Origin of the sequence: Streptomyces sp. CA-135486, assembly GCF_050936555.1 — a bacterium.
Lineage (GTDB): Bacteria > Actinomycetota > Actinomycetes > Streptomycetales > Streptomycetaceae > Streptomyces.
This window is the reverse complement of the sequence record NZ_JBNJMM010000001.1, coordinates 1,604,463-1,714,702: the sequence shown is the minus strand read 5'-3', so window position 1 is coordinate 1,714,702 and position 110,240 is coordinate 1,604,463. Positions and strand designations below refer to the sequence as shown.

At 69.1% G+C, this 110,240-nt stretch carries 111 protein-coding genes, 13 pseudogenes and 1 riboswitch (2 of these 125 cut by a window edge); of the genes and pseudogenes, 65 read left to right on the top strand and 59 right to left on the bottom strand.

From position 1 onward, the window contains the following. From ACQEVG_RS07715 to ACQEVG_RS07700, 4 genes are all read left to right on the top strand, one after another. Positions 1-727, top strand: the 3' portion of a protein-coding gene (locus ACQEVG_RS07715; RefSeq protein ID WP_432978949.1) for a DUF4097 family beta strand repeat-containing protein. 56 nt of this gene lie to the left of the window's left edge; 727 of the gene's 783 nt are visible here — the last part of the coding sequence; the start codon falls outside the window, past its left edge; the stop codon is at positions 725-727. A gap of 71 nt (positions 728-798) precedes the next feature. Beyond that, positions 799-2,190 (top strand): hypothetical protein, encoded by a 1,392-nt coding sequence (locus tag ACQEVG_RS07710; protein ID WP_432978946.1) that lies wholly within the window; start codon positions 799-801, stop codon positions 2,188-2,190. 229 nt (positions 2,191-2,419) lie between these two features. Then, positions 2,420-3,004, top strand: coding sequence for a DUF4383 domain-containing protein (locus ACQEVG_RS07705; protein WP_432978943.1), 585 nt, complete (start codon positions 2,420-2,422; stop codon positions 3,002-3,004). A gap of 9 nt (positions 3,005-3,013) precedes the next feature. After that, a complete protein-coding gene (locus tag ACQEVG_RS07700) occupies positions 3,014-3,232 on the top strand; it encodes an FmdB family zinc ribbon protein (protein ID WP_432978940.1) in 219 nt (72 codons plus the stop codon). 85 nt (positions 3,233-3,317) lie between these two features. Here ACQEVG_RS07700 and ACQEVG_RS07695 read toward each other — a convergent pair whose 3' ends face one another. The 3 genes from ACQEVG_RS07695 to ACQEVG_RS07685 all read right to left on the bottom strand — a co-directional run bounded on the left by ACQEVG_RS07695 (position 3,318) and on the right by ACQEVG_RS07685 (position 7,943). Continuing rightward, the gene (locus ACQEVG_RS07695; protein ID WP_432978937.1) at positions 3,318-4,217 is read right to left on the bottom strand and encodes an HAD family hydrolase; all 900 of its coding nucleotides are present in this window, start codon (positions 4,215-4,217) and stop codon (positions 3,318-3,320) included. Then, complete coding sequence (locus ACQEVG_RS07690) at positions 4,214-6,718, bottom strand: phosphoribosyltransferase (protein ID WP_432978934.1); 2,505 nt, start codon at positions 6,716-6,718, stop codon at positions 4,214-4,216. The genes ACQEVG_RS07695 and ACQEVG_RS07690 overlap by 4 nt, the downstream gene beginning before the upstream one ends. A gap of 61 nt (positions 6,719-6,779) precedes the next feature. Next, positions 6,780-7,943 carry an HpcH/HpaI aldolase/citrate lyase family protein gene (locus ACQEVG_RS07685; RefSeq protein WP_432978931.1) on the bottom strand — a complete coding sequence of 388 codons (1,164 nt, stop codon included), beginning with the start codon at positions 7,941-7,943 and terminating at the stop codon, positions 6,780-6,782. 178 nt (positions 7,944-8,121) lie between these two features. On the opposite strand from ACQEVG_RS07685, the gene ACQEVG_RS07680 reads away from it, so the two are divergent. Then, positions 8,122-8,991: a TerD family protein gene (locus ACQEVG_RS07680; RefSeq protein WP_432985150.1), complete on the top strand. Its 870-nt coding sequence runs from the start codon at positions 8,122-8,124 to the stop codon at positions 8,989-8,991. A 5-nt stretch (positions 8,992-8,996) separates the two neighbouring features. Here the strand turns inward: ACQEVG_RS07680 and ACQEVG_RS07675 are convergent, their stop codons facing one another. From ACQEVG_RS07675 to ACQEVG_RS07650, 6 genes are all read right to left on the bottom strand, one after another. After that, complete coding sequence (locus ACQEVG_RS07675) at positions 8,997-9,734, bottom strand: TerD family protein (RefSeq protein ID WP_432978928.1); 738 nt, start codon at positions 9,732-9,734, stop codon at positions 8,997-8,999. A gap of 97 nt (positions 9,735-9,831) precedes the next feature. Then, positions 9,832-10,974: a DUF475 domain-containing protein gene (locus ACQEVG_RS07670; protein ID WP_432978925.1), complete on the bottom strand. Its 1,143-nt coding sequence runs from the start codon at positions 10,972-10,974 to the stop codon at positions 9,832-9,834. A gap of 129 nt (positions 10,975-11,103) precedes the next feature. Next, the gene (locus tag ACQEVG_RS07665) at positions 11,104-11,679 is read right to left on the bottom strand and encodes a TerD family protein (RefSeq protein WP_432978922.1); all 576 of its coding nucleotides are present in this window, start codon (positions 11,677-11,679) and stop codon (positions 11,104-11,106) included. Between the two features lie 113 nt (positions 11,680-11,792). Then, complete coding sequence (locus ACQEVG_RS07660) at positions 11,793-12,368, bottom strand: TerD family protein (RefSeq protein ID WP_432978919.1); 576 nt, start codon at positions 12,366-12,368, stop codon at positions 11,793-11,795. A 139-nt stretch (positions 12,369-12,507) separates the two neighbouring features. Then, positions 12,508-12,966, bottom strand: a complete 459-nt coding sequence (locus tag ACQEVG_RS07655; RefSeq protein ID WP_432978916.1) for a peroxiredoxin — start codon at positions 12,964-12,966, stop codon at positions 12,508-12,510. Between the two features lie 114 nt (positions 12,967-13,080). Beyond that, on the bottom strand, positions 13,081-13,509 hold the full coding sequence (locus ACQEVG_RS07650; protein ID WP_404723133.1) for a DUF3052 domain-containing protein: 429 nt from the start codon (positions 13,507-13,509) through the stop codon (positions 13,081-13,083). A gap of 445 nt (positions 13,510-13,954) precedes the next feature. Between ACQEVG_RS07650 and aceE the strand changes: the two genes are divergently transcribed. Continuing rightward, positions 13,955-16,702, top strand: coding sequence for a pyruvate dehydrogenase (acetyl-transferring), homodimeric type (gene aceE / locus ACQEVG_RS07645; RefSeq protein WP_432978912.1), 2,748 nt, complete (start codon positions 13,955-13,957; stop codon positions 16,700-16,702). Positions 16,703-16,791: 89 nt separating this feature from the next. Beyond that, positions 16,792-17,574 (top strand): potassium channel family protein, encoded by a 783-nt coding sequence (locus tag ACQEVG_RS07640; RefSeq protein WP_432978909.1) that lies wholly within the window; start codon positions 16,792-16,794, stop codon positions 17,572-17,574. 30 nt (positions 17,575-17,604) lie between these two features. Here ACQEVG_RS07640 and ACQEVG_RS07635 read toward each other — a convergent pair whose 3' ends face one another. From ACQEVG_RS07635 to ACQEVG_RS07625, 3 genes and pseudogenes are all read right to left on the bottom strand, one after another. Continuing rightward, positions 17,605-17,913, bottom strand: coding sequence for a small hydrophobic protein (locus tag ACQEVG_RS07635; protein ID WP_432978906.1), 309 nt, complete (start codon positions 17,911-17,913; stop codon positions 17,605-17,607). A gap of 49 nt (positions 17,914-17,962) precedes the next feature. Continuing rightward, positions 17,963-18,346 (bottom strand): peptidase inhibitor family I36 protein, encoded by a 384-nt coding sequence (locus ACQEVG_RS07630; protein WP_432978903.1) that lies wholly within the window; start codon positions 18,344-18,346, stop codon positions 17,963-17,965. Positions 18,347-18,521: 175 nt separating this feature from the next. Next, positions 18,522-18,818, bottom strand: a pseudogene (locus ACQEVG_RS07625) (MFS transporter); the annotation flags it as partial. A gap of 192 nt (positions 18,819-19,010) precedes the next feature. Between ACQEVG_RS07625 and ACQEVG_RS07620 the strand changes: the two are divergent. Further along, positions 19,011-20,225 (top strand): alpha/beta hydrolase, encoded by a 1,215-nt coding sequence (locus ACQEVG_RS07620; RefSeq protein ID WP_432978900.1) that lies wholly within the window; start codon positions 19,011-19,013, stop codon positions 20,223-20,225. Positions 20,226-20,300: 75 nt separating this feature from the next. Next, complete coding sequence (locus ACQEVG_RS07615; RefSeq protein ID WP_432978897.1) at positions 20,301-21,170, top strand: DUF4429 domain-containing protein; 870 nt, start codon at positions 20,301-20,303, stop codon at positions 21,168-21,170. A 100-nt stretch (positions 21,171-21,270) separates the two neighbouring features. On the opposite strand, the gene ACQEVG_RS07610 is transcribed toward ACQEVG_RS07615, so the two are convergent. Together ACQEVG_RS07610 and ACQEVG_RS07605 are read right to left on the bottom strand one after the other, a co-directional pair. Next, positions 21,271-22,287, bottom strand: a complete 1,017-nt coding sequence (locus tag ACQEVG_RS07610; protein ID WP_432978894.1) for an aldo/keto reductase — start codon at positions 22,285-22,287, stop codon at positions 21,271-21,273. A 6-nt stretch (positions 22,288-22,293) separates the two neighbouring features. Continuing rightward, a complete protein-coding gene (locus tag ACQEVG_RS07605; protein WP_432978891.1) occupies positions 22,294-22,749 on the bottom strand; it encodes a MerR family transcriptional regulator in 456 nt (151 codons plus the stop codon). Between the two features lie 71 nt (positions 22,750-22,820). On the opposite strand from ACQEVG_RS07605, the gene ACQEVG_RS07600 reads away from it, so the two are divergent. Beyond that, positions 22,821-23,297, top strand: a complete 477-nt coding sequence (locus tag ACQEVG_RS07600) for a GNAT family N-acetyltransferase (protein WP_432985147.1) — start codon at positions 22,821-22,823, stop codon at positions 23,295-23,297. Positions 23,298-23,330: 33 nt separating this feature from the next. Then, the gene (locus ACQEVG_RS07595; RefSeq protein WP_432978888.1) at positions 23,331-24,179 is read left to right on the top strand and encodes a serine hydrolase domain-containing protein; all 849 of its coding nucleotides are present in this window, start codon (positions 23,331-23,333) and stop codon (positions 24,177-24,179) included. On the opposite strand, the gene ACQEVG_RS07590 is transcribed toward ACQEVG_RS07595, so the two are convergent. Next, entirely contained in the window at positions 24,171-24,830 is a 660-nt protein-coding gene (locus tag ACQEVG_RS07590; RefSeq protein WP_432978885.1) for a pirin family protein, read from the bottom strand. The two genes, ACQEVG_RS07595 and ACQEVG_RS07590, sit on opposite strands and share 9 nt — an antisense overlap. A 501-nt stretch (positions 24,831-25,331) precedes the next feature. Between ACQEVG_RS07590 and ACQEVG_RS07585 the strand changes: the two genes are divergently transcribed. The 5 genes from ACQEVG_RS07585 to fabF all read left to right on the top strand — a co-directional run bounded on the left by ACQEVG_RS07585 (position 25,332) and on the right by fabF (position 30,180). Beyond that, the gene (locus ACQEVG_RS07585; protein WP_432978882.1) at positions 25,332-26,516 is read left to right on the top strand and encodes a PucR family transcriptional regulator; all 1,185 of its coding nucleotides are present in this window, start codon (positions 25,332-25,334) and stop codon (positions 26,514-26,516) included. Between the two features lie 89 nt (positions 26,517-26,605). Next, complete coding sequence (locus ACQEVG_RS07580; RefSeq protein WP_432978879.1) at positions 26,606-27,517, top strand: ACP S-malonyltransferase; 912 nt, start codon at positions 26,606-26,608, stop codon at positions 27,515-27,517. A gap of 16 nt (positions 27,518-27,533) precedes the next feature. Next, on the top strand, positions 27,534-28,535 hold the full coding sequence (locus tag ACQEVG_RS07575; protein WP_432978876.1) for a ketoacyl-ACP synthase III: 1,002 nt from the start codon (positions 27,534-27,536) through the stop codon (positions 28,533-28,535). A gap of 55 nt (positions 28,536-28,590) precedes the next feature. Next, the gene (locus ACQEVG_RS07570) at positions 28,591-28,839 is read left to right on the top strand and encodes an acyl carrier protein (protein ID WP_023542032.1); all 249 of its coding nucleotides are present in this window, start codon (positions 28,591-28,593) and stop codon (positions 28,837-28,839) included. A 78-nt stretch (positions 28,840-28,917) separates the two neighbouring features. Continuing rightward, positions 28,918-30,180: a beta-ketoacyl-ACP synthase II gene (gene fabF, locus ACQEVG_RS07565; protein ID WP_432978871.1), complete on the top strand. Its 1,263-nt coding sequence runs from the start codon at positions 28,918-28,920 to the stop codon at positions 30,178-30,180. 100 nt (positions 30,181-30,280) lie between these two features. Here the strand turns inward: fabF and ACQEVG_RS07560 are convergent, their stop codons facing one another. After that, positions 30,281-30,775: a DUF3145 domain-containing protein gene (locus ACQEVG_RS07560; RefSeq protein ID WP_432978868.1), complete on the bottom strand. Its 495-nt coding sequence runs from the start codon at positions 30,773-30,775 to the stop codon at positions 30,281-30,283. Between the two features lie 259 nt (positions 30,776-31,034). On the opposite strand from ACQEVG_RS07560, the gene ACQEVG_RS07555 reads away from it, so the two are divergent. The 3 genes from ACQEVG_RS07555 to ACQEVG_RS07545 all read left to right on the top strand — a co-directional run bounded on the left by ACQEVG_RS07555 (position 31,035) and on the right by ACQEVG_RS07545 (position 33,725). Next, positions 31,035-31,952, top strand: coding sequence for an SGNH/GDSL hydrolase family protein (locus tag ACQEVG_RS07555; RefSeq protein WP_432978865.1), 918 nt, complete (start codon positions 31,035-31,037; stop codon positions 31,950-31,952). Between the two features lie 151 nt (positions 31,953-32,103). Then, positions 32,104-33,351 carry a pyroglutamyl peptidase gene (locus tag ACQEVG_RS07550; protein ID WP_432978862.1) on the top strand — a complete coding sequence of 416 codons (1,248 nt, stop codon included), beginning with the start codon at positions 32,104-32,106 and terminating at the stop codon, positions 33,349-33,351. 41 nt (positions 33,352-33,392) lie between these two features. Further along, complete coding sequence (locus ACQEVG_RS07545; RefSeq protein WP_432978859.1) at positions 33,393-33,725, top strand: hypothetical protein; 333 nt, start codon at positions 33,393-33,395, stop codon at positions 33,723-33,725. Here the strand turns inward: ACQEVG_RS07545 and ACQEVG_RS07540 are convergent. Next, positions 33,703-34,311: a LysE family transporter gene (locus ACQEVG_RS07540; RefSeq protein ID WP_432978856.1), complete on the bottom strand. Its 609-nt coding sequence runs from the start codon at positions 34,309-34,311 to the stop codon at positions 33,703-33,705. The two genes, ACQEVG_RS07545 and ACQEVG_RS07540, sit on opposite strands and share 23 nt — an antisense overlap. A gap of 82 nt (positions 34,312-34,393) precedes the next feature. On the opposite strand from ACQEVG_RS07540, the gene ACQEVG_RS07535 reads away from it, so the two are divergent. The 3 genes from ACQEVG_RS07535 (at position 34,394) to ACQEVG_RS07525 (ending at position 36,459) form a co-directional block, all read left to right on the top strand. After that, positions 34,394-34,768, top strand: a complete 375-nt coding sequence (locus tag ACQEVG_RS07535) for a carbon-nitrogen hydrolase family protein (RefSeq protein WP_432978853.1) — start codon at positions 34,394-34,396, stop codon at positions 34,766-34,768. A gap of 187 nt (positions 34,769-34,955) precedes the next feature. Next, on the top strand, positions 34,956-36,065 hold the full coding sequence (locus ACQEVG_RS07530; protein ID WP_432978850.1) for an IS110 family transposase: 1,110 nt from the start codon (positions 34,956-34,958) through the stop codon (positions 36,063-36,065). Further along, positions 36,058-36,459: a carbon-nitrogen hydrolase family protein gene (locus tag ACQEVG_RS07525; RefSeq protein WP_432978847.1), complete on the top strand. Its 402-nt coding sequence runs from the start codon at positions 36,058-36,060 to the stop codon at positions 36,457-36,459. The genes ACQEVG_RS07530 and ACQEVG_RS07525 overlap by 8 nt, the downstream gene beginning before the upstream one ends. Here ACQEVG_RS07525 and ACQEVG_RS07520 read toward each other — a convergent pair. After that, positions 36,456-37,241, bottom strand: a complete 786-nt coding sequence (locus ACQEVG_RS07520; RefSeq protein ID WP_432978844.1) for an EI24 domain-containing protein — start codon at positions 37,239-37,241, stop codon at positions 36,456-36,458. The two genes, ACQEVG_RS07525 and ACQEVG_RS07520, sit on opposite strands and share 4 nt — an antisense overlap. A 171-nt stretch (positions 37,242-37,412) precedes the next feature. Between ACQEVG_RS07520 and ACQEVG_RS07515 the strand changes: the two genes are divergently transcribed. Next, the gene (locus tag ACQEVG_RS07515; protein ID WP_432978841.1) at positions 37,413-39,953 is read left to right on the top strand and encodes a M14 family zinc carboxypeptidase; all 2,541 of its coding nucleotides are present in this window, start codon (positions 37,413-37,415) and stop codon (positions 39,951-39,953) included. Between the two features lie 90 nt (positions 39,954-40,043). Here the strand turns inward: ACQEVG_RS07515 and ACQEVG_RS07510 are convergent, their stop codons facing one another. Both ACQEVG_RS07510 and ACQEVG_RS07505 read right to left on the bottom strand, forming a co-directional pair. Beyond that, a complete protein-coding gene (locus ACQEVG_RS07510; protein WP_432978838.1) occupies positions 40,044-40,466 on the bottom strand; it encodes an organic hydroperoxide resistance protein in 423 nt (140 codons plus the stop codon). Between the two features lie 63 nt (positions 40,467-40,529). Then, positions 40,530-41,549 carry an NADP-dependent oxidoreductase gene (locus tag ACQEVG_RS07505; RefSeq protein WP_432978835.1) on the bottom strand — a complete coding sequence of 340 codons (1,020 nt, stop codon included), beginning with the start codon at positions 41,547-41,549 and terminating at the stop codon, positions 40,530-40,532. Between the two features lie 88 nt (positions 41,550-41,637). On the opposite strand from ACQEVG_RS07505, the gene ACQEVG_RS07500 reads away from it, so the two are divergent. Beyond that, the gene (locus tag ACQEVG_RS07500; protein ID WP_432978832.1) at positions 41,638-42,072 is read left to right on the top strand and encodes a MarR family winged helix-turn-helix transcriptional regulator; all 435 of its coding nucleotides are present in this window, start codon (positions 41,638-41,640) and stop codon (positions 42,070-42,072) included. A 37-nt stretch (positions 42,073-42,109) separates the two neighbouring features. Here the strand turns inward: ACQEVG_RS07500 and ACQEVG_RS07495 are convergent, their stop codons facing one another. Continuing rightward, positions 42,110-42,811: an SCO2400 family protein gene (locus ACQEVG_RS07495; protein WP_432978829.1), complete on the bottom strand. Its 702-nt coding sequence runs from the start codon at positions 42,809-42,811 to the stop codon at positions 42,110-42,112. A gap of 142 nt (positions 42,812-42,953) precedes the next feature. Between ACQEVG_RS07495 and ACQEVG_RS07490 the strand changes: the two genes are divergently transcribed. Together ACQEVG_RS07490 and ACQEVG_RS07485 are read left to right on the top strand one after the other, a co-directional pair. Next, entirely contained in the window at positions 42,954-43,514 is a 561-nt protein-coding gene (locus ACQEVG_RS07490) for a hypothetical protein (protein ID WP_432978826.1), read from the top strand. A 155-nt stretch (positions 43,515-43,669) separates the two neighbouring features. After that, positions 43,670-44,713 carry a rod shape-determining protein gene (locus ACQEVG_RS07485; RefSeq protein ID WP_432978823.1) on the top strand — a complete coding sequence of 348 codons (1,044 nt, stop codon included), beginning with the start codon at positions 43,670-43,672 and terminating at the stop codon, positions 44,711-44,713. A gap of 30 nt (positions 44,714-44,743) precedes the next feature. Here ACQEVG_RS07485 and ACQEVG_RS07480 read toward each other — a convergent pair whose 3' ends face one another. Beyond that, on the bottom strand, positions 44,744-45,184 hold the full coding sequence (locus ACQEVG_RS07480; RefSeq protein ID WP_432978820.1) for an Lrp/AsnC family transcriptional regulator: 441 nt from the start codon (positions 45,182-45,184) through the stop codon (positions 44,744-44,746). 70 nt (positions 45,185-45,254) lie between these two features. On the opposite strand from ACQEVG_RS07480, the gene ACQEVG_RS07475 reads away from it, so the two are divergent. Then, entirely contained in the window at positions 45,255-45,875 is a 621-nt protein-coding gene (locus ACQEVG_RS07475; protein ID WP_432978817.1) for a LysE family transporter, read from the top strand. Positions 45,876-45,923: 48 nt separating this feature from the next. Here the strand turns inward: ACQEVG_RS07475 and ACQEVG_RS07470 are convergent, their stop codons facing one another. Beyond that, positions 45,924-47,171, bottom strand: a complete 1,248-nt coding sequence (locus ACQEVG_RS07470; protein ID WP_432978814.1) for an MFS transporter — start codon at positions 47,169-47,171, stop codon at positions 45,924-45,926. Between the two features lie 130 nt (positions 47,172-47,301). Here ACQEVG_RS07470 and ACQEVG_RS07465 point away from each other — a divergent pair, with 130 nt between their 5' ends. Further along, positions 47,302-48,093: a VOC family protein gene (locus ACQEVG_RS07465; protein WP_432978811.1), complete on the top strand. Its 792-nt coding sequence runs from the start codon at positions 47,302-47,304 to the stop codon at positions 48,091-48,093. 159 nt (positions 48,094-48,252) lie between these two features. On the opposite strand, the gene ACQEVG_RS07460 is transcribed toward ACQEVG_RS07465, so the two are convergent. Continuing rightward, a complete protein-coding gene (locus ACQEVG_RS07460) occupies positions 48,253-50,262 on the bottom strand; it encodes an RICIN domain-containing protein (RefSeq protein WP_432978808.1) in 2,010 nt (669 codons plus the stop codon). Positions 50,263-50,730: 468 nt separating this feature from the next. Continuing rightward, a pseudogene (locus ACQEVG_RS07455) lies at positions 50,731-51,294 on the bottom strand (TOBE domain-containing protein); the annotation flags it as partial. A gap of 176 nt (positions 51,295-51,470) precedes the next feature. On the opposite strand from ACQEVG_RS07455, the gene ACQEVG_RS07450 reads away from it, so the two are divergent. The 3 genes from ACQEVG_RS07450 (at position 51,471) to ACQEVG_RS07440 (ending at position 54,893) form a co-directional block, all read left to right on the top strand. Continuing rightward, entirely contained in the window at positions 51,471-52,745 is a 1,275-nt protein-coding gene (locus tag ACQEVG_RS07450) for a S8 family peptidase (RefSeq protein ID WP_432978805.1), read from the top strand. Between the two features lie 550 nt (positions 52,746-53,295). Then, entirely contained in the window at positions 53,296-53,715 is a 420-nt protein-coding gene (locus ACQEVG_RS07445; RefSeq protein ID WP_432978802.1) for an STAS domain-containing protein, read from the top strand. 530 nt (positions 53,716-54,245) lie between these two features. Beyond that, positions 54,246-54,893 (top strand): ANTAR domain-containing protein, encoded by a 648-nt coding sequence (locus ACQEVG_RS07440; RefSeq protein WP_432978799.1) that lies wholly within the window; start codon positions 54,246-54,248, stop codon positions 54,891-54,893. Positions 54,894-54,948: 55 nt separating this feature from the next. Here the strand turns inward: ACQEVG_RS07440 and ACQEVG_RS07435 are convergent, their stop codons facing one another. From ACQEVG_RS07435 to ACQEVG_RS07425, 3 genes are all read right to left on the bottom strand, one after another. Beyond that, entirely contained in the window at positions 54,949-55,785 is an 837-nt protein-coding gene (locus ACQEVG_RS07435; RefSeq protein WP_432978796.1) for a DUF1206 domain-containing protein, read from the bottom strand. Between the two features lie 123 nt (positions 55,786-55,908). Beyond that, positions 55,909-56,256, bottom strand: coding sequence for a PRC-barrel domain-containing protein (locus ACQEVG_RS07430; protein WP_432978793.1), 348 nt, complete (start codon positions 56,254-56,256; stop codon positions 55,909-55,911). A 142-nt stretch (positions 56,257-56,398) separates the two neighbouring features. Further along, positions 56,399-56,668: a hypothetical protein gene (locus ACQEVG_RS07425; protein WP_432978790.1), complete on the bottom strand. Its 270-nt coding sequence runs from the start codon at positions 56,666-56,668 to the stop codon at positions 56,399-56,401. A 276-nt stretch (positions 56,669-56,944) separates the two neighbouring features. Here ACQEVG_RS07425 and ACQEVG_RS07420 point away from each other — a divergent pair, with 276 nt between their 5' ends. Continuing rightward, complete coding sequence (locus tag ACQEVG_RS07420; protein WP_432978787.1) at positions 56,945-57,097, top strand: hydrophobic protein; 153 nt, start codon at positions 56,945-56,947, stop codon at positions 57,095-57,097. A 1,930-nt stretch (positions 57,098-59,027) separates the two neighbouring features. Beyond that, positions 59,028-59,702, top strand: a complete 675-nt coding sequence (locus ACQEVG_RS07415) for a hypothetical protein (protein ID WP_432978784.1) — start codon at positions 59,028-59,030, stop codon at positions 59,700-59,702. 151 nt (positions 59,703-59,853) lie between these two features. Here ACQEVG_RS07415 and metE read toward each other — a convergent pair whose 3' ends face one another. Next, complete coding sequence (metE, locus tag ACQEVG_RS07410) at positions 59,854-62,178, bottom strand: 5-methyltetrahydropteroyltriglutamate--homocysteine S-methyltransferase (RefSeq protein ID WP_432978781.1); 2,325 nt, start codon at positions 62,176-62,178, stop codon at positions 59,854-59,856. Between the two features lie 160 nt (positions 62,179-62,338). Next, positions 62,339-62,557: riboswitch (cobalamin riboswitch) on the bottom strand. Positions 62,558-62,902: 345 nt separating this feature from the next. Between metE and ACQEVG_RS07405 the strand changes: the two genes are divergently transcribed. Next, on the top strand, positions 62,903-63,772 hold the full coding sequence (locus tag ACQEVG_RS07405) for a DUF4394 domain-containing protein (RefSeq protein WP_432978778.1): 870 nt from the start codon (positions 62,903-62,905) through the stop codon (positions 63,770-63,772). A 50-nt stretch (positions 63,773-63,822) separates the two neighbouring features. Here ACQEVG_RS07405 and ACQEVG_RS07400 read toward each other — a convergent pair whose 3' ends face one another. From ACQEVG_RS07400 to ACQEVG_RS07390, 3 genes are all read right to left on the bottom strand, one after another. Then, on the bottom strand, positions 63,823-64,428 hold the full coding sequence (locus ACQEVG_RS07400; RefSeq protein ID WP_432978775.1) for a TetR/AcrR family transcriptional regulator: 606 nt from the start codon (positions 64,426-64,428) through the stop codon (positions 63,823-63,825). Continuing rightward, positions 64,421-64,549: a fatty acid desaturase gene (locus ACQEVG_RS07395; protein WP_432985144.1), complete on the bottom strand. Its 129-nt coding sequence runs from the start codon at positions 64,547-64,549 to the stop codon at positions 64,421-64,423. Before ACQEVG_RS07395 ends, ACQEVG_RS07400 begins: the two co-directional genes overlap by 8 nt. A gap of 175 nt (positions 64,550-64,724) precedes the next feature. Continuing rightward, positions 64,725-65,165, bottom strand: a complete 441-nt coding sequence (locus ACQEVG_RS07390) for a hypothetical protein (RefSeq protein WP_432978772.1) — start codon at positions 65,163-65,165, stop codon at positions 64,725-64,727. A 402-nt stretch (positions 65,166-65,567) separates the two neighbouring features. On the opposite strand from ACQEVG_RS07390, the gene ACQEVG_RS07385 reads away from it, so the two are divergent. Further along, positions 65,568-66,203 carry a carboxymuconolactone decarboxylase family protein gene (locus ACQEVG_RS07385; protein WP_432978769.1) on the top strand — a complete coding sequence of 212 codons (636 nt, stop codon included), beginning with the start codon at positions 65,568-65,570 and terminating at the stop codon, positions 66,201-66,203. Then, the gene (locus tag ACQEVG_RS07380) at positions 66,196-66,999 is read left to right on the top strand and encodes an SDR family NAD(P)-dependent oxidoreductase (protein WP_432978766.1); all 804 of its coding nucleotides are present in this window, start codon (positions 66,196-66,198) and stop codon (positions 66,997-66,999) included. Before ACQEVG_RS07385 ends, ACQEVG_RS07380 begins: the two co-directional genes overlap by 8 nt. Before the next feature lie 87 nt (positions 67,000-67,086). Here the strand turns inward: ACQEVG_RS07380 and ACQEVG_RS07375 are convergent, their stop codons facing one another. Then, a complete protein-coding gene (locus ACQEVG_RS07375; protein WP_432978763.1) occupies positions 67,087-67,710 on the bottom strand; it encodes a TetR/AcrR family transcriptional regulator in 624 nt (207 codons plus the stop codon). Between the two features lie 98 nt (positions 67,711-67,808). Between ACQEVG_RS07375 and ACQEVG_RS07370 the strand changes: the two genes are divergently transcribed. After that, positions 67,809-68,150 (top strand): DoxX family protein, encoded by a 342-nt coding sequence (locus tag ACQEVG_RS07370; protein WP_432978760.1) that lies wholly within the window; start codon positions 67,809-67,811, stop codon positions 68,148-68,150. 34 nt (positions 68,151-68,184) lie between these two features. Here the strand turns inward: ACQEVG_RS07370 and ACQEVG_RS07365 are convergent, their stop codons facing one another. From ACQEVG_RS07365 to ACQEVG_RS07355, 3 genes are all read right to left on the bottom strand, one after another. Further along, on the bottom strand, positions 68,185-68,724 hold the full coding sequence (locus ACQEVG_RS07365; RefSeq protein ID WP_432978757.1) for a hypothetical protein: 540 nt from the start codon (positions 68,722-68,724) through the stop codon (positions 68,185-68,187). A gap of 65 nt (positions 68,725-68,789) precedes the next feature. Then, positions 68,790-69,734, bottom strand: coding sequence for a hypothetical protein (locus tag ACQEVG_RS07360; RefSeq protein WP_432978754.1), 945 nt, complete (start codon positions 69,732-69,734; stop codon positions 68,790-68,792). A 394-nt stretch (positions 69,735-70,128) separates the two neighbouring features. Continuing rightward, complete coding sequence (locus ACQEVG_RS07355; RefSeq protein ID WP_432978751.1) at positions 70,129-70,800, bottom strand: TetR/AcrR family transcriptional regulator; 672 nt, start codon at positions 70,798-70,800, stop codon at positions 70,129-70,131. A 136-nt stretch (positions 70,801-70,936) separates the two neighbouring features. Here ACQEVG_RS07355 and ACQEVG_RS07350 point away from each other — a divergent pair, with 136 nt between their 5' ends. Continuing rightward, positions 70,937-73,729, top strand: a complete 2,793-nt coding sequence (locus tag ACQEVG_RS07350; RefSeq protein WP_432978748.1) for a LuxR C-terminal-related transcriptional regulator — start codon at positions 70,937-70,939, stop codon at positions 73,727-73,729. A gap of 266 nt (positions 73,730-73,995) precedes the next feature. On the opposite strand, the gene ACQEVG_RS07345 is transcribed toward ACQEVG_RS07350, so the two are convergent. Together ACQEVG_RS07345 and ACQEVG_RS07340 are read right to left on the bottom strand one after the other, a co-directional pair. Next, positions 73,996-74,451: a GNAT family N-acetyltransferase gene (locus ACQEVG_RS07345; protein WP_432978745.1), complete on the bottom strand. Its 456-nt coding sequence runs from the start codon at positions 74,449-74,451 to the stop codon at positions 73,996-73,998. Between the two features lie 53 nt (positions 74,452-74,504). Further along, a pseudogene (locus ACQEVG_RS07340) lies at positions 74,505-74,633 on the bottom strand (IS481 family transposase); the annotation flags it as partial. Here ACQEVG_RS07340 and ACQEVG_RS07335 point away from each other — a divergent pair. From ACQEVG_RS07335 to ACQEVG_RS07285, 11 genes and pseudogenes are all read left to right on the top strand, one after another. Further along, complete coding sequence (locus ACQEVG_RS07335) at positions 74,577-74,771, top strand: hypothetical protein (RefSeq protein WP_432985498.1); 195 nt, start codon at positions 74,577-74,579, stop codon at positions 74,769-74,771. The pseudogene ACQEVG_RS07340 and the gene ACQEVG_RS07335 overlap by 57 nt on opposite strands. Before the next feature lie 92 nt (positions 74,772-74,863). After that, positions 74,864-75,001 (top strand): annotated as a pseudogene (locus tag ACQEVG_RS07330) (hypothetical protein); the annotation flags it as partial. 339 nt (positions 75,002-75,340) lie between these two features. Beyond that, positions 75,341-75,958, top strand: a complete 618-nt coding sequence (locus ACQEVG_RS07325; RefSeq protein ID WP_432985141.1) for a hypothetical protein — start codon at positions 75,341-75,343, stop codon at positions 75,956-75,958. Between the two features lie 227 nt (positions 75,959-76,185). Next, positions 76,186-76,341, top strand: coding sequence for a DUF6131 family protein (locus tag ACQEVG_RS07320; RefSeq protein ID WP_389177718.1), 156 nt, complete (start codon positions 76,186-76,188; stop codon positions 76,339-76,341). Between the two features lie 769 nt (positions 76,342-77,110). After that, positions 77,111-77,701 carry an RNA polymerase sigma factor gene (locus ACQEVG_RS07315; RefSeq protein ID WP_432978740.1) on the top strand — a complete coding sequence of 197 codons (591 nt, stop codon included), beginning with the start codon at positions 77,111-77,113 and terminating at the stop codon, positions 77,699-77,701. Continuing rightward, entirely contained in the window at positions 77,698-78,249 is a 552-nt protein-coding gene (locus ACQEVG_RS07310) for a hypothetical protein (RefSeq protein WP_432978737.1), read from the top strand. Before ACQEVG_RS07315 ends, ACQEVG_RS07310 begins: the two co-directional genes overlap by 4 nt. 63 nt (positions 78,250-78,312) lie before the next feature. After that, positions 78,313-78,744: an Asp23/Gls24 family envelope stress response protein gene (locus ACQEVG_RS07305; protein WP_432978734.1), complete on the top strand. Its 432-nt coding sequence runs from the start codon at positions 78,313-78,315 to the stop codon at positions 78,742-78,744. Between the two features lie 14 nt (positions 78,745-78,758). After that, a complete protein-coding gene (locus tag ACQEVG_RS07300; RefSeq protein ID WP_432978731.1) occupies positions 78,759-79,073 on the top strand; it encodes a hypothetical protein in 315 nt (104 codons plus the stop codon). Positions 79,074-79,163: 90 nt separating this feature from the next. Beyond that, positions 79,164-79,664 carry an Asp23/Gls24 family envelope stress response protein gene (locus ACQEVG_RS07295; protein ID WP_432978728.1) on the top strand — a complete coding sequence of 167 codons (501 nt, stop codon included), beginning with the start codon at positions 79,164-79,166 and terminating at the stop codon, positions 79,662-79,664. A gap of 166 nt (positions 79,665-79,830) precedes the next feature. Then, positions 79,831-80,040: a hypothetical protein gene (locus ACQEVG_RS07290; protein ID WP_432978725.1), complete on the top strand. Its 210-nt coding sequence runs from the start codon at positions 79,831-79,833 to the stop codon at positions 80,038-80,040. Continuing rightward, a complete protein-coding gene (locus ACQEVG_RS07285; RefSeq protein WP_432978722.1) occupies positions 80,012-80,221 on the top strand; it encodes a hypothetical protein in 210 nt (69 codons plus the stop codon). The genes ACQEVG_RS07290 and ACQEVG_RS07285 overlap by 29 nt, the downstream gene beginning before the upstream one ends. Before the next feature lie 99 nt (positions 80,222-80,320). On the opposite strand, the gene ACQEVG_RS07280 is transcribed toward ACQEVG_RS07285, so the two are convergent. From ACQEVG_RS07280 to ACQEVG_RS07240, 9 genes and pseudogenes are all read right to left on the bottom strand, one after another. Then, on the bottom strand, positions 80,321-81,529 hold the full coding sequence (locus ACQEVG_RS07280; protein WP_432978719.1) for an ABC transporter permease: 1,209 nt from the start codon (positions 81,527-81,529) through the stop codon (positions 80,321-80,323). Beyond that, entirely contained in the window at positions 81,526-82,356 is an 831-nt protein-coding gene (locus ACQEVG_RS07275) for an ABC transporter ATP-binding protein (RefSeq protein WP_432978715.1), read from the bottom strand. Before ACQEVG_RS07275 ends, ACQEVG_RS07280 begins: the two co-directional genes overlap by 4 nt. Further along, positions 82,353-83,561, bottom strand: a complete 1,209-nt coding sequence (locus tag ACQEVG_RS07270) for a peptidoglycan-binding protein (protein ID WP_432978712.1) — start codon at positions 83,559-83,561, stop codon at positions 82,353-82,355. Before ACQEVG_RS07270 ends, ACQEVG_RS07275 begins: the two co-directional genes overlap by 4 nt. Before the next feature lie 26 nt (positions 83,562-83,587). Continuing rightward, the gene (locus ACQEVG_RS07265; protein ID WP_432978709.1) at positions 83,588-84,082 is read right to left on the bottom strand and encodes a hypothetical protein; all 495 of its coding nucleotides are present in this window, start codon (positions 84,080-84,082) and stop codon (positions 83,588-83,590) included. 247 nt (positions 84,083-84,329) lie between these two features. Next, positions 84,330-84,752 carry a hypothetical protein gene (locus tag ACQEVG_RS07260; RefSeq protein ID WP_432978706.1) on the bottom strand — a complete coding sequence of 141 codons (423 nt, stop codon included), beginning with the start codon at positions 84,750-84,752 and terminating at the stop codon, positions 84,330-84,332. Between the two features lie 308 nt (positions 84,753-85,060). Continuing rightward, positions 85,061-85,366 (bottom strand): transposase, encoded by a 306-nt coding sequence (locus ACQEVG_RS07255; RefSeq protein WP_432978703.1) that lies wholly within the window; start codon positions 85,364-85,366, stop codon positions 85,061-85,063. Positions 85,367-85,724: 358 nt separating this feature from the next. Then, positions 85,725-86,063 (bottom strand): annotated as a pseudogene (locus tag ACQEVG_RS07250) (transposase); the annotation flags it as partial. Between the two features lie 32 nt (positions 86,064-86,095). Continuing rightward, positions 86,096-86,464 (bottom strand): annotated as a pseudogene (locus ACQEVG_RS07245) (helix-turn-helix domain-containing protein); the annotation flags it as partial. 63 nt (positions 86,465-86,527) lie between these two features. Beyond that, positions 86,528-87,142 (bottom strand): TetR/AcrR family transcriptional regulator, encoded by a 615-nt coding sequence (locus tag ACQEVG_RS07240; RefSeq protein ID WP_432978700.1) that lies wholly within the window; start codon positions 87,140-87,142, stop codon positions 86,528-86,530. 148 nt (positions 87,143-87,290) lie between these two features. Between ACQEVG_RS07240 and ACQEVG_RS07235 the strand changes: the two genes are divergently transcribed. After that, a complete protein-coding gene (locus tag ACQEVG_RS07235) occupies positions 87,291-88,433 on the top strand; it encodes an FAD-dependent oxidoreductase (RefSeq protein WP_432978697.1) in 1,143 nt (380 codons plus the stop codon). A 79-nt stretch (positions 88,434-88,512) separates the two neighbouring features. Here the strand turns inward: ACQEVG_RS07235 and ACQEVG_RS07230 are convergent, their stop codons facing one another. The 3 genes from ACQEVG_RS07230 to ACQEVG_RS07220 all read right to left on the bottom strand — a co-directional run bounded on the left by ACQEVG_RS07230 (position 88,513) and on the right by ACQEVG_RS07220 (position 91,115). Next, a complete protein-coding gene (locus ACQEVG_RS07230; protein WP_432978694.1) occupies positions 88,513-88,971 on the bottom strand; it encodes a hypothetical protein in 459 nt (152 codons plus the stop codon). A gap of 14 nt (positions 88,972-88,985) precedes the next feature. Further along, positions 88,986-89,567: a restriction endonuclease fold toxin-2 domain-containing protein gene (locus ACQEVG_RS07225; protein ID WP_432978691.1), complete on the bottom strand. Its 582-nt coding sequence runs from the start codon at positions 89,565-89,567 to the stop codon at positions 88,986-88,988. 1,050 nt (positions 89,568-90,617) lie between these two features. Further along, the gene (locus ACQEVG_RS07220) at positions 90,618-91,115 is read right to left on the bottom strand and encodes a hypothetical protein (RefSeq protein WP_432978688.1); all 498 of its coding nucleotides are present in this window, start codon (positions 91,113-91,115) and stop codon (positions 90,618-90,620) included. Between the two features lie 858 nt (positions 91,116-91,973). Between ACQEVG_RS07220 and ACQEVG_RS07215 the strand changes: the two are divergent. After that, positions 91,974-92,914 (top strand): annotated as a pseudogene (locus ACQEVG_RS07215) (IS110 family transposase); the annotation flags it as partial. Positions 92,915-93,678: 764 nt separating this feature from the next. Here ACQEVG_RS07215 and ACQEVG_RS07210 read toward each other — a convergent pair. Further along, positions 93,679-94,530 (bottom strand): class I SAM-dependent methyltransferase, encoded by an 852-nt coding sequence (locus ACQEVG_RS07210; protein ID WP_432978685.1) that lies wholly within the window; start codon positions 94,528-94,530, stop codon positions 93,679-93,681. A gap of 61 nt (positions 94,531-94,591) precedes the next feature. On the opposite strand from ACQEVG_RS07210, the gene ACQEVG_RS07205 reads away from it, so the two are divergent. Further along, entirely contained in the window at positions 94,592-95,233 is a 642-nt protein-coding gene (locus tag ACQEVG_RS07205) for a PadR family transcriptional regulator (protein WP_432978682.1), read from the top strand. Here ACQEVG_RS07205 and ACQEVG_RS07200 read toward each other — a convergent pair. Then, a pseudogene (locus ACQEVG_RS07200) lies at positions 95,234-96,205 on the bottom strand (cation:proton antiporter domain-containing protein); the annotation flags it as partial. A gap of 292 nt (positions 96,206-96,497) precedes the next feature. On the opposite strand from ACQEVG_RS07200, the pseudogene ACQEVG_RS07195 reads away from it, so the two are divergent. Next, a pseudogene (locus tag ACQEVG_RS07195) lies at positions 96,498-96,602 on the top strand (methyltransferase type 11); the annotation flags it as partial. Between the two features lie 70 nt (positions 96,603-96,672). On the opposite strand, the gene ACQEVG_RS07190 reads toward ACQEVG_RS07195, so the two are convergent. Both ACQEVG_RS07190 and ACQEVG_RS07185 read right to left on the bottom strand, forming a co-directional pair. Beyond that, positions 96,673-96,885, bottom strand: coding sequence for a hypothetical protein (locus tag ACQEVG_RS07190; RefSeq protein ID WP_406001026.1), 213 nt, complete (start codon positions 96,883-96,885; stop codon positions 96,673-96,675). A gap of 2 nt (positions 96,886-96,887) precedes the next feature. Next, complete coding sequence (locus ACQEVG_RS07185; protein WP_406001025.1) at positions 96,888-97,280, bottom strand: carboxymuconolactone decarboxylase family protein; 393 nt, start codon at positions 97,278-97,280, stop codon at positions 96,888-96,890. Between the two features lie 664 nt (positions 97,281-97,944). On the opposite strand from ACQEVG_RS07185, the gene ACQEVG_RS07180 reads away from it, so the two are divergent. After that, positions 97,945-98,127, top strand: a complete 183-nt coding sequence (locus ACQEVG_RS07180) for a DUF1737 domain-containing protein (protein ID WP_432978678.1) — start codon at positions 97,945-97,947, stop codon at positions 98,125-98,127. 486 nt (positions 98,128-98,613) lie between these two features. Here ACQEVG_RS07180 and ACQEVG_RS07175 read toward each other — a convergent pair whose 3' ends face one another. Next, a complete protein-coding gene (locus ACQEVG_RS07175; RefSeq protein ID WP_432978675.1) occupies positions 98,614-99,210 on the bottom strand; it encodes a TetR/AcrR family transcriptional regulator in 597 nt (198 codons plus the stop codon). Positions 99,211-99,274: 64 nt separating this feature from the next. Between ACQEVG_RS07175 and ACQEVG_RS07170 the strand changes: the two genes are divergently transcribed. Next, complete coding sequence (locus ACQEVG_RS07170) at positions 99,275-99,760, top strand: SRPBCC family protein (protein ID WP_432978672.1); 486 nt, start codon at positions 99,275-99,277, stop codon at positions 99,758-99,760. Between the two features lie 125 nt (positions 99,761-99,885). On the opposite strand, the gene ACQEVG_RS07165 is transcribed toward ACQEVG_RS07170, so the two are convergent. From ACQEVG_RS07165 to ACQEVG_RS07150, 4 genes and pseudogenes are all read right to left on the bottom strand, one after another. After that, positions 99,886-100,032, bottom strand: a complete 147-nt coding sequence (locus ACQEVG_RS07165) for a hypothetical protein (protein ID WP_432978669.1) — start codon at positions 100,030-100,032, stop codon at positions 99,886-99,888. Then, entirely contained in the window at positions 100,029-100,184 is a 156-nt protein-coding gene (locus ACQEVG_RS07160) for a hypothetical protein (RefSeq protein WP_432978666.1), read from the bottom strand. Before ACQEVG_RS07160 ends, ACQEVG_RS07165 begins: the two co-directional genes overlap by 4 nt. A 168-nt stretch (positions 100,185-100,352) precedes the next feature. Then, the gene (locus ACQEVG_RS07155) at positions 100,353-101,558 is read right to left on the bottom strand and encodes an IS110 family transposase (protein WP_432978663.1); all 1,206 of its coding nucleotides are present in this window, start codon (positions 101,556-101,558) and stop codon (positions 100,353-100,355) included. A gap of 260 nt (positions 101,559-101,818) precedes the next feature. After that, positions 101,819-102,059, bottom strand: a pseudogene (locus ACQEVG_RS07150) (IS630 family transposase); the annotation flags it as partial. A gap of 429 nt (positions 102,060-102,488) precedes the next feature. Between ACQEVG_RS07150 and ACQEVG_RS07145 the strand changes: the two are divergent. The 10 genes and pseudogenes from ACQEVG_RS07145 to ACQEVG_RS07100 form a co-directional block, all read left to right on the top strand. After that, entirely contained in the window at positions 102,489-102,788 is a 300-nt protein-coding gene (locus ACQEVG_RS07145) for a hypothetical protein (protein WP_432985138.1), read from the top strand. Beyond that, the gene (locus tag ACQEVG_RS07140; protein WP_432985135.1) at positions 102,763-103,206 is read left to right on the top strand and encodes a DUF6766 family protein; all 444 of its coding nucleotides are present in this window, start codon (positions 102,763-102,765) and stop codon (positions 103,204-103,206) included. The genes ACQEVG_RS07145 and ACQEVG_RS07140 overlap by 26 nt, the downstream gene beginning before the upstream one ends. Before the next feature lie 411 nt (positions 103,207-103,617). Beyond that, positions 103,618-104,148, top strand: coding sequence for a CinA family protein (locus ACQEVG_RS07135; RefSeq protein WP_432985132.1), 531 nt, complete (start codon positions 103,618-103,620; stop codon positions 104,146-104,148). Positions 104,149-104,312: 164 nt separating this feature from the next. Further along, a pseudogene (locus ACQEVG_RS07130) lies at positions 104,313-104,816 on the top strand (NAD-dependent epimerase); the annotation flags it as partial. Positions 104,817-104,870: 54 nt separating this feature from the next. Continuing rightward, positions 104,871-105,310: pseudogene (locus tag ACQEVG_RS07125) on the top strand (DUF6479 family protein). 19 nt (positions 105,311-105,329) lie between these two features. Continuing rightward, positions 105,330-105,447: pseudogene (locus ACQEVG_RS07120) on the top strand (glutathione-dependent formaldehyde dehydrogenase); the annotation flags it as partial. A gap of 207 nt (positions 105,448-105,654) precedes the next feature. Then, positions 105,655-105,981, top strand: coding sequence for a plasmid stabilization protein (locus ACQEVG_RS07115; RefSeq protein WP_432985129.1), 327 nt, complete (start codon positions 105,655-105,657; stop codon positions 105,979-105,981). Between the two features lie 283 nt (positions 105,982-106,264). Then, positions 106,265-107,047 carry an Fpg/Nei family DNA glycosylase gene (locus tag ACQEVG_RS07110; RefSeq protein WP_432978660.1) on the top strand — a complete coding sequence of 261 codons (783 nt, stop codon included), beginning with the start codon at positions 106,265-106,267 and terminating at the stop codon, positions 107,045-107,047. Between the two features lie 538 nt (positions 107,048-107,585). Further along, positions 107,586-109,322, top strand: a complete 1,737-nt coding sequence (locus ACQEVG_RS07105; protein ID WP_432978657.1) for a SpoIIE family protein phosphatase — start codon at positions 107,586-107,588, stop codon at positions 109,320-109,322. Between the two features lie 666 nt (positions 109,323-109,988). Next, positions 109,989-110,240: the 5' end (the start) of an aminotransferase class I/II-fold pyridoxal phosphate-dependent enzyme gene (locus ACQEVG_RS07100; RefSeq protein ID WP_432985126.1), read on the top strand. It continues 1,209 nt past the right edge of the window; the window shows 252 of its 1,461 coding nt (coding positions 1-252); the start codon lies at positions 109,989-109,991; its stop codon lies beyond the right edge, outside the window.

Sequence of the window (110,240 nt, the reverse complement as noted above, 5' to 3'; positions counted from 1 at the left end):
TGCCGTCCTCGGTGCCCTCGTGCTCATCGGGTGCGGTAGTGCCGACGCCGGGGACGCGCCCGTCGAGATGCGGTCCTTTGCGCTGGAGGGGAAGGCGCTCACCATCGACTCCGACAACTCCGCCATCGAGATCGTGCCCGCCGATGTGAAAGACGTGCAGGTCACCCGGCGGGTCGACGGCTGGGTGTTCATGGGGAGCGGGCCCGGGGCCTCCTGGAAAATGAAGGACGGGAAGCTCACCCTCCGGGTGAGGTGCGATGCCGTCGCGAGCAGCTGCGAGGCCCGGCACACGGTGAAGGTGCCGCGGGGCGTCGCCGTGGCCGTGGAGGACGACAACGGGAGCGTGACCGCCAGTGGGTTCGACACCGCGCTCAAGATCCGGTCCGACAATGGCGACGTGACCGTACGGGACGCCAGCGGGCCGCTGCGGCTCGACACCGACAACGGGGAGGTCGTCGCCGAGCGGGTCAGCTCCAAGGCCGTGACCGTCGGGTCGGAGAACGGGTCCGTGCGGCTCGGGCTCAGTGCCGTGCCCGATCGGGTCGAGACCGTCAGTGACAACGGCGCCATCACCCTCGAGCTGCCGCGCGCGGGCGCTCCGTACTCCGTGACGGCCAAGAGCGACAACGGCGATGTGGACGTCGACGTGCCCACCGACCACGGCAGCTCACACGTCGTGAAGGCCCGCAGCGACAACGGCAACGTGACGGTGCGAAGCGCGCACTAACCAGCCCGTGTGTTCGTCACTACCTGGTGGGAGAATGAACCGGGCAGGGCGACACAGCACGGGAGAGGGATGTGACGGCGACACACGCGCAGCCGCACGCAAAAGGAAGTGCGAGAGCGAGTGCGAGTGCCGTCCGGGATGTCCTCGCGCTGATGCTGTTGCCGCTGCCCCTGATTGTCGCGGCGCTGCCGGGCGCCTTCGCCGGAGGGGGCGGGGGTGGCCGGCGCTGGTTCGGCGGGCGGAGCGAGAGTGAGCGGGCCGATGCGCAGGCTGCGAAGGACGCCGCCGCCGCTGCCTTCTACGAGCTGGACACCGCCCAGCGCGATCTGCGGATCTCGATCGAGACGATCGCTGCGGTGGACAGTTCGCCGGGGGCGCGGCGGACGGTCGACGACTTCGCCGCGCTGGGGCAGCGGATCGACGAGGCGAGTCATCGGTACATCACCGCCGTCGACGCGCACGATCTCGACCGGCACGACCTCGAAGCGCACGTCGCCTCGCAGGCGCGCGGGGAGTTGAACCGGGCCAAGGACGAGCTCGTACGGGTCAAGGGCGATCTCGACCGCTTCGCCCAGGGGCTCGGGCCGCTGCTCGACAAGGCGGAGACGCAGCTCGCCCGGCTGGCCCCCGCCGTGGAGCGGGCGAGACAGGCACTCCTTTCCGCGAGCAATGCTCTCGATTCGGTGCGGGGCTCCGGTCTGCGAGCGGATGATCTCGCTGCCCGGCTCGCCGCGCTCGGGCCCGAGCTGACCAAGCTCAATCAGGGCGCGGGGCGGCACGGCGTCGCCGAGACCCTGCAACGTGCCGATCGCGTGCTGCGGGACGCCGAAGCGGTACGGGCCGAGGCCGAGCGGCTGCCCGAGCGTGCCGCCGAGATCGACAAACGCCTGGTCTCCCTCCGTACCCGCGCACAGGCCCTCACCACCCGCGCCGGGTCCGTCGAGCCCGTTCTGAGCGAGCTGCGGCGGCGTTTCTCCGCCGCCTGCTGGCAGGATCTCCAGCCCGTGCCCGAGCAGGCGGCGATCAGCGTCCGCCAGGCCGAGGAGAAGCTCAGGGAGGCGGCCAAGGCGCGCGACGAGCAGCGGTGGGCGGATGCGACAGCCCTGCTCAGTACGGTACGGGCGCTGCTGAACACCACCGACGAGGCGGTCTCCGCGGCCGGTGACCGGCTGCAGCGGCTCAATGCCGTGGCCAAGGATCCGCAGCAGGAGATCGAGCGCACCCGGTTTGCCATCCGGGACGCGCAGCGCCTCGCCATGGCCGGACGCAACACCCCGGACCCGCGGCATGCGCAGCCGCTGGACGACGCGGTGGGGCGGCTGGAGCGGGCCATCGCCGGGCTCGAGGGCCGGCACCCCGACTACTGGCACTTTTTGACCGAGACGGAAGCGGTACGGCGTACGGCCGCGCGCGTCGTGGAGCAGATCCGCGAGGACCGCAGCGCGGGCGCCGGACGGGGCTGAGTGCGTCCCGGCTCCACGAACCCGGCTGCACGGCTTCGCACGCCCGGCCCGGACCGGCCCGGCGGCCTGGCGACCCCGAACGCCCCCGCTGCCCTGCGACCCGGCCCCTCCCCCTGGAACGCCGTCCGCCCCGCCCCGACCTTGTCCAGTTTTCGCCAATGATTTGAACCACGTCCCACTCGGGCGGATCCTGGAAGCCGTACATGAGTACGTACGAAGGAGGCCGGACATGGCCGCACACGTACTGCCGTCCAAAACCAAGCGCAATCCCAGCAACCGCAACCGTCCCCGTCTCGACGAACATCTGCCCGTCGATCACCGGCTCAGCCAGGTCTACCGCGTCGGCGCGGGGCTGACCGGGCTGGTGCTGCTCGCGTTCGGCATTCTCGGGCTGATCAACAAGGTCGGCTTCTTCGACACCCACGGCGACACCATCGCGGGCCTCAACACCAACGGGACGCTGAGCGTCCTCTCCATCTGCGTCGGGGTGCTGCTCTTCGCCGGCATGGTCATCGGCGGCAACGTCGCCTCCACCGTGAACATGGTCCTCGGCATCCTCTTCATAGCCAGCGGCTTCATCAATCTCGGCCTGCTGGACAAGAGCTTCAACCCGCTCGCCTTCCAGATACAGAACGTCCTGTTCAGCTTTGTGGTCGGCGTGATGCTGATGTTCTTCGGGATGTACGGGAGGGTCAGTTCGACGCTGCCCCACGACAACCCCTACTACAGGGCCCGCCACTCGGGCGGGGCCGAACCAGCGGAGAAGTCGCAGCAGGACGAACCGACGGGACAGGCGGAACAGGAGCAGCGCTAGCCTTACGGCATGCCTCGATACGAATACCGCTGCCGCAGCTGCGGCGACACCTTCGAAGTGAACCGGCCGATGGCCCAGTCCTCCGACCCGGCGAGCTGCCCCGCGGGGCACGAGGACACCGTCAAGCTGCTCTCGGCCGTCGCAGTCGGCGGTACGAAGTCCGCGCCCGCGCCGAGCGGCGGCGGAGGCGGGGGCGGCGGTTGCTGCGGCGGCGGCTGCTGCGGCTGACGCCACCGCGCCGAGCCGCCGCCCTGCCGTCAGGATCCAGTCGGCCCAGACACCGCACCGCAGCACCGCTGGCGTGCGTCGGCCTTCAGCGTGCCGTGGGGGCGCTCACGGCCTGGTGCGGGATCGCGCCGCCGCTGATGCTGTCACCGCAGCGGCCTCCGGACCCGTCGCCGAAGCCACCGCTGTTGCTGAAGCTGTGGAACCGGCGCAGGATCTCCTCGCCCGCCGCGACTCCCGCCTGTGGCAGTGCCTCGACGTGCGGGGCGCTCCAGCCACTGTCGGCCAGTTCGCCGTGGCCAGGCTGCCAGCCGTGGTCCGCGGCGAGCAGCAGATCGGCGTCGAGGAGGGAGTCCCCGGCCGCGAGGATCTGCTCCGCGCCGGTGCGTCGGGCGACTTCGCGCACCGCCGCGCTCTTGGTGAGCGGCTTCGGCACGGCGTAGATCTTGCGGCCCTGGAGGGAGACGGTCCAGCCGCGGGGTCCGGCCCACTCCGCGAGCTCCCCGAGCCAGTCCTCGGGCAGCAGGGCGCGCTCGACGACGAGATAGGCGAAGAGGTCCTCCGCGACCCGCTCCTTGCGCAGCCAGGCCGGGTCGGCGGTGGCGCTCAGGTGGGCGCGGATCTCCGCCAGCGGCGCGCATCTGTCGGCCAGGGTGCCGGCCACGCGGTCCCGCCAGTCCAGGTCGGTCACGCCGTCGACGAGCAGATGTCCGCCGTTGGCGCAGATCGCGAACCGCGGCGGGGCACCGGGAAGCCGGATGCGCTGGTACTGCTTGCGGGTGCGGGTCGTCGTCGGTACGAAGACGGTGTCGGCGGTGAGCTGCGTCAGCAGCCCGGCCGCACTCTCCGTCATGTAAGACAGCGGCTTGCGCTCGTGCACCTCGACGCAGAGCAGCCGCGGAGCCTCGGCATCGGGCATGGTCAGCGCGAGGGCCGCCGACGAATAGATCAGCGTACGGTCGAGATCGCTGGCGATGAGGACGCTCACTTGGCGGCCACCGCCTTGCCGTCGGCACCTGTCGCGCCCCGCGTGTAGCGGGGGTGGATCAACCCCACGCAGGTGAACGGGAGTTCGTCGGCCTCCTCGACCGGTACGCCGCGCTGCTCGGCGAGCAGCCGCACATGGTCGAGGTCGGCACCCGCGCCGCGCTTGGCGAGGATCTTCCAGGGGACGCGGCGCAGCAGGACGCGCGTGGTCTCGCCGACGCCCGGCTTGACGAGGTTGACGTCGTGGATGCCGTACTCCTCGCTGATCCGCTCGACGGCGGCCCAGCCCTCCCAGGTGGGCGCGCGGTCCGCCGAGAGCAGTTCCTTGACCTCGGCGTCGACGGCGGTGGCGACCTCGTCGAAGCGGGCGGCGACGGTGTCGACGAAGTGGTTGGAGACATCGGCGCCGGCGAGCTCGCGGTAGAACTTGCCGCCGTGGTAGTCGTGCGGCCCGACGAGGTCGGCGCGCAGGACCGTACGCGAGATCAGGCCGGAGACGGTGGAGTTGAGGCAGGCGGAGGGGATGAGGAAGTCCTCGCGGGTGCCGTAGGTGCGTACGCAGCCGCCGGGGTCGGCGAGGACCGCGATCTCGGGGTCAAAACCGTCGAACTCTTTCAGCGCCTCGGCCAGTTCGCGGGTGATCGCACCCTTGCCGGTCCAGCCGTCGACGAACACGACGTCGGCCGGGTCGTGGTGCTCCTGGAGCCAGCGCAGGGCGTTGGTGTCGATGCCGCGTCCGCGGACGATGGAGACGGCGTAGTGCGGCAGGTCCAGACCGTGCCGGTGCTGGGCCCAGCGGCGCATGAGTACGCCGACGGGGGTGCCGGCACGGGCCAGCGACACGAGTACGGGGCGCGGGGACCGTTCGGCGATGACCGTCTCCGTGACGGTGCCGACGGCGCGGGCGATGCGGGCGGCGGAAGTCGCCAGCGCGGCCTTGAAGAGCTCCTGGTACTGGGCGCTCGGCTGGTACTCGACGGGCAGCGACTCGGCGTAGTGGGCGCCGCCGCTCTGGATCGCCTCCTCGCGCTCCTCGGTCGGGGCCTCGAGCTCGACGTCCGAGAGGTCCTGGAGCAACCAGCCGACCTCTTCGGGGGCGTAGGAGGAGAAGGCGGGGCCGCGGAGGGGCTCGGGCAGCATGGAGGCCCTTTCAGGTACTTCGGGTACGTAGCTGGGGACAACGGCCAAAACTACATGCGGTATGTGCGCGGCGAGCTGGGCCAGCAGGCCGTCGGGGGCGTGCAGTTGGGGCGTGTCGGCGGCCGAGTCGACGACGGCGACGACGGCGTCGAACCCGGCGCCGGCGACGTTGTAGGCGTACCGCTGGCCGGGGCCGTCGGCGGGGTCGTCGTGGGCGGGAAAGACGAGGCGGCTGCGGATGGCGTAGCCGGGGTCGTCGACCGCGAGGACGGGCGAGCGGGTGGTGGTGGAGTACCGGACGTCGGCGTCGACGACCTGCTCCAGCGCGGTACCGAGCCGGAGGGGCGCGTACATCAACTCCTCGAAGCCGAGGACGAGTACGCGGCGCGGCGCGGCGAGCGCGTCGGCTATTCGTCCGGCCATGCGGGGCAGGGCGGCCTCCAGCTCGACGCGGTGGGCGGGAGTGAAGCCGTGCCGTCCACCGTCGGGCAGTCCGCCGGGCCAGCCCAGCTCGACACGCAGGGCGCCGTGGTTGACGCTGCCGCGTGCGGTGGTCGTGCCCGCCCCGGTGGCGCCGGGCGCGACGGCGCCGCCCGCGACGTGCAGGACAGCGGTCGGCGTCCCGGTCGGGCCCGTCTTCGCCTCGTGTTCCGCCACCAGCGCCTGGCCCTTCTCCAGGACGTCCTCCGGCAGCCGGACCGTCCCCGCGGCCAGCGCCACGAGGTCCACCCGTGCGCCCATCTCCTCGGCAAAGGCGGACAGCCGCTCACGGTCCGGCTCCGAGCGCATGTCGACCAGCGCCACGATCACATACCGGTCGCGCGGATACCGCCCGTGCAGCTCACGGATCGTATTGAGCACGGTGTTGCCCGTGGAGAACTCGTCGTCCACGAGGATCAGCGGGCCGTCGCCCGCCAGCAGCGACGGATCCTCGGGCAGCAGCAGGTGCGAGGTCGCGTGCGAGTGCGACTCCTCGAAGCCGCCCGCCTGGGCCACTCCCTTGACCGGGCGGCGCGTGGAGTGCAGATACGGCGCGCTGCCCACCCCGTCCGCCACCGAGTGGCCAAGACCGGTGGCGGTCTCGGCGTAGCCGAGGACCACCGCGCGGGCGGCCTGCTCCTCGCCCAGTAGCTTCCGCACCCGCTCGCCGAGGCCGTAGCCCGCTCCGTACACCACCGCGGGCGACTGCGGCACATGCTTGCCCAGCACGTTCGACACGAGCAGATGCGCCCGCTTGGGGTTACGGCGCAGGGCAAGGCCCAGCAGGCCGTCCAGCTTCTCGTCTCCGACGAGCCCGACGCCCAGCCGCTCAGCGACCCACGTTCCCGACCACACCACGCTTACAGTCTCTTCCTTCGTCATCTCAGCCGGAATCTCAGCACGATTGTCAGCACGAATGCCGGCTCGAATGTCAGATCGAATTTCAGCCGGAGAGCCCGGCCGTGAGCAGCTCCACGAAGCCGACCTCTTCCCGGGCAACGCCGAAGACCTCCGCCCGCAGCAGCGTGCGCTCGGCCCAGGCCCGGTGCGGCTTCACCTCGTTCATCTTGTTCGTGTACGAGGAACGCATTACGCCTCCACCGCCCCGCTCCGGCCGCAGAATGTCCTGCGCGTCGCTGAACTCCTCGTGGCTGACCACGGACAGTGCGTGCACGGGCAGCACATGCGAGGGGTGGATACAGGTCTTGCCCAGCAGCCCGTTGGCCCGGTCCAGCTCGATCTCGCGCAGCAGACCGTCCAGGTCGTGCTCGATGAGCGCGGTGCGCAGCTCCTCCGCCCGGCCCTCCATGAAGGGGCTCCGGCGCAGCTGGGGCTTGAACATGCGCTCCCCGAGCCGGAAGTACTCCCATACCGGCCCGGTGACCGTGTACCCGGTGCCGTCCGCCCGTCCCAGCACATTCACCACGTCGGCGATGACGCCCGCGACGATCTGGACGTCGTACGCGGTCATGTCGGGCGACCGGCGCAGCCCGTAGGCGGAGCAGAAGTCCGTGACCCCGAGCCGCAGCGCCAGGACCCGCTCGCGGTACTTGTCGACGGTGCGGGCAATCCCGATGAGCGTCTCGGCGCGGGTTTCGAGGTGGAGCAGCCCCGGGGATTCCAGTACGGGCATCGCGAAGAGCCGCTGCCCGCTCGCGGCCTCCGCGGCGGCAAGCGCCTCCAGGAACGGGACGCCACGCTCCTCCGTGAACTTGGGAAGTACGAATCCGGACAATCGCCCGACCGAGGTGCCGAGCCGGTCCACCAGGTCCGGAATCTGGCCCGGTTCACGGACCCGGATGAACAGCAGCGGCAGCTCCACGCCACGCGAGTCGAGGTCGGCGAACTGCCGGACCAGATTCTCCTCGGCCGCCGCCACATCGGCGTCGTCGATGGAATCCTCGAGGCAGAGCACCATGGAGACGACCCCGCGGTCGACCTGCTTGAGCACGTCGTCGGCGAGCTTCGGCCGGGTGGCGGGGCTGTAGAGGGTGGCGCCGAGCGCGGCGGCGAGCATGCGGGCGGGCGAGGCGCCGGTGAACTCACACGGCTCCTGGTGGAACAGACTCTCGCGGACAGCAGGCGAAAGATGCCCGAAATGACGCATTGATTTCCCCCGTACTGCCTTGGCGGCCGGAATGATGTGGCCGGTAATAGTACGTACGAATGTGTGTCAAGAGTTCCCCAAGTCCATGAATTCCAGGTAACCCGCTTGCACCATGCCCATGTCCCGCCCGGAGAACAAGGGGGCCCCGCGTTGTCCGGGCGGCCACGGGGAGGGCAGGATTACGGGCATGACGCACGCGATGGTGAAGGGCTCGAACGTCCCTCTCGACGCCACGGCCGTACGGGCCGTGCTGCGCTGGACCCCGGGCGCCGGTGTACCCGACGTGGACGCCTCGGCTCTGCTGCTCGGCCCGGACGGCCGTGTGCGCGATGATGAGGACTTCGTCTTCTACAACCAGCCGCGCCACCCCTCGGGCCTGGTGCGCCGGCTGTCCAAGCAGCGCGTCGCCGAACATCTGACCGACACCGTCGAGGCGGATCTGGCCGCCCTCGACTCCTCGGTCGACCAGGTGGTGCTCGCCGCTTCCTCGGACGGGGACACCTTCCAGCACGTCCGCGACCTGCGAATATCGCTCTACGACGCGGGCCTGGCCGACAGCGAGCCGCTGGCCGTCTTCGATGTGAGGCCGGAGACCGGCGAGGAGACGGCGATCATCTGCGGCGAGCTCTACCGGCGCGGCGACGGCTGGAAGTTCCGCGCGGTCGCGCAGGGCTACCCGACCGGTCTGGTCGGTCTGGCCACGGCGTTCGGTATCTCGGTGGACGAGGCGGAAGCGGCCGCGGAGCCGTCCGCCCAGCCCGGTGCCCAGCCCCAGCCCGCGGCACAGCCCGCCTACGGCTACCCGCAACCGGCCGCCACTCAGCCCGCGTACGGATATCCGCAGCCGGCCGCCACTCAGCCCGCGTACGGATATCCGCAGCCCGGCACCACCCAGCCCGCCTACGGCTACCCGCAGCCCGCCACGCCGCAGCCGGCCGCACCTCCGGAGTCGGGGTACGGCTACCCGCAGCCCGCCGCCGCGGCCGCCTACGCGCCCGACCCGAACTTCAGGCTGCCGCCGATGGGTCCCCAGTTCGTCCGGCCGTAGGACGGCTACACCCGGCTCTTGTAACCGCGGCCCCACTGCAGCCCCCACCCATAGAGCCGGTCGAGCTCCGCCTGGAAGCCGTACACGAACTTCACCTCGCGCCGCACGACCAGCTCACCCTTGACGTTCTCCAGGGCGAACACCGCGCAGGACCGGGCCTGCGGGGCGCGCTCGTCGAGCTCGATCTCCACCCGCGGGCCGTTGCTGGGGTAGAGCGTCACATGCGCGTGCGTACGGTCGAAGGCCGGCGTCTGGTCGTAGATGTAGACGAAGAACAGCAGCCGCTTGATCGACTCCTGGTGATCGAGATTGACGAAGATCGTCTCGCCCGACGGGGAGCCGAACCGGTCGTCGCCGCTGAGCTTCACATAGGGCGGGCCGTTCAGAGAGCCGAAGAAGCCGCCCAGCGGCTGTACCACGCCCTTGCTGCCGTCGGTCAGCTCATAGAGACAGCCGAGGTCGAGGTCCACATTGACCACACCCTGGGTGTGCGCCTGAACCACGTCGGGCTGGAAGAGCTTGAAGGGGTGCCGCAGCAGTCTGCCGCTCTGCTTCGACCTGCCCTCGATGTCGGACGTGCGCATCCGCCAGGAAAGGTTGACGCGCAGATTGCCGGTGGCCGCGCCCTGCTTGCTGAGCGAGACCGTCGGGTGCCGCTTGGTCAGTTCTATGGAGTTCGTCGCGGCACTGCCCGAGTCGAACTGCCTTGACCTGCCCTGCCACAGGCTGTCCCAGAAGGCCATGCCCCACCCCCACATCTCTCGGTGAACCCCGCGGGGCGGCGCCGAGGCCGGTGCCTCGGTGCCGCCCCGCTCAGAGCGTTCCGCAATCGCCGCCGGGTCACACCCCGGAACTGACTTCCTGCTTCTCGTCGGAGTTGTCCCCGTCCTCGGCCGCGAGCGCCCTGTTGCGGCGCACCGAGGACCAGAAGGACCAGGCGATCAGCACCACGCCGACGAGACCGGTGATGACCTCGTTGATCTGGTGCTGGATGGTGACGAGCAGGATCACGGCCAGGGCGCCGATCGCATAGTGCGCGCCGTGCTCCAGGTAGACGTAGTCGTCGAGGGTGCCCTGGCGGACCAGGTAGACGGTGAGCGACCGGACGTACATGGCGCCGATGCCGAGGCCCAGCGCGATGACCACCGGGTCGTTGCTGACCGCGAAGGCGCCGATGACGCCGTCGAAGGAGAAGGACGCGTCCAGCACCTCGAGGTAGAGGAACATGAAGAACGCGGCCCGGCCGACGAGCTTGACGGCCGAGACCTGCTTGCCGGCCTTCCTGGCCTCTTCCTCGGCCTCGTGCTCGCGCTCCTCCTCTTCCTCGAGCTTGTTCTCGAAGTAGCCGGAGAGACCGCCGACGACCATGTACGTGATGAGTCCCGCGATGCCCGCGGTGAGCACCGTCGCCGACTTGTCGGCGTGGTGGCCGCCGTACTGGTGGGCGTTGACCGCGAAGGTGGCCGCGGTGATCAGCAGCACGATCAGCGCGATGCAGGCCGAGAGCATGTCGACCTTGCCGAGCTTGGCCAGCGGACGCTCGATCCAGCCCAGCCACTTGATGTCCCGGTCCTCGAAGATGAAGTCCAGGAAGATCATCAGTAGGAATATCCCGCCGAAGGCGGCGATCGCCGGGTGGGCGTCGGTGACCAGCTGCTCGTACTTGTCATGGTTGTTCAGCGCAAGGTCGACGGCCTCGATGGGCCCGATCTTCGCGGTGATCGCGACGATGACGACAGGGAAGATCAGCCGCATGCCGAAGACGGCGATCAGGACACCAATGGTGAGGAAGATCTTCTGCCAGAACTCGCTCATCTTCTTCAGCACGCCGGCGTTGACCACCGCGTTGTCGAAGGACAGCGAGATCTCAAGAATCGACAGGATGGCGACGAGCCCCAAGGCCGCCCATCCGCCGTAGAACACCGCCGCGACCAGGCCGAGCGCAGTTACTGCGAACGACCAGCCGAAGGTTTTCAGGACCACTGGCTACCCAATCGTTGTGTACGGGTCTCCCCCGCGCCGCTTTACGCTGCTTGCCCCGGGGGTGACCCCGGACCCCCAGCAGACACTCCTGGGGGCCGGCCGGGTCTTTGATCAACCCGGACACGTGCTTTAGGAAACATTGACCCCGAAGTCTAGAGCGATGCCGCGCAGCCCCGACGCGTACCCCTGTCCCACGGCCCTGAACTTCCACTCGCCGCCATAGCGGTAGAGCTCACCGAAGATCATCGCGGTCTCGGTGGACGCGTCCTCGCTGAGGTCGTAGCGGGCGAGCTCCTGGCCGTCCGACTGGTTGACCACACGGATGAAGGCGTTGCTGACCTGGCCAAAGGTCTGACCGCGGTTGTCGGCCTCATGGATGGAGACCGGGAATATGATCTTGTCGACATTGGCCGGCACCTTGGAGAGGTCCACCAGCAGCGACTCGTCGTCGCCCTCACCCTCGCCCGTCAGGTTGTCACCGGTGTGCTCGACGGACCCCTCCGGGCTCTTCAGGTTGTTGTAGAAGACGAAGTACTCGTCGCCCAGGACGCGGCCACCGCTGCACAGCAGCGCGCTCGCGTCGAGATCGAAGTCGGCTCCCGTGGTGGAACGCGCGTCCCAGCCGAGCCCGACCAACACCTGAGTGAGGTTCGGTGCGGCCTTGGAGAGGGAGACATTGCCTCCCTTGGCGAGCGTGACGCCCATGATCCTGGTCCTCCCCAGCTGACGATTGGTTGCACAGGCACGTCCGGCACCTGGTTGCACAGGCACGTCCGGCGCCGCACTGTGGGTGCGGCGCCGGACGGTATGCGGCCTGCTCAGACGTTGACGCCGAAGTCCTGCGCGATGCCGCGCAGGCCCGAGGCGTAACCCTGGCCGATGGCGCGGAACTTCCACTCCGCACCATTGCGGTAGAGCTCGCCGAAGACCATCGCCGTCTCGGTCGAGGCGTCCTCGCTCAGGTCGTAGCGTGCGAGCTCGTTGTTGTCGGCCTGGTTCACCACGCGAATGAAGGCGTTGCGCACCTGGCCGAAGGACTGCTGGCGGCTCTCGGCCTCGTAGATCGAGACCGGGAAGACGATCTTGTCGACGTCGGCCGGAACCGAGGCGAGGTTGACCTTGATCTGCTCGTCGTCGCCCTCGCCCTCACCCGTCAGGTTGTCACCGGTGTGCTCGACGGAACCGTCCGGGCTCTTCAGGTTGTTGAAGAACACGAAATTGCCGTCGCTGGCGACCTTGCCCTCGGCGTTGGTCAGCAGGGCGCTGGCGTCGAGGTCGAAGTCGGTGCCGGTGGTGGTCCGGACGTCCCAGCCCAGACCGACGGTGACCGCGGTCAGATTGGGCGCGGCCTTGGTCAGCGAGACGTTGCCGCCCTTGCTGAGACTGACTCCCACGAGTCCCTCCATTGGTTGTCAGGGGCGGTGCCCCCGTCGTGCGTCGGTGTGTCGGATCAACGAATGGATCCTAGTGACCGGTTCCCGCTCAAAACAGACTTTGGCGCGGGGGGTCGCCCGTTGGGTCGGGGGCGCCGGATCAGAGGGTGTCCAGCGCCTTGAGGTAGTCGTTCAGGTCACGGGCCTCCGGCAGACCGTTGACGACGGTCCAGCGCACGAAGCCCTCCTTGTCGATGATGAAGGTGCCGCGCACGGCGCAGCCCTTCTCCTCGTCGAAGATCTCGTACGCACGCGAGGTCTCGCCGTGCGGCCAGAAGTCCGAGAGCAGCGGGTACTCCAGGCCCTCCTGCTCGGCGAAGACGCGCAGGGTGTGGATGGAGTCGGTGGAGACGGCGAGCAGTTGGGTGTCGTCGTTGACGAACTTCGGCAGCTCGTCCCGGAGCGCGCAGAGCTCGCCCGTGCACACGCCGGTGAAGGCGAAGGGATAGAAGAGGAGCACCACGTTCTTCTCGCCGCGGAATTCGGCGAGGCTCACGGTGCGGCCGTGGTTGTCCTTCAGCTCGAAGTCCGGGGCCTTGGTGCCGACCTCGATCGCCATGACGTGCATCCCTTCGCCGGTTGAGCGGGACTGGTCCATACGGGTGATGGATCCACCCTACGCAGCGGGCCCCCGCCGGCGTGTGCCGGTGGGGGCCCTAGGGGCGATCGGAGCTCAGCGCTTGGACTTGGGGGCGCTCAGTCGGGTGCCCGACCAGTCCTTGCCCGCACTGATGCTCTTGGTCTGGGAGAGACCGGCGGTCTGCGCGGCTTCGTTGATGTCGCTGGGCTCGATGTAACCGTCCCGGCCGGTCTTCGGCGTCAGCAGCCAGATGTCGCCGCCCTCGTCGAGCAGGCCGATGGAGTCCACCAGCGCGTCCGTAAGGTCGCCGTCGTCGTCCCGGAACCACAGCACCACGACGTCAGCGACGTCGTCGTAGTCCTCATCGACGAGTTCCTGGCCTGTGACAGCCTCGATGCCCTCACGGAGCTCGTGCTCGACGTCGTCGTCGTAGCCGATCTCCTGGACCACCTGTCCGGGCTCGAACCCCAGCCTTCCGGCCGGGTTGGTCCGCTCCTCCGCGTGGTCCGCGGTCGCGCTCACGGCTTGCCTCCTGATCATGTTCGGTAAATGCTGAGCCGCGCGCGTACGCGTGGCGTTGGCCGTAGTCCACACGGGCGGGGCGGATCGCGCAAGTACCCGGCCGCCCAGACCGCCGAAACGGTGACGTTTGCGGCCGTCTCGACGCAACTCCAGGCACGCTCGACCCTGTCCCGTGCTGGCCGGCACACCATTCGGCCACCTTTGCGGCATTCTGCCCCTTCAGTACGCCAATCGGAACCGAACACTGAAACGAAACGCATTGACGCCTTGGGCGTAAGGTTGCGATTTGACCGGACCCGGAACCGGGGTTCGGGCGGGATGTCCGCGAGAACCGGGGTTACCCCTCAGTAGAGGTGACGTTTTCCTCCCCGCGGTACACGATGGAGGCGGTGCGACACCGCTCAGACATCCCCGTGCAGAACCCACCGAACAGCGAAGGAATAGCGTGGCTTCCGGATCCGATCGCAACCCGATCATCATTGGCGGCCTTCCCAGCCAGGTCCCGGACTTCGATCCCGAAGAGACCCAGGAGTGGCTGGACTCACTCGACGCCGCCGTCGACGAGCGGGGCCGGGAGCGGGCCCGCTACCTGATGCTCCGCCTGATCGAGCGGGCGCGCGAGAGGCGCGTGGCCGTGCCCGAGATGCGCAGCTCGGACTACGTCAACACCATCGCCACCAAGGACGAGCCGTTCTTCCCCGGCAACGAGGAGATCGAGCGCAGGATCCTCAACGCGACCCGCTGGAACGCCGCGGTGATGGTCTCCCGTGCGCAGCGCCCGGGCATCGGCGTCGGCGGCCACATCGCCACCTTCGCCTCCTCCGCCTCCCTGTACGACGTGGGCTTCAACCACTTTTTCCGTGGCAAGGACGAGGGCGACGGCGGCGACCAGATCTTCTTCCAGGGCCATGCCTCGCCCGGCATCTACGCCCGCGCCTTCCTGCTCGACCGGCTGAGCGAGCCGCAGCTCGACGCCTTCCGCCAGGAGAAGTCGAAGTTCCCGAACGGTCTGTCGTCGTACCCGCACCCGCGGCTGATGCCCGGCTTCTGGGAGTTCCCGACCGTCTCCATGGGCCTCGGCCCCCTCGGCGCGATCTTCCAGGCGCGGATGAACCGCTACATGGAGGCGCGCGGCATCGCCGACACCTCCGCGTCGCACGTCTGGGCGTTCCTCGGCGACGGCGAGATGGACGAGCCCGAGTCGCTCGGCCAGCTCTCCATCGCCGCCCGCGAGGGCCTGGACAACCTGACCTTCGTCGTGAACTGCAATCTGCAGCGCCTCGACGGCCCGGTTCGCGGCAACGGCAAGATCATCCAGGAGCTGGAGTCGCAGTTCCGCGGCGCCGGCTGGAATGTCATCAAGGTGGTCTGGGACCGCTCCTGGGACCCGCTGCTCGCACAGGACCGCGACGGCATCCTGGTCAACAAGCTGAACACCACGCCGGACGGCCAGTTCCAGACGTACGCGACCGAGACCGGCGCGTACATCCGTCAGCACTTCTTCGGCGACGACCACCGGCTGCGCGCCATGGTCGAGAGCATGACCGACGCGCAGATCCTGCACCTGGGCCGCGGCGGTCACGACCACAAGAAGGTCTACGCGGCCTTCGCGGCGGCCAAGGCGCACAAGGGCCAGCCGACCGTGGTCCTCGCCCAGACCGTCAAGGGCTGGACGCTCGGCCCGAACTTCGAGGGCCGCAACGCGACCCACCAGATGAAGAAGCTGACGGTCGACGACCTCAAGGGCTTCCGCGACCGGCTGCACATTCCGATCACGGACCAGCAGCTGGAGAGCGGCGCGCCGCCGTACTACCACCCGGGGCGCGACTCCGAGGAGATCCAGTACATGCACGACCGCCGCAAGGCGCTGGGCGGGTATGTCCCGACCCGCGTCGTGCGGTCCAAGGCGCTGGCCCTGCCGGACGAGAAGACGTACGCCGCGGTCAAGAAGGGCTCCGGCCAGCAGTCGATCGCCACCACCATGGCGTTCGTACGGCTGCTCAAGGATCTGATGCGGGACAAGGAGATCGGCAAGCGCTTTGTGCTGATCGCGCCGGACGAGTACCGCACCTTCGGAATGGACTCGTTCTTCCCGAGCGCCAAGATCTACAACCCGCTGGGCCAGCAGTACGAGTCCGTGGACCGCGATCTGCTGCTCGCGTACAAGGAGTCGCCGACCGGGCAGATGCTGCACGACGGTATCTCCGAGGCGGGCTGCACGGCGTCGCTGATCGCGGCGGGTTCCGCTTACGCGACGCACGGCGAGCCCCTGATCCCGGTGTACGTCTTCTACTCGATGTTCGGTTTCCAGCGCACCGGTGACCAGTTCTGGCAGATGGCCGACCAGCTCGCGCGCGGCTTTGTGCTGGGTGCGACCGCCGGACGTACGACTCTGACCGGTGAGGGTCTGCAGCACGCGGACGGCCACTCGCAGCTGCTCGCCTCGACCAACCCGGGCTGTGTCGCGTACGACCCGGCCTTCGGCTTCGAGATCGCGCACATCGTCGAGGACGGCCTGCGGCGGATGTACGGCTCGTCCGGGGAGCACCCGCACGGCGAGGACGTCTTCTACTACCTCACCGTCTACAACGAGCCGATCCAGCACCCGGCCGAGCCCGAGAACGTGGACGCCGAGGGCATCCTCAAGGGCATCTACCGCTACCGGGCGGGCGAGGCCGGTGCGATCCCCGCGCAGATCATGGCCTCCGGTGTCGCCGTGCCGTGGGCGGTCGAGGCGCAGAAGATCCTCGCCGAGGAGTGGAACGTCAAGGCCGACGTCTGGTCGGCGACCTCGTGGAACGAGCTGCGCCGCGAGGCCGTCGAGGCGGAGGAGCACAACCTGCTCCACCCGGAGGAGGAGCAGCGCGTCCCGTATGTGACGCAGAAGCTGTCCGGTGCCGAGGGCCCGTTCGTGGCCGTCTCGGACTGGATGCGCTCGGTCCCGGACCAGATCTCGCGCTGGGTGCCCGGCACCTACCAGTCGCTGGGCGCGGACGGCTTCGGCTTCGCGGACACGCGCGGCGCGGCACGGCGCTTCTTCCACATCGACGCGCAGTCGATCGTGCTCGGGGTGCTCACCGAGCTCGCGCGCGAGGGCAAGGTCGACCGCTCGGTGCTGAAGCAGGCGGTGGACCGCTACCAGCTGCTGGATGTCACGGCGGCGGCCCCGGGCGCTGCGGGCGGCGACGCGTAGTCGTCCGTCCGTCGTGTGACGGCGTAGATGTGTGAGGGCGGCGGATCCGATGGGGTCCGCCGCCCTTGTGCGTCCTTACGATGCTGGGCATGAAGCAGCGAACAGCGCAGGTCCAGTGGGAACAGCGCATGCAGACGCCCCTGCTGACGCTCGCCGTGGTGTTCGGCATCGCGTACGCCGTGCCGATCGTGGCGCCCGACGCGGACAGCTGGATGCTCACCGTCTGCACGGTGGCCGAGTGGACGGTCTGGGCCACCTTCGCCGTCGACTATCTCGTACGGCTGGCGCTCGCCCCGAGCAAGTGGCTGTTCGTACGCAGCCATCCGCTGGACCTGGTCGCGGTGGTGCTGCCGCTGGTGCAGCCGCTGCGGCTGCTGCGGGTCGTCTCCACACTGCTGCTGGTGGGCCGCCGGGCCCGGCTGGCGCCGCAGATCACCCTGACGACGTACGTCGGGGGCGCGGTGGTGGGGCTGATGATGTTCGGCTCGCTCGCCGTGCTCCATGTGGAGCGGGACGCGCCGCACGGGAACATCAAGACCCTGGGCGACGCGGTGTGGTGGTCGTTCACGACGATGACGACGGTCGGATACGGCGATCACGCACCGACGACGGGCCTCGGTCGGGTGCTCGCGGTCGGGCTGATGCTCGCCGGGATCGCGCTGCTCGGTGTCGTGACCGCCAATATCGCGGCGTGGTTCATCTCCCGCTTCGAGCGGGACGACGCGGAGGAACGGCGGCAGACGGCGCTCCTTGAGGCGCTGACGGCCGAGGTGAAGGCGCTGCGGGAGCAGGTGGCGGCGCTCTCGGTGACCGGGGCGGGCGCGGTGCCCACCCCGGTCGGTCCACCCGAGGAACCCGCGGTGCGGGGCTGACGGAGCCGAGCCGTTGCACGCGGCCGGCCGTCACCACATCCCGCTCGCGGGAACCGTGGCTCCCGCCAGCCAGATGATCGCCAGCAGGGTGTCGATACCACCGAGCACGACGGCGGCCAGCGCCGGGATCGGCTGTGCGCCGTTCCAGCGGCGGCCCATGCCGAGCCAGCCGCAGGCGATCGCTATCGGGCCGAGGATTATCCCCAGCACGAAGAATCCCGCGATCGCACAGATCAGCCCGATGATTCCGAGTGCCGCGCGGTCCGGCCCGCTCCGTGACCACGTGCGGCCACGTGAACGAGGGTGCTTGCGCGTGGTGTGTCCAAAGCCCGCCATCATCACTCCCTGAGGTTGTCGAATCGGGGCTCGGACAAGCGGGTACCCCGGTTCAGCGCTCCCAGACCTTGAACGCTCTGACCCGGTAGGGGGATTGGGGCACCCAGGTGCCGCCGCCCGGGTAGGTCTCGAACTCGCCCGTCTCCGCGCACTCCGCCGACTGGTACGTGGTGACGGGCCGTCCGGTCCGGTTGGCGAGCGCCTCGGCCGTGGTGCCGGGCGGCAGCGGCACACAGCTCTCGATGTCGGTGCCGGACAGCTCATGGACCTGGCGTACGCCCTTGAACTCCCCCTTCTCCCAGAGGCAGAGCTCACCCGCCGCGCACTCCCCGAGGCGGGGCGGCGCGGCGGCTGCCGCCGGGGACGCCAGTACTGCTGTGGCCAGGACCCCGGCCAGAACCCCGGGCAGGACTCCGGCCATGACGGTCTTTCGCATTTCGCTCATATCGGTCAACCCCCGTGTCGTACTGATCACTTGACCGCACCCTGACCTGCGGTCGTCGCAGCGGGCAAGGGCGCTCGGGGCAGATCACCCGGATAGGCGACGGCCCCGCCGGGCCGACCCGGCGGGACTGTCGTACGCACGCGGTTGACGTCAACTGCGGGGCCGCGCCCGCACCCGCATCGACGTTCGTGCCGCGCCTGGTCAGCAGGACGACGAAGACCGCGACGACCGCCACGCCCGCGGCGACCAGGCGGGCAAGGCCCATGCCCGAGATGAAGGTGTCGTGCGCGACGCCGACGATCTTCCCGGTGATGGCGGGCGGCGTCCCGGGCGGCACCGGCGGCACGCCCACCTGAACGGCTTCCGAAGCCCGGTCCAGCTGGGCCGGGGTGAGCGGTGGGAGCCTGGCGTCGACCCAGTTGCCCGCGAGGCCGCTGTCGACCTTGGAGAGTCCCCCCGCGCCCGCAGGGCGTAGGAGGGTCCGGGGCGGCGCCCCGGCTGTCGGGGGACCCGGCTCCGCGGGACGCCGTACGCGCCGGAGCGTGCGCCCCGTGCGCACGGAATGTGACGGTCTTCCCCTTCCCGCCCTCCCAGACACGTGATCTACCTCACGGTCTGCACGAGCCCCCTGGCGCGTCTCCTAGGGTGTCCCGCAGTGACTTCCTTCGACTCCTCCCCCACCAACCTCACCGCTTGGCGCGCCCTCCTCGCCCTCGCGGTGGTGTTCATCATGCTGGCGACCACCGGCTGGACCGCCGTACGACATCAGAGCGGTCCCCGTAACGCTCTCGAGGCCGAGCTGGCCGGCTGGACAAAGGCCCGGATCGGGGCGCGCGCGCTGCCCGGTCCCACGGCGCCCCCGCAGCGGGTCGCCGCCTTCTTCGGCTCGCTCCGCAGCGCCCAGCGGGCCCGTCTCGCCGACCGGTACCCCCTCGTCGTCGGCAATCTCAACGGCGCCCCGGTCACGTTGCGCTACCGCGCCAACCGCGAGGCTCTCGCGCACTCGCTCGACCAGGAGCGCAAGCGCGTCAGTGACCCCAACCTCACCGCGGACGGCCACCACGAGGCGGTCCGCCGCATGCACCGCTTCGAGGCGCTGATGAGCGCCGACCGGCAGATCCTCGCGTTCGACCCGTCCGGGGCCGGCAGGGTCGCCGAGGTACTGGGCGACCTCGACCGCGCCGAGCGCGTATCGGTGATCGTCCCCGGGGTCGACACCAATCTGCTCACCTTCCAGCGGACCACCCGCAAGTACTCCGCTCCTTTCGGCATGGCGCAGTCGCTGTACGCCGCCGAGCGGGCCGCGTCCCCTCGTACGCGTACCGCCGTCATCGCCTGGGCCGACTACACCGCACCCGTCGGCGTCGGCATGGACTCGGCCATCGGCCGGCTCGCCGAGGCCGGCGCGGTACGGCTGACCGCGCTCACCGGCGCGCTGCCCGGCGACTCGAAGGTCGCGCTGTTCTGCCACAGTTACGGCTCCGTGGTGTGCGGCGTCGCGGCCCGTCGGCTGCCCACCCGCGTCGGCGACATCGCGGTGGCCGGCAGCCCCGGCATGCGCGCTCCGAACGTGACCGGACTGGGAACTCGCGCCCGTGTCTGGGCGATGCGGGACGGCGACGACTGGATCCAGGACGTCCCGCATCTGGCGGTCGGCGGTCTCGGACACGGCGAGGACCCGGTGGTGCCGGCGTTCGGAGCGCGGGTCATGTCGGCCGCGGGCGCCGTCGGCCACACCGGCTATTTCGAGCCGGGTACGGACAGCCTCAGCAACTTCGCGGAGATAGGCGTCGGCTCATACGACGGCGTGAGCTGCGCGAGCGAGGACGACGCGTGCCGCAGTGGTATTTACGGTGACGAGACGGCCTGACGCGCGTAGAACATCGTGGTTTGGGCTGGGCGCCGAGGGGCGACGCACAGACGCCCGCCATATACGGTGAGGCGTATGGGTGATGTGCTGGCCGGAATTCAAGCCACCTGGGAGTTCGAGACCGACTCCGTGCTCATCCGCTTCGAACGGGGGCTCCGCACGCCGAAGCTGTTCCAGACGCTTCGCGAACGCCGTATCCCCCACGAGGCGTTGGCGGCGGTGACGCTCTCCCCTGGCAAGCGCGGCACGGTGGTGCTGCACGCGGTGCCGAGACCCGGCGCCGATCCGCTGATGGAGGCGGCTGCCGGGCAGTTGAAGAAGGGCTGCGACCCGTACCGCCTGGTGCTGCCCGCGGAGCGCGAGACGCTGGCGGAGTACTACGCGGACGAGTTGCGCGCGCTGCTGCCGGCGGACGCGGACCAGCCGGCCGGGCGGTACGCCGTGGCCGCGCCCGAGGCCCCGATGCACTTCAAGGCATACGACGGGAAGGCCTCCTTCGACGGCTCGCAGGTCTCCTTCCGCTGGTCGTGGACGGGCGCGTCGTCCGCCAAGTGGAAGGCGGGCGACCAGAGTTTCGCGGTGGCTGAGCTGAGCGGGGTGGAGTGGCGGTCGCCGGAGGCCTTCGACGGCTATCTGCGCCTGCTGCGGCGCGGCGAGGAGCCCGGGAAGGACGGGGCCGGGCCGGCACAGGTGGACCAGGACCCGGCGGCGGTGCTTTTCGGGCTCAGATACGGGCCGGTGCACGAGTCGCTGCCGTTCGCGGCCGCGGTGCTCGAGGCCGTACGGAACTCCGGCTCCGCGCCGGTCCCGGAGCTGCGGCCGGGCCGACGCGACCCGGCGGACATCGCGGAGCGGATACGGCACCTCGGGGAGCTGCATCAGGCGGGTCTGGTGACGGACCAGGAATTCAGTTCGAAGAAGGCGGAGTTGCTGTCGGAGCTGTAGGCCACGAACCCCGCGTCGGCTGCCCGGCACGGGGTACGAGGGGCCGCGCACGAGCCGGCCCCTCGGCGTGGGTGACCCCGGCCGCGACTCTGGGCGGGGCTCAGCCCTCGCGCGCCGCCGACGTCGAGGACATGTCCGGGTAGCGGTCTCCCGCCACAAGCCCGGCGATCGGCTCCAGCACCGCCAGCTCGTCCGCGGTCAGCTTCAGCCGGGTCGCCCCGACGTTCTCGAGCAGCCGGCTCGTCTTACGGGTGCCGGGGATCGGGACCACCGCGAGCGAGTGCACCTCGGCCTGCTGCTGCACCCAGGCCAGCGCCACCTGCCCGACCGTCGCCCCGTGCGCCGCCGCGATCTTGTGCACGGGTTCGAGCAGCGCGGCGTTCGTCTTGGCGTTGTCGCCGGTGAAGCGCGGCTGGTACTGGCGGAAGTCGTCCGCAGACAGCTCCTTGCCCGCGTCCGCGAACGCCCCGGTCAAAAAGCCGCGTCCGAGCGGCGAGTACGGCACAAAGGCGACGCCGAGCTCGGCCGCCGCACCCACCGCGCTGCGTTCCACATCCCTGCTGAAGAGGGACCACTCCGACTGCAGGGCGGCGATCGGGTGCACGGCGTGCGCCTCGCGCAGCTCCGCACCGGTGACCTCGCTCAGCCCGAGGTGCTTGACCTTGCCCTCCTCGACCAGCTCGGCCATCGCGCCGACGGACTCGGAAAACGGCACGGCGGGATCGCGGCGGTGCATGTAGTACACGTCGATGACGTCGGTCTTCAGCCGCGTGAGGCTCGCCTCGACGGCCTGCCTGATGTACGCGGGGTCGTTGCGGATGCCCCGGTAGTGCGGGTCGTCGGTCCGCTCGATGGAGAACTTGGTGGCCAGCGTTATCTCGTCGCGGTGCGCCCCGAAGAACGGCGCGAGGAACTCCTCGTTGGCCCCTCGCCCGTACACGTCCGCGGTGTCGAAGAGCGTGACGCCCGCCTCCAGCGCCGCCTCCAGGGTGTCCCGGGCGGCCACCGGGTCGGTGTCTCCGTAGAACTCGCTCATGCCCATGCATCCCAGGCCCTGCACGCCGACCAGCGGTCCGTTGGTCCCGAGCCGTACCTGTGCGATCTTGCTGTTGCTCATCAGGGTTCAGACCCTCTCCGACGCCCGGTGGGCGCCCGCGTAAAAATCGATCTTGTGGTCGAGGACGGCCAGCGTGTCCTGGAGTTCCGCGATCCGCGCAAGGACGTCGCGCCGCGTCTGCTCCAGCAGCTCCTGTCGTGCCTCGAAGGTGTGCTCGCCCTCCCGCACCAGCTCCGCGTAGCGGACCATGTCGGCGACCGGCATCCCGGTCAGCCGCAGCTTGCCGACGAAGGCGAGCCAGTCCAGGTCGCGGTTGCTGAAGCGCCGCTGCCCGGTGTGCGAGCGGTCGACGTGCGGCATCAGCCCGATCCGCTCGTACCAGCGCAGGGTGTGCGCGGTGAGTCCGGTGAAGGCGACGACTTCGCTGATCGTGTAGCTGTCCTGCCCATCGGGGCGCGGATGCGCGCGGGGAGCCGACTTGCAGAGGTCCCTCGGTACCGCCGTGCTCTCGATCAGCGTCATGCCTCAACGCTAGGACCTTCGAGTGCACTCGAAGCAAGCGGAAACCTGTGGCAGTTTCCGGACGACGCCGAATAGCCTCCGGAACCATGAGCCTCGCACGCCGCGCCACCCCAGAAGACGCTGACGAACTGGTACGCCTGCGCAAGGTCATGCAGGACTCGCATTTCGGCCCCGATCCCGACGTCAGCTGGCAGAGCACCGCGGTCGCGACGCTGCGCAAGAAGCTGGCCGACCCGGACGCCGATCTGACCGCGTTCGTCGTCGAGCGGCCCGGGGGCCTGGCGGCCTGCGCGGTCGGCACCATCGAGTACCGGCTCGGCGGCCCCGGCAATCCGCACGGCACCAGCGGCTATGTCTTCAGCGTCGCCACCGACCCGGACCTGCGCCGCCGGGGCCACTCCCGCGCCTGTATGGAGGCGCTGCTGGCCTGGTTCCGCGAGCGCGGCGTACGCAGGATCGACCTGCGCGCCTCTGACGACGGCGAGCCGTTGTACGCCTCGCTCGGCTTCGTCCGCACCCCCGATCCCGCGATGCGGCTCACCCTTTAGGACGGTCCAGAGGGACCGTCTAGGCTCGGACGCATGCAGAGCGTTGCGATGATCGAGAACTGGCCGGTACCGACCGCGGCGGCCGCCGTTGTACGAGCGGACGGCACCGTCGCCGGTTCCCACGGACCGACGTCGCACCGCTTTCCCCTGGCTTCCGTCACCAAGCCGCTCGCGGCGTACGCGGCGCTCGTGGCGTACGAGGAAGGGGCGATCGAACTCGACGAACCGGCAGGCCCCGAAGGCTCCACGGTCCGCCATCTGCTCTCCCACACCTCGGGCCTGGCCTTCGACGAGCATCGTGTGACGGCCCCGCCCGGTACCCGTCGGCTCTACTCCAACGCGGGCTTCGAGGTGCTCGGGGACCATATCGCCAAGGCGACCGAGATCCCGTTCACCGAGTATCTGCACCAGGCGGTGCTCGAACCGCTGGGCATGACGGCGACAACGCTGGAGGGCTCCCCCGCGAAGGACGGCGTCTCGACGGTCGACGACCTCGTCCGCTTCGCCGCCGAGGTCCAGGCCCCGCGGCTGCTTGACGCCCGCACCGTGCTGGAGGCCATGACGGTCACGTATCCGGGACTGTCCGGGATCCTCCCCGGCTACGGGCACCAGAAGCCGAACGACTGGGGTCTCGGCTTCGAGATCCGGGACGCCAAGTCCCCGCACTGGACGGGCAGTTCGTCATCGCCGCGCACTTTCGGTCACTTCGGGCAGTCGGGTACGTTCCTGTGGATCGACCCGGACGCCGGGTGGGAGGGCGGAAAGGGCACCGGCGCGGCCTGCGTGGCGCTCACGGACCGGGCCTTCGGGCCGTGGGCGATCGAGGCCTGGCCGGCGTTCACGGACGCGGTGCTCGCCGAGCTGCGGGCCCCGTCAGCCTGACAGCTCCCAGATCAGGACCTCGGCGGGACCGGTGGCCGCGGCCAGCTCGACGCCCTGGGCGTCGCTGATCCGTGCCGCGTCGCCAGGCCCCAACTCGTCCTCTGCCAGCCGCACTTCACCGCGTACGACGTGGACGTACACCGCGGGCGCGTCCGGCACCGCCGTGCGCTCTGTAGGCGCCAGACGACGGACGTGCAGCATCGCGCCCGCTTCGGGGAGTGCGTACGGCGTCGAGTCGGCGATGCCGTGCACGATCCCGTACGAGGGATCACCGCCCGGCGACAGCGGCGCCAGCCACATCTGTACGAAGGTCAGCGGCACGTCCGCGTCGTTGCGCTCCACGTGCCGCACGCCGTCCGCCGAGCTGAGCCGCTGCACGTCACCGGGGCGCACCACCGTGGCGTGGCCGGCCGAGTCGCGGTGGGTCAGCTCGCCCTCGACGACCCAGGTGACGATCTCGGTGTGACTGTGCGGATGCTCGTCGAAGCCCGCGCCGGGCTCGAGACGCTCCTCGTTGCAGGCGAGGATCGCGCCGAAGCGGAGGTTGTCGGGGTCGTAGTGACGCCCGAAGGAGAACGCGTGCAGGGACTCGATGCCCGAGGCGGGGTCGCCGCCGCGATAGCGGTCGGCGGAGCGCCGTACGTCAATCACGGGTCCACGGTAGCCCTGCGGCGACCGTCCGGACGCCGGACGCACCACGCGCGGCGAGCGGTGTCACCGCGACTCGGGTGCTCGCGCAGCGCGAGGTCCACGCGGCCCGGGCCCGCGCGGCGAGCGAGGTCCACGCGGCTCGGGTGCTCGCGCAGCGCGAGGTCCACGCGGCTCGGGCCCGCTGGGCCAGCGAGGTCCACGCGGCCCCGGGTGCTCGCGGTGACACGAGCCGCTTCGCGGGCGCTTCCGGCGCCGGGCGACGCGGCACGCACGGGCGCTTCCGGCGCCGGGCGACGCGGCACGTTCGACGTGCCACGAGCCGCTTCGCGGCGTGGTCTCGAGGCGCTCCCGGCGCCGGGCGACGCGGCACGTTCGACGTGCCACGAGCCGCTTCGCGGCGTGGCCTCGAGGCGCTCCCGGCGCCGCACAGCGCGACGCGGGTACCAGGACAAAGAACCCCGCCACTCCGTTCTCCCGTCCCGATAAGGCACTCTTGTCCCCGTGCCCCAACCTGCAGCAAACGACGCCCACCAGCATTCCGCGACCCTGCGCCGCCTCGAACAGTCCTCCGGCCGGCTCGCCGCGAACGCCATCGCACGCATGGACGCGACGCTGCCGTGGTACCGGGCGATGCCCCCGGAGAACCGGTCCTGGATCGGCCTGGTCGCCCAGGCCGGCATCGCCGCGTTCACCGAGTGGTTCCGGCATCCGGAGACCCCGCAGGCGATCTCGACCGATGTCTTCGGCACGGCTCCGCGCGAGCTGACCCGGGCGATCACCCTGCGCCAGACCGTCGAGATGGTGCGTACGACCATCGAGGTCATGGAGGCGGCGATCGAGGAGGTCGCCGCCCCCGGCGACGAGTCGGTGCTGCGCGAGGCCCTGCTCGTCTACGCCCGCGAGATCGCCTTCGCCACCGCCCAGGTGTACGCACAGGCCGCCGAGGCCCGCGGCGCCTGGGACGCCCGCCTGGAGTCCCTCGTGGTCAACGCCGTGCTCTCCGGCGAGGCCGACGAAGGCGCGGTCTCCCGCGCCGCCGCGCTCGGCTGGAACTCTCCCGAACATGTCTGCGTCATCCTCGGCACCGCTCCCGACGGTGACAGCGAGCTCACCGTCGAGGCGATCCGCCGTGCCGCCCGGCACGCCAAGCTCCAGGTACTCACCGGAGTCCTCGGCGACCGGCTCGTCGTCATCGCGGGCGGCAGCGACAATCCGCTGCACGTCGCCAAGGCTCTGATCGGGCCTTATGCGGCCGGACCGGTCGTCGCGGGGCCCGTAGTGCCCGATCTGCTCGCCGCGACCAGGTCCGCGCAGGCCGCGGCCGCCGGGCTCAAGGCATGTCTGGCCTGGCAGGACGCCCCGCGCCCGGTGCTCGCCGACGATCTGCTCCCCGAGCGCGCCATCGCCGCGGACCCCGCGGCGCGCGAGCAGTTGGTGGAGGAGATCTACAGACCACTGGAAGAAGCAGGGTCGGCGCTGCTGGAAACTCTGAGCGTCTATCTGGAGCAGGCGAGCAGTCTCGAAGGGGCGGCCCGGATGCTCTTCGTCCATCCCAACACCGTGCGCTACCGGCTGCGACGTGTGACCGACGTCACCGGCTGGTCACCCTCCGATGTCCGATCCGCGTTCACTCTGCGCATCGCACTCATCCTGGGGCGTCTGGCCGACGCAGATTCGCAGCCCTAGACTTTTGTCGAACACCGACAATTCCCCTGACGGTTCTTCGTCCCTGTCCCCACGGGCGGTTGGAGCCGTCCACAAGAGAGAGTGTGAGGGTGCTCGTACTCGTCGCTCCCGGCCAAGGCGCTCAGACGCCCGGCTTCTTGACTCCCTGGCTCGACCTCCCCGGCGCTGCCGACCGCCTTGCGGCCTGGTCCGACGCCATCGGGCTCGACCTTGCCCACTACGGCACGAAGGCCGACGCGGACGAGATCCGCGACACGGCCGTGGCGCAGCCGCTCCTCGTGGCCGCCGGACTGCTGTCGGCCGCCGCGCTGGGTGACATCACGCCCGGTGCCGTGGCCGGTCACAGCGTCGGCGAAATCACCGCGGCCGCGTTCGCCGGTGTCATCGACGACGCCGCCGCGCTCGGTCTCGTACGCACCCGGGGCCTGGCGATGGCCGAGGCCGCCGCGGTGACCGAGACCGGCATGTCGGCCGTGCTCGGCGGCGACCCCGAGCAGGTCGTCGCCCATCTCGAAGGCCTCGGTCTGACCCCGGCGAACGTCAACGGCGCCGGCCAGATCGTCGCCGCGGGCACCGCCGAGCAACTCGCCGCGCTGGCGGAGAACAAGCCGGAGAAGGCCCGCGTCATCGCGCTGAAGGTGGCGGGCGCGTTCCACACGCGCCACATGGCGCCCGCGGTCGCGACGCTCCAGGAGGCCGCGGCGAAGCTCACGCCCGCCGACCCCGCCGTCCCGTACGTCTCGAACAAGGACGGGCAGACCGTCGCCACCGGCGACGAGGTCGTCGCCCGGCTGGTCGGCCAGGTCGCCAACCCGGTCCGCTGGGACCTGTGCATGGAGACCTTCAAGGCGCAGGGCGTCACGGCCCTGATCGAGGTCTGCCCCGGCGGCACGCTGACGGGCCTCGCCAAGCGCGCCCTGCCCGGCGTGCCGACGCTCGCGCTGAAGACCCCTGACGATCTCGACGCGGCCCGCACGCTCGTCGCCGAGCACTCTGCCTGACAAGGAGCCGTAGAGCATGTCGAAGATCAAACCCAGCCAGGGTGCTCCGTATGCGCGGATCATGGGTGTCGGCGGCTACCGCCCGACGCGGGTCGTGCCCAACGAAGTGATCCTCGAGACGATCGACTCCTCCGACGAGTGGATCCGCTCCCGCTCGGGCATTGCCACGCGCCACTGGGCCTCCCCCGAGGAGACCGTGTGCGCGATGTCCGTCGAGGCGTCCGGCAAGGCGATCGCCGACGCGGGGATCACCCCGCAGCAGATCGGCGCGGTGATCGTCTCCACCGTCTCGCACTTCAAGCAGACCCCGGCCGTCGCCACCGAGATCGCGGACAAGATCGGCGCGATCAAGCCGGCTGCGTTCGACATCTCCGCGGGCTGCGCGGGCTTCGGCTACGGCCTGACCCTCGCCAAGGGCATGGTCGTCGAGGGCTCGGCGGAGTACGTACTCGTCATCGGCGTCGAGCGGCTGAGTGACCTGACCGACCTGGAGGACCGTGCGACGGCCTTCCTGTTCGGCGACGGCGCGGGCGCGGTCGTCGTGGGCCCCGCCAAGGAGCCGAAGATCGGCCCGACCGTGTGGGGTTCGGAGGGCGACAAGTCCGACACCATCAAGCAGACCGTGCCGTGGGACGACTACCGCAACGGCACCGTCGAGAAGTTTCCGGCGATCACGCAGGAGGGCCAGGCGGTCTTCCGCTGGGCCGTGTTCGAGATGGCGAAGGTCGCCCAGCAGGCGCTGGACGCGGCCGGAATCACCGCGGACGACCTGGACGTCTTCATTCCGCACCAGGCAAACATGCGAATCATCGACTCGATGGTGAAGACTCTGAAGCTGCCGGAGCACGTCACGGTCGCCCGTGACGTGGAAACCACCGGCAACACCTCGGCCGCCTCGATCCCGCTCGCGATGGAGCGGCTTCTGGCGACCGGTCAGGCCAAGAGCGGCGACACCGCGCTCGTCATCGGCTTCGGGGCGGGTCTCGTCTACGCAGCCACGGTAGTTACCCTCCCCTAGGCAACCGGATCTTCCGGACGCCACACCCTCTGAAACAACACCGAAGGAGCGCCACATGGCCGCCACTCAGGAAGAGATCGTTTCCGGTCTCGCGGAGATCGTCAACGAGATCGCCGGCATCCCGGTCGAGGACGTCCAGCTGGACAAGTCCTTCACCGACGACCTGGACGTCGACTCGCTGTCCATGGTCGAGGTCGTCGTCGCCGCCGAAGAGCGCTTCGACGTCAAGATCCCGGACGACGACGTCAAGAACCTGAAGACCGTCGGCGACGCCGCGGACTACATCGCGAAGCACCAGGCCTGAGCCTGAGACGCGCCTGTCGCCACCTGCCGGTGGCGTCGTGAAGATTCAGCACCCTCTACACGTGGAGAAAGAATTCCTGTGAGCTCGACCAATCGCACCGTGGTCGTCACCGGTATCGGCGCAACCACACCGTTGGGTGGCGACAGCGCATCGACCTGGGAGGGTCTGCTTGCCGGACGCTCCGGAGTCAAGCCCCTGGAGGGCGAGCGGTTCGCCGACCTCCCGGTCCGGATCGCCGCTCCCGCGGCGGTCGACCCGGGCGAGGTGCTGCCGCGCCCGCTGGCCCGCAAGCTGGACCGCTCGGCGCAGTTCGCGCTGATCGCGGCACGCGAGGCGTGGGCCGACGCCGGCTACACCGCGCCCGCCGGTGAGGACGACAAGATCCAGCCCGGCCGCCTCGGCACGGTCATCGCCTCCGGCATCGGCGGCGTGACGACGCTGCTCGACCAGTACGACGTGCTCAAGGAGAAGGGCGTACGCCGCGTCTCCCCGCACACCGTGCCCATGCTCATGCCGAACGGCCCCTCCGCCAACGTCGGCCTGGAGGTGAACGCCCAGGCCGGCGTGCACACCCCGGTCTCCGCCTGTGCGTCCGGCGCCGAGGCGATCGGTTACGCCGTCGAGATGATCCGCACCGGCCGTGCCGATGTGGTCGTCGCCGGTGGCACGGAGGCGGCCATCCACCCGCTGCCGATCGCGGCGTTCGCCAACATGATGGCGATGTCCAAGAACAACGACGAGCCCGAGAAGGCTTCCCGGCCGTACGACAAGGGCCGTGACGGCTTTGTCCTCGGCGAGGGCGCGGGCGTCGTCATCCTCGAGTCGGCCGAGCACGCGGCGAAGCGCGGCGCGAAGGTCTACTGCGAGGTGCTGGGCCAGGGCCTGTCCGCGGACAGCCACCACATCGCGCAGCCCGAGCCGACGGGTCGGGGCATCGCGACGGCGCTGCAGAACCTGCTGGACTCGACGGACCTCAAGGCGACCGAGGTCGTACACCTGAACGCGCATGCGACGTCCACGCCGCAGGGCGACGTCGCCGAGATCAAGGCCCTGCGCAAGGTCCTGGGCGACGAGCTCGACCATGTCGCGGTCTCCGCCACGAAGTCGATGACGGGCCATCTGCTGGGTGGTGCGGGCGGCATCGAGACGGTCGCGACGGTGCTCGCGCTGTACCACCGCACGGCTCCGCCGACCATCAACGTCGACGACCTCGACGAGGAGGTCGACGCGGACGTCGTGCGCGGCGAGCCCCGCACGCTGCCGCAGGGCACGATCGCGGCGATCAACAACTCGTTCGGCTTCGGCGGCCACAATGTGGTGCTGGCGTTCCGGACGGTCTGAGTCCGCCTACGTGTGAGGCCCGCTCCCTTTCGAGGGGGCGGGCCTTTCTCGTTCAGCCTCGCGGCGCGCGGCGGGCGCGTGCGGCGGGCCGGGGGCGGGGTCAGACCACCTGGTGGAGCCAGCGGACCGGCGCGCCCTCGCCCGCGTACCGGAACGGCTCCAGTTCGTCGTCCCACGGCTTGCCCAGCAGCTTCGCGATCTCCGCCTCCAGCTCCGTCTCCCCCTGCACCGAGCGCGCCAGCGCGGCGCGCAGCCGGTCCTCGGGGACCAGGATGTCGCCGTGCATCCCGGTGACCGCGTGGAAGATGCCCAGCTCGGGCGTGGCGCTGTATCGCTCGCCCTCCGCAGTGGGGCACGGCTCCGCGGTCACTTCGAAGCGCAGCAGCTGCCACCCCCGCAGGGCAGATGCGAGCTTGGAGGCGGTGCCCACCTCGCCCCGCCAGGAGAATTCGGCTCTCCAGGTACCGGGCGACGCCGGCTGGCGGATCCAGTCCAGCTGGACCCGCACGCCCAGCACGCCCGCGACCGCCCATTCGACGTGCGGGCACAGCGCGCGCGGTGCGGAGTGAACGTACAGAACGCCACGTGTCGTCACCGGGACCTCCAGTGTGGGACGAGGATCGTCTTCCCAGCGGCCTCAGTAAACAGCATCGGGAGTGAAACTCCACAAAAGGGACAGCATGTGACGTGATGTAATTTACCGGGGCCGATGGGCACGGCGCCTCTGGGTCGACGGAGAAAAGCTACCGTGAGCAAGCGGCCGACGGGTGACGTAATCTCGGTCCCGGGCCCGTACGCACCAAGCTTTCACTCGGCAGGACGTCACGGACAGGTGATACGGAGGAGTACTGGGGATGCGGGAGACAAGTCGGACGCGCCGCTCGCGCGATGCGGCGGCAGCCCTGACGGCAACGCTCCTCCTGTTGACCGGCGCGCTCGCGGGATGTGACTCCTCGTCGGACACCAGAGGGAACGGCTCCCCCGCCACGCGGCGGCCCTCCCCGAAGCCCACTCCCCTCTGGGACCGCAGCCCGGACTCGATCGCCGCGGTCGGCGACTCCATCACCCGCGGGTTCGACGCGTGTGTCGTCCTCTCGGACTGCCCGGAGGTGTCCTGGGCGACCGGCACGGACACGACGGTGCGCAGCCTGGCGCTGCGGCTGATCGGCGCGCCCGCGGTGGCCGAGCGCAGCTGGAACTACGCGCGCTCCGGCGCGGATGTCGCCGATCTGGCCGAGCAGATGAAGCAGGCCGCGGCGAAGAAGCCCGACTTGGTGACCGTCATGGTCGGCGCGAATGACGCCTGCGCGGACTCGGAGGCCCGGATGACGCCGGTCGACGCCTTCCGCCGGTCCTTCGAGGGTGCGCTGAAGGAGTTACGGCGTACGGCGCCGAAGACCCAGGTGTACGTGTCGAGCGTGCCGGATCTCAAACGGCTCTGGTCGACGGGGCGCGGCAACCCGCTGGGCAAGCAGATCTGGAAGCTGGGCATCTGCGCGTCGATGCTGGGCAACGCGGACGACGAGAGCCCGAAGGCACAGCAGCGGCGGACCCGGGTGCATGAGCGGGTGGTGGCGTACAACGAGGTGCTGAAGGACGTCTGCGGGAAGGACATGCGCTGCCGGTACGACGGCGGTGCGGTCTTCGACTTCCGGTTCACCGGCGACCAGTTGAGCCGCTGGGACTGGTTCCACCCGAGCAAGAACGGGCAGGGCCGGCTGGCGGAGATCGCCTACCGCAATGTCACGGCGGCGACCGCGCCGCGTTCATGACCCTCCGGGCGGGTGATCGCGGCGCCCGGGGAGAGCGGTACGAGCACCCGGCCGTCCTGCAGGGCTGCCGGGGCGGGTGTGGCCAAAGTGGCAGGGTAGCCAGGTCCATTGTCCGAAGGTGATACTTCCGCCACCCGACGGAAGGATTCACGTGTCCCGGATACGCGCCCGCCTGGACGTAGTTGGCGTCGCCCTCGTCACCCTTGCCTTCGCGGCACCGCCGCTCGCCGCCGCGGAGCCGGCGCCGCCCTCGGGGTCGGCTCCCGCGGTCACGGTCGAGGAGGCGCGGCTCGACAAGGCCGTGCCCCAGGAGATCCTGCGGCGCAGTGGATTCGACACCGTGGCGCCAGGGTTCGCGGAGGCGCTTCAGAGGGCGTCGTCGTACCGGCAGGCCGAGCGGGCCGTCGTACGCCATGGCTCACGACTGTGGGACCGGGCCGTCGACCGGGCCCAGGGCCGCGGGCCCGCACGGGGCGATCTGAGCCGGGACGACGACCGGCCGCTGTACTGGGCGCGGCTCGGCATGACCCGTGAACTGCGCTCCTGGCAGCCCGGGTTCGGGCTGACCGACACGGAGCGTGAGCGGCTGCTCGACCGGCTTGAGCGTTCCTCGCGCGGTCAGGACTCGATGAACCTTCCGGCGGGGAAGGGCATCAAGCGCATTGTGATGACGGGCTTCGACCCCTTCACGCTGGACCGTGACATACGTATCAGCAATCCGTCCGGGGCGACGGCGCTGGCGCTGGACGGCACGTGGATCCGTACGGCCGAAGGACCGGCGAGGATCGAGACCGCGGTCTTCCCCGTGCGCTGGCAGGACTTCGCGGACGGCACGGTCGAGCGGACCCTGCGTACGCAGCTGCCGAAGGCGGATCTGTTCACCACGGTGAGCCAGGGGCGGGTGGGCCGGATCGACATCGAGCGCACCAATGGTGCGTGGCGGGGCGGGTTCGGCGACAACGAGAACGTCTCGCGTACGGAGACGGTGCCGGTGAACGACCCGGCGTCGCAGCCGCAGTGGACGACGACGACGCTTCCGTACAAGGCGATTGTGGCGGCGAACACGGGGCACTTCCCGGTGTACGACAACACGACGGTGACGGAGATCCCGGCGGGCGGATCGGACCCGGTGGTCCGCCCCGACGGTCCGACGGCAGGCTCGACGGCGCGCGCCGGGGGCGGTGGCAACTACCTCTCGAACGAGATCGCGTACCGGGCGACGCTGCTGCGGGACCGGCTGGGGCTGACGATCCCGGGAGGTCATGTGCATACGCCGGTACTGCAGTTCGGCGCGGGGAACACGACGGAGATCACGGACCCGGAGTTCGTCCAGAACCGCCTGGACATCATCGCGCAGGTGCGGGAGATCATCCGCGTGGCGGCGGAGTCGACTGCCTGACGTCCCTGAACGGGGGTCGGGCAGTACGACAGGCGATTTTCTTGGGCCCCACGAGCCTCATGTCGGGGCGTACGGGACAGCTGCCCCTGGTCGCCGAGGCGATGGCCCTCGGGCTGCGCCTCGGCCTCCCCGAGGACCTCGCCAAGGCCGAGCTGTCCAAGGGCCCGCTGTCCGGAGCCGTGGCCCGCGCCTACGCGACGGACGCCCACTACCCGGTGACACTCGCCGCCAAGGACGTGGCGCTCGCGACGGCCGCCGCAGAACTCCCCGTACTGGAGGCGGTCCACGCGACGCTCACCGCATATCCCGAACTGGCGGACGAGGACCTGTCCCGTGTCCGAATCGCCGCGGTCAGCGGGCAAAGCCGAGAGTGACGCCGAGACCCACCAGCACCGAACCGATCGCCCGGTTGAGGACCTTCTGCCGGCGCAGCATCGCCGTGCGCAGCCGGGAGTCGGAGAAGAAGAGCGCGACAAGACCGAACCAGGCCAAGTGCGCGAAGGACATGAAGAGCCCGTAGCCCGCCTGCTGCCACACCGGTGTCCCCGGCCCGACGACCTGCGTGAAGGTGGCGACCACGAAGAGGGTCGTCTTCGGGTTGAGCGCATTGGTCAGGAAGCCGGTGCGCAGCGCGCCGAACCGGGACAGCTGAGGCTTCGAGGCCAGATCGACGGCGACATCACCGCGGGCGAAGAAGGTCCGCAGACCGATGTAGACGAGATACGCGGCGCCGACCAGCTTGATCGCGGTGAACAAGGCCGTGTTCGCGGCGATCAGCAGTCCGACGCCGAGCATCGTGTAGGTGACATGGACGAGCACGCCGGCTGCCACACCGGCCGCGGCGAACAGTCCCGTCGTACGCCCGTACAGGTAGCTGTTGCGTACGACCATCGCGAAGTCGGCACCCGGGCTGATGACGGCGAGGACGGTGATGACTGCTACGGCGATCATTTCGGTCATACGCCGATGCTCGCCAGGCCGGCCCCGCCGATCAAGGGGCCCGGGGTTTCTTCCGGATCGTGAGACGGCGATGATGGGGCACATGATCGTCGCAGCGGGGCAGTTCGCACCGATACCAGGTGATATCGAGGCCAACGTCCATCGCATGGACGGCCTGATCCGCGCGGCCGCCGAGCAGAGCGCCCGGGTGGTCGTCTTCCCCGAACTGGCACTGACGGGGTACGAGTTGGGGCTGATCCGCCAGGACCCCGGGCTCTGGCCGGCCGAGGACGACAAGCGTCTCGATCCGGTACGGCAGGCCTGCCGCGCCACCTCGACGGTAGCCGTCGTGGGCGGCCCGGTGCCGACCGAGAGCGGCCGGCCGGGCATCAGCTCGCTCGTCATCGGGCCGGGCGGCGGGCTGCTGGCGCGCTACGACTGTGAGGATGATCGGGTGCCGCTCCGGGCGGTGGCCTGACTCGCGCTACGACTGGCTTCGTGCCTTGAGTTTGATCTGTCGGCCACTGCCTGGGGCGGTACTTGCTGCCGCCGGGCAGGGAACGTGTCCCGATAGGGGCCTTCGCGACAGGCACCGTCACAGTCTTGACCGTCCCCGGCCCGGCGACAGCCACCGGTTCCCGAGGCGATCAGGAGACAGGCGACCTTTGCCCAGCATCACGCAATCCGCTGCCCCATGTCACGTTCCAGCCGACGCCGCGGAGGAGGTTCTGCTCGGCGTGGACACCCACAAGGATGTCCACGCGGCCGCCGTGATCACCTTGCTCGGGGCCACGTTGGACAGCCGCAGCTTCCAGACCACCGCCGAAGGCTATCGCCAGCTCGTCGCCTGGGCCCGCTCGTTCGGCACGCTGCGACGGGCCGGAGTCGAGTGCACCGGCTCCTACGGCGCCGCGCTGGCCCGGCACCTGCACGCCGAAGGCATCGAGGTGACCGAGGTCAACCAGCCCGACAAGGCAGCACGCCGACGCCACGGGAAGACCGATGCCATCGATGCCGAGGCCGCCGCCCGCGCGGTGCTGTCCGGACGCGCGACCTCCATGGCGAAGGCAAGCGACGGCCCCGTGGAGATGCTGCGGCTGTTCAAGCTGGCGAAAGGATCCGCGATCAAGTCGCGGACGCAGGCGATCAACCAGCTCAAGAGCGTCCTCGTCTCGGCAGACTCCGGCCTGCGCGAGTCGCTGGCCGGACTCACCAACCCGCACCTGTTCAAACGCTGCGCCCAGCTGGAGACCCGGGGAGCCGGGCCCGTCCTCGCCGCCCGCCACACGCTGCGACTGCTGGCCCGCCGCATCCAGCACCTGACCGAGGAGATCGACGACCTCAACCAGCAAATAGCCGCCGCCGTCGATGCAAGTACCCCCGGCCTGCTTGACGTCCGCGGTGTCGGGCCGGACAGCGCCGCAGCCCTACTCATCTCCGCCGGCGACAACCCCGAACGCCTCACCAGCGAGGCCTCCTTCGCCGCCTTGTGCGGCACCAGCCCGGTCGAGGCATCCTCCGGCAAGACCCAGCGCCGCCGCCTCAACCGCGGTGGCGACCGCCAGGCCAACGCCGCCCTCTACCGGATCGTCCTCAGCCGCCTGCGCTGGGATGACCGTTCCCGGGACTACCTGCAGCGACGCCTCGCCGAAGGCAAGACGCGGCGAGAGATCATCCGCTGCCTGAAACGGTACGTCGCACGAGAGATCTACCGGCTCATCGTCACCACGGGCGTCCCCGCTGACCACACAGGTCCCGCAGGAGCTGTTGCTTGACATCCATAGGGGCATCAAGCTGCATCTGCACGGGGTCGAGAACGACATCTTCGCGGCGGGCTCCGAGGACGGCCGTTTCACCCTGGACGGCGTCCGGTTCGCGCTGGCGACCTGCTACGACAATCGCTTCCCGGACATCGCCGAGCGGGCAAGGGCCGACAACTGCCGGGCATATCTGGCCAGTTCGGTGCTCAATACCGAGAACGACTCGCTCGACACGGTGTATCCGGCGCGGGCCCGGGACAACGGCCTGTATGTGGTGCTCGCCAATGTCCTGGGGCGCAACGAGGAAGGGGAGTGCCGGGGCGGCAGTGCGGTCTGGGGCCCGGACGGTGAGCGGATCGCCGACGCGGGCACCGGGGACCCGGGCCTGGCGGTGGCGAGTGTCGGTTAGCCCTTGGTGAAGGAGTACGAGGTCGGGGGCGCGTCGTCGCTCTCGGGCGGCGCCACCAGATCCCGCACCATCAGCGTCGCCCCTGCCACCGCACCCGGCATCAGGAAGACCGCGACGAACGGCACCAGGAAGGCGAGCGTCAGCGGGATTCCGAAGCCGAGCGTGAGCATTCTGCGGCCCCGAAGCAGCCCCAGACGCTCCTTCAGCTCGACGCCGCGCCGCTGAAGGGCGACCGCGGTGAGCTCTTCGGCGAGGAAGAAGCCCGAGACACAGAAGCCGAGCGCCGGGACGACTGTCTGGCCGACGACCGGGATGAAGCCGAGCGCGAAGAGCAGCACTCCGTACAGCACCACGCGCAGCACGACCCGCAAGGAGTCGCGGGCGGAGATCCACAGCTCCCTCCAGAGCGGCAGCCCCGACTCGGGGACCTCGCCGCCCTCGCTGCGGTCGACCTGCTCGGACAGTGACTCGTAGAAGGGCTGGCCGACCAGCAGCGTCACCGCCGTGAAGGTGATCACCGCGAGGAACAGCCCGAAGGCGAAGACCAGCACGGTCAGAGAGCCGCGGACCAGCCCCTGCCAGGGCGAGGACCAGTCGTCGGCGAACGGTGTCGCCCAGCCGGCCAGGTCGTCGGCGCCGTAGGCGAGGGACAGCAGCGCGGCGGCGTACAGCACCAGGGTCACAAGCCCCGGCAGCAGCCCGAAGCCGAACCACCGGCCGTGCCCGGCCACCCACCGCTGGCCCTTCACCAAATAGCCGAAGCCCACCCCGAGATCACGCATACCGGCCACCCTATCGGGGTGGCGTGATCCACCAGTCGTGAGGCCGGAGACGGTGGCCTGCGAAACGGGTGTCACGCTCAAGCACCTCTTGTTGTTCGGGAGTTGAACCGGTAGACCCCTGCGTACTGATCGTTGCGCTGATCGACTACGACACTCCGGAGGCACGTACGCATGGGCACACACAGACCCGTCCTGGCCGTCACCGCCGCGCTCGCCGGGGCGCTGCTGCTCGCGCCGGGGCCCGCGACCGCCGTCCCCGGCGCGCCCGGTCGCGACGGGCCGCACCACGTACGCGAAGGCGGCGGGCGCGACACCACGGCTGCCCGGGCTCCGCTCTCGGCCACGGCCGATGCGCTGCGGAGCGCGACGCCCGAGCTCACCAGGAGCGGCGGCTATCCGCGCCGTACCGTCCTCGACGCGCCGCCCGTGAACCCGGCCGACAAGTCGATCAAGCTGGGGCTCGCGCCGTACCACTCGCTCGCCCCCCGGCTGAACACCCTGCAGAAGCTCAGCGACCGGGTCAGCGTCGAAGTCGCCGGGCGGTCCGCCGGCGGGCACGAGCTGTATCTCGTCACCGTCACCGCCCCCGAGAGCTCACGCCAGGCGCGCGAGCAGGAGCGGATGCGGGAGCGGATCGAGAACTCCCCGGCCGCCGCAGCCAAGGACCGGCGCATCAAGTCCTCGTACAAGACGCCGCTGTTCATCAACAACAACATCCACGGCAATGAGTGGGAGGGCACGGACGCCGCCCTGAAGCTCATCGAGCAGCTGGCGAAGGCGAAGGACGGCACGACCCGCGAACTGCTGTCGAAGAACCGCATCTATCTCAATGTGACGGCGAACCCGGACGGCCGTATCGCCGGGACACGCGTCAATGCCAACGGCTTCGACCTCAACCGTGACTTCATCACCGGCTCCCAGCCCGAGGCGCGGGCCATCCGGCAGATCGCCATCGACAAGCAGCCCGCCGTCATGCTCGATCTGCACGGGTACGTCAACGGCACACTGATCGAGCCGACGACTCCGCCGCACGGCGAGAACTACGAGTACGACCTCTTCCTGAAGAACGCCTACGCCAATGCCCTGGGCATGGAGAAGGCCGTCAACGGGCTGGGGTACACCCCGGCGAAGGACGGCGTCGAGCCCGCCGTCATCCCCTTCCGGGACCAGAAGGAGGGCTGGGACGACTGGCCGCCCATCTTCACCCCGCAGTACATGCCGTTCCAGGGCGCGGTGGCCGCGCACACCATCGAGTTCCCGATGGCGGTCAACAACGAGGAGTACGACTCCCTGCCGGTCGCCGAGCTGCGCCGCCGGGCCGCGATCAACACGGACATCGCGGGCGCGGCGATGCGCGCGACGCTCGACTACACGCGCACGCACCGCACTTCGGTGATCGCCGACCAGATCGAGACCTTCCGGCGGGGTGCGGCGGGCGAGGCGCAGCGGCCGGTGTCCGAGAAGACCGTGCCGGGGGTGCCTGGCATCGGCCCCGAGGACGTGTACACCACGGCCTTCCCGCGCGCGTATGTCATCCCGGCCGGGCGCGGGCAGAGGTCGGCGACCGCGGCTGCCCGTCTGGTGGACCATCTGGTCGTCAACGATGTGCGGGTCGAGCGGGCGGTGCTGCCCTTCAGGCTCGCGGGCCGGAGCTATCCGGCGGGGTCGTACGTCGTCGACATGCACCAGTCCAAGCGCGGCATCGCCAATGTGATCCTGGCCGACGGCCGGGACATCAGCGGGGACGTCGCCACGATGTACGACATCTCGGGCTGGAGCCTGGGCCTGCTGTGGGGCGCCACAGTGGAGAAGGCCGCCAGGGGCGAGCTCCATGTGGTGAGCCGTCCGGTCCATGCCGCGTCGCCCACCGGCCAGGTGGCCCCGTTCGGGGATCTGCGGCTGCGGCTCGACGATCCGAAGGAACTGGCCGCCGTCAACTCCCTGCTCGCGCAGGGAGTTTCGGTGCGGCGTACGGCGGACGGGTCCGCGATCGTGCCGGCGTCCGCGCGGGAGCGGGCGGCCGTGCTCGCGGACCGTTTCGGGGTCCGGTTCACGGCCACGAAGGAGCACGGTGTCGCGCCGCTGATGCGGACCCGGGTCGCCGCGGCGGTGACGGCGGGCGAGCAGTTCGCGCTGCGTGAGATGGGCTTCGAGGTACTGCCGGTGTCGACGGAGGCCCTCAACGCGGGCTTCGACTGGTCGAAGGCGGATGTGCTGTATGTGTCGGCCGGGCTTGAGTACGGAAAGCTGACGCCCGCAGCCCGCAAGGCGTTCCTCGGCAGCGGTGTCGGCGTGGTCGGGCTCGGTTCGGACGGCGCCGCGTTCAGCGCGGCTGCCGGGCTGCTCGCGGCCAAGGCGGTCGCCGGCAACGGCGACGCCAACGGTGTGGTGCGCGTGGCCAACGCCGACGGCGCGATCACCGGCGGCGCCCCGGCGCACACCTTCGTGTACTCGCCGCTCTGGTTCACGGACCTCGGCCCGGGTGTGCGCGCCGACCAGTCGTACGGCACCGGCAACCCGCTGATCGCGGGCCACTGGCGGGCGCTGGAGGACGGCACGGGCGGCCCGAAGGACGCGGCGGGCCGTGCGTCGATCGTCAGCGGTACGACGGCGAAGGGCGCGCCGGTGGTGCTGTTCGGCACCGAGCCGCTGTTCCGCGACCATCCGAAGGGCGTGTTCGCGCAGGTCGGCCGGGCGCTGCTGACGCGCTGATCACTTGCTGATCACTTGCTGACCACTTGCTGATCACGTACTGAGGGCCGCACCCCGGGCGGGGTGCGGCCCTCACCTGCGCCGTGCCGGTCAGACCGCGAGGTCGACCGTGATGTTGCCGCGGGTCGCCTTGGAGTACGGGCAGACCTGGTGGGCCTTCTCGATCAGGTCCTTGGCGGTGGCGGCGTCCACGTTCGGGATGTCCGCGGAGATCTTGACGATGATCCCGAAGCCCTCGTCGTTCTTGCCGATGCCGACCTCGGCGGTGACGGTCGAGCCGGATATGTCGGCCTTCTCCTGGCGGGCGACGACACCCAGCGCACCCTGGAAGCAGGCGCTGAAACCGGCGGCGAAGAGCTGCTCCGGGTTGGTGCCCGCACCGGAACCGCCCATCTCCTTCGGCGGGTTGACGACGACATCGAGCTGACCGTCATGGGTGGCGACGCGCCCGTCACGGCCGTTCTGCGCGGTGGCCACGGCGGTGTACAGGACGTCGGACTGCTGGATGGACATGAAGAGATTTCCTTCTGTGGTTCACCGCGGCTCGCGCCCACGACCGCGGTGGCTGGGAGGAGACTACTGGGCGAGCGAAACGATCATCTTCCCGGTGTTCTCGCCACGCAGCAGACCGGCGAAGGCCTCGTAGCCGTTCTCGATGCCCTCGACGACGGTCTCGTTGTACTTGAGCTCGCCGGAGGCGATCCAGCCGGCGACGTCCTGGACGAACTGCGGCTGGAGGGCGGCATGGTCGCCCACGAGCACGCCCTGCAGGCGCAGCCGCTTGCCGATGACCATGGCGAGGTTGCGCGGTGCCGGGGTCGGCTCGGTGCTGTTGTACTGGGCGATCATGCCGCAGATGGTGGCGCGGCCGTGCACGTTGAGCGAGGAGATCGCGGCCTCGAGGTGGTCCCCGCCGACGTTGTCGAAGTAGACGTCGATGCCGTCCGGGGCGGCTTCCTTCAGCTGCTGCCCGACCGGGCCGTTCTTGTAGTTGAAGGCCGCGTCGAAGCCGTACTCCTCGACGAGGAGCTTGACCTTCTCGTCCGAGCCCGCCGAGCCGATGACGCGGGACGCGCCCTTGAGCTTCGCCATCTGGCCGACCTGGCTGCCGACCGCGCCGGCCGCGCCGGAGACGAAGACCGCGTCGCCCTCCTTGAAGGAGGCGACGTCGAAGAGACCGGCATAGGCGGTGAGGCCGGTCATGCCCAGCACGCCGAGGTAGGCGGAGAGCGGGGCGAGGGAGGCGTCGACCTTGGTGGCGTGCTGGGCGGGCACATCGGCGTACTCGCGCCAGCCGAGGCCGTGCAGGACGTGGTCGCCGACGGCGAAGCCCTCGGCGTTGGACGCGATGACCTCGCCGACCGCGCCGCCGTCCATGGGCCGGTCGAGCTGGAACGGCGGGACGTACGACTTCACGTCGTTCATCCGGCCGCGCATGTAGGGGTCCACCGAGAAGTACAGATTGCGTACGAGGATGCGACCCTCGGCCGGCTCGGACACCGGCGCCTCACGCAGAGCGAAGTCCTCCGCCGTGGGCCAGCCGTGCGGACGTGCGACGAGGTGCCATTCACGGCCAGATGCGGGAAATGCGGACATGCTCGTTCCTCCTAGAAAAGCTTCACTTCTGAAACAACCATGCGCCTCGATATTTTATGTTGTCAAGTATCCGGGTATCCTGGTGCCCATGGCCACACCACGAACAGATCCCCTGACCACCGAAGTCGTCGCGCTCATCGGCACCGTCGTGGCCCGCTACCACACGGAGTACGAGCAGGCGGCGGCCAGGCACTCACTGACCGGGGCGCAGGCGCGGGTGCTCGGGCTGCTGGCTCTGGAGCCCATGCCCATGCGGCGGGTCGCGCAGCAGCTGAAGTGCGAGCCGTCGAACATCACCGGCATCGTGGACCGGCTGGAGGCGCACGGCCTGGTGGAGCGGCGGCCGGATCCGAACGACCGCAGGGTGAAGCTCGCCGCGCCGACCGAGGAGGGAGCCGAGACCGCACGAAATCTGCGGGAATCGCTGAACTTCGCGCGCGAGCCGCTGGCGGAACTCTCCAAGGAGGAGCGGACGGTGCTGCGGGACCTGCTCAGAAGGATGCTGGGCGAGCAGACGCCGTAGCCTCTCGGCCACTCCTGCCCGTCGTATGCACCAGGGGCTAGATGCACCAGAAGAGGAACTGATTGCAGGTCTCGGTGGGGGTGGGGGTCGGCGTCGGCTGCGGGGGCGGCTGCGAAGGGTCCGCCGTGCCCGTCGTGCTCGGCCGCCCGGTGGTCGACGGTTCCGCGCTGCTGGAGGGCTCGCCCGCGGAGGGAGCGGCGGACGGGCCGCCGCCGACCGGTCCGCCGGCCCTCCGCTTCCCGGAACCACTGCCGCCCGGACCCTTGCCGGACCCGGTGCTCGTGGGGTGCGCGGAACTGGACGACGTGACGGCCGGTTCGGTCACCTCGTCGGGACCCGGAGGAGTCACATCGTCGTCCGTCGGCTCCGGAGGGGGCTCCGTCTCGACGCTCGGGTCCTCCCTCACGGCGGTGGCGGCGCCCTCGTCGCCCGGATTCTCCAGGGCCAGCTCGGCCAGGCACAACGCGCCCGCCGCGAGCACCAGGCCGACCGTGCCGAACAGCACCTTGCGGCCACGCCGCTTACGGCCCCGGCGTCCGGCCGGGGGCTTGCGGCGCGACGGGGGCTGACGGCGGGAACGCCGATGGCCCACGGGCTCGGACACCTCGTCGAGTTCGTAGACGTGGTCCGCCGCGGGCGCACTGGGGCTGAGATGCCGCAGCTCCTCGACGGGGGTGCCGCAGCCTGCGCAGGCCAGCGCGCCGTTGAGGTGCCGTCGACACTGGTGGCAGTAATCCATGGCGTCCGCAGGCTATGCGGCGGGGAGTACGAGAGGTGGATGAGATTGTGAGGATGTTGTGCGGAACCTTCACTATCGCGGCGAGTTAGCTTCGTGCGGTTGACGGCGCGTTCGAACCACACGGCCGGGCAGAATGTCGCGCATGACAGCAGCCGCGCCGTTCGGTCCCCTCGACTTCCAGCTGGTGCTGCTGCGCCGGATGGCCGACCATCAACCGGATCTCGTCGAGGACGCCCGCGCGGGACTCGGGGTCTCGGTGGCGCAGATGCGCGAGGCCAACCGCCGCTGGCAGGCGATGGTCCGGGCACCCAGGAGCCGGGGTGCGCTCGCCCGATACCGTTCGGTGCTCGGCGAGCCGGAACGGGTCGTACGGCGGAAGATCGGCGATCTGGAGTGCGACGCACTGCTGTGGCCGCTGCCGCTCTGGCCGGATCTGCGCTTCGAGGTGCTGGCCGCGGAGGGCGGGGCGGTGTGGAACGAGTGGCTGGTCCGCGCCCCGCGGGCGGCGGGGCCGGAGCTGCGTACGGCCGATGATCTGGTGCCGTGGTCCTGCACGGTGGACGAGGTGGCGAGGGCGTTCCCGCCGGCGAGGCCGATGGAGGGCTCGGCGCCGACACGATGGCAGCTGGAGATCACGCTGCCGGGCGGAGAGCGGTGCGTGGCGGAGTTCTGCTGGGGCCTTCTGCAGAGGCGGCTGAACTGAGCGGGCGGGCATGGCAGGCACATGTGCCGCCCCCCGAACGGCTGAACAGATCTGGCGGTGCGTCAGCTCCGTACCCCCGACCGGCTCACCCAGCGCGCGCACCTCCCGTGGCGATCGCACGATGCGAACAAGTACCGCACTCGGGAGGATCCGCCGTGACCGTCAGCCTTGAGCAGTTGCGCCGTTGCCATGTCGCCGTCGACCTGGGAGCAGCGAGGACCAGGGTCTTCGTGAAGGGGGCCGGGCTCGTCGTCGACGAGCCGAGCGCCGCCGCCGTCAACACCCGCACCGGCGCGCTGATCGCGGTCGGAGAGCTGGCCGAGAAGATGACAGGCCGTACGCCCGACTACATCCGCGTCGCCCGCCCCATCTCCGGCGGCACCATCGTCGACATCGACATGGCCCAGCGGATGCTCAGCCACCTCCTCGGCGAGAAGCTCCGCCGCCAGCTGCGCCGCAAACCGCGACTGCGCGCCGCCGCCTGCACCCCGCACGACAGCGACCCGCTCGCCGAGCGCGCCGCCGTCGAGACCCTCGTCGGCCTCGGCGCCCGCCGGGTCGAACTGGTCGACACCCTGATCGCCGCGGCCGTCGGCTGCGGACTGCCCGTCGAGCAGCCCACCGCGACCATGATCATGGTGTGTGGCGCGGCGACCACGCAGGTCGCCGTGCTCTCGCTCGGCGCGATCGTCACCGCCGTGCGGATCCCGGTGGGCGGCAACGCCATCGACCATGCGGTGATCCAGCATCTGCGCCACCAGCACGAACTGATGCTGCCCAGCCAGTCCGTACGCCCCCTCCAACTGGCGCTGCACGGCAACGGCCTGACCCCCCATGGCCCCGCGTCCACCGAGATTCACGGCCGGGACGTGGCCACCGGCCTCGCCCGCTCGGTGCGGGTCGACACCGCCGCCGTACGGAACGCGATCCACACCCCGCTCACCTCGGTGCTCGACGGCATCGGCAAGGTGCTGCGGGACTGCCCGCCGGACCTGGTCGCCGATCTCGCCGACCGCGGGATCATGATGGTCGGCGGAAGCGCGCTGCTGCCGGGCCTGGACCAGATGCTGCGGGATGCGACCGGAATGCCCGTGAACATCGCCGAACGGCCCGACGTCTGCGCCGTGCTCGGCCTCGGCTCGATGCTGGAAGGCAAGATCCAGCCGATTGCCCCCGATCCGCTCGTCGAAGCCGGCTGAGGACGGAACACCGACAGGACTGCGGCACCCTCAGATCGCGGGCGCCCCGGTGGCGGCCCGCAGGGCGATCCGGGTCGATGACTGGGCGACGCCGGCCTCGCGTTTGAGGGTGCGCAGCAGAGCGTCCAGTTCGGCGGGGTCAGCGGCTCTGGCCCGTACGAGATAGTCGTGCGCGCCCGTCACATGGACGACCTCGGTGATGCCGGGCAGCTTGAGCACGACCCGCTCGAACTCCTCGTTCGTCGTGTCGAGCCGGAGCGTGACGTCGATGAAGACGACGAGACCCGCGCGGGTGTCGGCCGTGGGGTCGACGAGGGTGGTGAAGCCGCGGATGACTCCGTCGCGGAGCATCCGGCGTACCCGGTCGGCGGCGGCGTTGGCACTGAGGCCGACCCGGACGCCGAGATCGCGGTACGAGATCCGCGCATCCTGGCGCAGCACACCGAGGATTTCACTGTCGAGGCCGTCCATACCGCGATTGTCGCAGTAAGAGCCGTAATTCGACCGCGTGAGCAGCGGCCGCGGCCCGACAGTGTGCGCCATGAGTGAGATGTGGACGACGGCGATGGCGGGTGCGGCAGCGGGCCTGGGAGTGGCGATGCCCGTGGGGGCGGTGGGTGTGCTGCTCATCCAGCAGGGCATGCGCGACCGCCGCGGTGCGGTGGCCGCCGCGGCGGCGGTCGCCGTCGTGGACTGCGCGTACGCCGCCGTGGCGACCGCGCTCGGCCCCCTCGTCGCCTCCGCGCTCTCCGGCGTCGAGGCCTGGGTCCGGCTGGTGTCGGCCACCGTGCTGGCGGTGATCGCCGTGCGCGGGCTGGTCGCCTCGCGGCATCCGGGACCGGTCGCCGAGTGCGGGAGCGACGGCGCCGGACCGGTGCGCACGTTCACCCGGTACGCCGCGCTCACGCTGATCAACCCCACGACCGCGCTGTACTTCGCCGCCCTGACCACCGCCCAGGGCGCGGCGCTGGTGACCGGCGCGGCCGGGGCCGTATTCGTCGGCGGGGTCTTCCTGGCCTCATTCGGGTGGCAGCAACTGCTGGTCGCGGCCAGTGGTTTCGCGGGCGCACGCATCTCGGACGCCGCCCGCGCCTGGACCTTCCGGCTCGGCTACGGCCTGGTGGCGGTGTACGCGGTCAAGGTCGCGCTCCCGCTTCCCTGAACCACTGCCGATCGGCAGCCGGCGCGAGTGCTGAAGCCACAGCGTCGGCTACGGCGTCGGCTTGCGGGCGTCGTAGCGCGCGAACCCGCGCCAGCGCAGGGCCAGCAGGGAGATCGCGAGTACACAGGCGATGCCACCACCCGTCACCGTCACCGTCGGCGAGGTCAGATCGGCGACGCTGCCGGCCAGGAAGTCGCCGAGGCGCGGGCCGCCCGCGACGACGACGATGAAGACGCCCTGGAGACGGCCGCGCATCTCGTCCGGGGCGGCGGTCTGCAGCATCGTGTTCCGGAAGACCATCGAGACGGTGTCCGCACAGCCGGCGAGGGCGAGGAAGAACAGCCCGAGCCAGAGGTTGCGGGTGAGCCCGAAGACGGCGATCGCGATCCCCCAGGCGCCGACGGCGAGCAGTACCGCAAGTCCGTGCCTGCGGATCCGCCCCTGCCAGCCGGAGAACACCCCGCCGAGCAGCGCGCCCAGGGCCGGGGCGGCGACCAGCAGTCCGGTGGTGCGGGCGTCGCCTCCGTACCAGAGGACGGCGACGGCCGGGAAGAGCGCCCGCGGATGGGCCAGGATCATGGCGCAGAAGTCCGAGAAGAAGGTCATCCGCAGGTTGGGCCGGGTGGCGAGGAAGCGGAGCCCGTCCAGCACGGACGCCTTCTTGGCCCCGGCCGCGCGGTCGGGGCGCATGGAGGGCAGGCGCCACATCGCGTACAGCGACGCGGAGAAGGCGACGGCGTCGATGAAATACGCGGTCTGGTACCCCGCGAACCCGACGATCAGCCCGCCGAGCATCGGCCCGAGCAGCGTGCCCGAGGTCATGGTCATGGAGCTGAGCGCATTGGCTGCGGGCAGCTGCTCGGGCGGCAGCAGCCGCGGGATCATGGCGCTGCGCGCCGGGGAGTTGACGGCGGCGCAGACGGCTTGCAGCGCGACGACGGCGTACAGAAACCAGACGTGCCGGAATCCGATGAACGCCCCTGCCGCGAGGGCGGCGGACAGCACGGCGGACCCGCTCGAACTGGCGAGCCCGAGCGTGCGCCGGTCGACGGTGTCGGCGATGGCCCCGCCGTAGAGCCCGAAGGCGACCAGCGGGAGGAGCGAGCAGAGCCCGACGAGCCCCACGGCGAAGGTGGAGCGGGTGATGTCGTACACCTGGAGCGAAATGGCGAGGGCGGTCATCCCCTGCCCGACCCAGGAAATGGTGTTGCCGACCCAGAGCCGCCGGTAGTCGGCGGAGGTACGCAGTGGCGTGAGATCGGCGAGTATCCGGGGGCGGGCGGTGTCTGTGGGCATGCCGCGCAGTATATGAGCGAGTGCGGAGACGGCCCCTTACATTTTCCGCGCCGCCCCCGGCTCGCCGCGCGCCCCCGCATTCACCCGAATAGCGTGAAAGGGAAGCACCCCCGACCAGGAGGTTCGACCCATGGCCGTTCACCCCGAAGGCACGCCCTGCTGGACCGACGCCATGTTCCCCGACCTGGAAGGCGCCAAGCGCTTCTACGGTGAGCTGCTCGGCTGGACGTTCGACGAGGGCTCGGAAGAATTCGGCTACTACACACAGGCGTACTCGGACGGCAAGGCCGCCGCCGCCGTCTCACCGCAGATGCCCGGTATGGAGGGCACCCCGGCCGCCTGGAACCTCTACTTCGCCACCCCCGACGCCGATGCCACCGCCGCGAAGATACGGAAGAACGGCGGAACGCTCTCCATGGAGCCGATGCAGGTCGGCGAGTTCGGCACCATGGTCACCGCCCGGGACCCCAGCGGGACGTACTTCAGCGCCTGGCAGTCCGGCAGCCACGAGGGCTTCGAGAAGACCGGCGAGCCCGGCTCGTACGCCTGGGCCGAGGTCACCACGCGTGACGCCGACAAGGCGGACGACTTCTTCCCCGCCGTCTTCCCCTTCGAGGTCCAGAAGATGACCGACGACCAGGTCGACTTCGCGGTGTGGAACATCGGCGGCCGGCCGGTCGCAGGCCGGCTCAAGATGACCTCCGACTTCCCGCCGGAGGTGCCGCCGTACGTCAATGTCTACTTCGCCGTGCAGGACTGCGACGACGCCGTCGCCACGGTCAACAGGCTCGGCGGGAAGCTGCACTTCGGCCCGATGGACAGCCCCTTCGGCCGCATCGCCGCGGTCTCGGACCAGCAGGGTGCCGCGTTCTCCGTGATCGATCTGCAGACGACGGTGGGCGACATGCCCCAGTTCACCTGACCGGTTCGCCTGCCTGGTTCATCCGGCCGGTTCACCTGCCTGGTTCATCCGGCCGGTTCACCTGGCGAGTGCGTCCGGAAGAGCACGCGCTGGACGCACGGGGTGAGGCCGCGCCCCGCGGCGGCGCCGCCTCACCTCGTGCGTTCCCCCGGTACCGCCTCACCACAGTGCCGGGTTCGGGCCACCGCGCTCGTCATCCGTCGGCATGATCGGTCTCCCCCACGCGGGGGAGCACCACGTGGCTCGGCAGGCCCGCCCGGGCCGGGGTCGATCCGCCGCGTCGGCGGGGCGCAGCCGGAGCGCGGACTCCTCGGGCGGGCCGTCGGACCCGTCGTCCGCCCCCGACCCGTCGTCGCCGGCGCGTCGCGTGTCGGGCCGCGGATCCTGCCCGTCCCGATCATCGCCGTACGGATCGTCCCCGTACGGATCCTGCCCCTGCTGATCGTCGTCGCGTGGTTCCGGCGTCCTACCCGACACCTCGGGCGGCAACGAGGGCACCGCGGACGTCGGCAGGTTGTTGACCTCCTTGGCCGCCGACCTGCCGGTGTCCGCACTCGGTCTGATCTTGGGGAAGACCGAGGCAACGTTGTCGGTGGCCCATCGCTGCGCCGGCGACCCGTCCCTGACCTTGACGACCACCCTCGACCCGATCTCCGCTGAGGCGGGGACGACGGCAAGACCGTCGTTCCAGCGCGGGATCACATCGCCCTGGATGGTCAGGTCGTAGCGCACGTCCGACGCGTTGACCGCCGACGAGTCCGTGCACGGGCCGAGGACCATCACGCCGTCCAGCGCATGGGAGTTGAGGCACAGGTCGACCGCGGCCGCACTGCGCAGCAGCCCGTCGTTCTCGTACACCCACTCCTGTGTGACGGAGGTCGAACAGTCCGCCGTCGTCGCCTCCGCGCCGAGCTGCGCCCTGCGGTCCCTGATATCGAGGCACAGACCGGTGTCGACATTGCGCAGCCGGGTGCTCAGCGGGCCCGTCGGAAGTCCGGCGGCCGTGGTCGACGGCTCAGGGCCGGGGCTGGACGGTACCCGGGAACCGGGTCCGGGCATCGCGGTGGCGGAGCCGCTCGGGGCGACCGGCCCGGCGTGGCTGCCGTCCTCGGGCCAGAGCGCGATGACGACGGTCGCGACAACGAGCAGACCCGTCACGATCCCGAGGCCGGTGATGGCGGCCCCGCGCCCGCGCTGGAGCAGCGAGGGCCCGCGGACCTGGAAGGGGCTGCCCCGGAAGTTGATACGGGGCAGCGCGCGCGGGCGGCCGCCCCGCGAGTGCCGCCCGGCGCCGCGCACCGCGTTGCGCACACCGGCCGACCGGGCCTGCGAGCGCGCGTTGTTGCGGGCGGGCCGCGAGTCGACGTAGGGCTGGGCGGCCCGGCCGAGCACGCCCTCGGCGAGCAGCAGGGCCAGCCGGCCGTCGACCTGGTTGAGCTGTTCGGCGGCGAAGCGGCAGTGCTTGCACTTCGCCAGATGCATCTGGATGTCGGGTATCAGGGTGCCGCCGCGGCGCAGGGATACGTCGAGGAGACGGCTGTAGTGGCGGCAGTCCTGGTCCGGCGCGGTTTCCAGATGGACCCGCAGGCAGCCCGCGCGGAAGATGTCACGCGCCTGTTCGAGCTGGGATGCCGCGCTACGGGGATCAATGGCCAGCAAACCCGCCGGTACGGATATGCCCTCGGCCTCGACCTCGGCATGCCAGAGCAGGCATTGGGCGGGCCCCGGCATTGCCTGGAAAGCCCGTGCGACGAGGGCGCGATTCTCCGGGATGGTGAACATGTCGACCGGTACCGATCGTCCGGTGTCCGGATTCTGGAGTTCGGACAGCGCGGTGATTCGCTCGTCCGCCGCCCACGTCTTGCCGATTTGACGGGCAGTCACCAGAAGCAGCGGACGAAGAGCGGCCGTCGTACGGGCCTGCCGAAGATTCTCCAACAGCTTGTTGCAGGCGGCCGTGGCGAGCATGGAGGCCGCCTTGACCGAAGGCGTGCAGATCGATGCGTAGTCGAACGCCGGTTGCCAGTGCCTCGCCAGCAGCACTGCTACGGGACGGGCGTCATCCTTCCCCTCGCTGGCCCGCAGTGTCGCGGCGAGACCTTCGTCGGAGTCCTGGGAGCTGAGACCGGCATGAGGAGGGACGGGTCCCGGAGTACGGGGATTCTGCATAGACGTCTATCCATCCAGGGCATTGCGGTGGGGGGTTGAGCGGGGTTCCGGCCCCCGGCCCGGCCTAACGGGACCGAGGATTTCTGTCGCTTGAAAGGGTGCGCACGTGGTCGGTTGGTCTATACCGCAACCTTTTCGAACGAGTGAACAAAAATCACCTTGTTCGGACGGGAGGGAAGCTCACCCTTACACAACTCACAGCCGTGGAACAAGAGTTCCGGAACGGCGACCATTCAGAGCCCTGCAAGAAAAAGGAAAAGGCAGCTCGACTCTTGTTCGGAGTTGGCCGGTTCGCTCGGTGGGGGCAGGAGTGCGCAGCTCACGTCACTGTGTCCCCTTGTCGACCATCGACACAGGACGGTGAGCCTCGACCGTCCCAGGAATGCCTAACATTGCCGACCCACAGGAGATTTGACGTCGAGTCAGTTACTGGTGAGTTTTCTTTTGAAACGACCGGGCACTGTCGGTTCACAGCGTCACAATGACCGTTTCCGTCGCCTTCACACTGATCCATACGGAATCCCGTCGGCGAGGCCCGGTTCGGCGGCGCGACGGCCTCGCCGAAGCCTGCGGAGTGATCTCGGCCACGAGGTCCGGCGCCTGGTGCGAGGCGACCAGAACGCGCAGCCGGCTGCCGGTCGCGGTGATCTCCCGTACGGTGCCCGGCCAGACATTCCGCGGGCTGCCGGTGGGCTTGTCCCGGTGTACGGCGACCGCTTCCGGCGCGATGATCGCGAGCGCCGCGGTGCCGACGGGCAGCGGATCGGCGACGACGAGAATCCCGCCGCCGAGCAGCGCGAGTCCGTCCGCCGTCGCGGTGCCGGGCCAGGCCTTGCGGCCGAGCATCCGGGCGACCCACGGCGAGCGGGAATGGCGGGCCACCTCGGCGGCAGAGCCGCCGTAGCTGCCGAGATGGCTGCGCAGGGCGTGGCGCACATGTGCGGGGTGCGCCTGAGCAGCCGGAGCCGGCCCGGACCCGCGGGACGGGCCGTCGATGCGGCCCGAGAGGTGAGTCGCGGCGGCGAGCGCCCGACAGGGCTACATGGTTGACAGAGGGTCAGGGAATCCCCTGGTCGCCGTATGTCGGGCTGTCATACCGCCACAAACCTGCTAGCTGTGGGCGCAATAGCGAACCGAATATTCCGGGGCAAATGCCCCGGAAGTGCCGGGTTGGCTCGCCCCCTCAGCGCCCTCACGAAAGGTCCGGGATGCCCAAATTTTTCGGCGCCGCCCTCCTCGCTCTTGCCCTGCTGACCGCTTCACCGACCTCTACCGCGGCCCAGGAGTCTGCTCACTCCGGTCAGATCCCCGGCCGGTACATCGTGACTCTCAAAGACACAGCCACCCGCGGGGACACCAACCTGGATGCGGCTGTTGATGCCGCTGTGGAACATGCCGCCACCATGGGTGCGGTGGTGCACCACGTCTACCGCTACGCCCTCCACGGCTATGCGGCATCCATGACTCCGAGCGCCGCAGCCGCGCTCGCCGACGACCCACAGTTTTCGGTGCAGCCCGACCGGATGGTACGAGCCGCCGCCCAGTCGGTCCCGACCGGCGTGGACCGGGTGGAGGCCGACCTGAGCCCCACCGCCGCCATCGACGGCAGGGACACCCGGGTCAATGCGGACGTCGCGGTTATCGACACCGGAGTCAACCTGAACCACCCGGACCTGAACGTGTACAGGGCCGGCGGCAAGAACTGCACGACCCCCCTGCTGCCCTTCCTGCCCCCGCTGCCCCCTGAGGACTACCACGGCCACGGCACCCATGTCGCCGGAATCATCGGCGCCCTGGACAACGGCGCCGGAGTGGTCGGGGTGGCACCGGGCGTCCGGATCTGGCCGGTGCAGGTGCTCAACGCCCTCGGTTCGGGCAGCACGTCGGACGTCATCTGCGGCATCGACTACGTCACCCAGCACGCCGACAAGATCGACGTCGCCAACATGAGTCTGGGCGGCGCGGGCACCGACGACGGCAACTGCGGCATGGACAATGGCGACGCCATGCACGAGGCGATCTGCGATTCGGTTGCCGGGGGCGTCACCTACACCGTTGCGGCCGCCAACGACCACGCCGACGCGAAGAACACCACCCCGGCCGCGTACGACGAAGTGATCACCGTCAGCGCCCTGGCAGACTTCGACGGCAAGCCCGGCGGGCTCGGCCGGCCCACCTGCCGCACCGACCAGGACGACACCTTCGCCGACTTCTCCAACTACGGCGACGACGTCGACCTGATCGCGCCGGGCGTGTGCATCCGCTCCACCTTCCGATTCGGCGGCTACTCCACGCTGTCCGGCACCTCGATGGCAGCACCGCACGTCGCGGGCGGCGCGGCGCTGTACCGAGCTACCCACCCCAACGCGTCACCCCAGGTCGTGAAGGCGGCGCTGCAGGCTGCCGGCAGCGACGACTGGACCTGGCCCTCCCAGGACGGCGACGCCACCAAGGAACGCCTCCTCAAGGTCTCGTCCTTCTGATTCGTCGGACATCGGTCGTGGGCGCGCCCCCATGGGGGCGCGCCCATCCGTGTCACGGCGCTTCTCCAGTGCGCTCAAACCGCTGCCCGACGGCGGACCCGGCGGGCCGGTCCGGGAGTACCCTGGAGATACCGAGAACATTTCGCACACCAGCCGTCAAGCTCGTGTCGTTCTCGGCGAATCACGACACCGGGCCGGCCCATGACCGGCCCGGGGCAGGGTCCGCGTCATCACCGCGAGCGCTTTGAACAGGCCGGCGGTCGACGACCGGACCTCTTCTTCTTTGCGGCTGCGAGTGCCGCGCCGCATGCCGGCGCCGTCCGGCACCTCGTCAGTGCGACGGAGCTGCACACACCGCACCACGCCCGCCACCGTCCAAGCCCTGAGAATGGGCGGCTTCCGGCCGCCCGTCGTACCGGGCGGGGACTATGCTGAGGCGCGGACGTCCCGGACCCCGGCGGCCTGCGGTTGCTCAACACAGATGGCTGCGTCGAGCGGCCCCCGGCACCACCGCACCCGCTGCCCGGATGGACTTCCGAACCGAGGCGCCATGCCCCTCCCCCAACTGAACGTCTACCGTCACGACAGCAGGAAACAGTCGCTGATCACCCTGGCCGGTGAAATCGACCTGGAAACAGCGCCGTTGGTGCGCGAATCGCTGGAGCAGTGCCTGCGCGACGGCATCCGCACCATCGACCTCACCGCTGTCACCTTTTGCGACTGCAGCGGCCTCAACGCCTTCCTCCACGCCTCACAACAGACCGCGGCAGCCGGCGGAGCCCTCCAACTGCACTACCCGACGTTGCTGGTGGCTCGGCTCGTCGATCTCACCGACTCCGGCTTCCTGTTTCTCGACCCCCCGCTCGGAAGCCTGCCGGCTCCGCTCGGGAAGGGACTCACTCCCTCCGTACCAGCCCTGCCGCGTCAGCTTGCTCCGATCGTGCCTGCCCTCTCGGGTGGTGTGCTGTGATGGCCTGGCTCCGGCAGAAGAAGCCGCGTATCCACGACGGTCAAGCCCGGACTCCTTGGCCGGGGTGATGCCTCGAAGCCGGTCGGCCCGGATCCGGGTGCTGGTGGCCGAGCAGGCGGCCCTGCGTGGTGCCCGGGTCGGCGTGGTGGATGTGTGTACCGCGGCGGTGGCCGCGCTGCCGATCGGCGGGGCCGGGGTGTCCGCGATGTCCCGGACCGCAGCCGGCCATCCGTTGTGCAGCACCGACGACATCAGCGAGCAACTGGAAGAGCTAACTCACCCTGGGCGTCGGACCCTGCGTGGATGCCTTCACACACGGCTCGGCCGTCTTGACGCCGGATCTGCGGACCGGTGAACTTCAGGTCCGCTGGCCCGTGTTCGCCGATGCGGCGCTGAAAGCAGGAGCGCTCGCCGTCTTCGCGCCCCCTGCTCATGGGGGCGATCAGTCCTTGAGTTCTGGACCTGTACTCCCCGGTGCCCGTCCGGTTGAGGGCTGAGGAGCTGGCCGATGCGCTGACTTTCGCCGACTGATGGACTTCCTCCGCCTGCTGACCGACCGGTGCGTCGGCATGCTCGGCGCCAGCGCGGCCGGCGTTCTGCTCGCCGACCGGGAAGGCGAACTCCGGGTGATGGCTGCTTCCGACGAACAAGTACGCCTGCTCGAGCTCTTTCAGCTCCAGAACGACGAAGGCCCCTGCCTGGAATGCTTCCACACCGGGGCCCCCGTAACGGTCCCCGACTTGCGCACGGGGGCCGACCGCTGGCCGCGCTTCGTCGCGCAGGCCCAGCAGAGCGGGTTCGCGGCAGTCCAAGCCCTGCCGATGCGTCTGCGGGACGAGGTCGTCGGCGCCCTCAACCTCTTCCGCACCCATCCCGGCCCCGTCGACCCGGTCGGCACACCCATCGCCCAGGCCCTGGCCGACGTCGCCACCATCAGCCTGCTGCAACAACGCTCCACCCACCGCAGCACCGTTCTCAACGAACAGCTGCAGACAGCGCTGAACAGCCGCGTACTGATCGAACAGGCCAAAGGCAGACTCGCCGAACGCCAGGGCATCGACATGGAACAGGCCTTCACCGCACTGCGCAGTTATGCCCGCGCACACAACCGGCGCCTGTCCGACCTCGCCCGCGCCTTCATCGACGGCAGCGAACCCCTCACCGGCCTGAGCGTCTGACCTCTGTGTGCACTGGACGGTACCCGCGCGCCTTGACGGCCTCAGCCGGTGAACGTCACAGACGGCGCCAGCGCGCCGAAGCGAAGGAGAAGGCGCCGAAGAGAATCAGTCCGAGGGCGACGGCGACCAGCAGCCACGGCCCCATCGGGGTGTGCGCAAAGCTGCGGAGCGTCGCGTCCACGCCCTTGGCCTCGTGCGGGTCGAAGCGGACGGCCGCCACCAGGATGAAGATCCCGGCCGCGGCAAACACAGCGCCGCGCGCCACGCCGCCGCCCACACCGAGGCCGGTCACGGCCTGCCGCGTACGGCGGCTCATGGCGCCGGTGTCCAACTGCCGCAGGAAGCGCCGCAGCCCCGCCCGTACGGCGAGTACCACGCCGACGCCGATCAGGACGCAGCCCGCGGCACCCACCAGCACACGTCCGTACGGCAGTTCCAGCGCCGATGCCGTCCAGTCCTGCGACTTCGCATCACCGCTGGAGCCCTGGCCGCTCCCGGCGGCGAACGCGGCAGTCGCCCAGCAGACCACGGCGTAAAAGAGCGCCCGGCCACCGTCCAGCAGCCGGGATGCGGTCTTCCGCTGCCGCCCCCTTGCCAGCACCGCGCGGGCGCCCCGCCAGAGCGCCATGCCGCCGAAGCCGATGACAAGGGCCCACAGCATCACCCTGCCGAATGGCTGCTCCGCGACCTGGCGAAGCGCGCCCTGGCGATCGGCCTCCTCGCCACCGCTCCCCAGCGCGATCCTGACGGCCAGCGCGCCGATGAGGACATACACGACGCCCCGGGCGGCGAAGCCCGCCCGCCCCGCGGCGGTCAACGTCTGCTTCTGCGCGGAGCGGCGGGCCGTGAATCTCGAGGCCCAGCCCCAGCCGTGTGCGTGAGACGACGTCACGATCCCTCCCTCAGTGTGGGCGCGCGGTGCGCGTCCTGAGCCTCCGAGTGCCCCCGGCTGAAGCTCTGATGCACGCTGGTGGACGGCATTCGCCGCCACCGTGAGAGTCACACGCGGCTGAGGTCAGCCACGCGGGTGCTGGTAGTAGGAGCCCAGACGCTGGTGGTAGTCCGGGTCTCCCAGGTGCTTTTCCTTGTCGAACTCCGGCGCGGCCTTGATCTCGTCCTTCGTCCGGGACACGTACACCTTCTGCTCGACCGCGTCCACGCGCTCGATGACGCCGGCCGGCAGCAGTACGTCCTTCCCGAAGATCCACACACCGGTGTCGACCACGATGTAGGCCGAGCCGACCTCGTCGGAATGCCGGTCGATCTTTCCGATGCTGCCGTCAGTGGCTTCTACCTTGAAGCCGATCAGGCTGTTTCCCGGGTTGTAGCCCGCGGCCGGAGCGTAGCCCCAGAGATCACTCACGAAATTCCCCTCCTCAGGTCTCGCCAGAACAGAAGGTCAGATTCCTTGTCCCTCCTGCCGTCGGCCGGGTCCCCTCCTCGCGCTTCCTCAAACACCGACCGAGCTTCGAACACCGGTGACTCGGGCCTGAGTTTGGTGCTGCTCACCTGTGATGATCGTGGTCCCGGCGGTCCTGGCGATTCCAGCGACCTCGGCGCTGCCGGTTGTAGCGCCGGTCCCAGCGGTCCTGACGATCACGGTAGTCCCGGTTCTCCCGGTACTCGGGATCGCCGCCACGGCCCCAACCCCCGGCACCACCACGGCCGTAATGCACGAGACCGAAGATGAGCGCGGCCGCGGCCATCCACCAGATGGGGTTGAGCAAGCCGAGGCCGAGCAGGGCCACGACGAGAATGAGAAGCAGGACGAACATGGCAGACCCTTCCGGAGCAGAGTGGGACACGCTGCCGGGGACTGGGGCCTCACCCAACAGCGTAGTCCTGCCTCAAGGTTGGGGACAGCGCCTGCTGCCGACACGTACTGCAGGGCGCGGACGCCTATGGTCCGTTGACAGCAGACGTGCCCCAGCGTTGACTGACGACGACGCAGGGCTACGACGCTTCGGACTCTCCGGGCGCAGTCCTCGTCCTTCCGCTTCGCCGGGACCCCGCGGAACGCAGGAAATCTTCCGCGACCTGGAGGCCCGGCAATGCTTCTCTGGATCCTTCTTCTCCTGCTGATTCTGTTCGGGCTCGGGACCCCGATGGTGATCCTTTGGTACGTCGCGGTCGCACTGCTGGCCATCTGGATCCTCAGCTTCGCCGTCCGCCGCGGTGGCCGATCCGCCCACAGCCACCGGTGAAGGTGGGCGCCGCGAGCACCACCACTTTCGGGAGGTCGGGCAGCTTGGTGATCTCCTCGGTGGCGGCCGGTCCGTCCACGGGCGTGGCCGGACGGCGACTCGCACCCGAGGGCGGGCGGCCGGCGTGCACAGAACGAACCACGTCCCCGGCTGCTCCCACCGAAGCGCTTCGGCGCAGGTGAGACGCCCACTCCTGGACGGTTTGCATATTTATGCGCGGTATGTCATAGTTTTGCCATGCATAGCCCTCTACCTGAGGAACATGACCTGATGAACACTGGAGCCCACCCCTACGCTCCTGCCCCCCGCGCGAACATCGCCCTGGCTCGCGACTGCGACGAGTGTCGCGGCTGGGGGAGCGTGGTGAGCGATGGCCACTACGAACTCTGCCCCGTTTGCCAGACGCGGAACGCCTGACCGACGCCACCTCAAAGCTGGTCACCGCCGACCTGCCCGAGCAATGCGCCCGGCGAGCAGGAGGCCGAGTACATCACAGGGGCGAAGAAAATCACCGCACCGAACAGGACGTTCAACCCAAGGAGTTGAACGCGGTCGACTCGGAGTGAACCGTGCCTGCCGGCTCGGACGCCGAAGCAGGTGCCCTGGTGTGACCAGCGACAATCTCAAGAGAGTTGCGTACCCCACGTTTCAGCCGCTGTTTGAACGCTGACTCACTGCGGCCCGTTGACCTCGGTAACCGGTGCCCGCCTGAAGACCGGTGAGTGAGTGAGGTTCGCACATGCCAAGGATCCTTCCGAAAGACACCGAGTGGCGCCTTCCGGCCGTCGGCTGCTCGCCGGCCCGGTCGGTCGACCACGGTCCCTTCCAGCGCGTCACGCACTGAGCGGCCGAGCCCATGGACTACTGCTTCCCCTGCCACCGCGCCCTCAACGGCGCTGTGACGTGCCCAGAGTGCGGGGCATACGACGCCGACATGGCAACGCCGGGCGATCGGAGCAGCGGTGCTCCGGCAGCCGACCCGGCGCTGCTGGATGCCCCCGTCATCACGGGACCGGACTCCTTCGAGTCCCCGGCCCCTCCCTGGCCCCCCGCTCCTCCAGCCGATGTGCCCGCGGCGCGGCGTCGCCGTCCGCCGCGACTGAAGAAGTACGGCGGTCGGACGCTTGCCGCGGCCACCTTCGCCATACTCGGCGGCCTCGCCGCCACATCGCTGCTGCCCGAGCAGTCCGCCGGCCTCCCACGAACAGCGCCGAGCCCGGAACAGGCATCCCCCGACGAGCCCCATGTCCCCGTCACCGAATCACCCAGGGCCTCACGTACACCGGAACGTCCGACCACGCACCCGGCCAGAGGAAGCGTCCGGGACCGGAACAGCGGTCCGACTCGGCGCCCTCGCGCGACGGCCACTCACCGGGAACCACCGGCTTCCCAAACTCCCCCAGCCCCCACCGGTCCACCCGTGAAAGCCAGCCCGACGCCCCGCCCCTCCAGTGGCGGCCCCAGTCACTCGGCCTCGCCGACGGCGCCCCCTTCCGCCAGTCCTACCGGCAGCGTCAGCACCTCGCCCACGAGCAGTCCCGCGCCGAGCGCCACGGGTGTGCCATTGACCGATGCACTTGGGGAAGCGACGGAGCTGTTGCTGCCGGACCGCCGTCACTCGCGCCTTCGCCGATGAGCCGGATGCTCGACGGGGCGGCTCACACACGCGAATGCGCCCGGCCTCAACCCCGTCGAGGAAGTCTGGTCCCCGTTACGGCGCAGGACCTTCTCGAACAGCACGCACTGCGCCGTTATTGAGGTAGTTGCTTGAGACGCGGAAAGAGCCGTGCGCCGGAAGTAATCGATTGTTCGATGAAACCCGCCACTCAAGCCTGAGCTGTTCGATTGTGTTGATCGACGGGCCCATGGCAGCCTTCACGCAAAGCACTGGGGGGCAGACTTGGCTACGAACATAAGCTCGAACATAATTGTGGACGCATTCAACTCACTCGGCTGGGATACGTCAATCGCCGAGCGCGGTGTCGCCGGCTATTCGACGCTCTCGAGCTGGCGTGCATCGCAGACCGCGCAAGTGGCCGCTGCCGGGGCAGCGGCCATGGCCGTACCCGGCGCACATCTGATCGCTCTCACCGCAGACGTGGGATTCCTCTTGCACAAGATGTCCACGTGCGCATGGGGAATCGGATTCAAGCTCGGGGCCTCGGTCGAGGGGGAGGACGACTTGGCGGTCATCCTTGGCCTGTGGTCCGGAGCTCTGGAGCGGAATGCGCTCAGCGTGGGTTCTGCCACTGCCGGAGCGTCGGCGGGCTGGATTGTCTTCAATGCCGCCTATCCGACCTACGGTGCTGCCGTGATGGCCAAGGTGTTGGCCAGCGGCGCAGGATCCGGAGTCGCTGCAGTCGGCACAAAGATCGCCGGAAAGAAAAGCGGCAAGGCCATGGCGAAGCTGAGCAAGCCATTCCTGCAGAAGATCGCACAGAAAGTATCGGTGAAGTTCTCGGCCCTCCTTGGTTCAAAGGCGGCTACGGGCGCAGTCCCCATCCTCGGCGCACTCGCTGGTGCCGGAATGAACTCCTACTTCATTATGAAGTTCGCCGACGCTGCGGAGATCTACTACAAGGAAAAGATCGCTGCCGGAGGGTGAGAAGCCGGTATCGCGACATCCTTGGAGCTCCTTGGAGCCGATGGATGACCGGCAGTCCTCGGACCTGTACTGGTGGCGCGAGGGGTTCTCTGCTGTGACACGGCTGTGGCCGGGGCGGACACCATGTGTGTTCGCCCCGGCCACTGCTGTCTCAGGAGGTCGCGGTGGGCACGTCGCCCCTGACCTCTCGTGCTGCTGCCACCAGGTTCTCCAGCGACGCCCGTACCTCGGGCCAGCCGCGGGTCTTCAGGCCGCAGTCCGGGTTGACCCAGAGCCGCTTTGCGGGGATGGCTTCAAGTCCCTTGCGGAGCAGGGCGGCCGCCTCGTCCGGGCTGGGGATCCGTGGGGAGTGGATGTCGTAGACCCCGGGGCCGACCTCGCGGGGATAGCGGGAGGCGGCGAGTTCCCCGGCGACTTGCATGTGGGAGCGGGCGGCTTCCAGGCTGATGACGTCGGCGTCGAGGTCGTCGATGGCCGTCAGGATGTCGCCGAATTCGGCGTAGCACATGTGGGTGTGGATCTGGGTGTCCGGCCGGACGCCACCGGTAGTGAGGCGGAATGCCTCGGTCGCCCAGGTGAGGTAGTCCGTGTGGCCGGCGGTGCGCAGGGGCAGCGTTTCGCGCAAGGCGGGCTCGTCGACCTGGATGACTGACGTTCCGGCTGCCTCCAGATCGTTCACTTCGTCGCGCAGCGCGAGGGCGACTTGGCGTGCGGTGTCGCCGAGAGGCTGGTCGTCGCGGACGAAGGACCAGGCGAGCATGGTGACCGGGCCGGTGAGCATGCCCTTGACCGGGCGGTTGGTGAGCGACTGGGCGTACGTCGTCCAGCGCATGGTCATCGGCTCGGGGCGGGAGATGTCCCCGGCCAGGATCGGCGGGCGGACATAGCGGGTTCCGTAGGACTGGACCCAGCCGTGCTGAGTGGCCAGATAGCCGGTGAGTTGTTCGGCGAAGTACTGGACCATGTCGTTGCGTTCGGGCTCGCCGTGCACCAGGACGTCGAGGCCGGCGTTCTCCTGGAAGGAGAGAACGTCGCGGATCTCGTCCTTGATCCGCTCCTCGTAGGCGGCGGTGTCGATCCGCCCCGCACGCAGGTCGGCGCGGGCCAGGCGCAATTGGGTGGTCTGCGGGAAGGAGCCGATGGTGGTCGTCGGCAGCAGCGGCAGCCCGAGGTGGGCGCGCTGGGCCGCTGTCCGTTCGGGGTACGGCTGGGAGCGGTGGCCGTCGGCGTCGGTGACGGCGGCAGCCCTGGCACGGACCGCAGGATCGTGGGTGATCGCCGAGCCGGCCCGGGATGCCAGATTGGCGCGGTTGGCGGCGAGTTCGGCCGCGATGGCGCCGGTGCCCTGGGCGAGACCCCGGGCCAGGGTGGCGATCTCGGTGGTCTTCTGGCGGGCGAAGGCGAGCCAGCGGGCGATCTGCGGATCGATGTCGCGCTCGGCCGCTGTGTCCAGCGGGACGTGCAGCAGGGAGCAGGAGGCGGCGACGTCGACCCGGTCGGCGAGGCCGAGGAGGGTACCCAGGGTGGACAGCGAGGCCGCCAGGTCGTTGATCCAGACGTTGCGGCCGTCGACGACGCCGGCGACCAGGCGCTTGCCGGGCAGTCCGCCGACGGCTGCGAGGTCGTCGAGGTTGGCGGCGGCGGGCCCGGTGAAGTCGAGGGCGAGACCATCGACCGGGGACTTGGCCAGAACGGGCAGTGCCTCGCCGAGCCGGTCGAAGTAGGAGGCGACCAGCAGCTTGGGCCGGTCGGTGAGCGCGCCGAGGTCGCGGTAGGCGCGGGAGGCGGCGTTCAGCTCGGCCTGGGTGCGGTCCTGGACCAGCGCCGGTTCATCCAGTTGCACCCACTCGGCGCCGGCGGCACGGAGGTCGGTGAGCACCTGGGCGTACACGGGCAGCAGCCGGTCGAGCAGGGTGAGTGGGACGAAGTCCGCGGCGACGCCGGGGGCGGGCTTGGCCAGCAGGAGGTAGGTGAGCGGGCCGACCAGGACCGGGCGTGCGGTGTGGCCGAGCGCGAGGGCTTCCTTGAGTTCAGCGGTCTGCTTGGACGAGTCGGCGGCGAAGACGGTGTCGGGGCCGAGTTCGGGGACGAGGTAGTGATAGTTGGTGTCGAACCACTTGGTCATCTCCAGCGGCGCCGCGTCCTGGGTGCCGCGAGCCATCGCGAAGTAGCCGTCGAGGGTGTCCGTCTCCACGGCGGCGCGGTGCCGGGAGGGGATCGCGCCGACCATGACGCTGGTGTCCAGGACGTGGTCGTAGTAGGAGAAGTCTCCGGTCGGGACCTCGTGGATGCCGGCGTCGGCCAGCCGGCGACAGTTGGCGGCGCGCAGTCGGGAGGCGGTCTGCTGGAGTTCGGCGGCGCTGACGCGCCCCTTCCAGTAGCCCTCGATGGCCTTCTTCAGTTCCCGGCCCTGGCCCTGGCGGGGGTAGCCGTGCACGGTGGCCCGTGCTTCTGCGGCTGTGGACTTGCTGGTCACGAAACTCTCCTTCGCGAGCTCTTTGTCAAGCGGCCCGGGACGGGTCGAAGACGCGAAGGGGATGGCAGACCGGGCGAGTCACGTGCTGTGTTGTCGCGCGTGACCGCCTGATATGTACGCCGACCCGCCCTCGAGGTCACCGGCACTCCGCGCACGAACGGTCGCGCGCGGGCAACGGGCAGGTCTTCGGACTCGCGGGCACATCTGCCAGGGGCAGACACCTACTGGCCGTCGCTTCCCAGACCCGGCCGGGTCCAGTGCGTATGACGGCGGTCGTTCCCGCTCACCGCTGCGGGGCAGTCCCGGATTTCCACCGGGTTCCCTCTTACGACGCTTCCCGTCCGGCGGACGGGGAGCGAACAAGTTGCCCGTCCACACTATGCGCTGTGCGGAGTCGCGGACACTGCCGTTCACGATCCGGACCCCTGAATTGAGCCACGGACTGCCAGGGGTATTTGGACACGCACTGAACGGCCGGCGGGCCGGCGGCGGCCGTGCGGGGACTGGGCCGGCATGGGCCTTCCGGATATGCCGCTGATGAGAGAAGGGTGAAGGAGATGTGAAACGGCCCGGCCGGAGGGGCTCATGCGCATTCAGGTACTCGGGCCGGTCTGCGTCTGGCGGGACGGCGGCCAGGACCGGGCGCGCCGGCTGATGGTTCGGCCAGGCGGACCATGCCGCACTGCCCGTACCACGCCACACGCCCACCGGGAGGGAAGAACCCATGAATGCAGGGATCAACAAGAGAATGGCTGCGGCGGTCGCGGTGGCATCCGCCATGGCGGCACTCGTTGTGGGAGCCCCGAGCAACGGCTGGGCCGAGGCCCAGGCCGACAGCCTGCGGGCGTTCGGGATCTCGAGTGACGGCACGTTAATGGCCACGTTCACCACCGACAGACCCCAGGTGCTCGACTGGGTCAGGACCGTCACCGGGCTCAGTGGCGACACCGCCCTGATCGGGATCGACTTCCGCGTGCAGAACGGCCTCATGTACGGCGTCGGCAACCAAGGCGGCATCTACACGATCAAGACCCCGCCGACGACCACGGACGTGGTGGTCACCAAGGTCTCCCAGCTCCGTGTTCCGCTGTACGGCACGAACTTCGGGGTCGACTTCAATCCCGCAGCCGACCGGCTGCGGGTGATCAGCGACAACGGCCAGAACCTGCGCCACAACCTCGCCGACGGCACCACGACCGAGGACACCACACTGACCACCCCGCCGGCGACCGGGCCGGCCAGGGGCGTCACCGCCGCTGCCTACACGAACAACGACTTGAACGCGGAGACCGCGACCACGCTGTTCGACATCAACACGGCCACGGACCAGGTCGTCATCCAGTCACCGGCCAACAACGGCCTGCTGGCCCCGACCGGAGCGCTCGGCGTGGACGCCGGCCCCAATGCGGGCTTTGACATCTTCAGCGACCTGACCTACGGCAAGACGACCTCGGTGTCGGCTTTCGCCACTCTCACTTCGGCAAGTGGCTCTGCGACGCTCTACAGCGTCAATCTGTTCACCGGGGCCACGGTCGGCGTGGGGCAGTTCCCGCTGCCCATCACCGACATAGCCATCGCACTCGACACGGACTGACACGGGTGTGGTTGCTTCCGGCGACACGCTCGGGCGCAACAGCCAAAAGCTCAAGGCGTCCGGCGTGCCCGCCGGTTCAGGCGAGGGATCCGGTCGAAGACCGCGGCGAGCCTGGCGGCCTGGTCGAAGTGGGTCGCCGGGCGGGAGCGGTCGCCGTCGAGATGGGTGAGGGTTTCCATGCCGAGGTAGAACGCCACGGCCGCGCTCGCCAGTACGGATACGCGCACGACGGACGCGAGTGGTTTGCCGCGCAGCAGCGCGGTCATCAGTTCCTCGGCCAGCTCCTCCCAGTTCCGGGTTTCGAGGGCCAGCTGGGCGGCAAGCCTCGACCCGGGCCTGGCGCCGGCGTACAGCTCCTGAACGGCGGCGACGTGCCCGGTCTCGGTGTCCTCGTCGTAGAGCTCGCGGAGCCGTGCGACCGCGTGCGCGGCCCGGTCGGTCCCGGACAACTCGGCGCGATAGCGCCGCATCCGGGACGCACTGGTCCGTGCCAGCGCCGCCACCAGCAGATCGTCCAGGTCCGAGAAGTGGTAGTAGATCACCCCGGGCGCGAAGCCGCCGGTCTGGGCGATCGCCCGCGCGGTGGTACCTCCGTAGCCGTTGCGCACCAGGCAGGCGAGGGCGGCGTCGAGGACGCGGTCACGAGTGTCAGACAACGCGCACCGGCCGGACCCCATGGGCCGCGAAGTGGCCTTCGAGCCGGCGCGCGAGCTCCGGCAGGTGATGGCTGGGTACGCGCGGGTAGAGATGGTGCTCCAAGTGGTACGTGAGCTCCAGGAAGACGGACGGTCAAGTACACGACGGGCAAGGACTACAACAGCGACGCCATGTTCCTGTTCCGTACCGTCGACGGAGAGTTCGTCTCGGGCAGTACACGGAAGCGGTCTCGTGAGCCGGACGCATCGACGGAGGTGGGGCGGATGCGCCCCCGGTGGGCGGGAGCGTCGGGTCCTCACAGCGCCGGGAAGACAGCGGCGAAGAAAAGCCACAGCAGTACCGCCCAGAACAAGGCCGCGGTGAGCGAAACCAGGAGAGAGCTGCGCCACTTCAGCACCAGGAAAGGGAACATCACCAGGGCGGCCCAGTGCCCGGCGACGTCGATGAACACCCGGGCCGCCTCGGCCAGCGTCCTTGCCCGGCCCTGCGCGAGATAGCCGATCAGGCGTTGGGAGGTGAAGCCGTAGAGGCCGAAGACGATGGGGAAGAACCAGAACGGCGTGATGTCGACGAGCACGCTCTCCGACAGATCGTCGAACATCACGAGGTAGATGACCGCCACGGCCGTCAGGCCACCCAGCAGGGCGATCAGGTAGAGGAATTTGAGCGCCGCCGCCTCCGGCGGACCCGCCGACGGGACCACCGGGGAGGCGTACGGCACGTCCGGCCGCGGCACGCGGACGACCTGGTGGCAGTGCGGGCACCGCACGTCTGTGCCGCTCTGCCCAGACGGCACGGACATGAGGTGCCCGCACGAGGCGTGAAAATCGATCTGTCTCTCGTTCACAGGCGGTCTCCCCAGTAAAAATCACGCGACTGAAGCGGGTCAGCAGCGCGGACCTGGCACAGCCGGCGGACGGCCGACGCGTCCCGGACTACGAGGACGCGCCCGCCGGTGGCCCGGTTCCCGCGTCCCGTTGCGTGTTTCGCCCGCGATCTGGACGAGATCCGCATCCGCGACGTGTCCGCCTGTCACGGGCCGCCGCCGGCGTGGGCCGTGCCGGATGTGGCGAGAGCGAAGCGGACGCTGTCGAAACTTTCACTTGCTAAACGTTCAGCCAGTTTCTACTGTGAGCGCATGGACGACGCCACGACTGAGATGCCTGACGCACCCCATGGCCGCCTCCCAGGTGGCAGCCGCCTCCCCCGCATCGCGCCACTGCCGGAGGACCGCTGGGACGCGCGGGTGCGGCGGCTTCTGGCCACCGCACCACGGGACCCGGGAGGCCGGGTGCCCAACATCTTCACCACCTTGGCCCGTCACCCGGACCTCTATGCGCAGTTCATGCCGTTCGGCGGGCAGCTGCTCCGCAGCGGGCTGCTGCCGGGAAGGATCAGGGAGCTACTGATCCTGCGCACCGCGCACAACACCGGTGCCGCCTACGAGTGGGGACGCCATCTGCCGCTGGCCGAGGCCGCTGGGGTCTCGGCCGCGGACGTCCTGCACATCATCCAGGGCCCGGACGCCGTCGGGTGGACGGACCTCGAGAGGCATCTGCTCCGGGCCGCCGACGAACTGCACCGCGACGCACGGATTTCGACCGTGACCTGGGAAGCTCTCGCCTCCCACTACGAGGGGGCAGAGCTGATAGAGATCACCATGCTCATCGGCCAGTACCACATGCTGGCGTTCTTCCTGAACTCCGTCGGCGTGCAGCTGGAGCCGGGCTTCGACCGGGCCGGCACCGGGAAGGGGACGGGCACCGATGGATGAACAGCGGAGACCGGAGAAGGAGGCGCGCCGTCTGGCCGGCCGCAAGCTCCTGGTGATCGGCGCGGGCACCCGTCCGGACGGGGATCCGCAGGCACCCGTCGGCAACGGACGCGCGATATCCGTCCTTGCCGCCCGTGAAGGAGCGAGTGTGGCGTGCGCCGACATCGCACCCGAGGCGGCCTCGGCGACCGCCCGGCTCGTCGCCGCCGAGGGCTCCCCGGGAGTCGCCGTGGTGGCTGATGCCACCGACCCCGAACAGGCCGCCGCAATGGTCGCCGAGGCCGCCCGCGAGCTCGGCGGCCTGGACGCGCTCGTGGTCAACGCAGGCATCGGGCTCGGCGTTGGCCTGGCCGGCTCCTCGCCCGAGGAATGGGACCGCGTCCTCTCGCTCAATCTGCGCGCGCCCTTCCTGGCCGCGAAGTACGGCCTGCCGACGATGAGCGGCGGCGCGATCGTCTTCATCGGATCCGTTGCCGGACTGCGCGCCGCCACCGGCTCGCCCGCGTACGACAGTTCCAAGGCGGGTCTGATGGGTCTGACCCGGCACGTCGCCAAGGAAGGCGCTGCCCGGCGTATCCGCGCCAACGTGGTCGTACCCGGCCTGATCGACACCCCGATGGGCCGTCAGGCATCAGCCGCACGCACTTCCAGGACCGCGTCCTTCGCCCGGATCCCACTCGGCCGGCAGGGCACCGCGTGGGAGGTGGCGGAGGCGGTCACGTTCCTGCTCTCCGATCGCGCCTCCTACATCACGGGGCAGCAGCTGGTGGTGGACGGCGGCATGAGTGCGGTCTGACCTCGGTTCGGCAGCTGTCCGGCCGGTGCTCGGGCAGACTCTGCCGGTGCTCGGGCAGACTCCCGCAGACGACCCGGGCCGCCGAGGTCAGCCGGTCCTCCGGTCCGGAGTGAGTGCCAGCAGCACCATGTCGTGGGCCGCGCGGCCGATTTCCTCCAGGCGGGCGCGAGAGGAGTCCAGCTGGTACTGGAGCAGCACGCCGCGCGCCAGGCTCTCCAGAAGAAATGCCTGCGCGCGGGGGTCCAGGTCGGGGCGGATGGTGCCGTCGGCGATCCCCCGTCGGATGTCGTCCTCCACGCCGGTGCGGACCAAGTCGAGTTGGCCGCCCAAGGGCCCCTTGGCGGTGTCCCCCGGGCTGCCGACCGCCTCGACGAGCAGCACCAGCAGCGCGCGTGCCCGGACACTGGGGCCAGGCTCGGCCAGAGCCGAGAAATACTGCTCCAGCTTGGCCAGCACGGCCTCCAGCCCGGTCATCCGATGGTATCCGGGGAGTGCCCGGAGACGGTCGACAAAGACCTCGCGGATGTCGTTGATGACTGCCTCGACGAGCCCCGCCTTGGACTCGAAGTGGTAGCTGACCATGCCCCGGCTGACCCCGGCGCGATCACCGACCTTCTTCACCGTGAGGCCGCGGTAGCCCTCTTCGGCGAGGATCCCCAGTGCCGCGTCGATCAGTCTGCGCCGGGAGGCCTCCCGCTGGTCGTCGCGCATCGTCGGAGGGGGGCCGGTCGTTGTCGTGGGATCGGTCATCGCCCCAGCAGTATCCCATCCGGGACTGCCCACTGCTCGAAAGGTGACCTGTGGACGTCTTGCGCATCATCCTGGCTGTAGCCATCGGCCCGATATTTGTCTTCACCGGAGGGATCAAGATCTACGGCCTGCGCCGGTCCCTGCAATACCGTGACCACTTCGGCATGTCGCCCTCGCTGTGGCGGGCGATCGGTGTGCTGGAGGCCGCGGGGGGCTTGGGGCTGCTCGGGGGGCTGGCGGTCCGGCCGCTGGGTATCGCGGCCGGCGCGGGACTGTGCGCGTTGATGGTCGGCGCCGTGCTGACGCACCTGCGGGCCAGGGATCCGATCGCTGTGGTGGCCTCTGCCTCGGGCGTTCTGTTGCTCGCTTCGACGTCCCTTGTGTGCGGCATCGCCGCGTGACCCCCACGAGCTGCAGCGGCTGCGGCGGGGCCGGTCATGACTGGCTGTTGAGGAATCCGATCGTCATGGCCCCCCACCACCCGAGTTGGGAGAGGACGGCCGAGATCACTCCACGCATGAGCAACCGCCGCGGGGGCCACGCACCTGACTGGTCGGCCAGGGTGCGGTGCAGAGCTTGCGCGTGCACTCCGTTGAGCGCGATCAGAAGGACGAGTGCCAGCTTGACCCGGGTGAGGGCAGCGTGCGGGTCGGGATCGAGGGTGATCCCGCTCAGCACCAGGCCGGCCAGTCCCGCCCACACGGGGACGTGCAGCGGGCCGGCGAACTCCAGTGCCTGACGCAGGCTCTGCCTCCCCAGCAGCCACAGCGCGCCGTAGTAGTCGATGGTCAGCACCGCGCCCAGTCCGATGACCAGCGCCCCCAGATGCACGAACAGCGCGACCGTGCGCACCGCTGGGCCGGCCTCCACATGCAGCGCCGCCCACACGCTGCCCGCCCATGCCAGGCAGATGAGCACGTCGGCGACGATGAGCGTCCACCCGTTTACGGGTCCGCGGGCCCGACCCGGATTCATGCGATCACCTCCGTGGTGAGGCGGTGGGGCGGCACTCGCGCGCCCCACCGCCTGGTCGAGGCGGATCAGTTCCGGGCCACCCAGCCGGCCATGATCCCCATGACGTCGTCGTGCGAGTGCCCGTCGATTTCGTACCTGCTGGTGATTTGCAGGACATCCCCCCGGTGGATCGTGCCGACGGGGTCAGCGCTGCAGGGCGGCATGTCCGAGATCTCGGTGTGTCCGTGGAGGTCGATGAACTCGGGGCTGCCGCCTTCCTCCGCCACGATGTTGCACAGGAGTTTGCCGGTGGTGAGGTTCTCGGTCCGCACCGAGTGACCGCCATGGTGGAGATGGCCGCGCATGTGCACCAGCGTCCCGGAGATCGTGGACCGCCAGCGCCGGGTCTTTTCGCTGACTCCCTCGGGAGCGTCGTACGCGCTGCCGAGGCATCCGCCCGCGTCCATCCATATCGGGGTCACCGGCTTGAGCCGCGAACCAGTGGCGGATTCATGGGTGTACGTGACGGAGATGTAGACCGTCTTGTTCTGTGGGGCGTGGTTCATCAGGTCGTAGAGCATGTTCCACCGCTCGCCCCTGCCGACTTTGATGCCGTATCCGGAGGGCAGGAGGCTCGCCACCCGCTCATTGCCGGAGGCGAATATGCGCTGCGGGCCGTTGCACACGACGTCGTTCTTCCAGTGGTTTCCCATCACCATGTGGTGCAGCATGGGACCGGTGTTGACATTGGCGTTCGACCCGTCCTCGTAGACGAGATTGGGCTTGAATCCGGTGATGAAGCAGTCGTCGCACGGCTTCTGGACGTTCCAGGAGATTCGGTTGCCCGTCTCCCCGTGGTCGTGCCCGGACGCGGCCGGGAGGGTGAACGGTCCGTACCGTACGGTCGTGACCTGTGGTCCGGGGTCCTGCCGCCGTGCAACAGGGGCGATGTCGGAGACAGCCGGGGTGGCGCCCGCCGCCAGTGCCGCAGCGACGACGACGGCGGTCAACGCGATTTTTCTCTGAAGCATGTTGCCCTCCTTACGGGAAGGGAGTTCTTCGGACTCGGCCGGTGTGCATGGAAATTGAGCGCGGTTCACCTCGCCCCGCGATGGCGAGCACGCAGAAAGACCCATCGACATCGCCGATGCAGCCCCGATGTTTTTCCATGAACAGGAAAGCGTGACGGTCAACGTCTCAAGAGCGGACAGGTCATATCGAGGGGATCCCCCTCACCGACAATGGCCTGGCTGGGCTGACCGTAGAGTGACGTGCGGCCTTTCCACTGTCAACCGATGCCCGCCACGATAAAACCCGGGAAATTCTCGCCGAGTTGCTGACCTGCGTTTCATCGGGGTGCTCGCCCCTCGGGCCCGCGCAACACCGGCGACTTCACCGATTCGCGGGTGAAGGCGCATCGGTGATTCAGCCACTGCTCCGCCGCGACAGACCGCCGGACGAGCGCCGGGCGGCGGTCACGGTGCGGACAGTTGCCGAGGCCAGCCCGGAGAAGAGCCTGTGCATCAATGCGGTCCACGCCTTGCGGTCCGGGCTCTCGACGTTCAAGGCAGTGAGTACGTCAACCCCGACGGACACGGACAGCACCAGGCGGGCGCAGGCCGCGCCGTCGACCTCGCGGGTAAGTGAGCCGTCCTGCTGGGCGAGTTGGACCAGCTCCGTCAACTTGGTCTCCGCCCTGCGCAATGCGGCGTGGACCCTGCGGGCGACCTCGTCGTCCCGCCGGGCGGCGGCGAGCGCCTCGCTGACCAGAGGCGCCCACGTTCGCCGGCGGGGATCGGAGAGGTCGGCTGTGATCATCTCGAGCAGGTCGGTGGAGGCCGCCCCGCGGTGGAGCGCCTCATCCAGCTTGCGCGCGGCAGCTGCCAGACCGTGATCGACCGCCTCGGCAAGAAGGTCGGCCTTGTTCCGAAAGTTGCCGTAAATCGCACCGGTGGAGAGCCCGGCACGACGGGCGATGTCCTGCACCCGCGCACGGTCGTAACCCTGCTCGCCGAATTCATGAACGGCTGCCTCGATCAGCCGGTCACGGATCAGGGCACCGGAGGACTGCCTTGAGCGGGAATCAGGCTCTGCCACGACGCAAGCCTAGCCGCGCACGGAGGATCCAAGTGGCCTTCGAAGAACGGCACTTCGGGCGGCGCCAGTATTGCGCTCACCCTTGAGAATAGTCATTATTCTCGACCGGAGGCTTCGAGCCGGGGAGGCGTGCGTCATGACGTACGGCACCGAGCAACCCCACATCATCGGCAGACAGGCCGAGCGCCGCCAGCTTGCGGCGGCGGTGGACGCCTGCCGCGGAGCAGGCGGCGGCGCCCTGCTCCTGACCGGTGATCACGGGATCGGCAAGACCGCACTGCTCCGGTACGCGTCCCAACTGGCCCATGGCTTCCGTGCTGTCAGGGCCGACGGAGTACCGGCGGAACAGAACCTGCTGTACGGGGCGGTGCAGCGGCTGGTCGGGCCGCTGGCCCCCGACGTCCCTCAACTGCCGCCGCAGTCCTGTGAGGTGCTGCAGCGGCTGCTGCTCGGGCACGTCCCGCCGCCCCGGGAGCGATCGCTCATCGGCGTCGCCGTGCTGGCGCTCCTGGCGAGGGCAAGTGTCCGCAGCCCGGTGCTGGTCGGCGTCGACGATCTGCAGTGGGTCGACGCCGAGTCCCGGCACACCCTCGGCTTCGTAGCCCGCAGGATCAGCACCGAGCGGGTCCTGATCCTGGCCGGGACGCAGAGCGACAGGTGCGCCGCCGTGTCGGGAGTGCCGGTACTCCGTCTGGCGGGCCTGAGCGACCAGGACTGCCTGCGGCTCATCGCGCGGATCGGGTCTTCTCCGGTGGCGCTCCCCGTTCGCGAGGTGCTTCTCCATGCAGCCGGCGGCAACCCACTGATCCTGCTGGAGTTACTGCGGACGCTGACACCCGCGGAGCTGAGCCAGCTGTCCCGGCTGCCCGATCCCCTGCCGCTGGCACCTCGCCTGGCGCGCCTCCGGCTCGCCGAGTTCCGCCGGCTTCCCGGCGACTGCCGGAGGTTGCTGTTGCTGCTGGCCGCGGAACCGGGCCTGGACCCCCTGACACTCTTCCGTGTCGCCCAACGGACGAGCATCGACCCATCGGCCCTGAAATCGGCCGAGACCGCGGGCCTGCTCACCGTCTCGAAGACCGCGATCTCCTTCCGGCACGACGACCTTGGCCGGGCCATCCGCCAAGGGGCGGATCTCGCCGAGCGACACTGGGCGCACGACATGCTGGCGCGAGCGTTCGCCGACACGCACGACGGTCGTCGCTGCTGGCACGAGGCCGCCCTGTTGTCGGAGGCCAACGCCGAACTGGCCGACGAGCTGGAACGCCAGGCTGCATGCGCCCGTCGGTACGGCAGCCCCGCGCACGCGGCGGCGCTCTTGGCACGTTCGGCCCAGCTGACCCGCGAGGACGGCCTCCGGGGAAGCCGTCTGGTCGCTGCGGCGGACTGCAGCAGGCGCGCCGGACGGCCGCGGCGCGCAGCCCGGCTGCTGGAACGCGCGGAGACCCTGGTCGGCAGGGATCAGCCGTCCGTACGGGGGCACATCGCTTATCTGAAGGGCGTGATCTCCCTCCAACACGCCGCAGCACCGGATGCCTACGACGGACTCCTGAACGCCGCCGACCTACTGGCCCGTGACAACCCAGCGTTGGCCGTCAAGGCGCTGGTGGCAGCGGCGGAGGCCGGCCTGTACGCGGGAAACAGGGTCTTACCCGTGCGGGCCGGCCGGCGCGCGCTGGCGGTGCTCGACAGCTCAGGGCGGGAGGAACAGCCGGAGAGCCGATTGGCCGCCGATGTTCTGCTCGCGGTCGCCGATGCGCTGCAAGGACGGCTCGCGGCCGCGGTGCCCCGGCTGCGCGGGCGTCTCGAGACAGCGGCGCAGGTGGACGATCCCCTCCTGCTCGCCTGGGCCTCGCACGGTGCGCTGTTCATCGCCGACGATGCCCGCGCCCGTGCGCTGGCCACCCGAGCGGTGACGCTGGCACGCACGGCAGGTGACACACCCACGATGGCGCACGCCATGCAGTACCTCTCGTACCCGGAATGCTGGCTGAGCGGACCGGCCACCGCGACGCTCACTGCCACCGAGGCCTTGCGGCTCGCCCGCGAAACGGGCCAGCTCAGCTGCGTCCGCAATCTGATGGGGATGCTGATGCTCGCTGCCGGGATCACCGGAGACTCTGTGGCCTGCGGGCAGTACGCGGACCGCGTCGTCGGCGAAGCGCAGGCGCACGGCCTGGGCCTCGCCTCCGCCCTTGGCCTGTGGGGCCTGGCCCACCTAGATCTCGCCTCCGGAAACTGGGCCGAGGCGGCCGCCAAACTGCGCCGGCTCGCCCGGACGAGGCTCGGACATCCCGGTGTCGCGATCGAGGCCGTGCCCAGCTACGTGGAGGCCGCCGTCCGAGCCGGGGACCGGCCGCGGGCGCAGCGCGCCGCGGCGACTTTCGCCCCTTGGGCGGAGGCGATCGGCCGGGGGTGGCCGACCGCGCTGGCGGCCCGCTGCCGCGCGCTGCTGGAAACCGGCGACCCCGAGGAACACTTCCGGTGCGCTCTGCGCCTGCACCCGATCGGCGATCGCGAACTGGAACTGGCCCGCACAGGCCTGCTCTACGGCGAGTACCTCAATCGCGAGCGCCGCCGCTCGGACGCCCGCGCCCAACTCCGGGAGGCGGCAGACATCTTTCGCAGGCACGGAGCGCGGCTGTGGCTCGACCGGACCCGGGCCGAGCTGCGCGCCACCGGGGACGGCTGGGATCCCGCGGAGAACGAGGCCCCCACTCCCGAAGTCCGGTCCAAAACCCTGACCTCCCGTCAGTGCCAGATCGTGGGGCTGGTCGCCAAAGGCGCGACCAACAAGGAGGTGGCGGCCCAGCTGTACCTGAGCCCACGCACCGTCGACTATCACCTGCGTCGCATCTTCGAGCGCCTGGGTATCACCTCGCGTGCCGACCTGATCCGCCGGTGCGCAGCCGGCACCGGTTACGGCACATGAGCCGCGGTCGGCCGCGGCCAAAGGCACCCTCGCCCGGCAGCACCGAGCCGGTGGCCGAGTGGGCGCTGAGGAAAACGTCCGCTCCAGCGCCGGTACGAGCGGTGCCACCAGGACTTGCAGCAGTGCCGAGGGCAGCATCAGTAGGCCGGCGGCAGTGACGGTGAAGCCGAATCCTTGCGCGGCGCCAGGGCATCTGTACCTCTGGTGCTTGACACCCTGCGACGAATCCAGGTGAGCAATAGTCAACACCTGTGGATGGAGATCCTTTAGAGCATCCTCGTCATGAACGTACTGTTCGGGTCGGGTTGATACTCCGCAAACGGCTCACAGGGGATGAACCCGAACTTCTCGTACAACTTCCTGGCGGGCAGGAAGAACTCGGCCGCGCCGGTCTCCAGGCTCAGCCGCGTGAATCCCATGCGCTTGGCCTCGGTGGTGATGTGCTCCAGCAGCAGGGAAGCGATCCCGCTTCGCTTACGCGTGGGCGTGGTGCGCATCGACTTCAGCTCCGCGTGGCCCGCGTCCAGCCTCTTGATCGCACCGCAGCCCACGAGGGTGTCACCGTCCATGACTGACCAGAACGTGACCTCGGGCTTGCGGAGCCCGTCGAGATCGAGGGCGTGCTTGCTCTCCAGCGGCGTGATGGACCGCATCTGCTGGACGTGCTCGTTGAGGAACCCGGCGATGTCTGGGTTGGAGAGGTCGTCTACCACGATCTTCACTTTGCTCGCCCTTCGTCGGGACTCTCGGTGCCGCGGGTGCCGTGTCACGTTCCCTAGGTGCATTGACCTGCAGCGTTGTTTGCACGGCTGATCGGCGGCTTGCCGTCGAGTGCAGTGTGGCAGCGATGGTGGTTGTAGGTGTGGAGGAAGTCTGCCAGTGCCGGGGTCCGTTCGCGTTCGCTTACAACGTGGCCGCGCTGCCGCTGGCCGCCCACGGAATGCTCAACCCGATGATCGCCGGATTCGCCATGGCTTCCTCATCCGTCTTCGTCGTCTCCAACTGCCTGCGGCTGAGCCGCTTCCAGCCCCTGCGGCGCTGACAGGGGGCGGAGCTTCTGACACGGGTCCGCGCGCGCCACGTAGATCGCTTCGAGCACGCCGATCTTGTGGTACTTCGGATCGACCAAGTTGTGTGTGTCCTCGGGCGATCCGCAGCGCGGGCGGGTTCGCGCAGTGGCTGGGGGAAGGGCTCGGCGTGATCGACTTCGACACGGCCCCGATAGTGCGCGAATCGCTGGAGAAGTGCCTGAGCGGTGGTATCCGCACCATCGACGTCGACCTCACCACTGTCACCTTCTGCGACTGCAGCGGCCTCAACACTTTCCTCCACGCGTCACCGCCACAGCCGGTGGATCCCTCCAACTGCACTACCCGCCGGCGCTGGTGGCTCGGCTCGTCGACCTCACCGGCTCCGGTTTCCTCCTCCTCGGCCTCCCCTTCGGATGCCTGCCGGCTTCTCTCCGGGGCGGACTCGTCCCACCCGCTCCAGCCCCGCCGCAGCCGCTTGTTCCCTCACACCTACCCTCTCGGGCGGTGTGCTGTGATGGCCTGGTCCCGGCGGAGGCAACCGCGGAACCATGATGGTCCCGATACGTCTGCCACGGATGCGGTGCGTCTGCGTCGGCTGAACCGCTGGCAGGCCGAGGACCTGCATGGGGAACTGGCGGATCTGTACGTGGAGTCCTCGGACTTGAGGCCCAATGAGGGGTACCGCAGCGGCAGCCGGGAAGAGTTCCTGCACCGCCTCAGTGGCGACATCCGGCGGCCGGGATTCGCCATGGTGATCGCGGAATCGACGGCCTTGGTGGGATGTGCCGTCGGATTCCCCGTGAGGAGCGACGACTTGTGGTGGCTGGGGTTCGACGGGGCACTGCCACGCAGCGTCGAGCAACTCACCGAGTCCGACAATGTCTTCGCGATCGACAAGATCCTGGTCGCTCCGCACGAGCATGACGATGACATCGACCGGCGACTGCAGCAGCGGCTGCTCACCGACCACCAGGCGTCGCTCGGTGCGACCCTGGTCGATCAGGCCGACCACCCGTCCCTCGCTTCCCTGCGGTCCTGGGGCCGGCGAGACATCGGAGAGGTCTGGAAGCCGGCCGGCCCCACCATGTTCCGCGCACCTGACCGCTCTGCGCTCCACCCCGGGGCCCATGACCGGACAGGAGAGGGAAGACGCCCTGGGCCTGGCGGCGGCACTCACACTTCAGTTCCTCGGGGGTGACGGCGTACAGCTCGATTCCTGGGCCGATGAACGGACGGGCGTTACTGGCGGTGCTCATGGATCTTCAGTCTCGGACTGCCCCAGCCGTACGTCAGGACTGGTCGGTCGCCCCCACTGACCATGATCGTAATGCTGCTGCCGGAACGCGCACGCACCGACCGGGTTTGCCTCGCAAAAAGGCGGGGAGCCGTGAGTACAGAGGGGGCCGCCCGCCACCGGAGGACGTCATGATCATCCTCGGAGTCATTCTTCTCATCATCGGCCTCTTGGCCGGCATCGGTATTCTCTGGACCATCGGGATCATCCTGGTCGCGATCGGGGTTGTGCTGTGGGTTCTGGGAGCGGTAGGGCACGCGGTCGGCGGACGACGGCACTACTGGTAACCGCAACTTCCATCAGGGAATACGGCTGAGCATCTCGGCGATGCCCTCCCCGCGCATCGAATGTCAGCATGGATCGGTCCTTTTCCGTCGCGCCGAGAACCGCCCCTCGGGTCACGTCCCCCAGCTGACGGAAGGCTCCGGTCACGATGACAACTCCCGCTCCATCCCGTTCGTCCGCCGCCTCCCCAGGCGTCCGGCGCCCTGCCCCCCAACTCCGCGACGCCCGCCCCATCGTCCGCCGCTACTGCGAGGAACTAGGCGTCCTCTACCTCGAGACCGGCCTCATCGCCTCCTACCGGCAAGCCCTCACAAGCCTCCACAGGCAGGTATCCCCATCCGCGACGCGTGCCACCGCTCAGCCACTGCCTCATCCGGCCTCCTGAGCTGAATACTCGTCACTGCCTCCAGTCGGCGAAGACGGGCCGAGTGGAGAGAGCAGCCCGCCTTCAGGACCGTGACGCCGACCGAGAGTCCCGCCGCAACGGCTCGTCAGAGACTTACGGACCACTCCCCGGTATTGGCGGAGACAATCCGCGTCCAACCGGAACCACAGCCTGGCGAGGGGCGGGCCGCCGTGGCAGTCCGCGGTTGCCGGTCGCCGGACGTCAGCGCCGACCGCTGCAGCGGACCCGTGTACGGCGGAAAATTGATGTGCCGTGACGACGGTGGCGCTGGGGTGTCCTTCTACTGCCCGGCGCGGTTCGGCCGGTGTTCCAGCAGGTCCGAGAGAGGGGCCCGAGAGCATGCCTGGCGCCCGAAGGTGTTGCAGGTGACATCGCCTGCCGGTATCGGTTCACAGCCCGCCGCCCTCGGCCGGGAGGTGGTGCTGGACGATGCCACGTTGGTGATCCGCGCCCGTGACGGCGACATGCGCGCCTTCGAGGTGCTGGTGCGCCGTTATCAGGGGCCGCTGTACCGCTTGGCACTGCGCATGCTCTCCAGCCGTGGCGACGCCGAGGACGTGGTGCAGGAGGTGTTCCTGACCGCCTGGCGGCGGCTGGGGCAGCTACGGGAAGACGCCGCATTCGTAGGCTGGCTCTACCGGGCGACGACCAACCGGTGCCTGAACGTCATCCGGGCACGCAGACCCGTTACGGACGCTGACCTGGACGGTCGCGAATCCGTCGATGCGGCGGGATCGCCTGAGCGTGCGGCGCAGGTCAGCGAGCAGCTGATCGCGCTCGCAGCGGCTCTGGGGCGGCTGACGCCGGAACAGCGGGCCTGCTGGCTGCTGCGGGAGGTTCACGGGCGCTCCTACGAGGAGATCGCAGGGGCGATGGGCACGACCCGGACGGCGGTACGTGGACGCATAGCGCGCGCTCGAGCGCAGTTGGCGGAGGTGATGGCTCCATGGAAATGAGCGACGCTCAGGGCTACACGCTGCCTTGCGGCCGGGATGTCGAGACGGTGTGGGAGCGGCTCGACCCGGTCGACACCGGCGTGGCTGACACCCATGACCCCGACTGTGAGTACTGCTCTGTCGCCCGGCAGAGCCTGCTGGTGCTGCGGGAGGTGACCGGCGAGTTGGCTTCGGAGGAGATCGGCCCCCCGCTGGGCTTGACCAACCGGATCATGTCCGCGGTGCGGGCAGAGGTCCGCCGTCACCGCATGCTCGCGCTGCCCACCTCGGAGCCGGGAGGAGTCCGGATCAGCGAACAAGCGGTCGCCGCGGTGCTGCGGTTCGCCGCCGATTCCGTCGACGGTGTACGCGCGCGTCGCTGCAAGATCACTGCCACGGAGACGGACGGCGCGGTGGAGGTGTCGATGAGCCTCGCGGTCAGCTACCGCGACTTCGCCGCCGCCGCTGTCGACGTGGTGCGCGAGCGGGTCCGGGCGGCCGCTGCGGCACGGGTCGGGATGACACTGGTGCGTCTGGACCTGGCCGTGGAGGACCTCTACGACGAATGAAAACCCCGGAATCGGGCAGCAGCCGTTCAGAAGGGCTGAAGCACAAGGACAATGGTGCTCGCAATGAGAACGACCGTGCCGGACGACAAGGCAAGGGTTCCCCGCTCCCAATGGGTGATCGCCGAGCCCGTGATCGCCGCAGTCGTCGCCCGTGCCGCTGCAGGAGTCGCAGGCGTTGTCCGGCTCGAACCCGGCGTGACCGGCCTCGCCTCCCAGGTGGCTCGTGCCGCACGCCAGAAGATCAACGGCCTCACCCCAGCCCCGACCGAGGGTGTGAGAGTCGCCGTCGACCAGTCGCTCGACCGGTCAGTCGTGCCATCGACCCTGGGCGTCTCCGTCGACCTGATCACCTCCGGGCAGGACCAGGCGGCGGTTGTGGCCCAGGCCGTTCAGCGCGAGATCACGCGCGCGGTCGCCGATGCAACGGGCCTCACCCCGCAAGCCGTCACGGTGTCGATCATGGACATCGACTCGTACGAGGCTGGTGCGTGGTGACACCGAGAACAGAGATGACCCGCTCACTCCTGGCCGTACTGGACGGGCTCCCCGCCCTGCGGCCGGCGACCCCGTCCACCACCCGCATCGGCTCACGCGTGCCGTGGAACCTCGACACCTTGGCCGTCGGCATCGACGACGAACTCATCGAGGTTCGCGTCGTCGCCCTCGCCCTCCCCCTTCCTCCGATCCTGCGCAGAGCCGAGGCCGCCCTGCACGCGGCGCTGAAAGAGACTCGGTGGAAGGACGCCCGGTTGCGCCTTGTCGTCACCGACATCGACGCCGCCGCCCTCCCCCCTCTCGACCACGCAAGTAACGCCGGTGCCTGAGGGGCCATGACGTTCTCCCCCGCAGCGGGTCCTTCTGGTGTGACGAGCGCGGACCGCCTCGTCCCGAGCCAGAAACCCGAGGAGAGCACCATGACGAACCCGGCCACCACGCATATTGCCCCGCATTCCACATTCGCCGCCGGTGATGCGGACAAGAGTGCCACCAGCACAACGGCAGCTTCCCCGGCACAAGCATCCGGGCAGGGCTCCACCACCATCGCCGACGTCGTCGTCCAGAAGATCGCCGGGCTCGCCGCCCGCGAGGTGCCCGGTGTATTCGAGCTGGGCGGCGGAGCGTCACGGGCGTTCGGCGCAGTCAAGGGGCGGATCCCCGGAGCCTCCGCCAGCGCCGGACAGGGCGTCTCCGTCGAGGTCGGTCAGAAGCAGGCAGCCGTGGATCTGCAGATGGTGGTCGAGTACGGCTCGTCCATACCCGAGCTGACCAAGAACGTCCGCAACAACGTCATCGACACCGTCGAGCAGATGACCGGCCTGGAAGTCGTCGAGGTCAACATCAACGTCAATGACGTACACATCCCCGGCGACGGCAGTGACGGCGACGACCGGGGCACCAGCGACCGCGTCCAGTAGCCGTCCATAGGCCCCGCGCCCGCATAACGCCGAGCATCACCACGGTGCGCACGGTGCCTCACCACGAGCTCCGTACAGCGAAAGGGCCATCTGTCCGACCTCGCACGCCCCGACTCATCGCCGCACGACCACCGCAAGGACAACGTACGGCGCCTAGGAGAATGACATGACGTCCTCTCAGATGGGGCTGCTGGCAGGTCTCGTACTCGGCCTCGCCGCCGCGTTCGGCGGTTTCGACGCCTTCCTCGTCGTCCTCGTCCTCGGGACGGTCGGGTTGCTGGTGGGGCGCTACCTCGACGGCAGACTCGACCTCGCCCGGCTCATCGGCCGTGACAGGGGCGACTTCCATGGACACCGCGATCACCATGTCAGGTGAGGCCGAGACCGGCGCGGCGCAGCGAGGAACGATCTCCGACCGCACCGTGGAACCCATCGCCGCTCGGCCGTTGACCGAAGTCGAGCACATCGGCGGAACGGCCGGCCGAATGCTCGGCGTCGCCGTTACCGGCGAACACGCCGACCGCTCCGCCCGTGTCACCGCGGCCTCGTCCGGCTGAGCTGCAGCTGGCAACGCCACCCGCACCGTCTCCACCGGGGCATCCCCCGGCACCGACACCGACACCGACACCGACAGCACCGTCAGGGGCCCCACCATGTCAGCTCGAGGCGAGGGCCGTGGTCGGAGAGACCCGCGCCGCGCGCATCGCCGGATACAGCCCGGCCACGGCCCCGATGACCAGAGTGCCCGCCGCTGCTGCCAGCACGGCGGTCGCCGGCAGGGCGACCGGCCAGCCCCGGTGCTCCGCGTACCCGATGGTGATCAGCAGTCCGAGGAGCGCGCCACCGCAGCCCCCGAGCCCGGACAGCACCAGGGATTCGGTGAAGAACTGGTTGCGGACCTGGCCCCGGGTGGCACCGAGTGCCCTGCGCAGCCCGATCTCGCCACGTCGTTCCAGCACCGCGATGATCATTGTGTTGGCGACACCGATGCCGCCGACGAGCAGGGCGACCGCTCCGATACCGAGCAGCAGCCCGGTGAACGCCTCCTCGGCGGCCAGCTTCGCCGCCAGCGCGTCCGACGGTCGGGCGACCCGTACCGCGTCGGGCTGTTCCGGATTGACCGTGCGGGCCAGCACATTGCGGACGTCGGTCACCGCGTGCTCCTCGGCCCGGAGGTAGACGGCCGTAGGGTGCCCGTCGAAGCCCAGGTACTGCTGCGCGGCCTTGAACCCGACCAGCGCCGAGCTGTTCAGCTCGGGTGCGAGCACGACCGGTTCCAGGATGCCGATCACCGTGAAGGAACGACCGCCGATCAGTATCTGGACATCCGGATCAGCGCGGACGACGCCCAGCCTGCGGGCGGCGGCGGAGCCGAGCACGACCGCCGGATACCTGTCCGTGGCCTGGTTGAGCCAGACTCCACTCGACGTACGTACGCCCAGGGTGGCCAGGAGGTCGGGGTGGGTCGCGGCGACCTCCAGGGCGTTTGTCTCCTCCTTCGGGATCAGGTCCGAGCGGTACACCTTGGCGTCGACCGTCCCGACGGCACTCGCGTCGGTCACCGGTGGCACCCGGCGCACCATCCCGGTCACCCCAGTGGGCAGCTTCGCCGCACCGCCGGTCAGGGACTCCCCCGCTTCGACGTGCAGCAGATTGGTCCCCAGTGTGTCGAGGGTGGCCTGGAGCTCCGCGCGGCTGGAGGTGGAGATGCCCATGACGGCCACCATCGCGGCGATACCGATGGAGATCCCGGCCGCCGAGAACACGGCGCGCATTGGTTTCGCGCGCAGCCCGGACAGGCTCAGCCGCAGGACGTCGAGCGGTCCGAGGCGGGCCGGGCGCAGCGCAGGTCGGGAGGGTGTCATCGGGCGGCCTCCTGCGCGGTGCCCGGAGCGGTACCGGCGGTCGCACCTGGGGCGGTACGGCCACCGTCGGGCGGGCGATGACCGCCGTCGGGCGTGGGGCGACCGCCGTCCTCGACCATCCGCCCGTCGCGCATGGTCACCCTGCGCGGCAGCCGGGCGGCGAGTTCCGTGTCGTGGGTGATGACGACGATCGTGGTGCCGTCGGCGTTGAGCTCCCGCAGCAGTTCGACGACGCTCGCCCCTGACGCGCTGTCGAGGGACCCGGTGGGTTCGTCCGCGAGGAGCAGGGAGGGCCGGCCTGCCACCGCGCGGGCCAGGGCGACCCGCTGCCGCTCTCCGCCGGACAGCTCGTGCGGGCGGTGCCGCAGCCGGTGGCCGAGGCCGACCCGGCGCAGGCTCTCGACGGCGGCCGCGGTCCTGGCGCGCCGGGACAGTCCGGCGTACAAGAGCCCCTCGGCCACGTTGTCGACCGCGCTGACCCCGGCGGTGAGGAAGAACTGCTGGAAGACGAAGCCGATGTGCTCCGCCCGGAGCGCCGAGAGTTCGCGGTCGGACAGCCGGTCCACGGCGTAGCCCGCGATGGCGACGCGGCCATCGGTGGGCCGGTCGAGGGTGCCCATCAGGTTGAGCAGGGTCGATTTCCCGGATCCCGAAGGGCCGACCACGGCGAGCAGTTCGCCCGGCAGGACGCGCAGCGACAGGTCGCGGACGGCGTGGACGGGCGGGCTCCCGGGGTAACTGCGGGTCACCCCGGTGAGCTCGATGACGGGATCGGTGGGCGGTGCCGACCCGGCCGGTTCATTCGTCACCTCAATGATGGCGTTCACAGCGCGGGCATCCCGACCTTGAGTCCCTCGGTGATTCCGGTTCCCGACACCTCGACCCTGCCTGCGCTGAACATCCCGGTGGTGACCGGGATGATGCGTGTGGTGTCGCCCTTGACGACCTGGACGCCGTATCCGCCTTCCCGCAGGGCGAGCAGCGCGGCGACGGGTACGGACAGGACGCCCTGGCGCCGTTCGCTCTCGACCTCGATACGGACCGGGGCGTAGGTGAGGGTGCCCGCGGCCTTCTGGTCGAGGAGGGCGATCTTTACGACGACGGTCTGGTCGCCACCCTCGGGGTCCTTCCCGCCGCCTCCGTTCCCGCCACCGCCTCCGTCGCCGCCGTTCCCGCCGCCGTCCTTGTTCTTGTCGTCGTCGCCTCCCCCGCCGTCCACCACCGTGCCGACCGAGGTGACCTTGCCGGCGACGGGTTTGTCGCGGCCGGGGAGAGTGACCAGCACCCTCTTGCCCACGGGCAGCAGCTGCTGCTGGGACATCTTGGCCTTCACGGTCACGGCCCGTTCGGCCTTGGTCGTGGCCAGGACGGGGCTGCCGCTCTGCGTCTCGTCACCGGGTTTGCGGTCGGCCGCACCCGCCCGGACGGACTGCGGCGCGAACAGGACACGGCCGAGTTCGAGCCTTCCGGTCTTCGGCAGACCGAGGTCGCGCTGCCAGCGTTTCACCGCGGCGGCCGTGTTGTCGGTGAACTCCTCGTCCACGGTGAAGCCGGTGTAGCCGAAGGCGGCGAGGTTGCTCTCCAGCTGGCGTACGTCGCCTCCGTCGGACATGTCCGGTCCGAAGGCGCGGTAGGCCGGGATCTTTCCGTACAGGAGCACCACAGGTTTCTCGTCGACCCGGTAGAGGACGCCGCCGCGGGAGACCGTCTCGCCGGGGCGGACCACCCAGGTCACGGTGCCGGTGAGGCGGTTGGGCAGATACACCTCGTCCGCGTACTCCAGTGTCCCGTCGAGCTTGTCCGTCGCGGCCAGGTCGCCCCGGGTGACCGGTGTGGTCGCGGTCTCCGAGAGCCGGGCCGGCGGCTCGTCGCCCGTCCGGTCGCGGAGCACCACGGCGGCGACCGTGCCTGCGGTGAGTACGACGGCGATGGAGACCAGCAGCACGCGGGAGCGCCGCGGGCTGGGGGCGTGGTCGCCGGCCCCGGTCACGGTGTCGGTGTGTGCCTGGGGCCGGGCGTGGACTTCGGTCATGGCTTCGTGCTCGCCGCCACCGTCTTTCACTGCCCCTCATCCGGAAGCGGACCGGCCTCCTTGTAGCACTCCTTCGACGCCTTCTCGTGCTCCGCCTTCTGGTTCTCCTTGACGTTGCCCATGTCGAAGCCCTTGGCGCGCATGCACTTCTCGACCTTGAGACGCCAGACCTTGCGCTCTTCGCTCTCCTTGCCGCCGGAGGCCGCGCCGCCACCGCCGCTGCCGCCCTGGTCCAGGAACTGCTTGCAGGCGTTCCGCGCCTTGTCGATCTTGGCTTGGTCCTGCGTCTCGGTGACCTGGATCGACAGGTTTCCGTCCTTGGCCGGGTCGTCGACCGTGAGGCCGTTCTGGCGCAGGCAGCGGACGAACTTGAGGACGCCGTCCTGCGGCTCGCCGCCACCCGGCTTCTTCGCGCTGCTGCTGGGCGTCTTCTTACCGCCGGCGGAGGGGATGTCGCTCTTCTCGTCGGACCCGCAACCTGTGAGCACAACCAGCGGGAGCAACGCGGCGACGGAACCCATTGCGATTCGATGTAATCGTTGCAGTTTCAACGTCGACTCCTCGTCTAATACTCTCTGGAGAATTCCGCACTTCGGATGCGACAGTCATCATTGCCGAGGGCCACCGAGAGGCCGATGAGAGGTTCATGAAATTCATCTGAGAAGAAAGGGACGAAATCATTCCGGTGCCGGTGCACAAAAAGATCGAATTCATGGACTGTCCGGGCAGTCCACGAATTCGATCTTCAGCAGTTGCGAGCGGCCCTGGTCAGCCGCCGATCGAACCGCCCCAGATGGCGTACGTACCCGACGGACACCACATCGTGTGGTTGAAGGTGCCGTAGTAGTACGTCGAGAAGATGTACCGGTAGCCGTTGGAGCAGTCGATGTAGACCCGGTAGCCGTTGCCGGAACAGGTCATGTACATGTACTGGCCGGACGTGGAGCCGTTCCAGCAGCTGGCGGCCATGGCGTTGACGTCGCCCTTGGCGGCAGCCTTGACACCGGTGGACTTGTCGAGCGACTTCGAGGCGACCTCGGTCTTCGTCTGGCCCTGGGCGTTCTGCGCAACGGAGACCGCCTGACCGTTGCCGGTCGAGGCCGCGCTCGCGGCAGGCGCCAGGCCCACCCCGGAACCGAGCATCAGCAGGGCGCCGGCCCCCACCAGACCAAGATTCTTTCGAATACTCATCTCTCCCCATTCACTGCGTTGGTTTTGCACCAATACCAGTCGGCATTTGACTTGCACCAATGCCTACTCGCCGAGCGAACGCCCTGATTCTTTCCAGAGCCTCAGAAGCATGTCAATTCTCATGCTCCTCTCATGATCACCCCTATGCGGTGAATAAGTCATTCCGCGCAATCGCCGGCCGTCGAGCGAAGATCACCCGGCATGGCATATGCGCCGGTCACCACACGCGGCGACAATATTGAGTCGTGCATTCCCTTTGAGACGCTGTCGTTAATCAGCCATTAATTAGTGGTCAGCTTCGGAAGTCTTCAGGGGTTGATCATGCTGCCAAGTCGACGGAGGATTCTTCCTGGTGATCGGCGGTGTGCCGGCTGTGCTGTGCTGTTGTAGCGCCCTTCGAATGCTCGGGAGCGAGTTGGCGACCTGCTCCAGATCGCTGAAATCGTTCGGCGAGACCACCTGCGCTGGACAACGGAGAAGAAAAGCTCCACCTGGTTGAGCCAGGAGGCGTGGCCGGGCGTGTGGACCATGACCGCGTTCGGGAATGCGCCGGTCAGGCGGCCGGAGGCCGTCTGACCGCGGTGGAACGAGCGGTTGTCGACGAGCCAGAACACGCGCCTGGCGCCCGCGTTCGGCGCACAGCCGCAAGTAGCGGGACGCAGGGCGGCAGGCGAGGACTGCCCGGCCGCTTGTCGGGGAGGATGACGAGGAGTGGCCCTCGGGCGCGCCGACCGGGCCGAAGTACTCCGCCGCTTTTTTATCCGACTTCGACAGCGTCGCCTGGCCGGCCACCAGATGCTCGCGTACACCCTCGGGCAGATCAGCGAGCGCCAGGGGTCGGTGGCGGTGAGCCGGCTGACGTGGTGACGCCGGGCCAGATGCCTCTCGCCCTCGGCGTCGTAATAATGCGGGCCCTCCACGATGCCTACGTGTACGGGCTACCCCTGCTTCGCAGTGACCAGCGTGCGGCGGGGTCCAGTGGACGCGCCAGCGCGGGTGGGCGGCGAGCCATGCCTTGGTGTGCTTGGCGGTGTGGGAGGAGCCGTTGTCGAGGACAACGTGGATGTCCTTGTCCCCGGGCAGGAGCCGGTCGAGCTGGCCCAGGAAGGCTGTAAAGGCCGCGGCGTCGTTGCGGTGGATGGTCTCGGTCAGGGCCTGCCCCGTGATGACGTCGAGCGCGGCGACGATCGAGGCTGTGCCGTGACGGCGGTACTCGAACTCGCGGCGGGCGGCCCGGCCCGGTGTAGCGGGATGGGAGGGGTAGCGGCGCTCGCGGGCCTGGATCGCGGTCTTCTCGTCGATGGACAGCACGATCGCCCCACTGGGCGGGTTGCGGTACAGGGTGCATGTGCGGCGATCGCCGCGTGTGTCCAGGTCGCGGCTGGGCCGGTCGGGATGCTTGTGGCCGTGGCGATCACCGCGACGCGCACGAGGTCGTCGTAGCGACGCGGCCGGCCTGGGCGGGCAGCGTCCCTCAGGCCGGCCAGTCCGTGGGCGGCGAACCGGCCGCGCCATTTGCGGACCGTGTTGACGCTCACTGCTAGCTCGCGGGCGATCGCCGCGTTGCCCGATCCGTCGGCGGCGGCCAACGCGATCCGGCCCCGGAGGACCTGTCTGACCTGTGCCTTCGCCGAGGCGGCGAGCCGTTGCAGTACATCGCGTGTGTGATCGTTCACCGTCACGGCCGCCGCACCCCGCCCTGAGCCCTCCATCATGGGAAGTGATCATGGCGGAGGGTCTGCCGGGCCCCCGGGGACGGGCCCGGCGTCAGGCGCTCACCCCCTGGAGGCAGCGGCGCCCCAGCCCTGCTCCAGGATGTCGAAGGCGCGCGTGACGGCCTGGCGGGGAACCTGGCTGCTGCGGGCGGCCCGGGGTGCTTCGAGGGCGAAGTGGGCGAGGGCGGCGCAGGCCGTGTCGTCGGCCGGAAGTCCACTTTCCTCGGCAATGGCGCGAGCGAGGGCGGTCTCGTGGCGCAACCACATGCGCTGGGCGTAGTCCCGCAACGCCGGGGTGTTGTCCACCAGCTCGACGAACGCGGTGAAACCGGCGCCGCAGTCGACGGCTGCGACGCGGTAGCGAAGGGCATGCTCGCGCAGGGCCGCGGGGATGGACTGGCCTTGGGGCCGCTCGCGTACGGCGGCGAGCAGCCGGGCTTCCTGATCGGCGTCCTCGTCGAAGACGAGGGCTTCTTTGACCGGGAAGTGCTTGAACAGCGTGGTGGTGGACACGTCAGCGGCGTCCGCGATCTCACGGATGCCGACCTGCTCGTATCCCCGCTCAAGGAACAGACGCAGAGCCGCCTCGGCCAGGGCTTGGCGGGTGGCGGCCTTCTTGCGTTCACGGCGCCCCGCCGGTGCCGTCGCCGGGGTGCCGGCCGTCGTGTCGGTCATGCCACGACCCTACACACTGGGTTGCCCAACTTCAAAAGTTGTGTCGTTGCACTTATTGAGTTGATGTGCTCTTCTGGAGTGGCGGGGCCGCGTGGCACAGCCCGGCCCGTTCTGCACGCTCCCCTCTGCCCGAAAGGCGTGACCAGCCATGCCCACTCACCGCATCGCGATCATCGGCGCCGGCCCCGGCGGCCTGACCTGCGCCCGCATCTTGCAGCAACACGGCATCACCGCAGCCGTCTACGACCTGGGCACCTCCCCTACCGCCCGCAACCAGGGCGGCACCCTCGACATGCACCCCGACTCCGGCCAGCACGCCCTGCGCGCGGCCGGCCTCTGGGACGACTTCCTCGCCCAAGCCCGGCCCGAAGGCCAGCAGATGCGCCTGGTCAGCCGCGACGGCCGCATCCTGTTCGACGCGATCCCGCCCGAGGCCGACACTGCCGAAGGCAACCCCGAGATCGACCGCGGACAGCTCCGCGACATCCTCCTCGACTCCCTCAAGCCCGACACCGTGCGCTGGGGACACAAACTCACCCGCACCGAAGCCCTCGGCAACGGCACCCACCGCCTGCGCTTCGCAGACGGCACCAGCGCCGAAGCCGACCTCGTCATCGGAGCCGACGGAGCCTGGTCCCAGGTCCGCCCCCTCCTGTCCGACGCGACGCCCCTCTACACAGGCGTCACCTTCGTCGAGACCGGACTCAACGACGCCGACACACGCCACCCCCGCCTCGCCGCGCTCACCGGCAACGGCACCATGATGGCCCTCGACGACAACCAGGGCTTCGTCGCCCAGCGCAACAGCGGCGGACACATCCGCGTCTACATCGGCATGCGCACCGCACAGGACTGGCAGCAGCAGGCCGGCCTAGCCCTGACCGACACCGCCGCCGTCCGCGATGCCCTCCTGAAGAAGTTCACCGGCTGGAGCCCCGACCTGCTCGGCTTCATCACCGCCACCGACACCGGCTACACCAACCGGCCCCTGTTCGCCCTGCCCGTCCCTCACACCTGGACCCACACACCGGGCGTCACCCTCCTCGGCGACGCCGCCCACCTCATGTCCCCCTTCTCCGGCATGGGCGCCAACCTCGCCATGCTCGACGGAGCCGACCTGTCCCACGCCCTCATCGAAAGGCCCACCACCGACGACGCCATCCGCGCCTACGAAACCGTCCTGCTGCCCCGCTCCATCCAAGCAGCCGAAGGAGCCGCAGAAGGCATCAACAGCGCCTTCTCCCCCGACAGCGCCACCCAGACCCTCGCCCACATGACCCAGCACCACTGACATCGCACAACCGCAACCTCTACGAGGACACCGCACTACCCAGCGGCCTGACCCCTCCACGAACTTCTGCGGAGCAGCTCTAGGGTGTGTCGAAGGAATCGAGGTGCCTGCGCAGCACGTCCTCGATCTCTGCGGTATCGCCCTCGGCCGGCAGGGGCCACGGGGTTTCCGCCCCGTTCGCCATGGCGAGGCTGCTCGCGAAGCGCACAAGCTGAGGTGCGGGGGCGAACGAGTCACGGAGCCATGTGGCGAAGACAGCAGCTTCGTTGGCGGTCACGTCGGTGAGGGTGATGTAGGCATAGTCGGGTTTGGGCATCGCGGCCGTGCCTTCGATCCAGACATCGGGTGCCAACTCGATCTCGAAGTCGAGAACGGTCATGCCGTGGATGGCTGAGTTCCGGTACTCCACGGTGGGTTCAGGGAACGCCTGCCTCAGGGCCCGCTCCAGGGCTTCGAGGGTGGCCTGCCAGGCGCCACCGCCGTCGTCCTCGGGCGGGTAGAAGGCGAAGTTGGTTCGGATGTTCCGCTCAGCAGACACAGTCTTCCTCGGTGTCAGGGTTCGTGGCGCGTCGAGCCGGGTGTACCCGTCATGGCCATCATGGACTGCCAGTAAGCAGCGTTGTCCTGGCCGTTCGTGACAATCTCAAGGCCGCGGATCTCGCGGTTCGCGGGATTGGCCATGGCCTGTTTGTATCGGACGAGTTCCTTCTCGTCACCTGCGTACATACGTCGACGACGGGGTCCCACGCGATCTCCCTTGCTATTCACTTCGACTGGCTTGGTCAGTGCGTCTTCTACGCGGTCGAGGGAGCGGAAGCTCTTCTCATTGCGGTCCGGATCGCGCACGTGCTTTGCCTCGACGAGGTACCCATCGGCGGGCCGTATGCCGTCCACCATCAGACCCCGCTTCTTCCCTGCCAGCGGTACTTCCCGCTCGGGATAGCCCGCGATACGCAGCTGGTACGCGTTGTCCGGGTCGGTCGTCCCGCCACCGCCCGCAAATCCGCCGGGGCGGAGGGAGTTCAGCCAGGTGCGGAACTGCTGCTGCTCGGCTGCTGCGAGCAGGCGCGTGGTACCTGGCACGGGCGGAATGGGATCAGCGAAGGGAACGGCCGGGTCGACAGGGTTGACCATGGGCAGCAGAGCCGGTGCCTGCCCAGTGTGCCGGGCTCGACGGTGCCGCCCTGGCAGGAAGGGCTGCCGGTGACAGTGCTGGCGCCGGACTACCAGCGGATTCTGGGCGTGCTGGATGAGTGGCGATCAGCGGGCGGTCAGACGGCGGGAGTTCATCAACCACGCGAACGTGCGCTCTGCCACCCAGCGTCTCGGCAGCACCACGAACCCCTCCATGCCGTCGGTGCGCTTGACGATCTGCTGGGCGAGGTTTGTACCGGCACCAGTCGATGAGGCCGCCGGTGTAGCCGCCGTCGGCCCAGACGAGGGTGATGTCGCGGTGCAGGCGCCCCAGCAGGCCGACGGCGGCGTCCCGGTCGCCGATGTTCGCCAGCACCTGGCGGTGGCAGTAGGCCTCGGGCTGTCCGCCTCGCACCTCCAGCCAGGCCGACACCGGCAACAAAGGCCGGATGGCCGCTCACTCCACATCCGTCATGTCCGACGGATACCGCCGCACACGATCGGGATGGTCGGCCGCGTTGCCGTACACGTGCGCGAGGCAATCACACGACCGGGCAATCGAGTTGAAGTAGACGGGCATGGGGCGCATACAACAACGCGACAACAGGCCTCCCGGCATAGCTCGGTCCGATTCGCATCCCCGAGCCACCGAGAGGCCCTGCCTTCATGCGCGTACCGCCGGAAGGTCACCCACCCAGGACCCCTGTTCGACCCGCACGTTCCAAGATCGGCTGAGAGACGGCTTCTCAGGACAGCTGCACAACCTGTCCTGAATGCGTGTCACACCCGGCCGGAACAATCTGAAACGACCCGCAAACGAGCCGCCCTGACTGAACTCGACATTGAATGAACCAACCACCGCACGAAATTGGCCAGTTTTCAGGAGCCTGGGCGGAGCTTCGTGCGGTCACGTTCGTGTAGCCGCGAGATTTGTCCTGATCTTTGAGGCGTTGGCGAAGAGGTGGAGAGGAGAAGGACGGTAGACGCGCATGGCCCGGCCGAGTGGCCGGGCCATGCGTGTGCGAGGGAAGCACCTAATGTGGATCCCTATTAGCAATAGTGATCTGTGGAGAACGCAGTCGTCCAGTCCGGGCCAGAGTTATTGGCATAGATATACGCGTGGTGAGTAAGGCCTAGACCGCAACCATACCCAACCGTGTCTCCAAAGCAGCCGCGGGCCTGGCCTGCTGCCAGCTCGTGGTATCCGCAGAAGCCAGCCCCGAGGTCGTCATCCCAGTCGTAACCGCCGTATATGTCAGAGTCGAAGGCAGCCCCCTTCAGTTCGACCGTCTTGTCCGACCGGTTGGAAACAACCACGACCAACTGGGCCTTGGTTTTATCGGGCGTGGTGATCAGGCAGGTCTGGAATACCACATAATTGGAGATTGAAATACTCTTGCTGGGGCCACACTTCCAATTGGAGTTGGCCGAGTATGTCTGCCACCCAGGATGTGCACTTGCGGAGGTGGCGCCAAACAATAGGAGCCCTATCGTTGCAGCCATACCAATCAGTGCCTTGAGGAAGACGCCCAGCTTGCCAAGTCCCACAGAAGCCCCCTTTGGTCGAGCACGTGCTCGAGCGGTCGAACTGAGTCAGTGGACGATACCTCATAAGATCATCTCGCGGCGGCGCAAAGTTTCTAACCCCCGTTGAGACAGTAGGCCCGACGGCATTGGTACCTCGGCGGGCGCTTCGCCGGACGACGTCGCTTCCCCGCAGAAGACGGCAGAGGAAATGCGCAGCCCGGGCGACCCTGCTGTGTCCCCGCCTGTAACGCGGACGAGCCCCCGAACACGCCACCCGGCGGGTTCGGAGAACGACCGGCGACCCGGCGAGCTCTTCCCAAGCCGACCGGCCACAGACCTCCTTCCACGTGGGACCGGCCTTGCGCTCGTCGTCGTACAGCTTCCAGGTGCCGTCCGTGAGCTTCGTAGCGAAGGTCTGCACGCACTGGTCGCCGGAGGTGACCGGGTTGGTGCCCTCCATGTCCTTCGGCATACCGCCGCTGTTGTAGCTGGCGGCGAAGGCGAACTCGTCACAACTGGGCTTGTCGTTGGTGCTGATGTCGGGAACCGTCGTGGTGTCGGGGTGTCCCTTGTTCGCGGCCCAGCCGTCCGGGCAGATGACCCTCCGGTTGGCGTCCGGGTTACGGCCGTAGGCGTTGCGCTCACCATGAGCGCCGGTTTCTCCCCTGCGGTCCGGGAGGTGGTTCAGGGGCGCACTCTTGACACCGGGCGGCTTGCTGCCGCCAGGGTGGCCTTCTCCGGACCGGCCGCCGTCTCGCCGACGGCGCACCGTTCGGGGCGGGATTCGAGGTGTGAACAGCTGGCGCGTATCGGCGGTGGCATCACCCTGGTCCTCCCGGAACGGCGTACCCGGCTGTCCGGCGAGGAGGGAGCAAGGCCGTGGACGTGCTGCACGAACGCTGCGCCGGCCTCGACATCAGCAAGAAGGACGCCAAGGCGTGTGTGCGCACCCCGAGTACGAAGCGGCGGGGGTCCTTCACGACCGAGACCACGACGTGGGGATCAACAACGAACGCGGTCCTCGCCCTGCGGGATCACCTGCTCGCCACGCAGGTGACACTGGTGGTGATCGAGGCGACCTCGTACTACTGGAAGCCCTTCTACTGCGTGCTGGCCGAGGGCTTGGACGTGATCCTGGTCAACGCGCGGCAGGTCAAGAACCTGCCGGGCCGCAAGACGGATGTCTCGGACGCGGCCTGGCTGGCCCAGCTCGGCGCCCACGGACTGGTCAGGCCCTCCTTCGTGCCGCCCGAGCCGGTCCGCGAACTGCGGGACCTGACCCGGGCCCGGACCACCGCCACCCGTGAACGACGCCGTGTGGTCCAGCGGCTGGAGAAGCTGCTGGAGGACACCGGCATCAAACTGTCCGCGGTCGCCTCCGACATCATGGGCGTCTCCGGCCGGGCCATGCTCGAGATCCTCATCCGCGGTGAGCCGACCCACAGGTCCTCGCGGACCTGGCCAAACGCAAGCTCCGCAACAAGATCCCCGAGCTCACCGAGGCCCTGACCGGACGGTTCCGCGAGCACCACGCGTTCCTGGCCCACCTGTATCTGGACCAGTACGACCAGCTCACCACGATGATCGACCAGCTCACCGGACGCATCGAAGCGGCGATGGCACCCTTTCGTGGCGCCCTCGACCTGCTCGACACCATCCCCGGCATCGACCAGGCCACCGCCGAAGTGATCATCGCGGAGACCGGCGGGGACATGACCCGGTTCGCCTCCGCCAAACACTTCGCGTCCTGGGCCGGGGTCTGCCCCGGCCACCACGAGTCCGCCGGCCGCACCAAGAACACGAAAGTCCGGTCCGGCAACCCCAGCGGTTCGTCGCCCGCGAGATCTACCACGTCCTGACCTCCACAAACCCCACCGCAGCGGCCCCCAACCACCTCACAACCGCTGCTTGACCTCCATAAGAGCATCCAGCAGACCCGGATCCCCGGCGGCAACATCGACCACCGGGCACCCAGCCCTGCCAACACCCACTCCGACCAGGCACTATTTACGCGTCAGAGGCGGTGCATCTTGATACTTCCTGTCAGTCCTGCTCGGTCCACGCAGATCCTTGTGTCCCCTCGCCGTCCCCTGCACGTTCCCCAGGGCACGCGTGCCCTGCCACTGGCAGGCGTCCGCTCCAGCTCACATATGGGATACGAACCCTCGTGCAGCGGATTTCCCTTCCACCGCGCAGGCTTCGCCCCAGATACGGAGGCGGAGCTTGATGGCCGTTGCCGCCGCAGGCACCCTCACCTACACCCCACAGGGCAACACGACCGAACCTGAACGGCGTTGCTCAGATCCGGCAGAGAGACCGACGAGTTCCGTCACCGCGAGCGAACTCGCTCGGTGGCTGTGACCTAGGGCTTCAGGCGCCGTGGGCGGCTGCTAGTCCGGATGCGGTCGTGCTCGCTGCCGGAAAGCGGGCCGGCGAACAGCACAAAGCCCTCGTCCGCGAGGCGGCGTGGTCGTTGACTGCGGGCTGGTCGAAGGCGCCTTTCCCGTCGATCCAGCTCGGACCGGCTTCACGGGTGACGGCGAACAGGCTCATTGGGTTGCTCCCTTCCCATCCTGTTCTGTGGTCATGGGCGGGTCGCCCGGATGGTCCAGGTCGCCGACGCGTAGAGGACGCCGTGGCCGGTGTCGTGGGCGGTGAGGGTGGCTCTCAGGTTGTCGACGGCGCGCCGCCGACTTTCGTCATCGAGGCCGTCAAGCATCCAGCCGAGCATCCCGAGCGTGAACCGCTGCGCGCTGTCGGCATCTTCGCCGAACCACATCGCCTCGCTGTGAGGTTCGAGCTGGATGTCTGTGAAGTCGGCGGCGCCGAGGACGGCCCGGACCCGGTCGGGGTCCGCGAGTGAGAACGGCCCGGGGGCGTCGGGGGCAGGCGCGGGCAACGGACGTCCGGCGGCCAGGGCCTGGGTGAACGAGAGGAACCACTCGTTGCCCGCCGGTGGCTGCCAGACCAGTTGCACGAGGTGTCCGCCGGGGCGCAATGCGCCGCAGATGTTGCGGAACGCGGCCACCGGGTCGGCGAAGAACATCGTCCCGGTGCGGCTGACGGCCACGTCGAAGGCCGCGGCGGGGAAGGGATGAACCTGGGCGTCGGCTTGGACGAAGGCGGCGTTGTGCAGTGCTTCGGCTGCCGCTCGCTGCCGCGCCACCCGCAGCATCGCGTCCGACAGATCCACGCCCAGGGCCCGGCCGCCGCTTGCCCGCCGCGCGGCGTCACGGGTGGTCTCGCCGGTGCCGCAGCCGATGTCCAGCACCTGGTAGCCGACGGAGATGTCGGCCGCTGCGAGGAAGCGTTCGCGATAGCCGCGCAGCGCGAGGTCGAAGTGATCGGCGTGCTCGGCCCAGTACGCACCTTCCTCCCCGTCCCAGGCACGGGCCTGCTCGGCGTTGGAGGGATCGACCTGAAGGGTGCTGGTCATGGTCACCACCGGCCTATACTCCCAAAGGGACTATTAACCGGATTACACCCCGGGAGGGGCTATGTCAACAGATCCGGCACTTACCCCCACTTCCTACGCGATCCTCGGCTTGCTCGCGGTCCGGCCGTGGAGCACTTACGAGCTCGCACGGCAGATGGACCGCAGCCTGGGCCGCATCTGGCCCCGGGCCCAAAGCAAGCTCTATGAGGAGCCGAAGAAGCTCGTCCACCACAGCCTGGCTGAAGCGACGAAGGAGGGGGTCGGGCGCCGGCCGCGCACCGTCTACACCATCACCGCCGAGGGGCGTCGCGCGCTGGCTCGCTGGCTGCGCGAACCGGGCACTGGGCCGGTGCTGGAGTGCGAACAGCTGCTGAAGGTGTTCTTCGCCGACTCCGGCACCAGCGCCGACACTCTGGCCACCCTCCGCGCGGCCCGGGCCTGGGCCGAAGAGCGCAATCAGGAGAACTTGGCCGCCGCGCGCGCCTATCTCGCCGGCCAAGCCCCGTTCCAGGAACGGGCCGCCCAGACCGTACTCGTCGGCCGCTTCCTCACCGACTACTACCGGCTCGTCGCCACGTGGGCCGAGTGGGCCACCGTGATCATCCAGCAGTGGCCTGACAGCCCCGGGGACGCTGCCGCCGACCCCAGCGAGATGGCCGAGACGGTTCGGCGGGCAAGCTGGAGCACCGCAGTCAACGACTGATCACGGGATCGGGGTCGTCTCCTTTCTCCGGTGGGTGCCCGCCTCGTAGTGGTCTGCCGGGATGCCGGCCAGGTCGTCGACGTGGAAGAGCCGGGCGATCGGCACGTCCGTGCTGCTGTGGGCGACGATCGAGGCCGCGATGCAGACCGCGATCAGGGTGTATGCCTCCCGGCCGTGCGGGATGTCTGACTGCAACACCAGCAGGCCGTACACCACCGACGCGAAGCCCTTCGGGCCGAACCAGGCCGCGACGAGTTTCTCGCGGCGGTCGAACCGCGTTCCGATGAGCGAGATCAGCAGCGATGCCGGGCGGATGAGCACGATCGCAAGGACCACGGCGCCGTACCCGCCGAAAGACAGGTCACCGAACAGCTGCGGGGTCAGCAGCGCGCCGAAGACCAGCAGGGCCGCGAACTTGGCCAGCTCGGCCAGCGCCTCACCCAGCGGCTCGAACGCCCCCTTCGCCTCCGGAGAGGCCGCGGTGAGGACCGCGCCCGCGGAGAAGGCCGCGAGGTAGAGGTTGGCGTGGGTGAGTTGGCACAGCCCATACAGGATGATCCCGATGGCCAGCGGCAGCAGCTTCGGCTCCGCGCCGAGCAGCCGGAACCGCACGAGGCCCATGACGAACAGAGGCAGCACGATGCCGAGGGCGAGCCCACCTCCCAGCTCCAGGGCGATCTTCCCGAGCGACGCGTGCGCCGGGCCCGCCGTGGGGCCGGCCGCGGCGATGAGGATCAGGACGATCGGCAGGGCGAGGCCGTCGTTGATGCCGCTTTCCACATTCAGCAATTGCCGCAGTTTGGCGGGGACTTCCTTGCGGCCGACGATCGCGGAGGCGAACACCGGGTCGGTGGGCGCGAGTACCGCGCCGACCAGGAACGACGTATCCAGTCCCACTAGATAGTGCGTGATCAGGGCCATGCCAGCGAAGGCGAGCGGCATGCCGAGGCCCAAGGCCCGGGCCGGGCTGCGGGTGGCTCCGATCCCACCGCGCCAAACAGCTCCTGCGAAGCGACATCGACCGCTGGACTGTCGGGCGTTCCCCGGCCCGCGCGGCTGAACCGGACCCACTGCGGCCCGGGCTTCTTCGGCGAGAAGCGGTTCGAGAAGCGGCTTCAGGACGCGAGGAGGACCCCGGTCGTCGATACGCCAGGGGGGCCTGCTGCGCGGGGTGCGAGGCCAGTCAGTGGCTGGCTGCGAGTTCGCCGCTGAGTTTGCCGTGGAGGTGGGCGCTGGGGTCGTTGAGGCCGGTGATCTCAACGGTCATTCCCAGGGCGCCGCACAAGCCGCAGGACTCGCCGGCAATACCCGCTTCACCACCGGGGACGCCGAACGACTCCCGTACCCGGACGGAACCTTCGACGCGTTGGTGTGCGAGTGCGCCCTGTGCACCTTCCCCGACAACGCCCAAGCCGCCGCAGAGTTCGCCCAGTCTCCGCTCAAGCGCCCCCGGTGCGGGGCGCGGCCTCGCGCAGACGCAGTGCCTGGGCGTCGTAATCCTGGAGGACCTGTCGAAGCTGTTCCAGCGCCTCCTCGGGAATGTCGGAGGGAGCGGACTCGGCCACGAATCGGGCGGCAGCCACCAGGGCAGCGAACTCGAAGGCGTGAGCGGTCGCGCGCAGGACGCCCGGCCGGGCCCACTCGAGCTGCATGGTTATCCCTTCGATGCCAGGTAGTCCTTGATCTGCCCGAGTTCCTGCTCGAAGTCGTCGTAATCCTCACGGATACCGTTGAGGTACGCGCTCCAGCCGAGGCTGTTCTTCGCGTAGTGGACGGCTTCCTGAATCTCCTCGTCGGTGGCCCCGAACAGCTTCGCGGCCTCGGTGTGGAAGAGCGTGCAGTAACGGCACTTCGTCTCCGAGTGCAACGCGATCCCGATCAGCTCTTTGTACTTGTTGGGGATGAGCGTCTGACCGAGCTCGATCTTCTTGAAGATCTCCCACTCGTAGTCCAGCAGGTCATCGGGGATCCGTGAGAAGAAATGGGGCACCAGCCCCAGCGTCTCCTTGATGTCCGCCTCGACCTCGCTCCGGCTCCGTCCCGCCATGGCGACCACTCCTCTCAACGCAGCGAAACCGACACCCTCCTTCCACGTTAGAGCGGGCCGACGGCCACTGCGACCGCTGCCGCGACTGCCTCCTCCGGCTCATTTGGGTGGCAGGCTTGCCGCGAAGGCGTGTCCCGCCTCGATCCAAGCGTCGAGAGCTCGTCCTGGGACAGTGCGGAGGGTGCGACGACGACCACCCGCGCATCGGACGGCCCGTGAAGTCGAAGGCCCTCGTCCCGGGCCGGTCCAGAGCGGCGTCGGTGGCGTCGGGGCCGACGGACCATCAGCTCGTCTCCGATCACGCCGAAGGCATGTTGCCCTCGTGCAGGAACGCCAGGCCCCTCCGACGGCAGCGGGATCACTCGCTCCACGCTGTGGGCGCAGCGGATTTCCCTTCCAACGCGCAGAGAGCGATGCGACGACGTCGGCGATGTTTAGCCGGCCTGTCCACCGCTGGCCCTCGACACAGGTGTGACCCCTGGTTCGCGTTCAGGAATAAAGTGACCGGCCTGCCCACAGCGGGCTGACCCCAGCGCGGGACCCGGGTTCCAGCACGCCCGCGTGAGTCGGGCTGATCAAGCGGCTGCCGCGTAGCTCCCACAGCCTGCCAGCGTCTACCGGACCCAGGCAACTTCGAGCCGAATGAGCTGAGATCCTCGAAATCATGAACACACCACCGGATGGATTGCCCGCCTATCGAGTCCTGACCGGCCCCGACGACGAGATGTTCTGCCGACGTGTGAGCGAGGCGATCGCCCTTGGTTACCAGCTGCACGAAGGCCCCGCCGTCACGTTCGACGGTGAGCACGTGATCGTCGCCCAGGCACTGCTTTGGCGGGCGACGTAACGGCGTTGGGCACGAATGAAGTTGGGGCGTATTTGCCAGGCGAGCGCATCAGCGCAGCGAGGGTGTAGAGGCCCCCCGAGCGGAGGCCCCGCCGGCTGCGTCCAGCGCAGCTGACCGGAGGTACCGTCACTGCTGGAGAGAGTGGTACCACGCAAGGCGGCCGCAACAGCGGCAGCCAGCGTGCAGCCGTCGGCGGACCACGTCGTGGCTCGGCCCACCTGGCTTCGGGCGCTCGCCCTTACCGGCTCGCTTCGACCCGCCTCGTACACCTTTGGCACGAAGATGCCCTTGCCGCATGGAAGTGATCCTTCGTCGGGACGCAAGGATCGATCTTCGCCAGTTCCGGCGACCTCGAGCGTCAAGTCGTTGTAGTTCCCCGGGGACGACGTCCTGGGGGCGCAGGTGGCAGGGGCGCGCACGGCGTAGGCCGTCCCGGTCCGGCCGCCGGTTCTCCGTCACCGAAGTGGCACTGCGCCGTCCTGTCGCTCACACCTGGGCGTCGTGACCGGGGGCATCGCGCATCAGGAGGTTGAGGACGGAGTCGGAGTAGTGGGCCAGCTGATCGGCGTTGCGCGGGGGCAGCACGCCTGGCAGCCGGGTTGCCAAGTGGTCGAGGCCGACGTATGCCGTGTAACCCAGCGTGGCGCGCTGGACCGCCACGTCCGGCGGAAAGCCGATCTCCTCGAAGAGGGCGACGGTGTAGTCCATTCGGCGTTGCACCACTCGGCGCACTACGGGTGCGACGAGCCTGTGGTCAGCCGCGGCGAGCACGTTGACAGCTACGGCGTTCTGTCCCGCAGGCCCGATGAGGCGCGTGAAGAGTATGCGCAGTCGGACCACCGGATCCGGCTCGGCGGCGAGCATCGCGATGTATGTCTCGGTGAACTTCTCCTCCCAGAGCGAAAGCGCAGCCCCCATGAGTGCGTCCCGGTTGGAGAAATGCCAGTAGAAGCTGCCCTCGGTGGTGCCGAGCCGTGCGGCCAGCGGTTCGACGGCCACGGCGGCGAGGCCACCTTCGCCGATTGCGATGAGGGCAGCATCCGCCCAGTCGTCTGCGGTCAGCCGCCGTCGCCCTTGCTCCAATGTCCATACGGTAGCGTACGGTCCTCCATACGCCCCCGTATGGAGAAGCGTGCAAGGAGACAACGTGCAGAACATCCAGCGCCGCACGATTGACGCACCCGCCGTAAACGTCGGCGCCCTCCTGGACCTGCTGAGCACGCCGCAGGACCGGATATGGCCCGTCCCTGCCTGGTCGCCCCTGCAGCTCGACGCCGACCTCGCCGTCGGTTCGCGCGGCGGACACGGCAGGATCGGGTATTCGGTGAGCGAGTACGAGCCCGGGAGGCGAGTGCGGTTCACCTTCGCCCCCGGTCTCGGTCTCAGCGGCTACCACGAGTTTGCTGTCATCCCCGACGGCCCGGATCGCTGCCAGGTCGTCCACACCGCCACCGGGCTTGTCGAGGGCCGGATGCGCCTGTTGTGGCCGCTGGTGATCCGCTGGCTGCACGAGGCGCTACTCCACGACATGTTCGACAGCATCCAGCGGGAGGCCACCGGCCAGCTGCCCCGCCCCGCCCGCTGGTCGCCGTGGGTACGCCTGCTACGCCTCCGGTTCGCCCCACGACCGTAATCGCATCGGGCCCCCGAACTCCTCACCCCGGCCCCCCAGCGAAGCAACGTTGAGCGCATCGCCCGTCATGAGCGACGACGGCACGGGCGGGTTCCTCCACGCCCTTCATTGTGTGAAGCCGCTGACTACTTGGTTCGCAGCATCAGGGCGAGGCGGGTGTGGTCGCCAGCAGCTGTCGCCTTGGCGCAGAGCTCGCCCATCTGCGGCACGTCGTGGTCGACTCCCCGGGGCCCTCGCAGCCGGACCGCGCCCTCCGGGAAGTCGGCCTTCACCTCGAGCCAGAGTTGGCCCGGTTCGCCGCCCAACGGCGCAGCCAGGCCGCGCTGTTGTGGACGTTGACCCGAGTGGAGCGAGCGCCAGCGGCGATCAACGCGATCTGGCTCAGTGATCTGGGCAGCAGGCGGATCCGGACGATGAAGGCCATGTGGAGGGTTATGAGCACAGTGTTCAGTCCTGACAAGCGACAAGCCCCGCACTCCGGTCCGGAGGAGTGCGGGGCCCGTCGCGTTAGAGCGGCTACGCCATGCTCCGCCTCAGCTACTGATTCCCAATGTGGTTGTCAACGCCTGACTTGTGACTGGCTGTAGCCACCTCAGCCAAGGCTGGCAGCGCGAAGTGGCGGGCCGCTCTCGAAGGGGCGACCGTCGCGTAGGAGTGCCCACAGGACGTTCAGGCGGCGTCGCGCGAGGGCGATGACGGCTTGCTTATGGGTCTTCTTCTCGGCCCTCTTGCGTTCGTAGAACGCCCTGGAGACTGGGCAGCATCGGGCGGCGACCTGGGCGGACATGTAGAAAACCCGCATCAGGCGACGGCAGTAGCGACGAGGTCGCCGCATATTGCCTCTGATCCGTCCCCAGTCCTTCGGAACGGGCGCCAGGCCGGCGACACCGGCAAGGCGATCGGCGGTGCCGAAGACGCTCATGTCGCCGCCGGTATGGGCTATGAACTCGGCGGCCAGGACGGGGCCGATGCCGGGCATGCTCAGGATGACCTCGGCGTACGGGTGGTCGCGAAACCGGCCCTCGATCAGGGCGTCGGTCTCGGCGATCTCCTCATCGAGGGCCATCACCTCCCTCGCCAGCCTGGCCACGACGGCCGCGGCCAGCTTCTCTCCGGGAACGGCGGTGTGCTGGGCCTCGGCGGCTTCGACGGCGGTGGCCGCGACGAGCCTGTAGTTGCGGACCTTGCGGTTCTTCAACCAGACGGCCAGGCGGTTCCTGCCGATCCGACGCAGGGCGGCCGGCGTCTGGTAGCCGGTCAGCAGGAGCAAGGACGCCTTCGAAGTGCTGTAGTCGAAGGCCCGATCCAGGGCCGGGAAGTACCCCAGCATCTGGGCCCGCATCCGGTTGATCGCCCTCGTGCGGTCCGCGGCCAGGTCCAGGCGGCGAGAGGTGAGGATGCGCAGGTCGACGGCGATATCGTCGCCATGGTGCATCGCTTGGAGGTCGCGGCGCATGCGGGCTTGGTCCGCGATGATGAAAGCGTCCTTCGCGTCGCTCTTCCCGTCACCCCGGTAGGAGCCGGAGGCGTGGTGGACGGTGCGGCCGGGGATGTAGAGGACCTGCTGCCCGTTGTCGGTCAGAAGGGCGATCATCAGTGCGGCCCCGCCGGCATTGAGGTCGATCGCCCAGGTCACCGGCTCTCCTTCGCTCAGAGCGAGGACATCCGCAATCAGTTCCAGCAACGCGGTCTCGTCGTTGGCCACCCGCCGTGACAGCCTGCGCTTGCCCTCCGCGTCGATCACCACGCAGTGATGCTCAGCCTTGCCCGCATCCGTACCGGCCCATAGTTCGGGCACGACCACCTCCGGAGTCGTTCCTGTTCGAGTCCCAGCAGACGACCTCGCCAGCGTGTCCTTACCAAGCGATCTTGCCGCGCGCATCCCAATCAGTGGCCGAGTCGTCGCGGGGCACCGGGCGGCCAATCAGTAGAAGCCACTCCTGCGGCATGAGGTTGACAGCCACACCCGGTGCCCCTGGGCCTCCCGATCCTACGAGTGACCGGAATCAACCCACCAACAACGTAAGGAGGTTTTCGGTTCGGGGTGGCGTCATGGCGGGCCGGGATGAGTCCGGTCTCGGCGATGAAGCCGTCAAGTAGGTCGGCCTGGTACTGCATGCGTTTGAGTCGGGTGCGGGACAGTGCGGCGAGTTCGTCGATGCTGCACGGGGCAAGGTTGTTGCCCAGGTGTTCTTCAGGTGTGCCCACACACCCTCGGCGGGTTCAGGTCGCGCGCACGAAGGGAAACGGAGACTGTCAGCCGGCTGCGGGCCGCGATCAGCTCGCGCATCGCAGCATCAGCTTGGGCGGAGTCGCATTCCCTGCCCGCATGGTGACACAGGAAGCCTGCCCCGGTTTCATGATCTCCCGTGGGCCCACGACTTCGATGGCCAAGCGTCCCGTCCCGCGGTCGTCAGCCTCATCCACCCTCGCATCCGCGCGCCGGATTGGTGACGCCAGGTCGCCAACGGAGTGGCAGTGATGAGTGGGGGCTTCCGGACGGATAGGAATCAATATCGCCAGTGTCGACTGCGGAGGGCTGTGCGTCGTGTGGGTTCCGTGTGCCGATGACGATGCCGCCGAAGCTGCCCATCGCCGCAGCCGTCGTCAACAGCCCGCCGGTGCCGCCAGGTCGGTTCGTTTCGCGATTCTGACGCTTGCCGTGGCCACGGTCGGCGCGTGCGGCGGTCCGGGAGTGCGCGCTGATGCTGCCTCCGGGCAGGCTGAGGTGTTCGAGCGTGCGGTACACGCCGGGGACAACACCGCGGCATGCGAACTGCTGGCGCCCGGGACGAGAAGCGAGGGAGAGGAGTCCGGGCAGAAGCCGTGCGCCGTCGCCTTGGGCGAGGAGCAGCTCCCGTCGGGGGGTGCGGTTCGGGCGGTGGAGGTGTACGGCCAGCAGGCCATGGTCACCCTGGAGCGGGACACGCTCTTCCTGTCGCAGTTCCCCGGCGGCTGGCGGGTGGTGGCCGCAGGCTGCCGGCCCGAGGCCGGCAAGCCATATCAGTGCCAGGTCAAGGGAAGCTGATGAGAATCCTGTTCGTGCTCTGTCTGGTCACCGTCGTCGGCGGCCTCGCCTACTCCATTACCCTCGGGCTGCTGCACCGATGAGCCACTCGGCAGGAGGGCAGTCCATGCGCCGGCTCATCCGGGACAACTCCCTGACCCTGGTCTTCGCCGTCGGCTTCCTCGTCATCCTGCTCGGCCAGGCCGTGGCTGGCCGTGCCGAATTCAACGAGCAGGGTCTCCGCCAGCTCCAGGCTCCTATCGGCTGGCCCGAATACCTGATCTCCGCCGATTTCTGGAGCCGCTCCCTGCAGAACTGGCAGTCCGAACTCCTGGCCGTGGCCTCCATGGCCATCCTGTCGGTTTACCTCCGGCAGCGAGGCTCGTCGGAATCCAAGCCCGTCGGCACCCCGCACACCGCGACCGGCATCGAAAGCTGACCCCGGGGCGTCTGGGCGAGAAGAGGGCGACTTCCACCGCGTACGCCAGCATCGAACGCTCTCCCGATGGGTGAGCGCTTGTTTGCCGTGACACGCCGGGAAGCCGCCCGATGCGCGCTCACCCGCGTCCGCCATAGGCAGCATCCCCGGGCGGCGGGAAACACGGCTTGGCGGTGCGTAGTCTCCAGGGCGATGGTGGAGGTAGGGCATCCGCCAGGGGTTCGCTCGTGCACCAGCGGATGGTTCCCCAGTCGGTCGCGGCCTGTCCGCTCGCAGCGTGCACTGGCGGTGGCCCCATGCGAGGCTGCAGCAGCCCGGCCGTGATCCTTGCCTGGCCTAGATGGTCTCAACCATGCACGCTCGGCAAGTGAGCGGCGCGGCACCGAAGGATGGGACGGAGTCTTGGGCAGTGTGGACTCGGGGGACGTCGGTCGTGGGCTCGACCGGGTGGAGCTGCTCGCGCGGCAGTTGCACGATGCTCTGGCAGCCGCGGGGCACACGGTTGCGGTCGCCGAGTCGCTCACCGCCGGCCGGCTGGGAGCCGCGCTCGCGGACGCACCGGGAGCCTCACAGACGTTCCGTGGTGGGGTGATTGCCTACCAGACCGAGGTCAAGGCGTCCGTGCTCGGTGTGGACCCCCGCTTGCTGAACACTGAAGGGGCCGTTCACCCTGACGTGGCGGCGCAGATGGCCGAGGGCGTCCGGCGGCTCATGGACGCCTCGTACGGTTTGGCCACCACCGGAGTCGCCGGACCCGACACCCAGGACGGCAAACGGATCGGAACCCTCTTCGTCGCTCTCGGCGGGTCACACGGCACGGTCGTAGCCGAGCCGACGCATGCAGACGAAGCCATGGACCGAGAGGCGATCCAGCAGGCGGCGGTGGTCGCGGCACTGGAACTGCTTCGCGATCACCTTCGCCCGCAGCAGGAAGGGCGATAGGGACCACGAGTATGCACCGCCGGCTCGGGTAGCCGACTGGTGCCGGGGAGAAACCTCTGCGGAAGGCGGTTGACATGACCGGCAACGCATCACACGGCATGGAAGAAGCCAGCGGGCTCCGAATCGTCGTCACCGGCGCGACAGGCAATGCCGGGACGAGCGTGCGGGAGTCCGCATCGCAGCAGCGCCGGATCTTCGCGGGTCGGTTGCTGCCCGCCCAGCTGATCCGGCCGTCTCTTGTCCCCGCCGTCCCCGACCTACCGGGACTGACCTTCCAGGCCTTGCGCACCGACGACGCCGCGGCGGCCTATCGCGAGGCCGTCGACCGCCCGGTCCGCGGTGCGTTCAACCTTGCGGCGGACCCGCCGCTGGACGCGACCAAGCTCGCCGGAATACTCGAAGCGCGCCCCCTGCGGATGCCACTGCCACCCGTACGGGCCGCACTCGCCGCGGCGTGGCGGCTGCGGCTGGTGCCCGCGTCGCCGGATCTCTTCGACGCCGTGCTGCGCCTGCCGCTGATGGACAGTTCCCGCGCCCGTGCCGAACTCGACTGGGAACCGCGCCGCACGGCCGTGGAGGCGGTCCAGGAGTTCCTGGACGGGCTCCACGCCCAGGCGGGCATGGTCACGGCACCGCTCGCGTCCCGATCCGATCGAGAAGCTGCCTGAAGACTCACGGGCGCATGCCCGGAGAACGCTCTGCCGTCGTGAGACGAATGCCGGATGTGTCACGTTCTCCTCCGGGGGCAGGCGCTCGTGGGCGGGATGGAGCAGCGGACAGGCTCCCACGGTCAAGGCGAAGGGATGAACGTGCTCACTAGCAGCCAAACGCTTCTCGCAGCGCCCAATCCGGTCCTGGGCGGCGTCGGGCCCCTGATCGCCGGCATCGTCATCGTGGCGGTACTCGTCGGTGTGGTTCCGTGGGCCATCAGACGCCGCAGGACACTGCCACCGCGGCCGCGGCCCGACGAACAGCCGACCGCACCGGCGCACCGTACACACTTGAGCACAACCGCGAGCCGGACGGTGCCTCGTTTCCTGACGACGGCTCCCGTCTGACGCCGCGCGAGCTCAAGTCACACAGCAGTCGACCTGGATCCGAGCAACGGCGCGAGCACGAGCAGGACAGCGGCGGCTTCGGTAGCGGATCGCTCGGCGGCTGACCACCGTGCGGAGGGAACCATGCGAGCACTGACGTGGCACGGCAAGCGAGACGTCCGGGTCGAAACCGTGCGACCCGATCCTGAAAGAACCTTCGGACGTGATCGTCAGAATCACATCCACCGGAATCTGTGGATCTACTGGCGAAGCAATTCGGCCAAGGGCCGGCACGCCGATGAGGCTCGATGTCGGCGCCACACTGTTGTGGGACATGCTCGGTTGTGACGGTCTTTCCCAACTCGCGAGTAGACGGCCGAGGACGGAAGCTCACATCGGGAAGATAGCTACTCCCAGCAAAGCCCAGCCCTTCGATGGGACGGGCGGCTGGAGCGCGAAGGAGCACGTCATGCCTGCAGGATCCAGCCCCAAGCGGGAACGCCAGTACGAGCACATCAAAGAGAGTGCTCAGAAGCGCGGCACCTCCACATCCCGCGCCAAGGAAATCGCCGCACGAACAGTCAACAAGGAACGGGCACGCTCAGGCGAATCCAGGACCGCCAGCAAGACCTCCACCCAGGACCCCAAGTCCGCCTCCCAGCGCGGCGGCGAGCGTTCCCACCGTGGTGCGCAGGGACCCACGAAGGACCAGCTGTATGAGGAGGCAAAGAAAAAGAATATCGACGGTCGCTCCTCGATGAACAAGGACGAATTGCGCCGCGCCCTCGGCCGCTGATACGCCACTGGCGTCAGGACAGCCTCCGAGCGAACCGCGTTCAGCAACCGGAACAGCGCCGCCGTCCCCTTCGGCGTGGGCTGCCCGGACCGTCGGCCGTTCGGGCATCTGGGCGCGTGGGAGGGCATCGTGATCACGCGGGCGAGGCCGGGAACAGGAGTCGTCGCAGGGGCGACGCGTGGCGGGCGGGCCTGGCGATCGTCTGGTGGTGATCCAGCCGCGGTGCAATCCTGGACACACGGCCCACCGCACAGGGTGAGTACGAAGATCGGCGGGTGATGGCATGCCCGAGCTGCCCGATGTCGAGGGGTTCCGGGCGGTCCTCGCCTCCTGTGCGCAGGGCAAGCGGATCAAGCGGGTCGAGGTGCATGACGCGGGCGTCCTGCACGGGGTGAGCGCGGAGCGGTTGAGCCGCGATCTGGAAGGCCACCGGTTCACCGCACCGGAGCGGCACGGCAAGTGGCTGCTCGCCCGCACCAACGGGCCCACGGTGTTGCTGCACTTCGGCATGACTGGAGAACTGGTCTGCTGCCGCGAGGCGGACCCGCCCGATCCGCACGACCGCGTCGTGTTCACCATCGGCCGGGACCAGCTGCGCTACCGCGACCAGCGCAAGCTGCAAGGCCTCTGGCTTGCCGACGACGCCGACGTGGCGCGCATTCTGGACGACCAGGGCGTTGACGCGATGTCGGTGAAACGGGCCGAGTTCGACGAGCTGTTGTCCCGGCGGCGCAGCCGCATCAAGTCGGCCCTGACCAATCAGTCGGTGCTCGCCGGGCTCGGCAATCTGCTCGCCGACGAGATCCTGTGGCGCGCCCGCCTGCATCCGGCGCGCCGGGCCGACCAGCTGACCGACGACGAGCGCCACCGGCTGTACACCGAGATGCGCCGCACCCTGCGCTCTTCGGTGCGCGCCGGCCGCGTACCCACCCGGAAGTCCTGGCTCACCGGCCGCCGCGACGACGCCGACCCGGCCTGCCCGCGTTGCGACGGGCCGCTGAGCCGCACGCGGATCGGCGGGCGCGGCACTGTGTGGTGTCCCCGCTGCCAGCCGGACAGCCCATGACCCCGGTACGACGCCCGTGAGCGAGCTACCGGGCGCCCGTTCTCGACGACAAAGGGCTGCAGGCGGAGCAGATCTACCGGAGATAGGCCTTCCGCTCCACGAGCAACCAGCCGCCCGGACACGGGCCTGGAAGTGGTAACTCAACGGCCGCGTTCCAGCCTCACCAGCACAGCAACTGCTGGGCGAGTTCCCATTCGCCGAGGCCCGCTCTGTCAGATCGCCCTTCGGATAGACGGCGGGATGCCGGGCGATGCGTGCCCGTGATCAATAGCCCGACCTGGGCGATGCGCGGTGTCACGAGGTGGCGGAGCCGTTGGTGAGAAGGCGGTCCTTGGCCAGTCTCCGCAGCGGCATCCCGTACGCATCGCCGACAGCCGACCGGCCTCCGGGCCTCGGAGAGCCCCGCGCCGGCTTTCCGGCCTCGGCTGCACTGAGCACCACCGATCGCGATGCGCACGAAGCGGCTGTAGGAGAGCTGCGGGTGGTGATCCTGGTGCGGGGGTAAACCAGAGAGGGAGGAGCCAGAACAAGGAGGGGCATGGACATCACGTTGCCGGATGCAGGGGGAGCCGGGTTTCAGGATCGTCGGGCGGGGGCCACGGCGGTGCCGGGCGATGTCTTCGAGGGCATCACGGCAGCCGCCATTGCGGTGAACGACGAAGGGATCATCGTCGCGGCCAACGGGCCGTCCGAGAAGCTGTTCCACCGGTCCGCGGACGAACTGGTCGGCCAGGACGCTCATGACCTGCTGCACCGCGACAGACGGGGGCACCCATTGCCCCGCAGCCGCTGCGGGCTGCGTATGGCCCTCCTCACGCACAGCACCAGGCACTGCGACCTTGACTGGTTCACCTGCGGGGACGGCACGGTGCTCGGCCTGGCCTGGCTCATCACGCCCTACGGTCTCGACGCCGGAGCATCGGGCGCGCTGGTACTGCTCTATCAGCCACAGGATGTGCCAGAAGCCCACCAGGACAAAACCGAGGAGTCCGAGAGGCTGACGGAACTGGACCGCCTTGCACTGCTCGCCGAGACGACTACACAGCTCACCACCACGCTGAACGTGGACGAGGCGCTGCACCGCCTGGCTGCACTGACGGTGCCCCGGCTCGCGGACTGGGCGGTCGTCGACCTGATCACCGAGGTGGACGAGGTCAGACGTACGCTGGTCATGCAGCACGCGGATGGGCTCCTGGTCGAGCGCCCGGACCTGCAAGGGCCCATGCCTCCGGTGCCGCAAGAATCACCGATGCCTCTGTCACGGGCCTTGCGCGGCGCCGCCTCGACCATCGCCAGCCCATCCACGTACCAAGGGCCACCGGATTCCGGCATCGCCGTCGAGCAGCAACGGCTCTTCACGGAGACCGGCATGCACTCGGCCGCCATTGCCCCGATCCGTGGAATGCGCGAAGTGCTCGGCGCACTGACCCTCGGCCGGTCGAACCGCCGTGAATCTTTCACCGCCTCGGATCTCCCGCTCCTCGAGGACCTCACCCGGCGGGCGGGCCTGGCGCTGGAGAACGCACGCCTCTACCAGAGGCAACGCAAGGTTGCCGAGACCATGCAGCGGCACTTGCTGCCCCAGATGCCGATCGTGCCGGGGCTGCAGATGACAGCTCGGTACGTGCCCGCTCCGCATGCCTCCCAGGTCGGCGGGGACTGGTACGACGCCTTCTCGCTGACCGACGGCGCGACCGCTCTGGCGATCGGCGACGTCGTCGGCCACGACCTCGATGCCGCAGGCGGAATGGCCCAGATCCGCAACATGCTGCGCGCCTTTGTCTGGACGCATCCTGGCTCGCCCAGCACAGCGGTCACACACCTCGACCAAGCCGTCATGCACATCGTCCAGGAGCCGATGGCCACCATGATCCTGGCTCGGCTCACTATGGGTGACGACGGATTCTGGAAGCTGCACTGGACCAACGCAGGTCATCCGCCACCACTACTGATCACCCACGACGGCCAAACACGATTCCTGACCGGTGGGCACGGCATGCTGCTCGGCACCGGTGGCCCGAGTCCCCGAACGGATGCCGTCCTCACTCTGCCGCCCCGGTCCACCCTCGTGCTCTACACCGACGGACTCATCGAATCCCGCCGCCACACCCTCGACGACGGCATGGACAGACTCCGCAGACACGCGGCTTCCCTGGCCCACCGTCCGCTGGACTCCTTCAGCGACTCCCTGCTGGCTCAAGCCCGTCCGGACGACAACGACGACGACGTCGCCTTCCTTGCCCTGCGCATACCTACCGCCGGCCGAACGAATTGACTCTCGCGGGTGCTCTCACCGTCCGGAATGGCCGGTTTCCGGATCCTGCGGGTCGACCCCTGTGAGGGCCGAGGAATCCTTGGACCCGCTGGGGCGCTGGGAGCGACCGCGGCGGCCTGTGTCATGCATTCCCTTCTCCTGGGACTTCCCGCCGCGGTTCTCGCCGCTGCGGGACTCGCTCTTCACCGGAGTGCCGGAGAGAGAGGCCTCCTTGTCCTCCTGAGAAGGCCGGGCTGACCTCACGGGGCCAGGTGCATGATCATCTGGATGGAAGGACCGGTGAGCACTGGGGTTGTCCTGGTTGGCATCATCAACGTCTTCGGACCATCCGTGCTGGTCACGTCCCTTGTGACGGCTGGGCCCCTCACCGTGTGACGGGTGCCTCTTCGCCATGACGGCTCACCTCTCCTAAATAACGGCTCACCCTCTCCTAAATATTCGGACAAGTGATGTTCTGCCCGGCTGTGCACGCTTCACTCGGGCGTTTCACCGGGGGGTCAGGTCCGGGGGGCCGGGTAGCCGCCTATAGACCGCCGGTGCACACACGGCGACCCTGCCACGGCTCCCGCTTCGACGTGAACGGGGCCATCCTCCAAGGGCCGGCGGTCCACCCCCTGGAGTCAACGACCAGGAAGGCAAGTGAGGATGACGAAGCGCAAAGCATGGTTGGACCACTCGGAGGTCCCGGTGCTGCAGGCCCTGGAAGATTTCCGCAACAGGGGAGACGTGGTGTATGGGCCGCCGGGGCACAAACAGGGCCGGGGCGTCGACCCCCGCGTCCTCGACGTGCTCGGAGCGGACCTCTTCCGGGCCGACGTCCTCATGCTCAACGGACTCGACGACCGGCGCCTGTCCCATTGCGTGCTCGAACGGGCAGAGGAACTGATGGCAGATGCAGTCCACGCCGAACACGCCTTC

What these genes read in the sequence shown, in the direction of transcription:
- ACQEVG_RS07705 (WP_432978943.1), top strand. Translation starts at nt 2,420, where the DNA reads ATGGCCGCACACGTACTGCCGTCCAAAACCAAGCGCAATCCCAGCAAC.
- ACQEVG_RS07700 (WP_432978940.1), top strand. Translation starts at nt 3,014, where the DNA reads ATGCCTCGATACGAATACCGCTGCCGCAGCTGCGGCGACACCTTCGAA.
- ACQEVG_RS07690 (WP_432978934.1), bottom strand. Translation starts at nt 6,718, where the DNA reads ATGACGAAGGAAGAGACTGTAAGCGTGGTGTGGTCGGGAACGTGGGTC.
- ACQEVG_RS07685 (WP_432978931.1), bottom strand. Translation starts at nt 7,943, where the DNA reads ATGCGTCATTTCGGGCATCTTTCGCCTGCTGTCCGCGAGAGTCTGTTC.
- ACQEVG_RS07675 (WP_432978928.1), bottom strand. Translation starts at nt 9,734, where the DNA reads ATGGCCTTCTGGGACAGCCTGTGGCAGGGCAGGTCAAGGCAGTTCGAC.
- ACQEVG_RS07665 (WP_432978922.1), bottom strand. Translation starts at nt 11,679, where the DNA reads ATGGGCGTCACGCTCGCCAAGGGAGGCAATGTCTCCCTCTCCAAGGCC.
- ACQEVG_RS07655 (WP_432978916.1), bottom strand. Translation starts at nt 12,966, where the DNA reads ATGGCGATCGAGGTCGGCACCAAGGCCCCGGACTTCGAGCTGAAGGAC.
- ACQEVG_RS07640 (WP_432978909.1), top strand. Translation starts at nt 16,792, where the DNA reads ATGAAGCAGCGAACAGCGCAGGTCCAGTGGGAACAGCGCATGCAGACG.
- ACQEVG_RS07635 (WP_432978906.1), bottom strand. Translation starts at nt 17,913, where the DNA reads ATGATGGCGGGCTTTGGACACACCACGCGCAAGCACCCTCGTTCACGT.
- ACQEVG_RS07630 (WP_432978903.1), bottom strand. Translation starts at nt 18,346, where the DNA reads ATGCGAAAGACCGTCATGGCCGGAGTCCTGCCCGGGGTTCTGGCCGGG.
- ACQEVG_RS07615 (WP_432978897.1), top strand. Translation starts at nt 20,301, where the DNA reads ATGGGTGATGTGCTGGCCGGAATTCAAGCCACCTGGGAGTTCGAGACC.
- ACQEVG_RS07610 (WP_432978894.1), bottom strand. Translation starts at nt 22,287, where the DNA reads ATGAGCAACAGCAAGATCGCACAGGTACGGCTCGGGACCAACGGACCG.
- ACQEVG_RS07605 (WP_432978891.1), bottom strand. Translation starts at nt 22,749, where the DNA reads ATGACGCTGATCGAGAGCACGGCGGTACCGAGGGACCTCTGCAAGTCG.
- ACQEVG_RS07595 (WP_432978888.1), top strand. Translation starts at nt 23,331, where the DNA reads ATGCAGAGCGTTGCGATGATCGAGAACTGGCCGGTACCGACCGCGGCG.
- ACQEVG_RS07575 (WP_432978876.1), top strand. Translation starts at nt 27,534, where the DNA reads ATGTCGAAGATCAAACCCAGCCAGGGTGCTCCGTATGCGCGGATCATG.
- ACQEVG_RS07570 (WP_023542032.1), top strand. Translation starts at nt 28,591, where the DNA reads ATGGCCGCCACTCAGGAAGAGATCGTTTCCGGTCTCGCGGAGATCGTC.
- ACQEVG_RS07555 (WP_432978865.1), top strand. Translation starts at nt 31,035, where the DNA reads ATGCGGGAGACAAGTCGGACGCGCCGCTCGCGCGATGCGGCGGCAGCC.
- ACQEVG_RS07540 (WP_432978856.1), bottom strand. Translation starts at nt 34,311, where the DNA reads ATGACCGAAATGATCGCCGTAGCAGTCATCACCGTCCTCGCCGTCATC.
- ACQEVG_RS07535 (WP_432978853.1), top strand. Translation starts at nt 34,394, where the DNA reads ATGATCGTCGCAGCGGGGCAGTTCGCACCGATACCAGGTGATATCGAG.
- ACQEVG_RS07520 (WP_432978844.1), bottom strand. Translation starts at nt 37,241, where the DNA reads ATGCGTGATCTCGGGGTGGGCTTCGGCTATTTGGTGAAGGGCCAGCGG.
- ACQEVG_RS07515 (WP_432978841.1), top strand. Translation starts at nt 37,413, where the DNA reads ATGGGCACACACAGACCCGTCCTGGCCGTCACCGCCGCGCTCGCCGGG.
- ACQEVG_RS07510 (WP_432978838.1), bottom strand. Translation starts at nt 40,466, where the DNA reads ATGTCCATCCAGCAGTCCGACGTCCTGTACACCGCCGTGGCCACCGCG.
- ACQEVG_RS07505 (WP_432978835.1), bottom strand. Translation starts at nt 41,549, where the DNA reads ATGTCCGCATTTCCCGCATCTGGCCGTGAATGGCACCTCGTCGCACGT.
- ACQEVG_RS07500 (WP_432978832.1), top strand. Translation starts at nt 41,638, where the DNA reads ATGGCCACACCACGAACAGATCCCCTGACCACCGAAGTCGTCGCGCTC.
- ACQEVG_RS07495 (WP_432978829.1), bottom strand. Translation starts at nt 42,811, where the DNA reads ATGGATTACTGCCACCAGTGTCGACGGCACCTCAACGGCGCGCTGGCC.
- ACQEVG_RS07490 (WP_432978826.1), top strand. Translation starts at nt 42,954, where the DNA reads ATGACAGCAGCCGCGCCGTTCGGTCCCCTCGACTTCCAGCTGGTGCTG.
- ACQEVG_RS07480 (WP_432978820.1), bottom strand. Translation starts at nt 45,184, where the DNA reads ATGGACGGCCTCGACAGTGAAATCCTCGGTGTGCTGCGCCAGGATGCG.
- ACQEVG_RS07475 (WP_432978817.1), top strand. Translation starts at nt 45,255, where the DNA reads ATGAGTGAGATGTGGACGACGGCGATGGCGGGTGCGGCAGCGGGCCTG.
- ACQEVG_RS07470 (WP_432978814.1), bottom strand. Translation starts at nt 47,171, where the DNA reads ATGCCCACAGACACCGCCCGCCCCCGGATACTCGCCGATCTCACGCCA.
- ACQEVG_RS07465 (WP_432978811.1), top strand. Translation starts at nt 47,302, where the DNA reads ATGGCCGTTCACCCCGAAGGCACGCCCTGCTGGACCGACGCCATGTTC.
- ACQEVG_RS07460 (WP_432978808.1), bottom strand. Translation starts at nt 50,262, where the DNA reads ATGCAGAATCCCCGTACTCCGGGACCCGTCCCTCCTCATGCCGGTCTC.
- ACQEVG_RS07450 (WP_432978805.1), top strand. Translation starts at nt 51,471, where the DNA reads ATGCCCAAATTTTTCGGCGCCGCCCTCCTCGCTCTTGCCCTGCTGACC.
- ACQEVG_RS07445 (WP_432978802.1), top strand. Translation starts at nt 53,296, where the DNA reads ATGCCCCTCCCCCAACTGAACGTCTACCGTCACGACAGCAGGAAACAG.
- ACQEVG_RS07440 (WP_432978799.1), top strand. Translation starts at nt 54,246, where the DNA reads ATGGACTTCCTCCGCCTGCTGACCGACCGGTGCGTCGGCATGCTCGGC.
- ACQEVG_RS07425 (WP_432978790.1), bottom strand. Translation starts at nt 56,668, where the DNA reads ATGTTCGTCCTGCTTCTCATTCTCGTCGTGGCCCTGCTCGGCCTCGGC.
- ACQEVG_RS07420 (WP_432978787.1), top strand. Translation starts at nt 56,945, where the DNA reads ATGCTTCTCTGGATCCTTCTTCTCCTGCTGATTCTGTTCGGGCTCGGG.
- ACQEVG_RS07405 (WP_432978778.1), top strand. Translation starts at nt 62,903, where the DNA reads ATGAATGCAGGGATCAACAAGAGAATGGCTGCGGCGGTCGCGGTGGCA.
- ACQEVG_RS07385 (WP_432978769.1), top strand. Translation starts at nt 65,568, where the DNA reads ATGGACGACGCCACGACTGAGATGCCTGACGCACCCCATGGCCGCCTC.
- ACQEVG_RS07380 (WP_432978766.1), top strand. Translation starts at nt 66,196, where the DNA reads ATGGATGAACAGCGGAGACCGGAGAAGGAGGCGCGCCGTCTGGCCGGC.
- ACQEVG_RS07375 (WP_432978763.1), bottom strand. Translation starts at nt 67,710, where the DNA reads ATGCGCGACGACCAGCGGGAGGCCTCCCGGCGCAGACTGATCGACGCG.
- ACQEVG_RS07365 (WP_432978757.1), bottom strand. Translation starts at nt 68,724, where the DNA reads ATGAATCCGGGTCGGGCCCGCGGACCCGTAAACGGGTGGACGCTCATC.
- ACQEVG_RS07360 (WP_432978754.1), bottom strand. Translation starts at nt 69,734, where the DNA reads ATGCTTCAGAGAAAAATCGCGTTGACCGCCGTCGTCGTCGCTGCGGCA.
- ACQEVG_RS07350 (WP_432978748.1), top strand. Translation starts at nt 70,937, where the DNA reads ATGACGTACGGCACCGAGCAACCCCACATCATCGGCAGACAGGCCGAG.
- ACQEVG_RS07335 (WP_432985498.1), top strand. Translation starts at nt 74,577, where the DNA reads ATGGTGGTTGTAGGTGTGGAGGAAGTCTGCCAGTGCCGGGGTCCGTTC.
- ACQEVG_RS07320 (WP_389177718.1), top strand. Translation starts at nt 76,186, where the DNA reads ATGATCATCCTCGGAGTCATTCTTCTCATCATCGGCCTCTTGGCCGGC.
- ACQEVG_RS07310 (WP_432978737.1), top strand. Translation starts at nt 77,698, where the DNA reads ATGAGCGACGCTCAGGGCTACACGCTGCCTTGCGGCCGGGATGTCGAG.
- ACQEVG_RS07305 (WP_432978734.1), top strand. Translation starts at nt 78,313, where the DNA reads ATGAGAACGACCGTGCCGGACGACAAGGCAAGGGTTCCCCGCTCCCAA.
- ACQEVG_RS07300 (WP_432978731.1), top strand. Translation starts at nt 78,759, where the DNA reads ATGACCCGCTCACTCCTGGCCGTACTGGACGGGCTCCCCGCCCTGCGG.
- ACQEVG_RS07295 (WP_432978728.1), top strand. Translation starts at nt 79,164, where the DNA reads ATGACGAACCCGGCCACCACGCATATTGCCCCGCATTCCACATTCGCC.
- ACQEVG_RS07290 (WP_432978725.1), top strand. Translation starts at nt 79,831, where the DNA reads ATGACGTCCTCTCAGATGGGGCTGCTGGCAGGTCTCGTACTCGGCCTC.
- ACQEVG_RS07285 (WP_432978722.1), top strand. Translation starts at nt 80,012, where the DNA reads ATGGACACCGCGATCACCATGTCAGGTGAGGCCGAGACCGGCGCGGCG.
- ACQEVG_RS07280 (WP_432978719.1), bottom strand. Translation starts at nt 81,529, where the DNA reads ATGACACCCTCCCGACCTGCGCTGCGCCCGGCCCGCCTCGGACCGCTC.
- ACQEVG_RS07270 (WP_432978712.1), bottom strand. Translation starts at nt 83,561, where the DNA reads ATGACCGAAGTCCACGCCCGGCCCCAGGCACACACCGACACCGTGACC.
- ACQEVG_RS07265 (WP_432978709.1), bottom strand. Translation starts at nt 84,082, where the DNA reads ATGGGTTCCGTCGCCGCGTTGCTCCCGCTGGTTGTGCTCACAGGTTGC.
- ACQEVG_RS07260 (WP_432978706.1), bottom strand. Translation starts at nt 84,752, where the DNA reads ATGAGTATTCGAAAGAATCTTGGTCTGGTGGGGGCCGGCGCCCTGCTG.
- ACQEVG_RS07240 (WP_432978700.1), bottom strand. Translation starts at nt 87,142, where the DNA reads ATGACCGACACGACGGCCGGCACCCCGGCGACGGCACCGGCGGGGCGC.
- ACQEVG_RS07235 (WP_432978697.1), top strand. Translation starts at nt 87,291, where the DNA reads ATGCCCACTCACCGCATCGCGATCATCGGCGCCGGCCCCGGCGGCCTG.
- ACQEVG_RS07225 (WP_432978691.1), bottom strand. Translation starts at nt 89,567, where the DNA reads ATGGTCAACCCTGTCGACCCGGCCGTTCCCTTCGCTGATCCCATTCCG.
- ACQEVG_RS07210 (WP_432978685.1), bottom strand. Translation starts at nt 94,530, where the DNA reads ATGACCAGCACCCTTCAGGTCGATCCCTCCAACGCCGAGCAGGCCCGT.
- ACQEVG_RS07205 (WP_432978682.1), top strand. Translation starts at nt 94,592, where the DNA reads ATGTCAACAGATCCGGCACTTACCCCCACTTCCTACGCGATCCTCGGC.
- ACQEVG_RS07190 (WP_406001026.1), bottom strand. Translation starts at nt 96,885, where the DNA reads ATGCAGCTCGAGTGGGCCCGGCCGGGCGTCCTGCGCGCGACCGCTCAC.
- ACQEVG_RS07185 (WP_406001025.1), bottom strand. Translation starts at nt 97,280, where the DNA reads ATGGCGGGACGGAGCCGGAGCGAGGTCGAGGCGGACATCAAGGAGACG.
- ACQEVG_RS07180 (WP_432978678.1), top strand. Translation starts at nt 97,945, where the DNA reads ATGAACACACCACCGGATGGATTGCCCGCCTATCGAGTCCTGACCGGC.
- ACQEVG_RS07160 (WP_432978666.1), bottom strand. Translation starts at nt 100,184, where the DNA reads ATGGCCTTCATCGTCCGGATCCGCCTGCTGCCCAGATCACTGAGCCAG.
- ACQEVG_RS07115 (WP_432985129.1), top strand. Translation starts at nt 105,655, where the DNA reads ATGCCTGCAGGATCCAGCCCCAAGCGGGAACGCCAGTACGAGCACATC.
- ACQEVG_RS07110 (WP_432978660.1), top strand. Translation starts at nt 106,265, where the DNA reads ATGCCCGAGCTGCCCGATGTCGAGGGGTTCCGGGCGGTCCTCGCCTCC.
- ACQEVG_RS07105 (WP_432978657.1), top strand. Translation starts at nt 107,586, where the DNA reads ATGGACATCACGTTGCCGGATGCAGGGGGAGCCGGGTTTCAGGATCGT.